The organism is Streptomyces sp. NPDC001781, assembly GCF_053596035.1.
This window is the reverse complement of the sequence record NZ_JBSFFI010000002.1, coordinates 225,846-306,653: the sequence shown is the minus strand read 5'-3', so window position 1 is coordinate 306,653 and position 80,808 is coordinate 225,846. Positions and strand designations below refer to the sequence as shown.

The following is an 80,808-nucleotide window of genomic DNA, read 5'->3' as shown; positions in this document are numbered from 1 at the left end:
ATCAGCGTGATCTTCAGGCCGTACTTCGCCTCCAGCGCGGCCTTGCGGTCGTAGACGGCCTCCTTGCGGTAGCCGACGATGACACCGACCTCGGTCAGGCCGACCTCCGCGAAGTTCCCCAGCGTCAGGTCCAGCACCGTCAGCGACTCCTCGTCACCCTCCGGGCCCACCGGCACCAGTGCCTTGGGCAGGGTGTCGGTGTAGGGGCGCAGACGCCGTCCGGCGCCGGCCGCCAGCACGAGACCTATCATCGCGGGTTCTCCTTAACTTCCCCGGTTCCGGGGCGACTTCCCCGGTTCGCGGGGTGGGGGGCAAAGCCGTGTGGCCCTGTCGCGGACGACAGGACCACACGAGGGGTGTCCGGTTCAGCTCTCGTCGTCGGGCGCGGGGACCGTGGTGGTCTTCTTCGCCGTCGACTTGGCGGCCGTCCCGGCGGTCTTGGCCGCCTTCTTGGCCGTCGTCTTCTTCGCCGTCGTCGTCTTGGCGGCGGTCTTCTTCGCGGCCGTCGTCTTCTTGGCGGCCGTGGTCTTCTTCGCGGCCGTCTTCTTCGCCGGGGCCTTCTTGGCCGCCTTGCGGGCGGTCTTCTTGGCGGGCGCGGCCTCCTCGGACTCCGCCTCTGCGGCGGGCTCCTCGGCGGCGGGCTCGGTCGCGGCCGGCTCCGGCGCGGACGACGGCACGACCAGGACGGCCGTCTCCTCCGACGCGGTCGGCGCGGTGGCCTTGCGCACCGCGCGGCGGCGCGGACGGGCCGGGGCGGCACTCCCCTCGGCCGCCGGAACGGCCTCCGGCTCCGGCAGCTGCTCCGGCTCGGCCACCGGCGCGGGCTCCGCGACGGTCACCACGGCGGCCTCGGCTCCGGCCGGCGAACCGGCGGGCGCGGACACCTTGCGGGTGACCCGGCGACGGGCACGGCCCTTGGGCGCGGCCTCCTCCGCGGCGGGCTCCGGCGCGACCACCGGGTCCTCGGCGGCCATCGGCTCGGCGTGCGCCTCGGCAGCCGGCTCCGGCAGCACGGGGGCGACGGCGGCCTCCTCGGCGGTGACCGACGCGGCGGTCGGTGCCTCCTCGGCGGCACGCTCGAACCGCTCGGCCCGCTCGGCGGAACGGCGGCTGCCCTCCTTCGGCGCACCGGCCGGGGCGGAGGCCCGGCGGCCGGCCTTCCGGCGCGAGCGGCCCCGTCCGGCGGCGGCCTCCGCCTCGGCGACGGAGCTGTAGAGCTCCTCGTCCGCGGTGAAGTCCGGCGCGGGCAGCGCTACCGGCTCGGCGGCCTCGGCGGCCACCTCTGCGGCCGTCTCGGTCTCCACCGGCGCGGCGGTCTCGTGCTCGTGCTCGTGGACCTGGCCGTCGCCGCGGCCGCGCTTCTTGCGCTTGCCGCCACCACCGCCACCGACGGAGGTGGGCTGCTCCATGTGCACGATGACGCCACGGCCGTTGCAGTGGACGCAGTTCTCGGAGAAGGACTCCAGCAGGCCCTGGCCGACCCGCTTGCGGGTCATCTGCACCAGGCCCAGCGACGTCACCTCGGCCACCTGGTGCTTGGTCCGGTCCCGGCCCAGGCACTCCAGCAGACGGCGCAGCACCAGGTCCCGGTTGGACTCCAGCACCATGTCGATGAAGTCGATGACGATGATGCCGCCGAGGTCGCGCAGCCGGAGCTGGCGCACGATCTCCTCGGCCGCCTCCAGGTTGTTCCTGGTGACCGTCTCCTCCAGGTTGCCGCCCTGGCCGGTGAACTTGCCGGTGTTGACGTCGACGACGACCATCGCCTCGGTCCGGTCGATCACCAGTGAACCGCCGCTGGGCAGCCAGACCTTGCGGTCCAGCGCCTTGGCGAGCTGCTCGTCGATCCGGTACGTGGCGAAGACGTCGACCTCGCCGGTCCACTTCTGGAGCCGGTCGGTGAGGTCGGGGGCGACGTGGGAGACGTAGCCGTGGATGGTCGACCACGCCTCGTCACCGCTGACGATGACCTTGGAGAAGTCCTCGTTGAAGATGTCGCGGACGACGCGGACGGTCATGTCCGGCTCGCCGTACAGCAGCGCCGGGGCGTTGCCCGTCTTCGCCTTCTTCTTGATCTCCTCCCACTGCGCCTGGAGCCGCTCGACGTCACGGCGCAGCTCGTCCTCGCTCGCGCCCTCGGCGGCGGTGCGCACGATGACGCCCGCGTCCTCGGGGACGATCTTCTTGAGGATGGTCTTCAGCCGGGCCCGCTCGGTGTCGGGCAGCTTGCGGCTGATGCCGGTCATCGAGCCCTCGGGGACGTACACGAGGTAGCGGCCCGGCAGGGAGACCTGGCTGGTGAGGCGGGCGCCCTTGTGACCGATCGGGTCCTTGGTCACCTGGACCAGGACCGGCTGGCCGGACTTGAGGGCGGACTCGATACGGCGCGGCCCGTTGGCCATGCCGAGCGCCTCGAAGTTGACCTCACCGGCGTACAGGACGGCGTTGCGGCCCTTGCCGATGTCGATGAAGGCGGCCTCCATGGACGGCAGCACGTTCTGGACCTTGCCCAGGTAGACGTTGCCGACGTAGGAGGTGGCCTGCTCCTTGTTGACGTAGTGCTCGACGAGCACGCCGTCCTCCAGGACGCCGATCTGGGTGCGCTCGCCGTGCTGGCGCACGACCATCACGCGCTCGACGGCCTCACGGCGGGCCAGGAACTCGGCCTCGGTGATGATCGGCACGCGGCGGCGGCCCTGCTCACGGCCCTCGCGGCGGCGCTGCTTCTTGGCCTCCAGGCGCGTGGAGCCCTTGATGGACTGGACCTCGTCGGACGGCTCGGCGGCCTTGCGGGGCTCGCGGACCTTGACGACGGTGCGCTCGGGGTCGTCCGCGGACGACGGCTCGGCCTCGCCACCGGAGTCCCCGGCGCGACGGCGACGGCGGCGGCGGCGACGGCTGGAGCTGGAGCCACCGGCCTCCTCGCCGCGTGCCTCCTCGGCGTCCTCGGCGTCCTCTTCCGCCTGCTCGGCGGTGTCCTCGGCGTCCTGCTCCGCCTGCTCGGCGGCGAGCTCGCCGGACTCGGCGTCGTCGGCGCCCTCGCCGTTGTCGTCACCGTCGTAGGCGTCGCCGCGGCGGCGGCGACGGCCACCCCGGCGGCGGCGGCGGCGCGAACCGGAGTCGTCCGAGCCCTCGGCGTCGTCGGAGTCGTCGGCCTCGTCCTCGGCGGGCTCCTCGGCCTGCTCCGGCTTCTCCTCCACCGCGCGCGTCTCCTCGGCGGGAGCGCCACGGCGACGACGGCGGCGGCGGCCGTCGCCGCGCTCGTCGGCGGACGGCTCGGGGGCGGTGGTGGTCTCCTCGAACTCCTCGGCCTCCTCCGCCTTCTCGGGCTCCCGGACGCCGGCGGCCTGGGCCGCCGCCTCGGCGGCGGCGCGCTGCGGGGTCTGGAACCTGGGCTCGGTGAAGACCGGCGCCTGGAAGGTGGCCACGGCGGGCCGGGCGGCACGGCGGGGGGCGTCGCCCTCGGCGGGAGCGGGCGCGGAGAACCCGCCCGCGGCCTGGCGCACGGCGCGGCGACGGCGGCGGCCGCCCTCGGGCTCGACCGGCGCGGACTGCGTCGCCTTGCGGGCGGGGCGCTGCTCGGGCTCGGCGGCCTGGGGCTTCTCCTCGGCCTTCTCCTCGGCCTTCTCCTCGACGGCGGCCGGGGCACCGGCCGGCGCGGAGGCCCGGCGGGTGGCCCGACGGCGGGCACGGCCGGGGGCGGCCTCGGTCTCGGGCGCGGCCTCGGTGACCGGCTCGGCATCCGCGACCGGCTCGGCCGCGACGGCGGGGGCCGCGGCGGCGGGGGCCTCTACGGCCGGGGTCTCGGCGGGCGCGGTGACCCGGCGGGTGGCGCGGCGGCGCGTACGGCCGGCCGGAGCTGCCTCGGGCTCGGGCTCGGCGGCCGGAGCCGGCTCGGGCTCGGCGGCGGGGGTCTCGGTGACGACGGCCTCGGCGGCGGCCTCCGCCGCGGGCGCGGAGGCACGGCGCGTGGCCCTGCGGCGCGGACGCGCGGCGGGAGCCTCGCTCTCCGTGGCCGTCTCCGTCGCGGCGGCCGGGACCTGCTCGGCGGCGGGCTGCTCCGTCTCGGGCGCCTCGGCGGCCTTCGGCGCACCGGCCGGGGCGGAGGCACGCCGGGTGGCGCGGCGGCGCGGACGCGCGGCCGGGGTCTCGGTGGCGGACCCGGCCGGTTCGGCGGCCTTGTTGTCCTCGGTGTCCTGGGCCACGTCGGCCTCCTCGGCCTTGTTGTCCTCGGCGGTGACCTGCGTGGGCGATCCGGCGGGCGCGGAGGCGCGGCGGCGGGTGCGGCGCGGCGCGGGCGCGGCGGTCTCGGCAGTGGCGTCGGCCTGTTCGTCGGCGGACGCGGCCGGTACGGCCGGCTCGGTGACGGTCGCGGCCTCGGCGGCCGTCGGGGTTCCGGCGGGCGCGGAGGCACGGCGGGTGGTGCGGCGACGCGGGCGCGGCGCCGCTTCGGCGGGGGCCTCGGGGGCCTCGGCCTGCGGTGCCGGGGCGGCGGCCTCGGGCTGCGCGCCGGTCTCGGTGCCGGCAGCGGCGGCGGGCGAACCCGCCGGGCGGGACGCGGCACGGCGACGCCTGCGCGGGGGCAGCGTGTCGCTCGGCGTGTTCGGTTCGGAGCCCTCGTTGGGCTCGGTCGGTTCGAGCATGCGGGCATTTCTCCCGTCGGGGCTCCCGGGTCGCCGCGCCTGGTCCGGGGCCGGTCTCGGGAAGAGAACCGGCCACCGCTGACGTCCGCGGCCCGCGCGATGCGCGGTGGCCGCCGTCCGGGGCGCGGGCGCCGCACGGGAGCACTCTGTGTCCTGTCTCGCCGGTTCCGTACGCCTTGTCGGTACGGCCTGGCGAAAGTCTTCTGGTCGGTGCGCTGCCCGACCCAGGTGGCTCCCGGATCAGAGGGCGGCGCTACGGCGTGCGTCCCTACGCGGGACCTTCCGGCGCCGGCACCGTCGCGGCGGCAGCCGGTTCGGCCTTCGGGGCCGTGGCTGCCTCGCGGTCGGGCGCGAGCGGGTCGGTCACCGTGCCGGTCTCTTCATCGAACAGCCCCTGCGCCAGCCTGGTCACCGCTGCGGGGACCGGCGGCGCCAGGTCGGCCACGGCGCGAAGACCGGACAGGACGTCGTCGGGTCGTACGGCAGGCGTCACGTGCCGAACAACCAGGCGCAGTATCGCACAGGGCCGGTCGCTGGGCCTATCAGCCGACTCGTCCCGCGTTTCGAGGGCGACGACGGCGGCGCGGGCGTCGAAGGTACGGACGCCGTTCTTGGCCATCCGCTGCACCTGAACCGTCTCCGCCGCCATGAAGGCGTCGGTGGCGGCCCGGGCCTCCTCGGGACGCACGCCGTCCAGCCGCAGCTCCCACACGGAGGCGGTGAGCCGGTCGGCGAGCCCCGACGTGCGGCCCTCCACGGCGTCGACGATGTCGAGCCCGGCGGGCATCGACTCGTCGAGCAGGGCGCGCAGGGTGCCGGGGTCGCGCGGCGCGGTCAGCGCGATCTCGAGGTACTCCGCCTCACTGCCCGTGCCGGTGGGTGCGGCATTGGCGTACGACACCCTCGGGTGCGGCGTGAACCCCGCCGAGTACGCCATGGGTACCTCGGCGCGGCGCAACGCGCGCTCGAAGGCACGCTGGAAGTCGCGGTGGCTGGTGAACCGGAGGCGGCCGCGCTTGGTGTAACGCAGTCGGATGCGCTGCACCGCGGGTGCGGGCGGCGGGCCTTCGGGCTGTCGCTTGCCCAGTGTCCTAGTCCTTCGTGAGAACGGTCGTACCGCTACCAAGAGTACGTGGCTCGCGCGCCGCGGGTTCCCGCCGGTCCACCGCGGCCTGCTGCCGGGGTTCTCCGAAGAGGGCCCGGCGCAGTTCCCTGCGGGTCTCGCGCAGGGTGTCGCGGGCGGCGGCGAGGGTCAGCCGGGTGGCCCGGCCCACCTCGCGCGCGGCCCGGGCGGCGGGCCGCAGCACCGCGTCCCGTACGACGTGCCCTACCGGGGTGAGGACACTCCGGTACATCCAGCGGGCGGGCTCCACGAAGATCCACCGGAAGAGGGTCCCGAGGGCACGGCCCACCAGACGGGAGAGGTGCCCGGCGATCCGCCAGGCGTGCCCGAGCGCGCCGGCGACCTCCCGCGCGACCACGGCCAGCACCCGGCCCACGGGGACCAGCACCCAGCGCCACAGCGCGAGAGCGGGCCACACCAACAGCACGCGGCCCGTCCAGTACAGGACCGCCCCCGCCCCCGCGACCAGGACCTCGGCCAGCCGCAGCAGCCCCCGCCCCACCGGACTCAGCACCCAGCGCCACAGCGCGAGAGCGGGCCGCACCAACAGCACGCGGCCCGTCCAGTACAGGGCCGCCCCCGCCCCCGCGACCAGGACCTCGGCCAGCCGCAGCAGCCCCCGCCCCACCGGACTCAGCACCTGGACGTGCAGCCACCGGGCGGGGACGACGAGCAGGTACCGGACGAGCCACGCGGCTCCGGTGAACACCCCGAGCCCGACGGCGGCCAGCAGGACGCCGGCACCCCGCGCCAGCCAGGCCATGCCCCGCCCGGCCGGCGCCAGCAGGTAGGTGACCGCACCCCGCCCGGCCCGGCGCAGCGCGTGGCCGAGGGGGGTCAGCACCCGGACGTATGCCCAGGTCAGCGGCGCGGCGACCAGGACGTGCCCGAGCCACCTCAAGGCTGTGCCCAGCGGGATCAGCACCCAGCGCCACAGCGCCACGAAGGGCAGGACGAACAGGGCCCGGCCGGTCCACAGCAGCACGCGGCCGAGGGGCCGCAGCACGGTGGCGTGCAGGAGCCGTCCGGCCGCGGCCAGCGCGTCCCACGCGAGCCGTACCGGCACCACGAGCACCAGCACGACGATCCGGACGGGCAGGCGGAGGGCGACGACGAGGCAGCCCTCCGGGGGCTGCGGCGCGGGCGGCTTGTCGAGGTCCATACCCTCTTGGACGCCGCCGGCCCGGTTTTGGATGCCCCTTCAGTCCGCCGGAAGCACGCGGGCCTTGTACGTCTCCGGGTAGCGCCGGGTGAGCTTCACCGCGACGACCAGCAGGGCGACGGGGACGACCCAGTTCAGCCAGTCGTCCTGGCGGGGGAAGTGGACGGCGAGCCAGGTGGAGGCCGTCATGAGGGCGAAGGTGACGCCCCAGCACGTGGTGAGCACCCGGTTGATGTGCCGGAACACGGGCGAGTCCCAGTACTGGCGCGGGGTCGACTCGCGGGCGTACTGCGCGGTGAAGGGGTCGTACAGCAGCGAGACGAAGGCGATGACGGCGACCAGGCCGCTGGAGATGACCTGGGCGTAGGTCTCCAGCCAGAGCAGGTCCGGGCGGTTCAGGGCGAGCGCCATGACGGAGAGCACGGCGAAGAACACGATGCCGGCCGCGTCGAGGATGCGGACCCTGCCGTGGAGCAGGTCCTGGGCGGACAGCACGAGGGCCGCGATCAGAGCGGCGAGCGCCGCGTACTCCCAGGTGCTGGGGCCGGCCACCACGCCGAAGATGATCCAGGGTGCGAAGGAGAGGAGGGCGCCCGCGGTGCCGAGCGGTTTCCTCCCGTCGGTCGCGGCCTGTTCCGCGATCGCCTGCTCGGCCATGAGGACGTCCTCTCCTGAGGTGAGTCGTCGTGGGATGTCGCGGTCCGCTCCCTTTCCCATCGTCCCGCCGCACTTCCCCGCCCGCACGCCGCCCGCCCGTGGTGCGCGGTGGCGGGCGGGCACCTACCGTGGAAGGGCGGTCCGGACCACCCAGGGGTCCGCTCGGCGTGTCCGGGAGCCGTCATGACTTATCGCTTCAGCGAGAACGACCAGTTCAACTTCGAGATCCTGCTCGCCCTCGGTTCGGTGTGGCGGCACGGAGCCGACGCGGGCGAGGTGCTCACCACCGCCGCCTCGGTGGCGGACGGCGACGGGCAGGCGTGGTTCGACGCCTGGCTGGACCTCGGGCGCCGCGTCCGGGTGGAGGCGGAGGAGTGCGCGGCGGCCGGCCACCCGGTGAGCGCCCGCGAGGGATGGCTGCGCGCGGCCGGCTATCTGGGCACCGCGATGGTCGGTGTGGACGCGGTACCCGACGCGGAGAAGCGGGCGGCGGAGGCGTTCAGCGAGCACCGGGCCTGCCTGGACCGGTTCCTGCTGGCCCTGGACCCGCCCGCCGAGCCGGTGTCGATCCCGTACGAGGACACCACGCTCCCCGGCTATCTGATCGGCCCGCCCGGCACCGACGAGCCGCTTCCGACGCTGATCGCCAACAACGGCAGTGACGGCCCGCTCAGTTCGGCCTGGACGCTGCTCGGTGCCCCGGCCGTGGAGCGGGGATACCGCGTCCTGCTCTTCGACGGCCCCGGGCAGCAGTCGATGCTGTTCGATCGGGGGGTCACTTTCCGGCCGGACTGGGAGAACGTCATCACCCCGGTCGTGGACTTCCTCCTCGCCCGCCCCGACGTGGACCCGCGGCGGATCGCGCTGGCCGGGATCAGCCAGGGCGGGTACTGGGTGCCCCGCGCGCTGGCCTTCGAGCACCGGCTCGCGGCCGCGGTCGCCGATCCGGGGGTGGTGCGGGTCGCGGAGAGCTGGTGGCAGCACCTCGGGCCCGACCTGCGGGCACTGTGGGAGTCCGGGGACCGGGACGCCTTCGACGCGATCATCGAGGAGGCACTGGAGCAGAACTCGGCACTGGCCGCGACGTGGCGCTGGCGGGCCAAGCCGTACGGGGTCGAGACGCCCTACGACCTGCTGTGCGAGGTCTCGCGGTACGACCTGCTGACCGAGGTGTCCCGGCAGGACCTCACCCGCGTCGTGGACCGCGTCACCACCCCGCTGCTGATCACCGACCCGGAGGGCGAGCACTTCTGGCCCGGCGCGTCGGAGCAGTTGTACGACGCGCTGCCCGGCCCCAAGGAGCTGGTGCGCTTCACCGAGGAGGAAGGGGCGCACCTGCACTGCGAGCCGCTGGGGCGGGCGCTGTTCGAGGAGCGGGTCTTCGACTGGCTGGACGCCCGGCTCGCCACCGCCGGCGCGGTGTGAGGAACGGGTTTGATCACCGTACGGCTGCGGCCCTGTAACGCCTTGATCTGACCACGCCAAACCTATGGATTCCGGCCAGGGCTGCTGCTTCCATAAGAGGCCAGTCACGCACTTTCCTGGGGGGAACGACAAATGCACTGGTACGTGGACGTGCTCAAGAAGTACGCGGTGTTCAGCGGTCGCGCGCGGCGGCAGGAATACTGGATGTTCTTCCTGTTCAACCTGGCCATCAGCATCGTGCTGGCGATCGTGGACAACGCCCTGGACACCTCGATCCTCGGGATCGTCTACTTCCTCGCCGTCCTGATCCCGGGCCTCGCCGTCACGGTCCGGCGCCTGCACGACACGAGCCGCTCCGGCTGGTGGATCCTCATCTCCCTGATCCCGCTCGTCGGCGGCATCATCCTCCTCGTCTTCGTCGCCTCCGAGGGCAAGCCGGAGGCCAACGAGTACGGCCCCAACCCGAAGTACGCCCCGGCCGCCTGACGCCGGCCCAGCCACGACGAAGGGCCCACCGGAACACCCGGTGGGCCCTTCGTCGCGTTCACAGCTCCGGCGCGAGCAACGTCAGCCGCAGCAACGCGGCGACAGCGAAGGCCACGGTAACCACGAACCACCACGCCCGCAGCCATCCGGCCTTGACGAGCGCCCACGTCAGCAGCCCGAGCACGGCCGAGACGGCCAAGGGACTTCAGCGCACCGCCACGCACGAGGGGGACGGACCCGAAGGCCCGTCCCCCTGAGGGTGCGCTCGCACTCAGTGGGAGTGGCCGCCCGGCGCCGGACCCGCGTTCTTCACGGCCAGCGGCAGCAGCTTCTTGCCCGTCGGGCCGATCTGGATGTGGGTGTCCATCTGCGGGCAGACGCCGCAGTCGAAGCAGGGGGTCCAGCGGCAGTCCTCGACCTCGGTCTCGTCGAGGGCGTCCTGCCAGTCCTCCCACAGCCAGTCCTTGTCGAGGCCGGAGTCGAGGTGGTCCCACGGGAGGACCTCCTCGTAGGAGCGCTCGCGGGTGGTGTACCAGTCGACGTCGACGCCGAAGTCGGCCAGCGCCTTGTCCGCGCAGCCCATCCAGCGGTCGTAGGAGAAGTGCTCACGCCAGCCGTCGAAGCGGCCGCCGTCCTCGTAGACGGCGCGGATGACCGCGCCGACGCGCCGGTCGCCGCGCGAGAGCAGGCCCTCGACGATGCCGGGCTTGCCGTCGTGGTAGCGGAAGCCGATGGAGCGGCCGTACTTCTTGTCGCCGCGGATCTTGTCGCGCAGCTTCTGCAGGCGCGCGTCGGTCTCCTCGGCGGAGAGCTGGGGCGCCCACTGGAACGGGGTGTGCGGCTTGGGTACGAACCCGCCGATGGAGACCGTGCAGCGGATGTCGCCCGAGCCGGAGACCTCGCGGCCCTTCTGGATCACGTGGGTCGCCATGTCGGCGATCTGGAGGACGTCGTCGTCCGTCTCGGTGGGCAGGCCGCACATGAAGTAGAGCTTCACCTGGCGCCAGCCGTTGCCGTAGGCGGTGGCGACCGTGCGGATCAGGTCCTCCTCCGAGACCATCTTGTTGATGACCTTGCGCATGCGCTCGGAGCCGCCCTCGGGGGCGAAGGTGAGGCCCGAGCGACGGCCGTTGCGGGTCAGCTCGTTGGCCAGGTCGACGTTGAACGCGTCGACACGGGTGGACGGCAGCGACAGGCCGATCTTGTCGTCCGTGTACCGGTCCGCCAGGCCCTTGGCGATCTCGCCGATCTCGGAGTGGTCCGCCGAGGACAGCGACAGCAGGCCGACCTCCTCGAAGCCGGTCGCGTTGAGCCCCTTCTCGACCATGTCACCGATACCGGTGATGGAGCGCTCGCGCACCGGGCGGGTGATCATGCCCGCCTGGCAGAACCGGCAGCCGCGCGTGCAGCCGCGGAAGATCTCCACCGACATCCGCTCGTGCACCGTCTCCGCGAGCGGCACCAGCGGCTGCTTCGGGTAGGGCCACTCGTCCAGGTCCATCACCGTGTGCTTGGAGACCCGCCACGGCACACCGGAGCGGTTGGGGACCACGCGGCCGATGCGGCCGTCGGGCAGGTACTCCACGTCGTAGAACGCCGGGATGTACACCGCGCCGGTCTTCGCCAGCCGGAGCAGGACCTCCTCGCGGCCACCGGGGCGGCCCTCGGCCTTCCAGCGGCGGATGATCTCCGTCATGTCCAGCACGGCCTGCTCGCCGTCACCGATGATCGCCGCGTCGATGAAGTCCGCGATCGGCTCCGGGTTGAACGCCGCGTGGCCGCCGGCCAGCACGATCGGGTCGTCGACGGTACGGTCCCGCGACTCCAGCGGGATGCCCGCCAGCTCCAGCGCCGTGAGCATGTTGGTGTAGCCCAGCTCGGTGGAGAAGCTCAGACCGAACACGTCGAACGCCTTCACCGGGCGGTGGCTGTCGACGGTGAACTGCGGGACGCCGTGCTCCCGCATCAGGGCCTCCAGGTCCGGCCACACGCTGTACGTGCGCTCGGCGAGGACGCCCTGCTGCTCGTTGAGCACCTCGTAGAGGATCATGACGCCCTGGTTGGGCAGACCGACCTCGTAGGCGTCCGGGTACATCAGCGCCCAGCGGACCTCGGCCTCGTCCCAGGGCTTGACCGTGGAGTTCAGTTCTCCGCCGACGTACTGGATCGGCTTCTGCACATGCGGGAGCAAGGCTTCGAGCTGCGGGAAGACCGACTCGACAGACATCGCGGCATTACCTTCGTGAGCTGACTAAAGGGCATCTCCCGGCCGGAGGCTGGAAGGGTGACCATCAAGCCTAACCCGTTCGGACGCGACTTCCGTACGCCGAGCTCAGTGCGGGAACGCCGATCGGGTCTTCGCCCACACCGCGGGCAGCCTCTCCTCGGTGCGCCGGGCCGCCCGCTCCTCCCGCTCGTGCAGCACCCCGTAGGTGAAGGCGCTCTCCCCTGCCGCGTGTGCCACCGCCGCCAGCTCGCGCAGGGTCTGCCGGGCCAGCACGCTGTCCTGGTGCTCGCCGAGCAGGCTGGTCAGTTTCTTCGCCGCGCGGGCCGGGGCGTGCGCGGAGCCTCCGAGCGCGGGGACGGCCGCGTCGGCGGCGTACCGGGCCCGCTTGGCCCGCTTACGGGCCTGGTGCAGGGCGTGGTCGCGCTCCTCGCCGGGCGGCAGCTCCAGCGCCGCACGCACCAGCCGGGCCAGCCCGGCGCCCTCCTTCGCCAGGGCGCGGGTGAGCACCTTGCCGGGTTTCCGCGCCGCCCTCCCCCGCAGCGGCGGGTCCGCGAGCAGGGTGTCGAGGCTGTCCAGCAGGGCGAGGTAGCGGGCGGAGTCCAGCACGCCGAGCACCTGGCCGCGGGTACCGGCGTGCCGCGCGGTCGCCCAGGAGGCGAGGCGCTCGCGGACCGGGCCGGTGACCGCGCCGGGCGGGACGGCGTCCAGGGCGTCCGTCAGCCGTTCCGCCAGCACCTCCTGGTCCCGGTCCACCCCGAGTTCGCGGGCCAGCCACTTCAGCTCGGCGGCGACCGGGGCGGTGGCGTCGGGGTCGAGCACGGAGCCGAAGCACCGGAAGGCGGAGCGGAGCCGGCGGGTGGCGACCCGCATCTGGTGCACGGAGTCCGGCAGGTCGCGTCGGACACCGGGGTCGTGGGCGAGGATCGCCTCGCGCTGCTCGCGGATGTACGCGAGGACGTGGTCCCCTGCCGTGACCGGCTTGGCCGGCCGTTCGGGAGGCCGCTTGCGGGAGCCGCCGGTGCGGCGCAGCGCCTCGGCCACCTTGGAGGACGACTTCGAGGGCCGTATCCCCGCCTCCGCGAGCCGCTCCTCGACGGCGTCCAGCACGGCCGGGTCGGCGCCGTCGGCCAGCTCCACCTCGATCTCGGTCCATTGGGCGGTGCCGCCCGCGCGGTTGAGCCGCTCGGCGGTGACGGTGTCCACGCTCGCCTCGGCCAGCAGGGTGCCGTCCGCGCCGAGCAGGTGCCGTACGTCGCGGGCGGACCGCAGCCGGACCACGGGGATCAGCTCGGCGTTCCGGACGCGCGAGCGGACCAGCGCGGCGATCTCCTTCGGCACGGTGTCCGAGAGGGGGGCGCGGATCTCGTCCCGGACACCGGGAGCGACCGGGAACTTCAGATGCCATCCGGCGTCCGCGCCTCCGGTACGGCGGCGCAGGGTGAGTGCGGCGGCGCCGAGGCGCTCGTCGGCGGTGTCGTAGTAGTGGGCGTCCAGCTCGACCACGCCTTCGTCGACGACGTCCACCACCGCGCCTGCCCCGGCCAGGTCGGGCAGGCCCTCGTCCGTGACGTCGTACTTCCGCTCGATCTCCCGCTTCACGTCCGCCATGAACCGAATCTAGAACGCGCGCGCGATCTCAACCAGCCCCCGCGGGCGGTCGGGGCAGCGGGTCAGGCCCGGCGGACCGCCGTGTCGCGGGGCCGCACGCGCTCCTGGAAACGCCGGCGGGCCCGGTCCGGCCTCCCCGTGAGGGGTGCCGGGCCGGGCCCGCCGGCGGAGCAGGGACCGGAGGGCGCATGATCGCGTCGTCACCCGTGTCCGTCCGCCGAACCGCCGGAGGCTCACGCCGACATGGGTCGCTGCGCTCTGATCGATTGAAGCAGCCCCACCGCGATCCAGACCGCGAACATCGAGGAGCCGCCGTAGGAGACGAAGGGCAGAGGCAGGCCGGTGACCGGCATGATGCCGAGGGTCATGCCGACGTTCTCGAACGCCTGGAAGGCGAACCAGGCGACGATGCCGGCGGCCACGACCGTGCCGTACAGCTCGGTCGAGTCGCGGGCGATGCGGCAGGCGCGCCACAGGATGACGCCGAGGAGGAGGATTATCAGTCCGGCCCCGAGGAAGCCGAGTTCCTCACCCGCGACGGTGAAGACGAAGTCGGTCTGCTGCTCCGGCACGAACTGGCCGGTGGTCTGCGAGCCGTGGAACAGCCCGGAACCGGTCAGGCCGCCGGAGCCGATGGCGATGCGGGCCTGGTTGGTGTTGTAGCCGACGCCCGCAGGGTCCAGCTCCGGGTTGGCGAAGGCCGCGAACCGGTTGATCTGGTAGTCGTCCAGGATGTGGAGCTGCCACACCGCGATGGCGCCGGTGGCTCCGGCCGAGATGAGGCCGAAGACCCAGCGGTTGGAGGCGCCGGAGGCGAGCAGCACGCCCAGGATGATGATCACCATCACCATGACCGAGCCGAGGTCCGGCATGAGGAGCACGATGAGGATCGGCACCGCCGCCAGCCCGAGCGCCTGGAGCACGGTGCGGTGGTCCGGGTACGCCTTGTCGCCCGCGTCGACCCGGGCGGACAGCAGCATCGCCATGCCCAGGATGATCGTGATCTTCACGAACTCCGAGGGCTGGAGCGAGAAGCCGCCGCCGAGCACGATCCAGGAGTGGGCGCCGTTGACCGTGGAGCCCAGCGGGGTGAGCACCGCGAGGATGCCGGCCACCGAGAGGCCGTAGAGGATCGGCACCGCGTTGCGCAGGCCGCGGTGGCCCAGCCACAGGGTGCCGATCATCAGGGCGAGCCCGATGCCGGTGTTCATGAGATGCCGGATCAGGAAGTAGTACGGGTCGCCCTGGTTGATCTCGGTGCGGTTGCGGGTCGCCGAGAACACCAGCATCGAGCCGATCATCGACAGCGCGAGCGCGGCCAGCAGTATCGGCCAGTCGAGCCGGCGGGCCAGGGAGTCGCGGGCGAAGATCCTGCTCCAGCCCGCCCGCTGGGGGCCGTACCCGGAGACGGAGAAGGTGTTGCCGGTCATGTGCGCGTCCTCCGGCTCCCCCTCCGGCGGGGCCGCCTGCGGGTGTTGCTGTTGGTGCTGGGCGAGGGCGAGGTGGCGGCGGGCTGGTCCTCGCCGTTGCTCGTGTTGTTCTTCTGCGCGTTCTCCACGTCCTTGGCCGGGTCGCCGGTGATCTTCGGAGAGGCCACCGTGCCGTCGGGACGGACCTTCGGAAGGGTCTTCTGCGGCTGCGGCAGCATCGCCTTCCTGTTGTCGACGGAGCCGTCGCCCTGGACGCCGTAGAGCGCGCTGTAGATGTTGCGCACGGCCTCACCGGAGGCTCCGGAGCCCGTACCGGCCTGGGCGATCGTCATGATCACCGTGTAGTCCTTGGAGTAGGTCGCCAGCCAGGAGGTGGTCTGCTTGCCGTAGACCTCCGCCGTACCGGTCTTGCCGTGCAGCGGGATCTTGTCCTGCGGCCAGCCGCCGAACTTCCACGCCGCGGTACCGCGGGTGATGACGCCCGCGAAGGCCTCGTCCATGCCCTTGAGGGTGGCCTTGCTGACCGGCAGCCTGCCCGACGGCCTGGGCTTCAGTTCGCGCACCGACTTGCCGTCCGCGCTGATGACCGCCTTGCCGATGCTCGGGTGGTACATGGTGCCGCCGTTGGCGACGGCGCCGTAGATCACCGCCTCCTGGATCGGCGTGACGAGGGTGTCGCCCTGGCCGATGGAGTAGTTGATCGAGTCGCCCTCACGCATCTTGTTGCCCTCGAGGCAGTTCTCGTAGGCGATCTTCTCGACGTACGAGCCGTCCTTCTTGCCGTACTTGCACCAGGCGTCCTTGTTGGCCTTCCAGTAGTCCAGCTTCCACTGGCGGTCCGGGACGCGGCCGGTGACCTCGTTGGGCAGGTCGACGCCGGTCTCCTTGCCGAGGCCGAACTGGTGGGCGGCCTTGTAGAAGAAGTCCTTGGGCTGGCCCTTCTTCGGGTTGATGCCGCCGTCCTTCTTCCACTGCTGGTCGGAGAGGTAGTAGAAGACGGTGTCGCAGGAGACCTCGAGTGCCCGGCCCAGCGGGATCGGGCCGAAGTTCTCCCCCTCGAAGTTCTTGAAGACCTGGCCGCCCACCGAGTAGGAACTCGTGCAGGGGTAGCGGCCGTCGAAGTCGTACCCCGCCTCGACCGCGGCGGCCGTGGAGACCACCTTGAAGGTCGAGCCCGGTGCGGCCTGGCCCTGGATGGCCCGGTTCAGCAGCGGGTAGTCGGAGTTCTTGCCGGTCAGGGTCCGGTAGTCCTTGGCGGAGATGCCGCCGACCCAGACGTTCGGGTCGTAGTCGGGCGCGGAGGCCATGGCGACGATGCGGCCGGTCTTGGCCTCCATCACCACGGCGGCACCGGAGTCAGCCTTGTAGTTGGTGCCGGTGATCTTGTCGAACTGCTGACGGGCGACCTTCATCGCCTTGTCCAGCTCGAACTCGGTGACCCGCTGGATGCGGGAGTCGATGCTGGTGACCAGGTTGGAGCCGGACTCCGCCGGGTCGGCCTGGGCCTTGCCGATGACCCGGCCGAGGTTGTCCACCTCGTACCGCGTGACGCCGGCCTTGCCGCGCAGTTCCTTGTCGTACTGCCGTTCCAGGCCGGAGCGGCCGACCATGTCGGAGCGCAGGTAGGGCGAGTCGGTGTCCTTGGCCTTCTGGATCTCCTCGTCGGTGACCGGGGAGAGGTACCCGAGGACCTGGGAGGTGTTGGCCTTGCCCGGCGCGCCGTACCGGCGGACCGCCTCGGGCTCGGCGGTGATGCCGGGGAAGTCCTCGGCGCGCTCCCGGATCTGGAGGGCCTGCCTGGGCGTGGCCTCGTCGGTGATCGGGATGGGCTGGTACGGGGAGCCGTTCCAGCAGGGCTGGGGGGTCTTGGCGTCGCACAGCCGGACCTTCTGCTGCACCTCCTCCGGCTTCAGGCCGAGGACGGCGGCGAGCTTGGCCAGCACGCCCTTGCCGTCGTCCTTCTGCTTGAGCAGGTCGGTGCGGGAGGCGGAGACGACGAGCCGCGTCTCGTTGTCCGCGAGCGGGACCCCGCGCGCGTCCAGGATGTCACCGCGTACGGCGGGGTCCACGACCTGCTGGACGTGGTTGCCGGACGCCTCCTTCTGGTAGGCGGCGCCCTCGCGGATCTGGAGGTACCACAGCCGGCCGCCGAGGGTGCCGAGCAGGGAGAGCACGAGGATCTGGATGACGACCAGCCGGATCTGGACCCGTGGGGTCCGCCCGGTCTCGGGAATATTGGTCATGGGCGCAGCCCGTTCGTTGGAAGGGCGGTGGCGGGCGACGGGTGGGCGTTCGTCACTGCTGCTGACTCCCCCTCTCGGCGCGGGGACCGGTGTGCGCGTACGGACGACGGGTGGATTCGGGCGCAGTCACAGCCGCTTGACTCCCTTGATCCGGCCGACGCGGGCGGAGCGGGTGCGGGCCCTGGCCTTCAGGGCGCCGAGGCCCCGCTGGGAGCCGATGCGCAGACCGGTGCCGGAGGAGAGCCAGCCCGAGGAGATGTTGCCGGCCTTGGCTGCGGGTCCCGACTCGGCCAGCGGGTCGTTGTCCGCGCGGCGGGCCAGCCACATCACGCCGGGCACCACGAAGGGGGCCAGCAGCAGGTCGTACAGGGCGGCCGAGAACAGCAGGCCGGGCAGGCCGACATGGCGGGCGGCGGTGTCGCCGACCAGGGCGCCGACGCCCGCGTAGAGCAGGGTGGAGCCGATCGCGGCGGCGACCACGACGGCCATGGGGCCAGACGCGGACTTCAGCCGGCCGGTCTCGGGCTTGGCCAGTCCGGCGAAGTAGCCGATGACGCAGAGCACCAGGGCGTAGCGGCCGGCCGCGTGGTCGGCGGGCGGGGCGAGGTCCGCGAGGAGTCCGGCGCCGAAGCCGACCAGGGCGCCGCCGACGTGGCCGTACACCAGGGCGAGGCCGAGGACGGTCAGGAGGAGCAGGTCGGGCACGGCGCCGGGCAGGTGCAGGCGGGCCAGGACACTCACCTGGATCACCAGGGCAACGACCACCAGAACGGTGGAGAGCAGGACGCGGTTGAGGCGCATGGGGTTCAGCTCCTACTGCTGCTGGCCGTCGGTTCCGGCGTCGCCCGGCTGCGAGCCGTCCGCCGAGGGGGTGACCGTGACGGTCACCGTGGGCGTCGGGACCGGCTTGGGCTTGGCCGGGAGTACCTCGTCGCGCGGGTCCTTCTTCGGTCCCGCGACGACCACGCCGACGATGTCGAGCTTGCTGAATCCGACGTAGGGGGTGACGTAGAGGGTGCGGGTCAGGCCGCCGCCGGAGGGGTCGACGCGGGAGACCACGCCGACGGGCACGCCGGGCACGAACGGCTTGTCGGCCTGGGAGCCGAAGGTGACGAGCCGGTCGCCCTTCTTCACCTCCGCCTTGCCGTCGAGGAGCTCGACGCGCAGCGGGCGGTCGCCCTGGCCGGAGGCGAAGCCGAGTTCGTCGTTGCCCTCCATCCGGGTGCCGACGGTGAAGTCGGGGTCGTTGGCGAGCAGCACGGTGGCGGTGTCGGGGCCGACCGTGGTGACCCGGCCGACCAGGCCGTCGCCGTTGAGGACGGTCATGTCCCGCTTGATGCCGTCGTCGGCGCCGGCGTCGATGGTGATGGTCCAGGAGAAGCCCTGGGCCGCTCCTATGGCGATGACCTGGGCGCCCTTGATGCCGTACTGGCCCTGGCCCGCCACCTTGAGCATCCGGTCGAGCTGGTTCAGACGGCTGCGGGTGCGGTCGTCACTGCCCAGCTTGGCCTTGAGCGCCGCGTTCTCCTTCTCCATGACGGCGAGCCGGTCATGGCGGTCTCCGGAGTCCCGTACGGCGGAGACGGCGTTGCCCACCGGGTCCACCGCCGCGGACATTCCGTTCTCGATCGGGCCGAAGGCCGCGGCCGCGGCCTGCCGGGCTCCGTCGACCGGGGAGTTCCGGCCTCCGCGGATGTCCACCGTGATCAGTGCGAACGCGATGGCGATCAGCAGGACCAGGAGCAGCCGGCTCTCTTTCGTGTCCCTCACGTGCGGCGGCCGTGCCCTTCCTCTATTGGAATTCGGGGACCCCCGATAAAGCGCCGTTGCCGATGCGCGAATCGAAGGGGGTCCGTTGGGGGAGCTTATGCCTCTATATCAACGATCCGCCGCACGAGAGCAGAACATCTCGTACGGCGGAATCGAAGTGTCATGTCATCGGCGCGGCTGGGCGTCGAGCACCTGCTGCAGTGCCTCGAACTCCTCGACGCACTTGCCGGAGCCGAGCGCGACGCTGTCGAGCGGGTCCTCGGCGATGTGGATCGGCATGCCGGTCTCCCGGCGCAGCCGCTCGTCGAGGCCGCGCAGCAGGGCGCCGCCGCCGGTCAGCACGATGCCCCGGTCCATGATGTCGCCGGACAGCTCCGGCGGGCACTTGTCCAGGGTCGTCTTGACGGCGTCGACGATCGCGTTGACCGGTTCCTCGATCGCCTTGCGCACCTCCGCCGCGGAGATGACGACGGTCTTGGGCAGCCCGGACACCAGGTCCCGGCCGCGGACTTCGGTGTGCTCGTCGGAGTCGAGGTCGTACGCCGAACCGATCGTGATCTTGATCTGTTCGGCCGTCCGCTCACCCAGCAGAAGGCTGTACTCCTTCTTGATGTACTGGATGATCGCGTTGTCCAGTTCGTCACCCGCGACGCGGATGGACTGGGCGGTGACGATGCCGCCGAGGGAGATGACCGCGACCTCCGTGGTGCCGCCGCCGATGTCCACCACCATGTTGCCCGTGGCCTCGTGGACCGGCAGGCCGGAGCCGATGGCCGCGGCCATGGGCTCCTCGATGATGTGCACCTGGCGGGCGCCCGCCTGGGAGGAGGCTTCGATGACGGCGCGTCGCTCGACGCCGGTGATGCCCGAGGGCACGCAGACCACGACCCGGGGCCGGGCCAGATACCGCCGCTTGTGGATCTTCAGGATGAAGTAGCGGAGCATCCGCTCGGTGATCTCGAAGTCGGCGATCACGCCGTCCTTCAGCGGCCGCACGGCCACGATGTTGCCCGGCGTGCGGCCGATCATCTTCTTCGCTTCGGCGCCGACCGCGAGGATTCCACCGGTGTTGGTGTTGATCGCCACGACGGACGGCTCGTTGAGTACGATCCCGCGACCCCTGACGTACACCAGCGTGTTGGCGGTCCCGAGGTCGACAGCCATGTCACGGCCGATGAACGACATTGAGTTCCCCATCAGGATTCGACGGGCCTTCCCTGGAAGCCTTTGAGGGCTTTTCAGGTCGGCGAGGTGGGTGCGGTGACGTGAAGGCTTCCATCGTAGACGCGCCTGCACGATCACCGCGCGAGGGTCTTCGCCCATTGTCAGCAGATGGTGCGCCGCCTCGCTTGTGGAGACGGTCCATCGGGGGCATGCGTTCCCCCGAACGGCAAGGCATATGCCGAGGGACGGCCGAAATGGTACGGCCGTCCGGCGGCGGGATATCCGGAGGGACTGACGACCCCTCAGAAAAAAATTCCCTGAAACTCCTCACGGCGTGGCCCGGACGGGCCCGCACCGCACCGGTCAGTCACGGCCCGGGAAGAAGATCTTCACCTCGCGCTCGGCGGACTCCTCCGAGTCCGAGGCGTGGATCAGGTTCTCGCGCACGATGACACCGAAGTCGCCCCGGACGGAACCGGGGGCCGCCGCGATCGGGTCCGTCGGGCCGGCGAGCTGCCGCACACCCTCGATGACCCGCTCCCCCTCGACGATCATCGCGACGACGGGGCCGGAGGACATGAACTGCACCAGCGGCTCGTAGAACGGCTTGCCCTCGTGCTCGCCGTAGTGCTGCTCCAGCGTGCCCCGGTCCAGCTCCCGCAGCTCCAGCGCGGCGATCCGCCAGTCGGCCTTGCGCTCGATACGGCCGATGATCTCGCCGATCAGGCCACGCCGGACGGCGTCGGGCTTGAGCAGGACGAGGGTGCGCTGGGTCACGGAAGGCTCCTTACGACTGACGTGCGGTGGCACGAGGCTACAGGTCGCGTCCGCGCCCTCGTCACGCAGCGTCAGCCGTAGGGGAGGAGCCCTCCTCGGCGGCGGCCGCGAAGCGGGCCTTGGCCCGGTCGACCTTGCGGCCGTAGTGGACCGAGGCCCACCACAGGGCCGCGAAGACCGCGCCCATGAAGTACATCATCGGCACGAAGACGCCCGAGGCGATCAGGGCGAGCTGGAGGGCCCAGCCGAGGGCGACGCCGCCCGGCCGGGTCACCATGCCGCAGAGCAGCACGGACAGCACCATGGCCACCCCGCAGACCCACCACACCGTGGACATGGCCAGCGAGGGGTCCTTCATGGCGACCAGACCGGCGAACCCGATGACGAAGAACTCGCCGATCAGCGTCGACGAACAGAGCGTACGCACGAGCGGTTTACCTCAGCCCTTCCGAAGCAGCAGGCGCGCCTCGCCCACCGTGATGACGGAACCGGTGACCAGTACGCCGCCACCGGCGAACTCGCCCTCCTCCTCGGCAAGCGTGATCGCGGCCTCCAGCGCCTCCGGCAGCCGGGGCTCGACCTGGACCCGGTCCTCACCGAACACCTCGACGGCGATACCGGCCAGTTCGTCGGCGTCCATCGCGCGGTGGCTGGAGTTCTGCGTGACGACGACCTCCGCGAAGATCGGCTCGAACGCCTCCAGCACCCCGCGCACGTTCTTGTCCCCGCTCGCGCCGACCACGCCGATCAGCCGGCTGAAGTCGAACGACTCGCGCACCGCCTCGGCGGTCGCCTCGGCGCCGGCCGGATTGTGCGCGGCGTCCAGCACGACGGTCGGGGACCGGCGGACGATCTCCAGCCGGCCCGGCGAGGAGACGGCGGCGAACGCCTTGCGCACGGTGTCGATGTCCAGCGGCTCGGCGCGCTCGGCACCGACACCGAAGAACGCCTCGACGGCGGCGAGGGCGACGGCCGCGTTGTGCGCCTGGTGGGCGCCGTGCAGCGGGAGGTAGACCTCGGGGTACTCGCCGCCCAGTCCGCGCAGGGTGAGCAACTGGCCGCCGACGGCCACCTGGCGGTCCACCACGCCGAACTCCATGCCCTCGCGGGCCACGGTGGCGTTCTCCTCGACGGCCTTCTTCAGCAGTACCTGGGCCGCGTCGACCGGCTGCTGGGCCATGATCACGGTCGAGTCCGGCTTGATGATGCCGGCCTTCTCGGTGGCGATCAGCTCGGGCGTCCCGCCCAGGCGGTCGGTGTGGTCCAGCGAGATCGGCATGACCACGGCCACGTCACCGTCGATCACGTTGGTCGCGTCCCAGCTCCCGCCCATGCCGACCTCGACCACGGCGACGTCCACGGGGGCGTCCGCGAAGGCGGCGTACGCCATGCCGGTGAGCACCTCGAAGAAGGAGAGGCGGTGCTCCTGGGCGGTGTCGACCATCTCGATGTACGGCTTGACGTCGTGGTACGTCTCGATGAACCGCTCGGCGCTGACCGGGGCGCCGTCCAGGCTGATGCGCTCGGTCACCGACTGCACGTGAGGGCTGGTGTAGCGGCCGGTGCGCAGTTCGAAGGCCCCGAGCAGGGCCTCGATCATGCGGGCGGTGGAGGTCTTGCCGTTGGTGCCGGTGATGTGGATGGACGGGTACGAGCGCTGGGGGTCGCCCAGCACGTCCATCAGTGCGGCGATCCGGGTGACGGACGGCTCCAGCTTGGTCTCGCCCCAGCGGGTGGCCAGCTCGGTCTCCACCTCGCGCAGGGCGCGGTCCACCTCGGGGTCCTCGGGCCGGGCCGGTACGTCGGCCTCCGGCGGGCCGCCCTGGGTGCGCAGGGTGCGGCTGCCGGCCTCGATCACGGCGAGGTCGGGGTCGCGGTCTGTCTCCTCGGCGACGATGTCGTCGAAGTCGGCGAGGGGGTCGGGCGTGTCGTTGTTACCGGGCGAGTCACTCACGTCGCCCAGTCTACGGAGGGGGTGGTGTCGCGCGTGTGGTGGTCCGAGTGCGGCGCCGTCGTGGCCGGCCGCGCGGTTCCCCGCGCCCCCGGAGAGCTGCGGCCGAGCCGCGCTGGATCGGCCACCCACCTCGTCGTGCCCACCCCGCCCGCCCGGGGTCTTTCGTTCGGATCAGGCACCGGTCCCCGCGAGCCCGGCATGATCCGGACGAGGGGCCCTGGCTGCGGGCAGTCGTGCCGCTGGGGCGGCACGGGTGGGCGCAGCGGCACCACCGCGGCGCCACGGGCAAGCGAAGGCCCCCCGGCGCCGAGCGGACACCGGGGGGCCTCGTTCACTCACGCCTGCGGGAGGCGGTCCAGCTGGGACTGGAGGCGACGCATGTCTTCCTCGGCCTTGGCCAGGCGGCCGCGGATCTTGTCGACGACCGCGTCCGGGGCCTTGGCGAGGAACGCCTCGTTGCCGAGCTTGGCCGTGGCGGCGGCCTTCTCCTTCTCCGCCGCGGCGAGGTCCTTGGCGAGGCGCTTGCGCTCCGCCGCCACGTCGATCGTGCCGGAGAGGTCGAGCGCCACCTCGGCGCCGGCGACCGGGAGGGTGGCCGTGGCCGTGAAGGCGTCACCCTCGGGCTGGAGCCGCAGGAGCTGGCGGATCGCCGCCTCGTGCGGGGCGAGCGCCGTACCGGTCAGGGTGAGGCGGGCCGGGACGCGCTGACCGGGCTGCAGCCCCTGGTCGGCGCGGAAGCGGCGGACCTCGGTGATGACCGACTGGAGCGACTCGATCTCCCGCTCGGCGGCCGCGTCACGGAACCCGGAGTCCTTCGGCCAGTCGGCGACGACCAGCGACTCCCCGCCCGTCAGCGTCGTCCACAGCGTCTCCGTGACGAACGGGACCACCGGGTGCAGCAGCTTCAGCGTGACGTCGAGGACCTCGCCCAGCACCCGCTTGGAGACCTCGGCCGCCTCGCCGCCCGCCTGGAAGGTCGTCTTGGACAGCTCGACGTACCAGTCGAAGACCTCGTCCCACGCGAAGTGGAACAGCGCGTCCGACAGCTTGGCGAACTGGTAGTCCTCGTAGTGCGCGTCGACCTCGGCCACGACCGAGTTGAGGCGGGACAGGATCCAGCGGTCGGTGGCGGACATCGCGGACGCGTCCGGCAGCGGCCCCTCGACGGTCGCGCCGTTCATCAGCGCGAACCGGGTCGCGTTCCAGATCTTGTTGGCGAAGTTCCGCGAGCCCTGGACCCAGTCCTCGCCGATCGGGACGTCGACACCGGGGTTGGCACCGCGCGCGAGGGTGAAGCGGAGCGCGTCGGAGCCGTACTTGTCCATCCAGTCCAGCGGGTTGACCGCGTTGCCGAAGGACTTCGACATCTTCTTGCCGAACTGGTCGCGGACCATGCCGTGCAGGGCGATGGTGTGGAACGGCGGGGTGCCGTCCATCGCGTAGAGGCCGAACATCATCATCCGGGCGACCCAGAAGAAGAGGATGTCGTAGCCGGTGACCAGGACGGAGTTCGGGTAGAACTTCGCGAGCGACTCGGTCTGCTCGGGCCAGCCCAGGGTGGAGAAGGGCCACAGACCGGAGGAGAACCAGGTGTCGAGGACGTCGGTGTCCTGGTGCCAGCCCTCGCCGGCCGGCGGCTGCTCGTCGGGGCCGACGCAGACGACCTCGCCGTCGGGGCCGTACCAGACGGGGATGCGGTGGCCCCACCAGAGCTGGCGCGAGATGCACCAGTCGTGGAGGTTGTCGACCCAGTCGAAGTACCGCTTCTCCATCTCCTGCGGGTGGATCTTGACCTTGCCGTCGCGGACGGCGTCACCGGCGGCCTTGGCGAGCGGGCCGACCTTGACCCACCACTGCATGGACAACCGCGGCTCGATGGTGGTCTTGCAGCGCGAGCAGTGGCCCACCGAGTGGACGTAGGGCCGCTTCTCGGCGACGATCCGGCCCTCGGCGCGCAGCGCGGCGACGATGGCGGAGCGGGCCTCCAGGCGGTCCAGGCCCTGGAAGGGGCCGGGGGTGGTGATGACCGCGTGCTCGTCCATGACGGTGATGGACGGCAGGTCGTGGCGCTGGCCGATCTCGAAGTCGTTCGGGTCGTGCGCCGGGGTCACCTTGACGGCGCCGGTGCCGAACTCGGGGTCGACGTGCCCGTCGGCGACGACCGGGATGGAACGGTCGGTCAGCGGGAGCCTGATCAGCTTGCCGATGAGGTGCTTGTACCGCTCGTCCTCGGGGTGGACGGCGACGGCGGTGTCACCCAGCATCGTCTCGGCGCGGGTGGTGGCGACGACGATCGTCTCGTCGCCCTCGCCGTACTTCATGGAGACGAGCTCGCCGTCGTCGTCCTGGTACTCGACCTCGATGTCGGAGATCGCGGTGAGGCAGCGCGGGCACCAGTTGATGATGCGCTCGGCGCGGTAGATCAGCTCGTCGTCGTAGAGCCGCTTGAAGATGGTCTGGACGGCCTTGGAGAGGCCCTCGTCCATGGTGAAGCGCTCACGGGACCAGGCGACGCCGTCACCGAGGCGGCGCATCTGGCCGGAGATCTGGCCGCCGGACTCGCCCTTCCACTGCCAGACGCGGTCGACGAACGCCTCGCGGCCCAGGTCGTGGCGGGACTTGCCCTCCTTGCCCAGCTCGCGCTCGACGACGTTCTGGGTGGCGATGCCGGCGTGGTCCATGCCCGGCTGCCACAGGGTCTCGTAGCCCTGCATGCGCTTGCGGCGGGTCAGGGCGTCGATGATGGTGTGCTCGAAGGCGTGGCCCAGGTGGAGGCTGCCGGTGACGTTGGGCGGGGGGATGACGACGGTGAAGGGCGGCTTGTCGCTCTTCTCGTCGGCCTCGAAGTAGCCCCGCTCCACCCAGCGCTCGTACAGCGGCCCCTCTACGTCGGCCGGCGCGTACTGGGTCGGCAGTTCGGTCTCGGGCGCTGATGGCTGCTGCTGAGCGTTCTCGGTCACGGGGGTCAGTTTAGAGGTGCCGCGGGGTGCTCCCGAAACGCGTTTGTTCTGTAACGGTGCGGCCCCCGGTGCCACCTGTTCTCCGCACCTGGGCAAGGATGGCGGCAACACCTGAACATCTGGAGGGGAACCCAGCCATGAGCAGCAACCAGCCGGGCCCGTACGGCGGACAGCCCCCGCAGCCGGGTCCTTACGGTCAGGCTGGTCAGCCCGGCCCCTACGGGCAGCAGCCCCCGGCCCAGCCCGGCCCCTACGGGCAACCGGGACCCTACGGTCAGCCCCCGCAGGCGCCCCAGCCCGGTTACGGCTACCCGCAGTCGCCGCCCCCGCCCGGTCCCCCGGCTCCGCCGCAGGCCCCCTACGGGTACCCGCAGCAGCAGGGCGTGCCCCAGCAGCCGGGCCCCTACGGCCAGCCGCAGCAGAACCCCTACGGACAGCAGCCCCCGCAGGCCCCCTACGGCTCGCAGCCGCCGGTGCAGGGCCGGAACAACTCCAGGCGGAACGGGCTGATCATCGGCGCCGTGGCCGTGGTGGCCGCCGTGGCGGTGGGCGTCTACCTGATGACCAGCGGCAGCGGTGGCGGCGACGTGGCCGACGACGGCCCGCACAAGCTGGTCACACCCTCGACGGTGCTCTCGGAGTACAAGAAGGGCAAGAGCGACAACGGCGCGATGACCAAGGACGACCTGAAGGACGCCGAGAACTGGGGCGTCGAGGACCCGAAGGACGTCAGCGCCGAGTACGCGGCCGGGAACGTGGACAACCCGCTGAGCAAGAAGATCATCGAGTTCGGCGGCGTGTACGGCAGGATCGCGGACCCGGGGAAGACGGTCGACGGGCTGTTCGCCTACATGAAGGACCAGAGCAGCAAGGACGCCGAGCACAAGTACGACCTGATCGGTGAGCCGAAGCGGTACGAGCCGGAGGGGCTCGGGGGCGCGGTCCTCAAGTGCCAGCAGGCCAAGGGCGACACGTCGGGCAGCGGCGAGGGCGTGCCCAAGGAGATGACGTTCTCCTTCTGCGTGTGGGGCGACCACAGCACCGTCGGTTTCGTGATGCCGATGGACATCGCCACCCTGGCGGCCGGCCGCAGCAGCGACCCGGCGCGGGACGCGGAGCTGACCGCCAAGTTCCGCTCGGCGGTGCGCGTCAAGGCGTGACGGGATGCAAGGAGGGCCCCGGCCGGCCGGCCGGGGCCCTCTTTCATGCGCTTCGGGTCACGCGGTCTTCTGCTCGCCCTGGCCGCGCCCGCGGGAGTCCCTCGGGATCAGCGTCGGGTTGACGTTGGAGTGCACGACGTCGGCCGTGATGACCACGCGGGCGACGTCCTTGCGGGACGGCACCTCGTACATCACCGACATCAGCACCTCCTCCATGATGGCGCGCAGGCCGCGTGCGCCGGTCTGGCGGAGGATGGCCTGGTCGGCGATGGCCTCCAGCGCCTCGCGCTCGAAGTCCAGCTCGACACCGTCGAGTTCGAAGAGCCGCTGGTACTGCTTGACCAGGGCGTTGCGCGGCTCGACCAGGATCTTGAGCAGGGCCTCGCGGTCGAGGTTGTGCACCGAGGTGATCACCGGGAGACGGCCGATGAACTCGGGGATCATCCCGAACTTCACCAGGTCCTCCGGCATGATGTCCTCGAAGATGTCCTTGGACGCCAGCTCGCGCTTGGAGCGGATGGTGGCGCCGAAGCCGATGCCCTTCGCGCCCGCCCGCGCCTCGATGATCTTCTCCAGGCCGGCGAAGGCACCGCCCACGATGAACAGCACGTTCGTCGTGTCGATCTGGATGAACTCCTGGTGCGGGTGCTTGCGTCCGCCCTGCGGCGGCACCGAGGCGGTGGTGCCCTCCAGGATCTTCAGCAGCGCCTGCTGGACGCCCTCGCCGCTCACATCGCGGGTGATCGACGGGTTCTCGCTCTTGCGGGCGACCTTGTCGATCTCGTCGATGTAGATGATGCCCGTCTCGGCCTTCTTGACGTCGTAGTCGGCGGCCTGGATGAGCTTGAGCAGGATGTTCTCGACGTCCTCGCCGACATAGCCCGCCTCGGTCAGCGCGGTGGCGTCCGCGATGGCGAACGGGACGTTGAGCATGCGGGCCAGGGTCTGCGCCAGCAGCGTCTTGCCGGAACCGGTGGGGCCGAGCAGGAGGATGTTGGACTTGGCCAACTCGATGGCGTCCTCGCGGCCTTGGCCGCCGCCGTTCTCCCCGGCCTGGACGCGCTTGTAGTGGTTGTACACCGCGACGGAGAGGGCCTTCTTGGCCGCTTCCTGGCCGACCACGTAGCTCTCGAGGAACTCGTAGATCTCACGGGGCTTGGGGAGTTCCTCCCAGCGCACCTCGCTGGTCTCCGCCAGCTCCTCCTCGATGATCTCGTTGCAGAGATCGATGCATTCGTCGCAGATGTACACACCGGGACCTGCGATGAGCTTCTTGACCTGCTTCTGGCTCTTGCCGCAGAACGAGCACTTGAGCAGATCGCCGCCGTCACCGATGCGTGCCACGGTGTGCTTCCCCTTCGCCTGGGAGACGACTGGACACGGAACGGGTCCAACGACTCCTGGTGCTGCCTTATGTCGACGGTACCTTGCCGGGCCCCGTGTTCGGGCCCCCCTTGGCAGGGTTCACTTTGACGTGCACCCTGCCAAGAAGGCCCGGAAGTGCGCAACCGCGGTCAGCGGACCGCTTCGTTGTTCATCTTGCGGGTGGAGATGATCTGGTCGACGAGGCCGTACTCGAGCGCCTCCTCGGCCGTGAGGATCTTGTCGCGCTCGATGTCCTCGCGGATCTTGTCGATCGGCTGGTTCGAGTGCTTGGCGAGCATGTCCTCGAGCTGCTCGCGCATCCGGGTGAACTCCTTGGCGATGATCTCCAGGTCGGAGAGCTGACCGCGCCCGGTCGAGCCCGCCGGCTGGTGGATCAGCACGCGCGAGTTCGGCAGCGCCATGCGCTTGCCGGGGGTGCCGGCGGCGAGCAGGATGGCCGCGGCCGAGGCGGCCTGGCCCATGCACACCGTCTGGATGTCCGGCTTCACGAACTGCATGGTGTCGTAGATGGCCGTGAGGGCCGTCATGTCACCGCCGGGGCTGTTGATGTAGATGGAGATGTCCCGGTCGGGGTCCATCGACTCCAGGCACAGGAGCTGCGCCATGACGTCGTTGGCCGAGGCGTCGTCGATCTGGACGCCCAGGAAGATCACGCGCTCCTCGAAGAGCTTCGCGTACGGGTCGTACTCGCGGACGCCCTGGGAAGTGCGCTCGACGAAGCGCGGGATGATGTAACGGCTGTCGGGGCGGGGGCCCTCGTACATGCCGCTGGCGGCGCCGGGGAAGTTGCTCATGGGGTGTTCACCGTCCTGGTGGCGTGCTGGGAGCTGTCGGTGGCGTGCGTGCGGGGTGACCGGTCAGGCGCCGGTGCCGCCGCCTCCCGGTACACCCGAGGCGTGCGTGATGATCTCGTCGATGAGACCGTACTCCTTGGCCTCCTCGGGGGTGAACCAGCGGTCGCGGTCGCCGTCGCGGATGATCGCCTCCACCGTCTGGCCGGAGTGCTCGGCGGTCAGCTCGGACATGCGCTTCTTCGTGCGCAGCAGGTACTCGGCCTGGATCTTGATGTCCGAGACGGTGCCGCCGAGGCCCGCGGAGCCCTGGTGCATCATGATGTCCGCGTGCGGCAGCGCGAAGCGCTTGCCGGCGGCGCCGCCGGTGAGCAGGAACTGTCCCATCGAGGCGGCCATGCCCATGGCGATGGTGACCACGTCGTTCGGGATGTACTGCATGGTGTCGTAGATCGCCATGCCGGCCGTCACCGAGCCGCCGGGGCTGTTGATGTAGAGGTAGATGTCCTTCTCGGGGTCCGCGGCGAGGAGGAGCAACTGGGCGGTGATCTTGTTGGCGATGTCGTCGTCGACCTGCTGGCCGAGGAAGATGATCCGCTCGCCCAGCAGCCGGTTGTAGACCTGGTCGCCGAGGCCACCACCGATGGAGGGCTCGCCGGCGGCGGTAGGCATCAGATTCGTCACGTATCCACCTGCTCGTCTTACGACGGCGCCGGGCCGTCTCACGTTGTCCTGCGTGGTCCTGCTGGGGCTTCGTGGGGGGTCCGGTGGGCTCCCCTGCCCCTCGTATTCATGGACCCTAACGCTCTGGTCCCCCCGGAGAATCCCGTGGAAGCAGGTGTTCGCCGGGGGCGTAGTGCTGTGTGGTGATGCGACAGGCCCCCGGAAGACTCGCTTCCGGGGGCCTGTCGTCAGGCGGACGTACCGGGGACTCAGCCCTCGGTCTTCTCGTCGGCGGCCTCGGCGGCCTCGGTGACCTCGGTGGTCTCCTCGGTCTCCTCGTCCTCGTCGTCGAGGTCGACGATCTCGCCGTTGGTGTCCTTGACGGTGGCGGCCTCGACGACCACGGCCAGCGCCTTGCCGCGGGCGACCTCACCGACGAGCAGCGGAACCTGGCCGCCCTCGACGACGGCCTGGGCGAACTGGTCGGGGGACATGCCGGAGGAGGCGGCGCGGCGCATGAGGTGCTCGGTGAGCTCCTCCTGGTTGACGCCGAGGTTCTCCTTCTTCACCAGCTCGTCGAGGACGAACTGGGTCTTGATGCCCTTGACCGCGGCCTCACGGGTCTCGGTGTCGAACTCCTCGGCGGTCTTGCCCTGGATCTCCAGGTACTTGTCGAGGGTCAGACCCATCTGGCCGAGCTGGTGGTGCTCCAGGTTGTGCTTGCGGGTGTTGACCTCGTCCTCGAGGAGCTTCTCGGGGACGGGGACCTCGACCAGCTCGAGGAGCTTGTCGAGCACGCGCTCCTGGGCCTGGGTGGCCTGGTCGAACTGCTTCATGTCGGCCAGCCGCTTGGTGCTGTCGGCCTTCAGTTCGTCCAGGGTGTCGAACTCGGACGCGAGCTGCGCGAAGTCGTCGTCCAGCTCGGGCAGTTCGCGGGCGGCGACCTGGGTGACCTTGACGGTGACCTCGGCCTCGCGGCCGGCGGCGGAGCCACCCTTCAGCTCGGAGGTGAAGGTGGCCTCCTCGCCGGCGGACAGGCCCTTGACGGCCTCGTCGATGCCGTCGAGCAGCTCGCCGGAACCGATGGTGTAGGAGACGCCGCTGGCGACGCCGTCCTCCAGCACCTCGCCGTCGACCTTGGCCTCCAGGTCGATCGTCACGACGTCGCCGTCCTCGGCGGCGCGCTCGACCGGGGAGGTCGAGGCGAAGCGCTCACGGAGCTGCTCGACCGACTTCTCGACGTCCTCGTCGCTGACCTCGATGGCGTCGACCTCGACCTCGATGCCGGAGTAGTCCGGGATCTCCAGGGCCGGGCGGATGTCGACCTCGGCGGTGAAGTTCAGCGTCTCGCCGTCCTTCAGCTCGGTGATGTCGACCTCGGGCTGGCCGAGCGGGGTCAGCTCGGCCTCGTTGACCGCCTCGGTGTAGAACTTCGGGAGCGCGTCGTTGACGGCCTCCTCGAGCACCGCACCACGACCGAACCGCTGGTCGATGACGCGGGCCGGGATCTTGCCCTTGCGGAAGCCCTTCACCGTGACCTGCTGGTTGATCTTCTGGTACGCCGCGTCGAGGCTGTCCTTGAGCTCCTCGAAGGGCACCTCGACAGTGAGCCGAACCCGAGTCGGGTTCAGGGTCTCCACGGCGCTCTTCACGGTTCGGTCTCCTTGTGGCTGACTTCTTGGGTTCTGCCGGAGCCAGACAGCCCCGGCGGATAGCCGCCCGGAGGAGTAGCAGGCCATGAGGCCGGACACACGGGCGCGCAACCTGCATAGTAACCGCAGCCGGTCAGGGCCCCAAAAGGCGATCTTCACGACACCGTGAGGCAGTGGTCGGGGTGGCGGGATTTGAACCCACGGCCTTCCGCTCCCAAAGCGGACGCGCTACCAAGCTGCGCCACACCCCGTCTGGTGCGAGTCGTAGGGTACATGCCCCGCAGGGGCACGTCGCGGCGTCGCGCGGGGTACCGGGTGCCGCGCCGGAGACACCTCGGGCGAACCGGCGGGTTCGCCCGCACGCCGGAGGCTCCGCTACGATGCCTCCAGTACCGCGGTCACCGACGCGCGGTGCGCTCTCGCGGGCGTAGCTCAATGGTAGAGCCCTAGTCTTCCAAACTAGCTACGCGGGTTCGATTCCCGTCGCCCGCTCTTCACCACTCAGGGGCCCGCGCCGTCACGGCGGCGCGGGCCCCTGAGTCGTTCACGCGCCCTCAGCCTCAGAAGCTGATGGAGTTGACCATCTCCGCTATCGAGTTGAGGAAGCGGCTGATGGAGGGCGCCATCCCGGTGGAGGCGAGGAAGAAGCCGAAGAGGATCGCCACGATGGCCGGGCCGGCCTTGATGTTCCCCCCTCGCATCAACACCACCAGGATGATCGCCAACAGCAGCACCACGGACAGTGAAATGGCCACAACTGATCACACCCTCGGTCGGTTCGCTCTCCCGGCCTGGAGGCACCGTGCAGCACACCTCCGCCAGAACCATCGTGCCACCAACCAGCCCTCTGTATGCGGCTCGTGACACATCGTCGGGCGGACGCTCCGGTGCGGGGGCCGGCCGAACCGCCGAATCGACGCCTCACCAGGGGCGATGGGGACAGTAATTGCCCAACATCATTTCCCTACCCACACATCACCGCGCGAGCCGTCGGGGCGGGGAATTCGAATTGAGCGGGGACCGGTCGGCAATGACCCAATTCAGAGGGATGAATCGGGACATCGATGGGCAAAGAACCGGCCCCGTATGCCCGCCATCACCTTGTTCTTGGAGGCAGGTTGCACGAATTCCGGGGTATCCGAGGTCGACAAACATGAATGACCTCGAAGGTTTTACGGACTCACACACGCGAGGCTAGGGTGCCTGAGATGTTCGACGCCTCCCCGTCCCCCGGTCAGACCCGCGCGCGCGGGCTCCCGGCTGTCCAGCCGGCGGCGGAGAGATCCTCGAAGCAGCGCGACTCGTTCTTCGACAACGCCAAGTACCTGGCGATCGTGCTGGTGGCGATGGGGCACTCCTGGGAGGCGCTGTACGCGGACAGCCGCGTCCTCCGCTCGCTGTACATCTTCGTGTACACCTTCCACATGCCGGCGTTCGTCATCATCTCCGGCTACTTCTCGCGCGGTTTCGACATGCGCCCGGACCGGCTGAAGCGGCTGGTCACCGGGGTCGCCGTGCCGTACGTCGTCTTCGAGACGGCCTACTCCCTCTTCCGCGACCACTTCGGGCAGGACGGCGAGAGAGGGATCACCCTGCTCGACCCCTACTTCCTGTCCTGGTTCCTGGCGGCACTGTTCGTGTGGCGGCTGACCACCCCGCTGTGGAAGGTCGTGCGCTGGCCGCTGCCGCTGGCCGTCGCGATCGCCATGCTGGCCACCGTCTCGCCCGCGATCAGCAACGACCTGGACTTCCAGCGGCTGTTGCAGTTCCTGCCCTGCTTCGTGCTGGGACTGTGCCTGAGGCCGGAGCACTTCCGGATGGTGCGGACCCGGGCGATGCGCATCGCGTCGGTGCCGGTCGTCGCGGGTGCGCTGGCCGTCGCGTGGCTGATCGTGCCGCACATCGACTTCGGCTGGTTCTACCGCCGGGACGCCGCCCAGGAGATGGGCGCCCCGTGGTGGACCGGTCCGCTGATGACGCTGGCGCTGCTCGCCTGCTCGGTGGTGCTGACGGCCTGCTTCCTGGCCTGGGTGCCGGGACGCCGGACGTGGTTCACCTCGTTGGGCGCGGGCACGATCTGCGGCTATCTGCTGCACGGCTTCGTCCTCAAGTACACCCGCTGGGAGGGCTGGTACGACGCCTCATGGCTGCACAGCCCGCTCGGCGCGATCCTGGTGACGGCCTTCGCGGTCGCCGTCGTCACGCTGCTGTGCACGGCTCCGGTGCGCCGGGTCTTCCGGTGCGTGATGGAGCCGAGGTTGGAGTGGGCGTTCAGGCAGGACGCCGCCCAGCGGGCGAGGGAGCGTGAGCACGGGGCGCGGACGCGGCCCGCACGGGAGAAGGCGGGCGTGTAGCGCCCTTACCCTGCTCCTGTTCCGGCCGGCCGGCCGAGAAGCGCACGCATCCGCGTGTACTTCTCGGCCAGTCGCGTGCGGGTCGGTCCGTCCAGTGCCGCGAGACGGGCCGGGTCGGCGTTGTGCGCGAGGTCGGAGTGTTTGACCAGGGCGGCGCCCGGGGTGGCCAGGATGCGGCGGGCGTACTCCTCGGGCGGCTCGCCGGGGCGTTTGGTGAGGGCGAGCACGATGGCCTTGGTGCGCGGGGTGAGGGCGGCGCCGTCGAGCCACTCCCGGCTGAGCGCGTCGTCCTCGACGGCGTCGTGCAGCCAGGCCGCCGCGATCTGCTCCTCGTCGCCCCCACGTGCCCGCACCCCCTCGGCGACGGCCGCGAGGTGTTCGGCGTACGGGCGGCCCGCCTTGTCGGTCTGGCCGGCGTGGGCACGGCGGGCGAGGTCCTCGACCTGGGCCAGGGTGAGCAAAGTCATCGGTCCAGTCTCCCACCGGGAGTTCAGCGGACGGGGGCGGAGGCCTCGCGGCAGATCAGCAGCAGCGCCCGGTCGTCGTTGACGTCCTTGGCGACGGCCTCGATGAGGTGCCAGGCGGCGCCGTGGAAGCCGCCCGCGACATAACGGTCGGCCTCGCCGGTGAGGCGGTCGATGCCCTCGGCGATGTCCCGGTCGGAGGCTTCCACCAGGCCGTCGGTGAAGAGCATCAGCACGTCCCCGGGCCGCAGGGTGCCCTTCGTGGAGTCGAACTGCCCCCCGTCGTACACCCCGAGCAGCGGGCCCTCGGCGGCCTTCTCCTCCCAGCGGCCGGTGCCCGCGCTGAGCTGGAGCCCCGGCGGGTGGCCCGCGGAGTACAGCTCGTAGTCGCCGGAGTCGAGGTCGAGCACCAGGTGGATGGAGGTGGCGAAGCCCTCCTCCCAGTCCTGGCGGAGCAGGTAGCCGTTGGCGGCGGGCAGGAAGGAGTGCGGGGGCAGCGAGCCCAGCAGGCCGCCGAAGGCGCCCGACAGCAGCAGGGCGCGGGACCCGGCGTCCATGCCCTTGCCGGAGACGTCGGTGAGGACGACCTCCAGGGTGCGGCCGCCGTTGGTGCGGGCTGCGACCACGAAGTCACCGGAGAAGGACTGGCCGCCCGCCGGGCGCAGCGCCATCTCCTGGTGCCAGCCCCGCGGCAGCTTGGGCAACTCGCTCTGGGCGCGGATGCGTTCGCGCAGGTCGAAGAGCATGGTGCCGCCGCGCCGCCAGGGCACGCCGACCCGGCTGCGGAACTGCGCGGTCAGCAGCCCGAAGAACCCGCAGGCGGCGACGACGAGCACGATGCCGGGGGTGACCCTGGAGGGGCCCTCGGTGTACGGGCCGAGCCGCACAGACTCCACGATGAGGGCGGCGGCGGCCGTGGCGTACAGGCCGAGCAGGCTGGCGGGGCGCAGTACCAGGCCGCCCGCGACGATCGGGATGACCAGGGTGGCCGGGGAGCACCAGACGGAGTTGGCCAGCGTGAGGGCCATCAGCGCGGGAATGGTGAGAAGAAGACCGACCAGGGCGATCCAGTCGGGGCCGTCGCCGCGGAAGTAGTCGACCGCGCTTCTGCGCAGCGCGACGCGGACCCGGTGCCACTCCATCTTCCACCGGGCCGTGAAGGTCTCGGCCTTCGCGCGCCGCTCTCGTCCTGCTGCCATCAGTTCGGGACCCTATCCATCCAGCCGGCCGCGTGGCACGGGAGGTCCCACTTGTCCCCCGTGCGAGGTCACTTCGCGTTTCGACCACGCGGTCCGACTACACAGTGAACGGCACGGAAGGCCGTCCGCGCTGCCACCCGGCGGAAATTACCCGGTCCCGGAGGCCGCGGGCTGCGCTTACCGGCAGAACGGAACGGGGCGCACGACCGGTTCACGGATGCGCACGGGGCGCACGGGGTCAGCGGAGCTGGCAGGAGGGGCACCAGAAGAGGTTGCGGGTGGCGAGGCCGGCGGTCCGGATCCCGGTGCCGCAGAGCAGACAGGGCAGGGTGGCCCGCCGGTAGACGTAGACCTCGCCGCCGTGGTCGTCGGCGCGGGGCGGGCGGCCCATCGCCTCGGGGGTGTGCTCGGGACGGACGGTGTCGATGCGGTTGAGGCGCACGCCCTCGCGCATCAGGGCCACCAGGTCGGCCCAGATCTCGTCCCACTCGCCCTCGGTGAGGTCGCGGCCGGCGCGGTAGGGGTCGATGCCGTGCCGGAAGAGGACCTCGGCCCGGTAGACGTTGCCGACGCCCGAAATGACCTTCTGGTCCATGAGCAGGGCGGCGATCGAGGTACGGCTGCGCCGGATCCGCTCCCAGGCCGCGGCCGGGTCGGCGTCGGGGCGCAGCGGGTCGGGGCCGAGGCGGTCGTGCACGGCCCTCTTCTCGGCGTCGGTGATCAGCGCACAGGTGGTCGGCCCGCGCAGGTCGACGTACGCGGTGTCGTTGACGAGGCGGAGCCGGACCGTGTCGGTCGGCGGGGGCGCGGGGGCCGGGCCGAAGGCGACCTTGCCGAAGAGGCCGAGGTGGATGTGGACCCAGTCGCTGTCGCGGAAGCCGAGGAAGAGGTGCTTGCCGTGGGCGTCGGTGGTGGTCAGCCCGGCGCCGGTCAGCAGCTCGGCGGCGTCGGCGAACTTGCCCTGGGGGCTGGTCACCAGCGGGGCGGTGCCGGCGAAGCGCTCGGCGTAGTCGTGCGCCAGCCGGTGGATCGTGTGCCCTTCTGGCACGGCCGGGCGTCCTTCCTGGGTCGTGCGTGGGCCCCCGCCGCTCCCGGGCGGCGGGGGCGGCGCGGGTTACTGCTGGGGGTGGTGCGCCGGGACGGGCGGGAGGTCACCGGTGTTCTCGTACGCCGTCAGCATGTCGATGCGGCGGATGTGGCGCTCCCCGCCGGAGAAGGGGGTGTTCAGGAAGATCTCGACGAACTTGGTCGCCTCGTCCTCGGTGTGCATCCGGGCGCCGACGGCGATCACGTTGGCGTCGTTGTGCTCGCGGCCGAGCGCGGCGGTCTCCTCGCTCCAGGCGAGGGCGGCGCGCACCCCCTTCACCTTGTTGGCCGCGATCTGCTCGCCGTTGCCGGAGCCGCCGATCACGATGCCGAGGGAGCCGGGGTCGGCGACGGTGCGCTCGGCGGCCCGGAGGCAGAAGGGCGGGTAGTCGTCCTGGGCGTCGTAGATGTGCGGCCCGCAGTCGACGGGCTCGTGCCCCGCCGCCTTCAGCCACTCGACGAGGTGGTTCTTGAGTTCGTAGCCCGCATGGTCGGAGCCGAGGTACACGCGCATGCACCGAGTGTGTCACGCCCGATTGCGGGCAGCAGCTCCGGGTTCGGCCGGCGACATGTGAGCCGGACCATAGAACCGCAAGCAAACCTCAAGTAACAATCCGGATTCAGAGGTTCCCGAATTCGTTCCCCTCAGATTCACTGGACCGCCTCGTACACCGCTCGTGCGAGGCCCCGTACGACGTCGTACGGCTGTTTCGCCGTCCGTGCGGGAACCGCTCCACCTGGCGCAAAGGAATTCCCCCCATGTCCCATGGTTCCGGGCTGCAAGCAGGTCTCAAGAACCGCCACCTTTCGATGATCGCCATCGGAGGTGTGATCGGTGCCGGCCTTTTCGTCGGCTCCAGCACCGGTATCGCCACGGCGGGCCCCGGCATCCTGCTGTCCTACGCCCTCGTCGGCACGCTCGTCGTCCTCGTGATGCGGATGCTGGGCGAGATGTCCGCCGCGAACCCGACCTCCGGGTCCTTCTCCGCGCACGCCGACCGGGCGCTCGGCCGCTGGGCCGGGTTCTCCATCGGCTGGCTGTACTGGTTCTTCTGGGTCGTGGTGCTCGCCGTCGAGGCGACGGCCGGCGCGAAGATCCTGGAGGGCTGGATACCGGCCGTGCCGCAGTGGGGCTGGGCGCTGATCGTGATGCTGGTGCTCACGGCCACCAACCTGGTCTCGGTGGGTTCCTACGGTGAGTTCGAGTTCTGGTTCGCCGGTATCAAGGTCGTGGCGATCGGCGCGTTCATCGTGGTCGGCGTGCTGGCGATCTTCGGCGTGCTGCCGGGTGTCCACAGCGACAAGGCGGGCCTGTCCAACCTCACGGCGCACGGCGGCTTCCTGCCGCACGGGCCGGGCGCGATCCTCACCGGTGTGCTGCTGGTCGTCTTCTCCTTCATGGGCAGCGAGATCGCCACGCTGGCGGCCGGCGAGTCGGAGAACCCGCAGCGTGCGGTCACCAAGTCGACCAACAGCATCATCTGGCGCATCGCGGTCTTCTACCTGGGCTCGATCCTCGTCGTGGTCGCGCTGCTGCCGTGGAACGACCCGTCGATCAAGACCGACGGTTCCTACGTCGCCGCACTGAACTCCCTCGGTATCGCGCACGCCGGTCAGATCATGAACTTCATCGTGCTGACCTCGGTGCTGTCCTGCCTGAACTCGGGTCTGTACACCGCGTCCCGGATGGCGTTCTCGCTCGGTGAGCGGGGGGACGCGCCGAAGGCGTTCGCCAGGACCAACTCCCGCGGTGTGCCGATGGCCGCCATCCTGTCCTCGGTGCTGTTCGGCTTCGTCGCGGTGTTCTTCAACTACAAGTTCCCCGACTCGGTCTTCCTCTTCCTGGTCAACTCCAGCGGCGCGGTCGCGCTGTTCGTGTGGCTGGTCATCTGCTTCTCGCAGCTCCGGATGCGGAAGATCATCCAGCGGGAGGCGCCGGAGAAGCTCGTCGTGAAGATGTGGCTGTACCCCTACCTCACCTGGGCCACGGCCGCGTTGATCGTCTTCGTCCTCGGCTACATGCTGACCGACACGGAGCACGACGGCCGCGAGACGGTGCTGCTCTCCCTGATGGTCGCCGTCCTCGTTCTGATCATCGCCTTCGTCAAGCAGGCGGTGACGGCGAACAGGACCCAGCCGGAGGTCCCGGCCACCGAGGACCCGGAGAAGGTCCCGACGGCCTGACCCCGGCACGCCGAAGCCCGGTGCCACCAGGAGTTCCCTGGCGGCACCGGGCTTCGGCGTGTACGGCGCGGACAGCGGATGCCGGCGGCCCCTGCCGGGCCGGTGCGCCGGGCACAGCCGGCGCGCCGGCCCGGAGAACACCGCGAAGGCCCGCCCCCCTCTCTTCGCAGAGGGGGGCGGGCCTTCGCGGTGGAGGGTTCAGCTCTTGCCCGTCAGCTTCCACGCCGTGGGGAGGACGCCCATCGCCAACGCCGCCTTCAGGGCGTCGCCGATGAGGAAGGGGGTGAGGCCCGCCGCGATGGCCGCCGTCGCGGACATGTGGGCGGCGAAGGCCAGGTAGGGAACGCCCACCGCGTAGATGACCGCCTCGCCGAGGAGCATCGCGCCGGCCATGCTGAGGGGGGAGCGGTCCGCGCCCCGGCGGGCGAGGGCGCCGACGGCCGCGGCGGCGAGGAGCATGCCGAGGACGTAGCCGAAGGAGACGGAGACGCCGGAGCCGCCCTGGGCGAACCACGGCACACCGGCGAGGCCCGCGACGGCGTACAGCGCTAGGGCGGCGAAGCCGCGGCGGGCGCCGAGCGTCGTGCCGACCAGCAGCGCGGCGAAGGTCTGCCCCGTCACCGGCACCGGCGAGCCGGGCACCGGCACCGCGATCTGGGCCGCGAGACCGGTGAGCGCCGCGCCGCCGAGCACGAGGGCGGCGTCGCGTACGCGCGAGGAGGGAAGGAGGTCGGCGAGGACGGCGCCGGGCCGAGCGGTGACGCTGGCGGTGCTCATGGGGACTCCGCGGGTCTGTGGGCAGGGGCAGGGGACAACACCGCGACGCTATACCGGCCCGCACGCACCGATCACCGTCTGTGCTCGACAAAGGCGTGAACAGGGGCTTGGTGGGCTTCGCACAAAGGATGCGCCTTACACCGGAGCCGGCGTGACAACGGTCACCGACCCTCCTCCCGCCCGGTAAGCGGACGTAAGCATTCCGTAAATGGACCGTCCGCATACCGGACACCGTCCGTACTCCCCGGCAGGCTTCGCCCAGACTGGGGGAGTTTTTACCCGCCTACCGCACTGGACGAGCCGCGCCGATGCCCAGCACCCCCACGCAAGCGCCCCAGGAGCAGAAGCAGGGCGCCCCGCTCTCCTCCGGCCTCAAACAGCGCCACCTCTCCATGATCGCCCTGGGCGGGGTGATCGGCGCGGGCCTCTTCGTCGGCTCCGGCGCCGGCATCGCCGCGGCGGGGCCGTCCATCGTCGTCGCCTACACCCTCTCCGGCCTCCTGGTCCTGCTGGTGATGCGGATGCTGGGCGAACTGTCGTCCGCGTACCCCTCCTCGGGTTCGTTCTCCGCGCACGCCGAGCGGGCGATCGGCCCGTGGGCGGGGTTCACGGTCGGCTGGTCGTTCTGGGTCATGCAGTGCACGGTGGTCGGCCTGGAGGGCATCGGCGCCGGGAAGATCGTCAGCGGCTGGCTGCCCGGGACCCCGCAGTGGGCCTGGGTCGCGCTGTTCATGCTGGTCTTCTGCGGCGCCAACCTGACCGCGGTGAAGAACTTCGGCGAGTTCGAGTTCTGGTTCGCCGCCCTGAAGGTCGCCGCGATCTGCGCGTTCCTGCTGCTGGGCGTGCTGGCCATCGCGGGCGTGCTGCCCGGCACCCACTCCCCCGGCGCCTCCCACCTCACCGACTTCCTGCCCAACGGCGGTGAGGGCCTGGTCCTCGGCCTGCTCGCGTCGGTGTTCGCGTACGGCGGCCTGGAGACGGTCACCATCGCGGCCGCCGAGTCCGAGGACCCGGTGCGGGGCGTGGCGAGCGCGGTGCGCACCACGATGTGGCGGATCGCGCTGTTCTACATCGGCTCGATGGCCGTCGTGGTCACCCTCGTGCCGTGGGACTCGAAGGAGGTCGTGGAGCGCGGCCCGTACGTCGCCGCCCTGGACACCCTCGGCATCCCCGGCGCCGGCCGGGTGATGGACGTCGTGGTGCTGGCCGCGCTGCTCTCCGCGATGAACGCCAACATCTACGGCTCCTCGCGCATGCTGCACTCCCTGGTGCAGCGGGGTCTGGGTCCCCGGGCGCTGGCGAAGGTGTCCGGCGGGGTGCCCCGGATCGCGGTGCTGGTCTCGTCGGTGTTCGGTTTCGGCTGTGTGCTGCTGAGCCACTGGCGTCCGGACGACGTCTTCATGTGGCTGCTGAACATGATCGGCGCGGTCATCCTGGTGGTCTGGATGTTCGTCGGCGCCTCCCAGCTGCTGCTGCGCCGCCGCGCCGAGCGCGCCGGTGACACGCCGCCCGCCGTACGGATGTGGGCGTTCCCCTGGCTGACCTGGGCCGCACTGCTGGGGATGGTGGTCATCCTGGTCCTGATGGCCCGGCAGCCCGGCACCCGCGTCCAGCTCTGCTCCACCGGCGGCCTGACGCTCGCCCTGGCGGCGGGCGGTTACGTCTGGCAGCGGGCGCGCGCCCGGAGCTGAGCTCCCGCCGGGAAAGGCCCCCACGTGCACGACACGCGGGGGCCTTTCCCGTACCCCCGTGCCCGGGCGGAGCTTCTTGTTGCTAGCGTGCAGCTGCAAGTCAGTTGCAATAAGGCTCGGAGGGGACCCGTCCATGTCCGTCTACACGCTGCCCGAACTGCCCTACGACCACGCCGCGCTCGCGCCCGTCATCAGCCCGGAGATCATCGAGCTGCACCACGGCAAGCACCACGCGGCCTACGTGAAGGGCGCCAACGACACTCTGGAGCAGCTCGCCGAGGCGCGGGACAAGGGCGTCTGGGGCTCGGTGAACGGGCTGGAGAAGAACCTCGCCTTCCACCTCTCCGGGCACATCTTGCACAGCATCTACTGGCAGAACATGACCGGCCCGAAGGACGGTGGCGGCGAGCCGCTGGAGCGGGACGGCGTGGGTGAGCTGGCGGACGCGATCAAGGAGTCATTCGGCTCGTTCGCGGCGTTCAAGGCCCAGCTGACCAAGGCCTCCGCCACCACCCAGGGCTCCGGCTGGGGCGTGCTGGCGTACGAGCCGCTGAGCGGCCGGCTGATCGTGGAGCAGATCTACGACCACCAGGGCAACGTGGGCCAGGGCTCGACCCCGCTGCTCGTCTTCGACGCCTGGGAACACGCCTTCTACCTCCAGTACAAGAACCAGAAGGTCGACTTCATCGAGGCGATGTGGCAGGTCGTGAACTGGCAGGACGTGGCCCGGCGCCACACGGCCGCCAGGTCGCGCGCGGACGTGCTGCTGCTGTCACCCTGAGGAGCCCCCGAAGTTCTCCGAGCGTCCCGCCTCGTGATCGTCTTCTCGAACCTTCACCCGGCGGGCGGATGAAGGAAGCCCCCCGGTGAGGACGTGACTCACCGGGGGGCTTCTTCAGGTACGGCCGGGGTCCTTCGTCCGGATCAGGCCGGACCCCGCGAGGACGGCATGATCCGGACGGGAGGCCCTAGAGGTTGCTGAAGTCCGGGCCGGCCGTGCGGGTGCGCTTCAGCTCGTAGAAGCCCGGCACCGAGGCGACCGCGAGGGTGCCGTCCCACAGGCGGGCCGCCTCCTCGCCCTTCGGGGTGGGGGTGACGACGGGACCGAAGAAGGCGATCTGCTCGCCGTCCGGGCCGGGGACCGCGATGACCGGGGTGCCCACGTCCTGGCCGACCTTCTCGATGCCCTCCTTGTGGGAGGCGCGCAGCTCGGCGTCGAACTCGAAGTCGCTCTGGTCGAAGTAGTCGATCAGGTCGGCCGGCAGACCGACGTCGGCGAGCGCGCCCTCGACGGCCTCGCGGGTCGGGCCCTCGCCCTCGTTGTGGATACGGGTGCCGAGCGCGGTGTACAGCGGGCCGAGCACGTCCGCGCCGTGCTTCTGCCAGGCCGCGGTGACCACCCGGACCGGCTGCCACGCCTTGGTGGCGAGCATCTCCCGGTACTCCTCGGGCAGCTCGTCGATCCGGGGCTCGTTGAGGACGGCGAGGCTCATGATGTGCCAGCGCACCTCGATGTCCCGGACCTTCTCCACCTCCAGCACCCAGCGGGAGGTCATCCAGGCCCAGGGGCAGAGCGGGTCGAACCAGAAGTCCACCGGGGTCTTGCCCGACGTGGTCGCGGTCTCGGACATGTCTCTCCTCGCGAGAAGGTCTTTTCCAGCGGCAACAGCGCCCCCGGCCGCGCAATTCCCCGATGCCCCCGCTCAGGGCCGCATGGCAGGATCGTGTCGTTCAGTGCCCCACATCATGCGACCACAAGGGAGCGCCGCCCGTGCCCGGTGAGAATCTGTCCCGCGACGAGGCCCGTGAGCGGGCCGCCCTGCTGTCCGTCGACGGGTACGACGTGGCGCTGGACCTGCGCTCCGCCGTGGGCGGGTCCGACGGCGAGCCGCGGACCTTCCGCTCGGTGACCACCATCCGCTTCCGCTGCGCCGAGCCGGGAGCGACGAGTTTCGCCGACCTGATCGCGCCGAGCGTGACCGCGGTGTCGCTCAACGGCCGCGACCTCGACCCCGGCGAGGTGTTCGACGGCACCCGGATCGCGCTGGAGGACCTGGCCGCCGACAACGAACTGGTCGTGGACGCCCAGTGCGCCTACTCCCGCACCGGCGAGGGCATGCACCGCTTCGTGGACCCCGAGGACGACGAGGTCTACCTCTACACGCAGTACGAGCCGGCCGACTCGCGGCGGGTGTTCGCGAACTTCGAGCAGCCCGACCTCAAGGCGCCCTTCCGTTTCGAGGTCCGCGCCCCCGAGGGCTGGACGGTGTGGAGCAACGGGGCCGGTGAACTCACCGACGGCGTCTGGCGGTTCGCGGAGACCAAGCCGATCTCCACGTACATCACCTGCGTGGTGGCCGGCCCGTACCACTACGTGACCGACTCCTACGAGCGGGTGCTGGCGGACGGGAGCAGGCTGGAGATCCCGCTCGGCGCGATGTGCCGCAAGGGCCTGGCGCCCTACTTCGACGCCGACGACGTCTTCCTGATCACCAAGCAGGGGCTGGACTTCTTCCACGAGACCTTCGACTACCCGTACCCCTTCGGGAAGTACGACCAGGCCTTCGTGCCCGAGTACAACCTCGGGGCGATGGAGAACCCCGGCCTGGTCACCTTCCGCGAGGAGTACATCTTCCGGGGCAAGGTCACGCAGGCGTCGTACGAGGCGCGGGCCAACGTCATCCTGCACGAGATGGCGCACATGTGGTTCGGCGACCTGGTCACCATGGTCTGGTGGGACGACCTGTGGCTGAAGGAGTCCTTCGCGGACTTCATGGGCACCTTCGGCAGCGTGGGCGCGACCCGCTTCAAGGACGCCTGGACGACGTTCGCCAACCGCCGCAAGGCATGGGCCTACCGCGCGGACCAGCTCCCCTCCACGCACCCGATCACCGCCGACATCCGCGACCTGCAGGACGCCAAGCTCAACTTCGACGGCATCACCTACGCCAAGGGCGCCTCCGTCCTCAAGCAGCTGGTGGCCTATGTCGGCCAGGACGCCTTCCTGGAGGGCGCCCGGCGCTACTTCAAGCGGCACGCCTACGGCAACACCCGTCTGGGAGACCTGCTGTCGGTGCTGGGCGAGACCAGCGACCGGGACATGACAGCCTGGTCGGCGGCCTGGCTGCAGACGGCCGGAGTCAACTCCCTTACCCCGCAGGTGCTGGTGAGTCCCGAGGGCCGGATCGACGAGCTGGCCGTGCTCCAGGAGGCCCCCGAGTCGCATCCCGAACTGCGCCCGCACCGGGTGAGGGTGGGCCTGTACCGGCTGGGCGGGTCGGGCACGCTGGAGCGGTACCGGAGCGTCGAGGTGGACGTCGAGGGTCCGCGCACGGTGCCGGCCGAGCTGGCCGGCGCGGAGGTACCGGACCTGGTGCTGGTCAACGACGACGACCTGACCTACTGCAAGGTCCGCTTCGACGAGACCTCGCTGGCCACCCTCCGCGAGCACCTCGGCGACCTGGCCGACCCCCTCGCCCGCGCCCTGTGCTGGTCGGCCCTGTGGAACCTGACGCGGGACGGCCTGCTGCCCGCGCGGGAGTTCGTCGCGCTGGTGCTGCGGTTCGCGGGCCGGGAGTCCGACATCGGCGTGCTCCAGATGCTGCACGCCTGGGCCGGCACGGCCCTGGAGCGGTACGCGGCTCCGAAGTGGCGGGCCGCGGGCGGCGAGCTGCTGGCGCAGGGCGCGCTGAAGGAGCTGCGCGCGGCCGAGCCGGGCGGGGAGGCGCAGTTGGCCTGGGCGCGCTTCTTCGCCACGGTCGCGACCGGCACGGCCGACCTCGCCCTGCTGAAGGACCTGCTGGACGGCACCGAGACGGTCGAGGGCCTCACCGTGGACCAGGAGCTGCGCTGGGCGTTCCTGGAGCCGCTCGCCGCGCACGGGGTGGCGGACGAGGAGGTGCTCGCGGCCGAACTGACCCGCGACGACACGGCGTCGGGCAAGCGGCACCAGGTGCGCTGTCTGGCCGCGCGGCCCTCGGCGGCGGTCAAGGCGCAGGCGTGGGCGCAGGTCGTGGAGTCGGACGCGCTGTCCAACGCGCTGGTGGAGGCGACCCTTTCGGGCTTCGACCGGCCGGGCCAGCAGGAGCTGACGGCGCCGTACGCGGAGAAGTACTTCGCGGTGCTGGAGCGGGTGTGGCGGGAACGGTCGATCCAGATCGCCATGCACATCGTGAACGGGCTCTTCCCTGCCCACCAGGACCGGCCCGAGACGCTGGCGGCGACGGACGCGTGGCTCGAGGAGCACGCGGACGCGGCCCCGGCGCTGCGCCGGCTGGTGCTGGAGGCGCGGGACGACCTGGCGCGGGCGCTGCGCGCACAGGCGTGCGACGCCGGGGCCTGATCCTTGGCCTGAGCTTTGGCTCCCGGTGACCGTTACGGAATCCGGGCACGGTGACCCGTAACCCCTGGTCCTCCCTCATCGGACCAGGGGTTTCCGGCGCCTCATCGGCATCCGAACACCCGTCCTTCAGTGCCGTGTTGTCCGGTTTCCTCGACGGCCGTGTAACAGCGGTCACGGGTGGGCCGGAAGTAGGGCATTCCAGAGTCATGACGCACGACACCCCGCTCTCCCCCCGCCCCCTCACCGAGGTCCACCGCCGGGTCCTCACCGCCGGCCGGCTGCGCACCCACGGGGTGACGACGGCCGAGCTGAACGAACGGTGCCGGACCGACGGCCCCTGGCGGCTGCTGCTGCCGGGTGTGGTCCTGCTGCACTCGGGGGCGCCCACGGGCGAGGAGCGCCTGCACGGCGCGCTGCTGTACGCCTCCCGCGAGTCCGTACCCGGTGTGCCCGCCCAGCCCGGCGCGGGCGGCCCGCACCGGGGCGTCCACGCCGAGGCGATGATCACCGGCCTGGCCGCCCTCGCCCTGCACGGCCTGCCGTCCGCGCCGCCGCCGCTCTCCCTGGAGCGGATCGACGTCCTGGTCCCGAGGCTGCGCCGGCTGCGCTCGGCCGGCTATGTGCGGGTGGTGCGCACTCCGGACCTTCCGGCGGCGCGGCCCGTCGCGGGCCTGCCGGTGGCCCCGGTGGCACGCGCGCTGGCGGACGCGGTGGCGCACCTGACGGACGCGGACACCGTACGGCGGCTGCTGACCGAGGCGGTGCGCGACGGGCACTGCGATCCGGCCGCGCTGGTGAAGGAGTTGACCGAGGCGAGGCTGATGGGCCGGGCCCACGTGGTGGACGCGGTGGACTCGCTGGTGGCCGAGGGCCGCGCGGTGGCCGAGGACCGGCTGTACCGCATGGTCACCGGGTACGGACTGCCCGACCCGGTGTGGAACGTGGACCTGCGCCTTCCCGGCGGCCCCCGCCTGGGCGGCCTGGACGCCTACTGGCCCGAGCAGGCGGTCGCCGTCGAGCTGGACACCCGGGCCGCCCGCCAGGAGGAGGACGCGACCTGGTCGGAGTACGCCCGCAAGCGGGAGCACCTGGAGCGGCTCGGGATCACGGTCGTGCGCATCACGCCGAAGAAGCTCCGGGAGTCGGCGGAACAGCAGGCAGCGGTGGTCCGCACGGCCCTGATGGCCGCCGGCGACCGCGACCCGGCCGCGTACGTGGTCGTGCTGCCCCGTTAAGGGCTGTCCAGGCGGCCGGTGGGCGGCCGTTCGCGTCGCAGGCGCAGTGCGGTGTCGACCAGGGAGACGCGGGGCAGCCCGGACACCGCGTCCAGGTCGTGCCAGGCGGCGAGGTCGGTGGAACCGCCTGTCTCGTAACGGAGTTCACCGCCGGTGATACGCGCCGCGTACAGCAGCCGGACGCCGTGGTGGTCGACGGCGCGGCCGGGGAAGCGGCCGGGCAGCACCGCCCGGTTGGTGTGCACACCGAGCAGGGCGGTCACCTCCACCCGGTACCCGGTCTCCTCGGTCACCTCGCGGCGCACGGTGTCGTACGGGTCCTCGCCGAACTCGGCGCCGCCGCCCGGCAGCACCCACTCGTGGCCGCCGCCCCGCGCGGGCGAGCGGGCGAGCAGGAGCCGGCAGTCGCGGACACACACGGCGTAGGCCGCCACCCTCAACCTGCGTCTCATGACGGGACGTTAGCGCGACCGATGCGGGAACCGAGTGAATTCGGGCTCATTCGGTCCCCAAACACACACATCGCATCGCGGGTTTTCCCCATACATGGATCTCGATTCGGTCAACGGACCCCAAAATCCGGTCGCTTGGGAAAAGCTGCGCTGGTCCGGCACAGGACTTCGCGGACAACCCTCACCGACTAAGGGATGCGATGACCCACTTCCCCGACCGTGACCCCATACCCGGCCCGAGACGCCTGGCGCGCCTGACGCTGGCCGCCGGCGTGGTCGCCGCCCTCTGTGCGGCCGGCCCCGTGCCCATGGCGCTCGCCGCCGACGCGCCGCCCGCCCAGGCCGCCGACCCCGGCGCCAAGCCCGCGCCCCGCAAGCTCGGCGCCGACGACGCCGACCGGCTCGCGGAGGCCGAGGCGGACGGTGCCAAGAGCGTCACGATGATGATCGCCACCGCGCCGGGCGCCACCGAGCAGGTCGCCTCCCGGCTCGATGCCGCCGGAACCGTGGGCCGCACCTTCGACAAGGTCGGCTACGTCCGCGCCACCGTCCCGACCGCCAAGGCCGCGTCGGTCATCGCCGCCGCTGCCGAGCTGCCCTCGGTGCACGCGATCGACCTGCGCCAGGAGATCCCGCTGGACGACCCGGCGCCGGGTGCGGACTCCGCGAAGGACGCCAGGAACGCGCGCACGGCGGCGGCCTACCCGGCCCCCGGCAGCCAGACCCCGGCGAAGAACCCGTACAACCCGTCCTTCGAGACCGGTGCCGTCGACTTCGTCGAGGACCACCCGAAGGCGGACGGCCGCGGGGTCACCATCGGCATCCTGGACTCGGGGGTGGACCTGGGCCACCCGGCACTGCAGAAGACCACCACCGGTGAGCGCAAGATCGTGGACTGGGTCACCTCCACCGACCCGGTGAGCGACGGCGACGGCACCTGGCGGCGGATGACGGCGGCGGTCTCCGGCCCGTCCTTCTCCGTCGGCTCCGGCGCGAACGCGGAGACCTTCAAGGCCCCGGACGGCCCGTACAAGTTCAACTACCTGTACGAGTCCGCCACCACCGGCGGCGACATGAAGGGCGACCTCAACCGCGACGGTGACACCACCGACGCCTGGGGCGTGCTGTACGACCCGGCCACCGGCACGGTCCGCGTCGACACCGACGACGACCTGGACTTCACGAACAACCCGCCGATGAAGCCGTACAAGGACGGTTACCAGATCGGCTACTTCGGCACCGACGACCCGGAGACGGACGTCGTCGAGCGCATCCCGTTCGTGGTCGAGATCCGCAAGGACGTCGTCTACAACGCCTCGGGCGCCAAGGCCGACTACGTCAACATCGGCGTCATCGAGTCCGAGCACGGCACCCACGTCGCCGGCATCACCGCGGCCAACGGGCTGTTCGGCGGGAAGATGAACGGTGCCGCTCCCGGCGCCAAAATCGTCTCCTCGCGCGCCTGCACCTGGTCGGGCGGCTGCACCAACGTGGCCCTCACCGAGGGCATGATCGACCTGGTGACCAACCGGGGCGTGGACATCGTCAACATGTCCATCGGCGGCCTCCCGGCGCTGAACGACGGCAACAACGCACGCGCCGAGCTGTACACCCGGCTCATCGACACCTACGGCGTCCAGCTCGTCATCTCGGCCGGCAACTCCGGCCCCGGCGCCAACACCATCGGTGACCCGGGCCTCGCCGACAAGGTGATCTCGGTCGGTGCCGCCATCTCCAAGGAGACCTGGGCGTCGAACTACGGCTCCGCCGTCCGGACCGCGTACGCGCTGATGCCGTTCTCCTCGCGCGGCCCGCGTGAGGACGGCGGCTTCACGCCGACCATCACCGCGCCCGGCGCCGCGATCAACACCACCCAGACCTGGCTGCCCGGCTCCCCGGTCGCCGAGGCGGGCTACACCCTGCCCGCCGGTTACTCGATGCTCCAGGGCACCTCGATGGCCTCCCCGCAGGCGGCCGGCGCGAGCGCGCTGCTGATCAGCGCCGCCAAGCAGCGGAACATCGACCTCACCCCGGCCGTGCTGCGCACCGCGCTGACCTCGACCGCGCACCACATCAAGGGCGCGCAGGCGTACGAGGAGGGCTCCGGCCTGATCGACGTCGTGGACGCCTGGACCGCGATCCGGCTCGGCGCCTCGGCGCACGAGTACACCGTCAAGGCCCCGGTCGACACCGCGATCGACTACGCCCTGAAGACCCCCGGCTTCGGCACCGGCCTCTACGACCGCGAGGGCGGCCTGAAGTCCGGCCAGCGCAAGACGTACGACGTCACGGTCACCCGCACCACCGGCGCGGACCGCGCGGTCTGGCACCTGCTGAGCTTCACCAACGACCCGGAGCACACCTACCGCGTCGTCGGCAGCCCGCTGGTGAGGCTGCCGCTGAACCAGCCGGTCACCGTCAAGGTGGAGGCCGCGCCGAGGTCGGCCGGGCTCAAGAGCGCGATCCTGCGCGTCGACGACCCGCTGACCGTGGGCGTGGACAAGCAGATCCTCACCACCGTCGTGGTGGCGAGCCCGGTGGACTACACCCGCTCCTTCTCCTCATCGGTGCAGCGCAACAGCACCCGGTCCTACTTCCTGACCGTGCCCGAGGGCGCCAAGTCGCTGGAGGTGGCCATCGGCGGCCTGACGTCCGGCAGCCAGACCCGGTTCATCGCCATCCACCCCTACGGAACGCCGGTCGACAACACCAGCACCCCGTACTGCTACAACAACTACCTCGACGGCAACGGCTGCAAGCCCGACGTCCGCTCCTACGCCGACCCGCAGGCCGGTGTCTGGGAGGTCGAGGTCGAGGCGCGCCGCACCTCTCCCCTGCTGGACAACCCCTACAAGCTCGACGTCTCCGTGCTCGGCGCGGTCTTCGACCCGGAGACCGTGACCGTGCCCGAGGCCAAGGTGGGCGTCCCGGCCACCGCGTCCTGGAAGGTCACCAACAAGTACGCCGCGCTCGACGGCAAGCTGGTCGGCGGGCCGCTCGGCTCCGCGAAGGCCACCCGCCCGGCGATCAAGGAGGGCGAGACCGCGACCACCACGGTCGACGTCCCGGCCGGCGCCAAGTCGCTGGACGTGGCCATCGGCAAGGTCTCGGACCAGGCCGCCGACCTCGACCTCGCGGTGTACGACGCCGCGGGCAAGCTGGTCGCCCGGTCCGCCGACGGCGACTCCGAGGAGGCCGTCTCCATCGCCTCCCCCGCCGCCGGCACCTACACCGTCCAGGTCGCGGGCTACTCCGTCCCGTCCGGCTCGACCGACTACGACTACCGGGACGTGTTCTTCTCCGACACCCTCGGCGCGGTCACGGTCGACGGCTCGGCCCCGGTGAAGCTCGCCACGGGCGCCTCGGCCACGGTGAGCGGCCAGGTCACGGCCGCCGCCGAGGCCCCGGCGGGCCGCGAGTTCTTCGGCCGCGTCCAGCTCGTCAACGCGCGCGGCACGGTCGCGGGCACCGCGAGTGTGCAGATCGGGAAGGTCACGCCGTGACCGGCTGATCCCCTGACCTCGGGGGCGGGTGTCCTGGTGGGCGCCCGCCCCCTCGGCGTGTGCGGCGTGCGTCACACCCTCGTATGGCGGTGGGCCGGACGGGCAGGGACCGGACAGCACGGCTTGCGGCCGACGGGTCCGGGGGAGGGAACTTCTGCGGCCGCTCCCGGCGCGGGACCGCAGGTCCGCGGGCCGGCCGCGCGGACACGGGTGTCCCGCACATCGGGCACACCCGTACAAAGGATTGGACACGCGGCCCTGTGTGGGCCGCATGATGGAAAAGTGCCGGTCAAGGAAGTGACCCGGTACTGGGACAGACACAGGGAGTCGTCGTGAGGGTCGGAATCGTCGGAGCCACCGGTCAGGTCGGCACGGTCATGCGCAAGATCCTCAAGGAGCGGGACTTCCCGGTCACCGAGCTGCGTCTGTTCGCCTCCGCCCGCTCGGCCGGGACCGTGCTGGACGGTGTGACGGTGGAGGACGCGTCGGCCGCCGACTACTCCGGCCTCGACATCGTGCTCTTCTCGGCAGGCGGCGCCACCTCCAGGGCGCTCGCGGAGAAGGTCGCCGCCCAGGGCCCGGTCGTGATCGACAACTCCTCGGCCTGGCGCCGCGATCCCCAGGTGCCCCTGGTGGTCTCCGAGGTGAATCCGCACGCCGTCGCGGACCGCCCCAAGGGCATCATCGCCAACCCGAACTGCACCACGATGGCCGCCATGCCGGTGCTGCGCCCGCTGCACGAGGAGGCCGGCCTGGAGGCCCTGGTCGTCGCCACCTACCAGGCCGTCTCCGGCTCGGGTCTCGCGGGCGTGGCCGAGCTGCACGGGCAGGCGCAGAAGGTCGTCGCCGACGCCGACAAGCTGACCCACGACGGTGCAGCGGTGGACTTCCCCGCGCCGGGCGTCTACAAGCGCCCGATCGCCTTCAACGTGCTCCCGCTGGCCGGCTCCATCGTGGACGACGGCCTGCACGAGACCGACGAGGAGCAGAAGCTCCGCAACGAGTCCCGCAAGATCCTCGAGATCCCCGAGCTGAAGGTCTCCGGCACCTGTGTGCGCGTCCCGGTCTTCTCCGGGCACTCCCTCCAGGTCAACGCCCGCTTCGCCCGCCCGATCTCCGTCGAGCGCGCGACCGAGCTGCTGGGGCAGGCGCCGGGTGTGGCCCTGTCCGAGATCCCGACCCCGCTCCAGGCGGCCGGCCAGGACCCGTCGTACGTGGGCCGCATCCGCGCCGACGAGACGGTGGAGCACGGCCTCGCCCTGTTCATCTCCAACGACAACCTCCGCAAGGGTGCCGCGCTGAACGCGGTGCAGATCGCCGAGCTGGTGGCGGCGGAGCTGAAGAGCTGAGTCTGCTGAGGGGGTGCGCCGTTCCAGCGGCGCACCCCCTTTTTCACGGCCTGCGCACCTCGTACAGGAAGCAGCCGTACTCCACCGCCCTCACGTGCACCAGTGCCACATCGGGGTCGGTGAACGCCTCGGTCAGGGCGGTCTCGACGTCCTCGGGCGGGGTGACCAGGCGGCCGCCGAGGATGCGGCCGTCGGGCGAGTAGCGGCGCAGGACGCGGTGGGCGCCGGTGAAGGCGAGGTTGTCCTCGGGCGCGGGTCCGCCGCAGGGCTCGGCGTGGATGAACACCGGGCCCTGCTCGTCGTACGCCCCCGGTTCGGCAGCGGTCTCCGCCGCCCAGCGGCGCAGCGGCGCGTACGAGACCAGGGCGATGCGCTCACCGGGTTCGCTGCGGCGCAGGCAGCAGCGCAGCGGGGCGCCACCCTCCGGGTCGGTCACGGCGGTCATCGGGCGGCCGGCGTCGTCCGAGGCGCGTAGTTCCGCGAGGACCGGTTCCGTGATCGGGCGCGCGGTGTGCAGGGTCGTGGCGTGTGTCGTCATGTGTCCCAGGCTGGTCCCGCGACGGCCCGGTGACCGGCGGCATATGGACATCGCGTTCGCTAATCTCCCGTGGAAGGATGGCGCAACCCACACATAACGAGGAGATGACCGCGTGCCTGGCACAAACCTGACTCGGGAAGAGGCGCAGCAGCGAGCCGACCTGCTGAGCGTCGACTCGTACGAGATCGATCTCGACCTCTCCGGCGCGCAGGAGGGCGGCACCTTCCGGTCCGTCACCACGGTGCGCTTCGACGTGGCCGAGTCCGGCGCCGAGTCCTTCATCGACCTGGTGGCACCGGCCGTGCGCGAGGTGACGCTGAACGGGGACGCGCTCGACCCGGCGGAGGTCTTCAAGGAGTCCCGGATCGCGCTGCCCGGTCTGCTGGAGGGACGCAACGTCCTGCGGGTGGTGGCCGACTGCGCCTACACCAACAGCGGTGAGGGTCTGCACCGGTTCGTGGACCCGGTCGACGAGCAGGCTTACCTGTACACGCAGTTCGAGGTGCCGGACGCGCGGCGCGTGTTCGCCAACTTCGAGCAGCCGGACCTCAAGGCGACGTTCCGGTTCACGGTGACGGCGCCCGAGGGCTGGACGGTGATCTCCAACTCCCCCACCCCGGAGCCCAAGGACGACGTCTGGGCGTTCGCGCCGACCCCGCGCATCTCGACGTACATCACCGCGCTGATCGTGGGCCCGTACCACTCGGTGCACAGCGTGTACGAGAAGGACGGGCAGTCCGTGCCGCTCGGCATCTACTGCCGGCCCTCGCTCGCCGAACACCTGGACTCCGAGGCGATCTTCGAGGTCACCCGGCAGGGCTTCGACTGGTTCCAGGAGAAGTTCGACTACGCGTACCCGTTCGAGAAGTACGACCAGCTCTTCGTGCCGGAGTTCAACGCGGGCGCGATGGAGAACGCGGGCGCGGTGACCATCCGCGACCAGTACGTCTTCCGGTCCAAGGTGACCGACGCGGCGTACGAGGTGCGGGCGGAGACGATCCTGCACGAGCTGGCGCACATGTGGTTCGGCGACCTGGTCACCATGGAGTGGTGGAACGACCTGTGGCTGAACGAGTCGTTCGCCACCTTCACCTCCATCGCCTGCCAGGCGTCGGCGCCGGGCTCGCGCTGGCCGCACGCGTGGACGACGTTCGCCAACTCGATGAAGACGTGGGCGTACCGCCAGGACCAGCTCCCCTCCACGCACCCGATCATGGCCGAGATCCGGGACCTCGACGACGTCCTGGTCAACTTCGACGGCATCACGTACGCCAAGGGCGCGTCGGTGCTGAAGCAGCTCGTGGCGTACGTCGGCGAGGACGAGTTCTTCCGGGGCGTGCAGGCGTACTTCAAGCGGCACGCGTTCGGCAACACGCGTCTTTCGGACCTGCTGGGCGCGCTGGAGGAGACCTCCGGGCGTGACCTGAAGACCTGGTCGAGGGCATGGCTGGAGACGGCGGGGATCAACGTCCTGCGTCCCGAGCTGCAGACCGGCGCGGACGGCGCGATCACCTCCTTCGCGGTCCGCCAGGAGGCCCCGGCGCTCCCCGCCGGCGCCAAGGGCGAGCCGACACTGCGTCCGCACCGCATCGCGATCGGCCTGTACGACCTGGACGACGCGGGCAAGCTGGTCCGGGTCAAGCGGGTCGAGCTGGACGTGGACGGCGAGCTGACGGCCGTGCCGGAGCTGACCGGTGTCCGCCGTCCGGCCGTGGTCCTGCTCAACGACGACGACCTGTCGTACGCGAAGGTCCGCCTGGACGAGGAGTCCCTCGCGGTCGTCACCGAGCACCTCGGTGACTTCGCGGAGTCGCTGCCGCGTGCGCTGAGCTGGGCGTCGGCCTGGGACATGACGCGGGACGGCGAGCTGGCCACCCGTGACTACCTCTCGCTGGTGCTGTCCGGCATCGGCAAGGAGTCCGACATCGGTGTCGTGCAGTCCCTGCACCGGCAGGCCAAGCTGGCGATCGACCTGTACGCCGACCCGGCCGCCCGCGAGACCCTGCTGGCCCGCTGGACCGAGGCCACGCTGGCGCACCTGCGTACCGCCGGGCCGGGCAGCGACCACCAGCTCGCCTGGGCGCGCGCCTTCGCGGCGACCGCCCGTACGCCGGAGCAGCTCGACCTGCTGGAGGCGCTGCTGGACGGTTCGAAGACCGTCGACGGCCTCGCCGTCGACACCGAGCTGCGCTGGGCGTTCGTGGAGCGCCTCGCCGCGGTGGGCCGCTTCGACGAGGCGGAGATCGCCGCCGAGTACGAGCGCGACCGCACCGCCGCCGGCGAGCGCCACGCGGCCACCGCCCGCGCGGCCCGCCCCACCGCCGAGGCGAAGGCGGAGGCGTGGGCGTCGGTCGTCGAGTCCGACAAGCTGCCGAACGCCGTGCAGGAAGCGGTGATCATAGGCTTCGTCCAGACCGACCAGCGCGAACTCCTCGCCCCCTACACCGACCGCTACTTCGACTCCGTGAAGACGGCCTGGGACTCCCGCTCCCACGAGATGGCCCAGCAGATCGCGGTCGGCCTGTACCCGTCGGTCCAGGTCACTGAGGAGACTCTCGGCAAGACGGACGCCTGGCTGGCCTCCGTCGACCCCACCCCGGCCCTCCGCCGCCTGGTCTCCGAGTCCCGCGCGGGCGTGGAGCGGGCACTGAAGGCCCAGCGGGCGGACGCGGCTTCGGCGTAGCCGGCCAGCTGTTGAGAGGGGGCGCCCGGCATTGTGCCGGGCGCCCCTTTCGCCGTCAGGTCCGCCGCTCCTCCGCCCCGGCCGGGTGGGCGCCCGGCGGATCGGTCTTGAAGACCGCCCAGACTGATTTACCAGGGTTGTGGGGCGTCACGTCGAAGTCGTCGGCCAGGGCTCGTACGAGAAGGAGTCCCCGGCCGCCGCATTCATCGAGTTCGCCTGCTTTGACCATCGGTACTCCCCCGCCACTGTCACGCACCTCGATGCGGATCGACGCACCGTCGCCAGTGAGTGAGAGCAGGAATTCGCGCCCCGGTGGCACGCCGTGCAGCACTGCGTTCGTGGCCAACTCCGAGACACAGAGCCGGATCAGGGGCGGCACCCCAGCCCTCCTGGCCGAACTTGGTTTCCCGCCGCGCACCAGTGTCGACCGGGTGTCCGCGAGGGTGCCGACGCAGGAGCAGTACCGCGCGCTGAGGCTGCCCAGCGACCTTCCCGTGCTCCGCACGCTACGGGTGGTGTTCAGCGACGAGGAGCGGCCCGTCGAAGCGACCGTCATGGTCAAGGCGGGCCATCTCTACGAGCTTCAGTACGAGTTCTCGGCGGAGTGAGGCGGGCCCGCATGGGCGAGCAGGGCCCGTTCCAGCGCCGCTGGGGACGGGGACTTCGCCGCCCAGGCGATGTAGCCGTCCGGGCGGATCAGGAGGGTTCGGGGGCCGGACCACCGCGAGGTGGTGAGGTGGGGGCGGCCGGGGTCCTCGTGCGGGCCCTGGGTCAGCAGGACGAAGTCGCCCGGGCGCAGGGCCTCGTAGAGGCGGGTGTTGCCCGGCAGGGGGATGTCCGGGGCTCGTCTGCCGGTCAGGGGGCCGGGGCCGTAGGAGTAGCCGAGGCCCGTCACCTGCAGGAGGGCCTTGCGGCGCAGGGCGGGGGCGTGGGTGGCCAGGGTCGTCAGGGCGGACCGCAGGGCTCTCGTCCAGGGGCGGTGGGCCATGGCCAGGCGGATCAGGGCGCCGCTGCTGCGCAGGACCGTGCGGCCCACCGGGTGGCGTTCGGTGTCGTAGGTGTCCAGGAGGGACGGGTCGGCGCGGCCGTTCAGTACCGCGGCCAGTTTCCAGCTCAGGTTCGCCGCGTCCTGGAGGCCCGTGTTCATGCCCTGGCCGCCCGCCGGTGAGTGGACGTGGGCGGCGTCGCCGGCGAGGAGGACGCGCCCGGCGCGGTACGTGGGTGCCTGGCGTTCGTCGCTGTGGAAGCGGGACAGCCAGCGCGGGTCGCGCATGCCGTAGTCGCGGCCGAGGGCGGCGCGGACGATGTCCTGGACCTCGGCGAGGCCGAGCGGGGCGTCGTCGGGGACGTCGTGCGAGCGGTGCCAGCCGACGACCCGGTGGTAGCCGTCGCCGAAGGGGATCAGCAGGGCGAAGGCGTCCCCCGTCGTGCCCGCGGTGAGCAGGTCCGGCGGGTCCTCGAAGAGCCGTACGTCCGCGAGGACCACGGAGCGGATGACCGGCCTTCCGGGGAAGGGAAGGCCCACCGCCTCCCGCACCGCGCTGCGCATCCCGTCCGCCCCGACCACGTACGAGGCCCGCAGCGGCTCCCTGCCCCGGGCGAGGACCGTCACCCCGGACGCGTCCTGGGTCAGCGCGGTCACCTCGGCCTCGTGGACGAACTCGGCGCCCGCTTCCCGCGCCCGCCGCTCCAGCACCCGCTCGACCTCGTACTGCGGGACGACCAGGACGTGCGGGAAGCGGGTGGGGAGGTCGGAGAGGTCGAGGGTGAGACCGTCGAGGAGGCCGAGCCGGGTCATCGGGTGGCCCAGGGACTCGAGTTCGTCGGCGAGGCCCCGCATGTCGAGCTGTTCCAGCGTGCGGGCGTGCAGCGCGAAGGCGCGGGTGAGGTTGCTGATGCCGGGCGGACGCTTCTCCAGCACGGTGACCGGGACACCGGCCTGCGCCAGGTCACCGGCGAGGAGCAGTCCGGTCGGGCCGCAGCCCACTACGACGACGCCGTTGGTGCCTGCCATCCGCGGCTCCTCGGGGGAACGGGGAAACAGATACGCCGGGGGCGCCGTCCGGTCCCGCGCGAGGCGGGAGGACGGCGCCCCCGGCGGTACGGACCCTCGGGGTCCGTCAGCTCCTGGTGGAGGACGAGGCCGACCGCGACTTGTCCAGCACCATCACCAGACCGGCGATGACGACGAACAGGCCCACCGGGATCAGCACGTAGAGGCCGACGGTCTCCCAGGCGGAGAGACCGGGGCCGGGGTCGTCACCGTCGTCGCGGCTGAGCGCGAGCGCGGGGGACGACATGAGCAGCATCATCAGCGTCGTGCCGGCCGCCAGGGCTCCGGCGCGCAGGGCGTTCTTCTTGTCCACGCTCCCCAAGTTAGCGAACCGCCGTACCGGCCGCGCGTCCGGGGTGCCGTACACGCGGCCACGACGGCCCCTCAGGGCCCGCTGTGCCCCAGCCCCGCCCGGACCACGGACAGCAGCGCCCCCAGTCTCGGGGACGCCGTCAGCTCCTCCAGCGGCACCGGCCGCCCCTGGGGGTCGGACACCGGCAGGCGCCAGTTCGGGTACTGGTCCCAGGTCCCGGGCACGTTCTGCGGGCGCCGGTCCCCGATTCCGTCCGGAAGCCAGATGCCGACCAGCCGGGCCGGGGTGCGCAGCAGGAACCGGTGGAAGCCCTGGATCTCGGCCTCCTCGTCGCTGCCGGGCGGCCCGGCGGCCGGGGCGTCCAGCAGCCCGAGACTGCCCAGCAGGGCCAGCCACTCGGCGGTGTCCGCGACCGCGTCCGCCCGCTCGTCGGCGCCGGACTTGACGAGCAGGCCGAGCTTCTCGCGCAGGTCGACGTGCTCGCCGGTGAGGCGGGCCGCCGTGGGCGGCAGGTCGTGGGTGGTCGCGGTGGCCAGGCAGTCCTCGCGCCAGCTCTCCGGGGGCAGCGGGCGGCCGTCGCCGGTCCAGTCCCGCTCGAACCACAGCACGGAGGTGCCCAGCACCCCGCGCCGCTGGAGCGTCTCCCGCACGCCGGGCTCGACCGTGCCCAGGTCCTCCCCGATCACCAGCGCGCCCGCGCGGGACGCCTCCAGCGCGAGCAGGGCGAGCATCGCCTCGGCGTCGTAGCGCACGTAGGTGCCGTCGGTGGGCGGGCTGCCCTCGGGAACCCACCAGAGCCGGAACAGGCCCATCACGTGGTCGATGCGCAGCGCGCCCGCGTACCGGAACAGAGCGCGCAGCAGCAGCCGGTACGGGAGGTGGCCCGACTCCGCGAGCCGGTCGGGGCGCCACGGCGGCAGGCCCCAGTCCTGGCCGCGCGCGTTGAAGGCGTCCGGCGGGGCGCCGACCGACATCCCGGCGGCGAAGTGGTCCTGCTGCGACCAGGCGTCGGCGCCGACCGGGTGCACACCGACCGCGAGGTCGTGCACGATCCCGATCGGCATCCCGGCCTCCTCGGCGGCCCGCTGGGCGGCCCGGAGCTGCCCGTCGGTGAGCCAGGCGAGCCGGGTGTGGAACTCGACCCGGTCGGCCAGGCGGGCGCGGGCGTGCGCGGTCTCCGCCGAGCGGGGGTCGCGCAGCGGCCCGGGCCAGGTCCGCCAGTCCGGGCCGTGCTCCTCGGCGAGGGCGTACCAGGTGGCGTGGTCCTGAAGCGCCTGGCCCTCCTCCGCGCGGAAGGCGTCGTACGCGGCCTGCCGGCCGGGGCCGAGCGGTACCCGTACGACCTGCTCCAGCGCCTGGCGCTTCAGCTCCCACACCGCGTCACGGTCGATGAGGGCGCCCTTGTCGAGCACGTCGGCGCGCAGCCGCTCGGCCCGCTCGCGCAGCCGGGGGTTCAGCTCGGCGTAGGAGTACTCCGGGACGTCCTCGACGCGCAGGTGGACCGGGTCGGGGAAGCGGCGGGAGGAGGGGCGGTACGGAGAGGGGTCGGTGGGGGCGCCGGGTACGGCAGCGTGCAACGGGTTGACCTGCACGAATCCGGCGCCGTGGGTCCGTCCGGCCCAGGCGGCCAGCTCGGCGAGGTCCCCGAGGTCGCCCATGCCCCAGGAGCGGTGGGAGAGCACGGAGTAGAGCTGGGCGAGCAGGCCGTAGGAGCGGCCCGTGGGTGCGGGGAGGCGCTCGGGGGCGACGATGAGGTGGGCGTGGCCGGTGCGTCCGTCGGGGGCGGTGACGGTGACGTGGTGGACGCCCGTGGGGAGGTCGTCGACAGAGGTGTGCCGCTCTCCCTGCTCGGTGTCGATCTCCAGCAGGGAGCCGGGCGGCAGGACGTCGAAGGGGTCCGGGAGGGCGGGGGTGCCGGCGCCCGCGACGGGCTGGCCGGTCCAGCGGACCACGGTGGGCGGCAGCAGCCGCTCCCGCAGCTCGCGCTCCCGCTCCGCGAGCGCGGCACGGACGGCACCCGGGGTGCTCGCGTCGACGTCCAGGGCGGCCAGGGCGGCGGTCACGGCGGGGGCGGGCACCGCGACGATGATCTCCGGGGAGGGGCTGTAGGAGGTGGCTACGCCGTGCAGCTCCGCGAGCGCGCGCAGCTCGTCGTCGTCCAGCGCCGCGGCCATCTACTCGGCCGGGCCGAAGCGGACCGGGACGGGGTCGGCGTCACCGGTGAGCGGGACGACGTCGGCGAGCGGGGGCTCGCTGGTCAGCGGCTCTGCGCCGGGCAGCGGCGGCTCACTGGTGAGCGGCGCCTCCACGCAGGCGCTCTCCGCGCTGAACGCGCGGTCGGCGGTCTCCGCCTCGGGTTTCCACTGGGCGGGCAGGAACAGGTGAACCGCTGCGGCCACGGGAGCCTCCTTGGTCACGGGGGGCGGGTGCGTTTTGCCGGATTACCCAGCCATACCCAGCCAGGCGGATGCCACGCCCACGCGCGGGAGTGATCCACCGCTCGGGGGCGGCGCGATAGAGGGGGTGTGAGACTGTTCCGCCCCATGGGGGGCCACCGGGAGAAGGACGACGGTGCCCTGCTGCGGGCCGTCGCGGCAGGCGACCAGGCGGCGCTCGCCGACCTGTACGACCGGCACGCGGGGTGGCTGCACGCCCGGATCGCCCGGCGCTGTGCAGACCCGGAGATGGTCCGGGAGGTGCTCCAGGACACCTTCGTCACGGTGTGGCGTTCGGCTTCCGGCCACCGGGGCGCGGAGGCGGGCGGCTGGCTGTGGACCATCGCCGCCCGGCGCCTGGTCGACGCCCGCCGCGCCCAGGAGCGCACCGCGCGGATCGCGCCGGAGGCGGAGGCGGCGGCCGTGCCGTCCGCCGAGGACCGGGTGCTGGCCGGGCTGGAGTACGGCGATGTCGGCACCGCCCTGGACCGGATCTCCCCCGAGCTGCGCGAGGTGCTGCGCGCGACGGTGGTCGACGGCCTGACCACCCGCGAGACGGCCCGGCTGCTCGGTATACCCGAGGGCACCGTCAAGTCCCGCGCCCGGCGCGCCCGTACCGAACTGCGGGCCGCGCTGGCCCGGTTGAACCCGTCCCCGCTGGGAGGCCCGGCATGAGCAGGCAGTGGCACACGAGTGAGGCCCAGGCCGCCCGGTACGCCGACGGGTCCTTGCCGGAGGCGGACGCGTGGTCCCTGGAGAAGCACCTGGAGAGCTGTACGAGTTGCGCGTCCCGTGTCTCGGGCGTGGTGCGGGGGACGGCGGCGGGCGCGGTGCTCCTGGACGTACGGACGGCAGTGCTGGCCGCGGCGGGGCGGGAGGTGGCGCCGGTTCCCGCACAGGGGTCGGGAACCGGCGCCTTCGCACGCCGGACCCGTCTCCTGTGGGCCGTTGGGCCCGCCGTACGCGGGGCGTGGCTGGTCGCCCTCCTGGTGGTGGCCGGGGGCGCGATGCTGCTCGGCCTCACCGGAGGGGCGCCGGGGGCGCGGATGCTGCTGCTGGCGATCGCCCCGGTGATGCCCGTGGCCGGGGTCGCGCTGTCCTACGGTCCGCACGCCGACCCGCTGCACGAGGTGGCCGCGTCCACACCGGGCGGCGGATTCCGGCTGGCCCTGACCCGGACGGCGGCCGTGCTCGCGGTGAGCCTGCCGGTGCTGACCCTCGCCGGCGCGCTGCTGCCCGCCTCCGGCGCCCCGGCCGCCGCCGCGTGGCTGCTGCCGGGGCTGGCGCTGACGCTGGCCACCCTGGCGCTGGGCCCGCTCGCCGGATTCCGTACCGCGTCCGCCGTGACGGCGGGCGGCTGGCTGTGCGCGGTGCTCGCGCCGTCGCCACAGGAGATCGGCGCCCGGCTGGCCCGGTGCCTCGACGGCGCCCCGGCCCAGTCGGCGTGGGCGGCGGCGGTCGCCCTGAGCGCCCTTGTGCTGGCGGCCCGCCGCACCGCGTACGACCGCACCTACTGAGTTCCGAGGAGATCCCTTGTCCATCCGCGTCACCGGGCTGCGTGTCCGGCATCGCAGAACCGTCGCCCTCGACTCCCTCGACCTGGAGCTGGGCACCGGCGTCCACGGCCTGCTCGGGCCGAACGGCGCAGGGAAGACCTCGCTGATCCGGGTGCTCGCCACCGTCGCCCGCCCCTCGGCCGGCCGCGTTGAACTGCTCGGCCAGGACAGCGCCGGCCAGCGTGAACGCTCCGAGATACGGCGACGACTCGGCTATCTGCCACAGGAGTTCGGCCATTACCCGGCCTTCACCGTACGGGAGTTCGTGGCCTACGTGGCCTGGCTGAAGGAGGTCCCGGCCGAGCGGGTCCCGGCTGCCGTGGAGCGCGCGGTGCGGCGGGTCGGCCTCGCGGACCGGGCCGACGCGAAGATCCGGACGCTGTCCGGCGGCATGGTCCGCCGGGTCGGCATCGCCCAGGCCGTCGTCAACGATCCGAGCGTGCTGCTGCTGGACGAGCCCACCGCCGGTCTCGACCCCGAGCAGCGGGTGGAGTTCCGCGAACTGCTCCGCGAACTCGGGACCTCCGCCACGGTGGTGGTCTCCACCCACCTGGTGGAGGACGTGGCCACCGCCTGCACGGAGGTCGCCCTGCTGGACGGCGGCCGGATCGCGTACCAGGGCACCCCCGCCTCCCTGACCCGGCTCGGGGAGACCTCGGACGGCCCCGGCGATCATCCGATCGAGCGCGGCTACACGGCAGCACTGCGGGCCCACCGGGCGCGGGGCGCCTCGGACGTGCGGGAGACGGTGCGATGACCACGGTCACCACGCGGGCGGCCTCCGTGCCGAGGGCACTGCCGCCGCACCCCCTGCGCGCCGAGGTGGTCCGGGGCTTTCCTCCGCTCGCCGGGGCCGCTGTGCTGCTGATGCTCGGGGTGCTGCTGACCGCCTCCTCCCGCACTTGGCAGGGCGGCTGGGCGGAGACCGCCGCGCTGACGCACGACGCCCTGCTGATCGCCCTGCCGCTGACCGCCGCGGCCGGCTGCTGGCAGGGCGGCCGCGAACGGCGGCGGCACACGGAGGAGCTGTGGGGCACGGCTGTCCGCGCGCCGCTCCACCGGCTGCTGGCCTCCGCCCTGCCGGTCGCGCTCTGGGTGGCCGTCGGTCACCTGGTCGCCGTCGCCCTGGCCGCGCTCGCCACCTGGCCGTACTCCGTGGGCGATCATCCGCACCTCACCCGGGTACCGGGGGACACCGCCGCACTGATGGCCGCGGCGCTGCTGGGGCATCTGGTCGGCCGGGTCGTGCCCACTCAGCTCGCGGCTCCGGTGCTCGGGGTCGTCGGTTACGCGGGGCTCGGGATGGCGGCGCGCCAGAACGCCCTGGACGCGCTCGACCCCGCCGCCTTCGCCGTGGCCGGCACGCACCCTGTGTGGTGGCAGCCGCTCGCCATGGCCGCGTGGACGCTCGGCCTGGCCCTCGCCCTCACCCTGGCGTACGCGGCCCGGCGGCGGGCGACCGCCCTGCTGCCGCTGGCCGCCGCGCTGACCGCGGGCGCGCTGCTCGTGCAGGGCGGGAGCGGCATGTGGCGGAGCGATCCCCTGGCCGACCGCCAGGTGTGCGACAACTCCACCACGCCGGCGATCTGCGTGAACGCCCGGTACGCGGGTCTCCTCCCCGAGGTCACCAGCGCGCTGTCCCGGGCCACCGGCAGGCTGAGCGGCGTGCGGAACCTCCCGGTGCGCTGGGCGGACCGGCAAGGCACCCCGCGCGCCGGTGAGGTGCAGTTGCCGACACTCGCGCCGTTCGGCTGGTACGTCGTACGGGGGCGGCTGATGCAACCGCAGCAATATGCGTGGGAGGCGGTCGCGGCACTGTCCGGGCACGGCGACTGCGTCGACCGGTCCGAGGGCGCCATGCTCGCGGACGACGCCGTGCAGGCGTACCTGGCGCCCAGCCCGTTCCAGAGCCACTTCGACGCCCGCCAGGCCGAGGGTGACGCACCCACCCGCGCACAGCTGCGGAGGAGCCTCGCGGCGCGGGCGAAGCTGGCCGGGATGGACGAGCAGCGGCGCCGGGCCTGGCTGTCCGCGTACTTCGCGGTCCGCGCCCACTGCGGCACCGAGGGGATGCCGTCCCTGTGAGCGCCCACGGTCTCCTGCTCTACGCCCGCTCCCGCGCCCTCCCCGTGTCCCTGGCGGCCCTCGCCGCGACCACCGGTTTCGCCGTCTGGGCGGCCGGGGCCCTGGACGCCTACCTCGATCCGGACCGCCGGGTGCCGGTCGTCGCCCTGGCGCCCCTGCTGGCCGCCGCCGTGATCGGGGCGAGCCTGCACACGGCCTCGGACGAACTGGACCGCACGGCCGTACGCCCCTGGTGGCGGCGCCGCCTGACGCACGTGGTCGCGCTCACCGCACTCGCCTCGGCCATGCTGTCGCCGGCCGTGGCCGGGCACGCGGACACGTTCGGGCCACCGGCGATGCTCCGCAACACGCTGGGCTGCGTCGGGGTCACGGCCCTCGCCGCCGTCGTCCTCGGGGCCCGGCTGAGCTGGCTGCCCGCCTTCGGGTACGTGTCCGCCGTCTACCTGGCCTCCTCCGGCGCGCACGGACGTGCGGCCACGGTGTGGGCCTGGCCGGTGCAGCCAGGGCCGCAGCCGGGTGCCTGGGCCGCCGCGCTGGCCGCCTTCGCGCTGGGCGCCGTGCTGTACGCCGTCCGGGGGGCGCGTCCGGGCGGCTGACCCCGAGGATGCTCCGGGGGCTCAGGCCGAGATGCCGTCGATCCGGGCGAGCGCCGCCTCCGCGCCGTACGGCTGGAGATAGGGGAGCCAGCGGGGGTCGCGGTGGCCGGTGCCGATGATGCGCCAGGCGAGGCCGCTGGGCGGGGCCGGCTGGTGGCGCAGGCGCCAGCCGAGTTCGACCAGGTGGCGGTCGGCCTTGACGTGGTTGCAGCGGCGGCAGGAGGCCACCACGTTGTCCCAGACGTGCTTGCCCCCGCGTGAGCGCGGGATGACGTGGTCGACGCTGGTCGCGACGCCACCGCAGTACGCGCACCGGCCCCCGTCCCGCGCGAACAGCGCGCGCCGGGTGAGTGGAACGGGCCCCCGGTAGGGGACCCGCACGAAACGCTTGAGCCGGACCACGCTGGGTGCGGGGACTGTGACGGACGCGCTGTGCAGATAGGCGCCGGATTCCTCGAGGGAGACGGCCTTGTTCTCCAGGACGAGGACGAGCGCGCGGCGGAGCGGTACGACGCCGAGGGGCTCGTACGACGCGTTGAGGACCAGGACATGCGGCACAGGGGCCTCCTTGGGCGTCGGCGGCGCGTGGCTCGCGCCGGGACGATCTGGTTCAGTCTCCCCTCATGGCTGCTCCGAGCGCCACCATGTGCCGGTAACGGGCCCGAAGTGTTTTCGACCACATGAGCGGTGTCGTACGGTCCGCACGGCCTGTTCAGGCGCGGGCGGGGCAGGGGGCCTCCGGAGAAGCGGCGGAAGGGCGCGCGATGCCCCGTTAGTGTGGTGGTCCCGTCCGCCCGGTGACCTTCCCGTGACCTTGGCCGCCCCCGCCGGCGCGGACCGCAGCACCATGGAGGTACCGCCGTGTCCCTGCCCGTCGCCCTGCTGGCCGCCGGAGTCTCGCCGTCTCCCTCGCCATCGGGCTCGGACCCGGCCGTGTCCTCGCTCCAGGACGCGCAGGAGAACGCGGCGAACGCGGCGAGCTGGGTCGAGCAGAACTGGTCGACCTGGCTGGCGATGGGGTTGCAGATCCTGCTGATCGTGGTCGTCGCCGTGGCGCTGCGCGCGGTCGTGCGCCGGGCCATCACCAAGCTGATCGAGCGGATGAACCGCACCGTGCAGTCGGTGGACCAGTCCCCGCTGGGCGGGCTGCTGGTCAACAACGAGCGGCGCCGTCAGCGCTCGGCCGCCATCGGCTCCGTACTGCGCTCGGTGGCGTCCTTCACCATCCTCGGCACGGCCGCCCTGATGGTGCTCTCCACCTTCCGGATCGACCTGGCCCCCCTGCTCGCCTCCGCCGGCGTGGCCGGTGTGGCGATCGGTTTCGGTGCCCGGAACCTGGTCACCGACTTCCTGTCCGGAGTCTTCATGATCATCGAGGACCAGTACGGCGTCGGCGACACCATCGACGCCGGGGTGGCGACCGGCGAGGTGGTCGAGGTCGGCCTGCGCGTGACCAAGCTGCGCGGCGACAACGGCGAGATCTGGTACGTCCGCAACGGCGAGGTCAAGCGCATCGGCAACCTCTCCCAGGGCTGGGCCACGGCGGGCGTGGACGTCACCGTGCGCGCCGGCGAGGACCTGGACAAGGTGAAGTCCGTGCTGGACGAGGTCGCCGAGAAGATGGGCAAGGAGGAGCCGTGGAACGAGCTGCTGTGGAGCCCCATCGAGGTGCTGGGCCTGGACAGCGTGCTGATCGACTCCATGGTCATCCGGGTCTCCGCCAAGACCATGCCGGGCAAGTCGGTGGCGGTCGAACGCGAGCTGCGCTGGCGGATCAAGCGGGCCTTCGACGAGGCGAGCATCCCGATCATCGGCGGCGCCACGGCCGTGGTCCCGGAGGGCGAGACCCCGGACCCGTCGGCGAGCGTCGCCGCGCCCTCCGCGTTCAGCAACGCCACCTCCCCGCAGTCGCTGGCGAGCGACCCGCTCACCGCCCCGGTCACCACGCAGAAGCCCCCGGCCAAGTGACGTCGACGGACTCCGCCGCCTGCCCCCAGGGTCCTTCGCTCGGATCAGGCCGGACCCCGCGAGCCCTGCCGGATCCGGACGGGAGGACGTAGGCTCCTGCTGGCCGAGGAGCCTGCTGGAGGCGAGGGAGTCACCCGTGAGACTGACCGTGGTCGGCGGAGGTTCGACCTACACCCCGGAACTCGTCGACGGCTTCGCCCGGCTGCGGGACACACTGCCGGTGACCGAGCTGGTGCTGGTGGACCCGGCGGCGGACCGGCTGGAGCTGGTGGGCGGCCTGGCCCGCCGTATCTTCGCCCGGCAGGGGCATCCCGGGCGGGTGGTCACCACCTCGGACCTGGACGCCGGGGTGGCGGGCGCGGACGCCGTGCTGCTCCAGCTCCGGGTGGGCGGGCAGGCGGCGCGGGAACGGGACGAGACCTGGCCGCTGGAGTGCGGGTGCCTGGGCCAGGAGACGACCGGCGCGGGCGGCCTCGCCAAGGCGCTGCGGACGGTCCCGGTGGTGCTGGACATCGCGGAGCGCATCCGGCGGACCAGCCCCGACGCATGGATCATCGACTTCACCAACCCGGTCGGCATCGTGACCCGCGCCCTGCTCCAGGAGGGGCACCGCGCGGTGGGCCTGTGCAACGTGGCGATCGGCCTCCAGCGGAAGTTCGCCGCGCTGCTCGGCACGGAACCGGGCGGGGTCCACCTCGACCACGTCGGCCTCAACCACCTCACCTGGGAGACCGCCGTGCGTCTCGGCGGACCCGACGGCGAGGACGTCCTCCCCCGCCTGCTCGCCGAGCACGGCGACGCCGTCGCCGCCGACCTGCGGCTGCCGCCCCCCCTGCTGGAGCGGCTGGGCGCGATCCCGTCGTACTACCTGCGGTACTACTACCTGCACGACGAGGTGGTGGGCGAGCAGCGGGTGAAGCCCTCGCGGGCGGCCGAGGTCGCGGCGCTGGAGCGGGAGCTGCTGGCGATGTACGGCGACCCGGCGCTGGACGAGAAGCCCGCGCTGCTGGCCCGGCGCGGCGGCGCCTTCTACTCGGAGGCGGCCGTGGACGTGGCGGCGGCGCTGCTGGGCGGCGGGGGCAGCCCGTACCAGGTGGTGAACACGGTCAACGGGGGCACGCTGCCGTTCCTCCCCGACGACGCGGTGATCGAGGTGCCCGCCGCGGTCGGCCCGGCCGGGGCAAAACCGCTTCCGGTGCCGGGCGTCGACCCGTTGTTCGCGGGGCTGATGGCGAACGTGACGGCGTACGAGGAGCTCGCGCTGGACGCGGCCCTGCGCGGCGGCCGGGACCGGGTCTTCCGGGCGCTGCTCGCCCACCCGCTGGTGGGCCAGTACGCCTATGCCGACCGGCTCACCGATCTCCTGCTCGCGCACAACCGGGAGCACCTGGCGTGGGCCTGACCGGGACCGTCCTCGCCGTCGACGCGGGCAACAGCAAGACCGACGTGGCCGTGCTCGACGCGGCCGGCGCGGTGCTGGCCACGGCACGCGGCGGCGGTTTCCGGCCCCCGGCGGTGGGCGTGGACCGGGCGTTTGAGGCGCTCGCCGAGCCGGTGGAGCGTGCGCTGGCCGAAGCGGGGGTGCCGTACGTCTCGCACGTCTCGGCCTGCCTGGCCAACGCCGATCTCCCGGTGGAGGAGCAGGAGTTGGCCGCGGAGGTCACCGCGCGCGGGTGGGGTGCGTCGGTGGAGGTGCGCAACGACACCTTCGCCGTGCTGCGCGCCGGGGTGGCCGAGCCGCGGGGCGTGGCCGTGGTGTGCGGGGCCGGCATCAACTGCGTCGGCATGCGCCCCGACGGGCGTACGGCACGCTTCCCCGCGCTCGGCCGGCTCTCGGGCGACTGGGGCGGTGGCTGGGGCCTGGCCGAGGAGGCCCTCTGGCACGCGGCCCGCGCCGAGGACGGCCGGGGCGATCCGACCGAGCTGTCCCGCACCCTCCCGGCGCACTTCGGTCTCCCCACGACGGCGGCCCTGATCGAGTCCCTCCACCTGGGGCACCTCGCCGCCGCCCGCCGTCACGAGCTGACGCCGGTCCTCTTCGCCACGGCGGCCGACGGCGACCCCGTGGCCCGCTCGCTGGTCGACCGCCTCGCCGAGGAGGTGACCCTGCTGGCCACGATCGCCCTGACCCGCCTGGACCTCCTCGCCGAGCCCACCCCGGTCCTGCTCGGCGGCGGCGTCCTGGCGGCGGGCCACCCCCGGCTGGACGAGGGCATCCGCACCCGCCTGGCTGCCCGGGCCCCGCTCGCGACGCCCCGGTTGGTCACCGCTCCCCCGGTCCTCGGCGCGGCCCTGCTCGGCCTGGACCACCTGGACGCGACACCCGGGGCCCTCGAGCGCGCCCGTGGGCACTGGGAGGCGTCTACGGGCATGGCGTCCCGCTGACCGACCGCTCCAGCCGGCCGGCGAGGCTGCGCGCGGCCCACGTGCGGCTGTCGGTGTCGTGGTCCCGGACGAAGTCGTCCGGCCGGTCGATGCGGGCGAGAAGGGCGAAGGGGCCACCGTCGCCGGTCCCGCCGAAGAACACCGGCGGACCGGACGGCGCCGCGTGGGAGGCGGGCGGCGCGGTGTCGGGCGGTGCCGTGGTCGGTTCGGGCCACCTGGCGGGGTCATTTCCGCAAGTACCGCCAGGTGTGGAACCGTTGGGGAATGGTACGGCGTGTTCCTGGACGGACGGGGTGGAGCGCCGCTCCGCGCCCCGATCCGATCAAGATGCGGTGAAGGCTGGTGCGAAGGGGAGCGCAGGCGGCGATACTGGCGGCCAACGGATGACCACGGGGGAGGTCAGGTGACACAACCGCCGCGAGGCAGAGCCGCGTTCGCACCGCAGGCCGGCCCGGCCATCCCCGCCCAGCGCGGCCCGTCCGGCCTGCCTCCCGTGCGGCGCACGGCCTTCGTCGAGGGGGCCGAGCGGCTGCGGGACGCCGCGACCACCGAGCCGGGGCGGCTGCGGGTCATCGGGGCCGTACTCGCCCTGCTGGTCGTCGCGTTCGGCGCTGTCACCGCCTGGCAGAGCGGAGAGCGGGCCAGTGCCGCCGACGACGTGCTGACCCGGAGCCAGCCGCTCAGTTCGGGCGCGGCCGCGATCTACCGCTCGCTGGCCGACGCCAACACCGCCGCCTCCACCGGCTTCCTGGCGGGCCCGCGGGAGAGCGCGGCGAACCGGGAGCGGTACGAGGACGACATCCGCACGGCCGCCTCCGGCCTGGTCCGCGCCGCCGCGGAAACCGAGCCCGGCTCCCCCTCCGAGGCCACGGTCCGCAAGCTGAACCGGCTGCTGCCCGAGTACAAGGGGCTGGTCGAGCGGGCCCGCGTCTACAACCGCCAGGGTTATCCGGTCGGCGGGGCCTACCTGCGGTACGCCAACGAGAAGATGCAGGCGGACATGCTCCCGGCCGCGCGGGACCTGTACACCAAGGAGAACCAGCGGCTGGACGCCGACTACGCCGACGCCACCCCCTACCCGTGGGCGGCGCTCGGGCTGGGTCTGCTCGCGCTGGCCGCGCTGGGGCTCGCCCAGTACCGGGACTTCCGCCGCACCAACCGCGTCCTGAACCACGGCCTGGTCGCCGCCTCGGCCGCGACCGTCGTGGTGCTGCTCTGGCTGGTCGTCGGCCACACCGTGGCCCGCTCCGAACTGCTCGGCTCCTACACCGACGGCGTCCGCTCGCTGAACGTCCTGAACAACGCCCGGATCGCCGCCCTGAACGCGCGCGGCAACGAGAACCTGAGCCTGGTTGCGCGCGGAGCGGAGACCGTCGAGGTGAACGGCCGCAAGCAGGACAGGTACTACTCCGCCTTCGACGAGGAGATCGGCACGCTGGACGCCCGGCTCGCCGAGGCCCGGCGAAACGCCGACGACGCCGCGGGCGGCGATCCGGTCGACACGGCCCTCGACGACACGCAGCGCTGGAAGGACCGGCACGACACCGCCCAGCGCGAGGACGAGAAGGGCAACTACGCGCGTGCGCTGGACCTGGTGATCGGCGTCGACGACACCACCGGTGCCGCCTTCGACGGCGTGGACCGGAGCCTGACCCGCGCCCTCGGCCACGAGCAGTCGGAGTTCGACCGGGACGCGGCCGACGGCCGGGACGCCATGACCGGGCTGCCCGTGGGCGCGGCCGTGCTCGGCGTGCTGGGCGCGGCGGGCGCGCTGTACGGAATCGGCCGCAGGCTTTCGGAGTACCGGTGACAGGGGGCCAGGCGATGGAAGCGGCGCGGATGCGCACCCGGCTGCGCGGCTGGGGCGGGGTCGGCGTGATGGCGGTGCTGTGCGCGCTGGCGCTGGCCTTCGTGACGCTGCTGCCCCGTACCCAGGGGCATCGGGCGGCCGGCCCGGAGACGGCGGCCCGGAGCCTGGTCACGGGCAGCCCGGCACGCGCGGACGACTGCACGGAGTCCGAGGCGCAGAACCGCACCCCTCCCCCGTCGGGCGCGGACGGTTCGACCATCGACGCCATCAAGGCCCGCAAGGGCGACGAGCGCAAGCTGATCGTCGGCATCGACCAGAACAGCTACCGCTGGGGCTACCGCAACCCCAACACCGAGGGCGCGGCGCTGGAGGGCTTCGACATCGACCTGGTGCGCCGTATCGCCGAGGACATCCTCGGCAGCCCGGACGACGTGCAGTTCAAGGCGATCCCGACCAGCCAGCGCATCCACGCCGTCCAGGACGGCACCGTCGACATGGTGGTCCGCACGATGACCATCACCTGCGACCGGCTCGGCGAAGTGGCTTTCTCCGCGCCCTACTTCAAGACCGGTCAGCAGCTCCTCGTCCCCGACACCTCCCCCATCAAGGGCTACGACCGGACGCTGGCCGGCAAGAAGGTGTGCACGGCGGCCGGTTCGACCGCCTACGGCAGGCTGAAGGCGGACCGGGAGCGAAAGAAGCTGCCCGCCACCACGGACTTCTCCGCGACCGTGCCCAACCAGCTCGACTGCCTGGTCAGGCTCCAGCTCGGTGAGGCGGACGCGGTGGTCACGGACGGCGCGCTGGCCGCCAGCCAGGCCGCGCAGGACCCCACGGTGAAGGTGCTGGGCAAGCCGTTCACCACGGAGTACTACGGCGTGGCGATGAAGAAGAGCGCCGTCGACCTCGTACGCCGCGTCAACCGCGTGCTGGTGGACTACCGGGCCGACGGCTGGCAGGCGTCGTACGACAAGTGGCTTTCGGCCACACTGGGCGAGGACGCGCGGTCCTCCAGACCGCCCGCCCCGAAGTACCTGCGCGAGAGCTGAAGCAAGCACGCACGGGCCGGATGGACCACACAGCAGCGAGAGGTGATCGATGGGCGTCACGGACCCCGCCGGGCCGGTGATGGACCGGGACGAGGTGGACCGTGCGCTGGCGCGGCTCGGCCAGGAGCACGAGGCCATCGAGACCTCGCTGTTCGCGCTCCAGGACCACGCCGGCCGCCGCCTGCTGGAGGGCGCCGAGCTGACCGGTGTGACCAAGGAGCGTTGGGCCGCCACTGAGGCGTCGATCACCCTGCTGTGGACCTGCTTCGACGCGTACACCGACGCGGTGCGCGAGGCCCGCGAGATCCGCTCCCGGCGCCGCTGGTCCAGCCGGGAGGACCTGGTGGAGCTGACCGGCCTGCTGCGCGGGGAGTCGGTCACCGTGCCCGGCGGCGCCTCGGGGTCCGCCGTGCTCAGCGAAAGCTTCACGCTGGCCGCGCTCGTGGACCGGATGAACGAGCTGTACGCGTCCTCGCTGGACATGGTGGTGGCCGCCGACGCCGTGTGGTCGGCGCTGCCCGCCCGCATCGACCTGCTCGCCGCCGAGCTCCAGCGAACTCGCAGACTGGCCCACTCCGTCGGCGTCCGCCCCGGCGAACACCCCTCCGGGGACGACCTGGAGGGCATCACCCGCACCCTGACCGAGCTGCGCGAGGAGGTCGTCCGCGATCCCCTGGCGCACTGGGTGCCGGCCGAGGGCGGGTCCGCGCCCGGCGGGGGCCGGCCGGACACCACGGTGTACGACCGGGAGGCGCGGGCGCTGGAGGACGTGCGCCGGGAGGTCGAGGCGGTGCTCACCGTCCGGCAGGACGCCGAGGAGCGGCTGATCCGGCTGCGGGACGTGCTGTCCCGCGCCGACCGCACCCTGGCCGAGGCACGCACCGCGCGCGGCGAGGTGCTGGCGAAGATCGCCGCGACCGAGGTGCCGGTGGTGAGCGGGCCGCCGACCGTGCTCCAGGAGCAGTTGGCGACGGCCGCCGAGTACCGCCGCCGGGCCCGCTGGCACCGCCTGTCCCCGCTGCTGGAGTCGCTGGAGCAGCGGGCGGAGGACGAACTGCTGCGCGCCCGCGAGTCGTTGACGGCGGTCACCGCGCCGCTCGCGGTCCGCGCCGAGCTGCGCGGCCGGCTGGACGCCTACCGGGCGAAGGTCACCCGGCACGGCCTGGCCGAGGACCGGCTGCTGATCGAGCGGTACGACGCAGCCCGCCGGATGCTGTGGAGCGCGCCCTGTGATCTGCGGGTGGCCGAGCAGGCGGTGCTGCGCTACCAGCAGGCGGCGGCCGAGCTGCTGGCCCCGCCGAGGGTCCCGGAGCAGCACGCGCCCGAGGACGGCAAGGGGGACCAGGAGTGAGCGAGGAACGGCGCGCCTGCCAGCGCCCCGGCTGCGCGGGTGCCTACGAGGACATGGGCGGCGGCGAACTGTACTGCGACACCTGCGGCCTGGCCCCCGTGGTCGCCCCGGGGGCGAGGCCGGCACCGGAGCCGGTGGGTTCGGTGGGCTCGGCGCCGACCGGGATCAACGGCGGTGGCACGCGCAGTTCCTCGCAGTCCGCCCGGTCCCGGCGCTCGGTGTCGGGGCGGCTCTCCCGGTCGCTGTCGGGGAGGTCCGGCGGCCGCTCGGTGTCGGTGCGCGGCTCGGGCTCGGCCTCCGGGTCCTCGGGGCGCGGCAGGCTGGGTGCCGGGCTGGTCGTGGTGCCGCAGGTGCCGAGGCCCGACCCGCGCGCGATGGTGCTGGACGACCCCCAGGTGCCCGAGCGCAAGCGGTACTGCTCCCGCTCGGACTGCGGGGCGCCGGTGGGGCGGGCGCGCGGGGAACGGCCGGGGCGCACCGAGGGGTTCTGCACCAAGTGCGGTCACCCGTACTCCTTCGTGCCCAAGCTGCGTGCCGGGGACATCGTGCACGGGCAGTACGAGGTGGCGGGGTGCCTCGCGCACGGCGGGCTGGGCTGGATCTACCTCGCGGTGGACCGCGCGGTGTCCGACCGGTGGGTGGTGCTCAAGGGCCTGCTGGACACCGGTGACCAGGACGCGATGGCGGCGGCGATCTCCGAGCGCCGGTTCCTGGCGGAGATCGAGCACGCGGGCATCGTCCGCATCTACAACTTCGTCGAGCACCTGGACCAGCGCACCGGCTCGCTGGACGGCTACATCGTCATGGAGTACGTCGGCGGCAAGTCGCTGAAGGAGATCGCCAACGCCCGCCGCACACCGGACGGCAGGCGGGACCCGCTGCCGGTGGAGCAGGCGTGCGCCTACGGGATCGAGGCGCTGGAGGCGCTCGGCCACCTGCACAGCCGGAACCTGCTGTACTGCGACTTCAAGGTCGACAACGCCATCCAGACCGAGGACGAGCTCAAGCTGATCGACATGGGCGCCGTGCGCCGCATGGACGACGACGAGTCGGCGATCTACGGCACGGTCGGCTACCAGGCCCCCGAGGTCGCCGACGTCGGCCCTTCCGCGGCCAGCGACCTGTACACCGTGGGCCGCACCCTGGCCGTCCTCACCTTCGACTTCCAGGGCTACACCACCGTCTACGCCGACGCGCTGCCCGACCCGGACACCATCGAGGTGTTCCGCCGTTACGAGTCCTTCTACCGCTTCCTGGTCCGTGCCACCGATCCCGACCCGGCCCGCCGGTTCGCCTCCGCGCAGGAGATGGCCGACCAGCTCACCGGCGTGCTGCGCGAGGTCGTCTCGCTGAGCACCGGACAGGCCCGGCCCGCGCTGTCGACCCTGTTCGGGCCCGAAGTGCGGGTCGTGGAGACCGAGTTGTTCCCGGTGCTGGACGGTGAGGTGTCCCGCCTCGGCGCCCGCGCGCTGCCGGGACCGGGCCGCCCGCCCCTGCCGCCGCCCGCGCTGGTCCGACCCGTCGACACCGCGGCCGCCGCGCTCGCGCTGCCCGTGCCGCTGGTCGACCCGAACGACCCGGACGCCGGGTTCCTGGCCGGCCTCGCCGCCTCCGCGCCGGAGGAGCTGCTCGGCGCGCTGGACGCGGCACCCGCTCAGGGCGTGGAGACCCGGCTGCGCAGGGTGCGCGCCCGGCTGGAGCACGGCGACCGGGAGGCCGCGCTGGCGTCGCTCGCCCGGCTGGACGAGGAACGGCCCGACGACTGGCGGGTGGTCTGGTACCGGGGGATGGCGGCGCTGGTCACCGGGGACTTCGAGAACGCCGCCCTCGCCTTCGACGCGATCTACGACGCCTTTCCCGGCGAGGCCGCGCCCAAGCTGGCGCTCGGCCTGTGCGCCGAGGTGCTGGGCCAGTCGGACAACGCCGCCGAGTACTACGGGCTGGTGTGGGCGACGGACCCGAGCTTCGTCAGCGCCGCTTTCGGCCTTGCGCGGGTGCGGCTGGCGAGCGGGGACCGGGCGGGCGCCGTACGGACGCTGGAATCGGTGCCGGCGTCGTCCATCCACTACACGGCGGCGCGGGTCGCGGCGGTGCGGGCACGGCTGCGGCAGCGCACGGCGGCGGCCGGTGACGTACCGTTCCTGGACGACCTGACCGCCGCCGCGGGCCAGGTCGAGGCGCTGGACGCGTACGGGCTGGACCCGGCGCGACGCGAGCGGTTGTCGGCCGAAGTCCTCGGCTGCGCCCTGGACTGGATACTCTCCAGGGGTCAGGACACCGCTCGGCCGGTCGCCGGCGGGCGGTTGCTGCTCGGCAGCGGTCTGGACGAGCGGGGCCTCCGCCTCGGTCTGGAGCGCGCCTACCGCACGCTGGCCCGGCTGGCGCCCGGCGGCGAGGAGAGGATCGAACTGGTGGAACGGGCCAACCGTTACCGCCCCCGGACGTGGGTGTAGTCATGTCACAGATGCCCCAGCAGGCCGCACTGCCCCAGTGCCCGAGCTGCACGGAGCCGCTCGAACCGGGCGACCTCTTCTGCGGCGCGTGCGGATACGACCTGTCCGCCGTGCCCGCGCCGCCCGCGGACCGGCCGACGCTGACCATGACCGGCGCGCCGGACGGCGACGTCGACTGGCCCGAGCCCGAGCCGGCCACCACCGGCAGCACCGAGCCGCGCGCCCACCGGGCGGCCGACGTGCCCGGCACCGACTCCGGCGGCTCCCCGCTGCCCGCGCCCGAACCGGCCGCGCCGGGGGTGCGCTTCGACCGGCCCGCCGGCCCGGCCGAGCCCGAGGAGTACCCGCTGCAGGCCCCCGATCCGCGTGCCGAGGTCCCCGCGCAGGTGTGCGTGGCCTGCCGCGCCGGCCGGGTGGACGGCGACGGCTACTGCGAGAACTGCGGGCACGCCCAGCCCCGCGAACGCGACCACATGGAGCGGGAGTCGGGCCCGGTGGCCGCGATCAGCGACCGGGGCCTGCGCCACCACCGCAACGAGGACGACTTCGCCGTCGCGCACATCGCGCTGCCCGACGGCTCCCCCGCCGCGCTCGCCGTGGTCTGCGACGGCGTCTCCTCCGCGACCCGCCCCGACGAGGCGTCCACCGCCGCCTCGCGGGCGGCCGCCGACGTGCTGCTGGCGGCCCTGCCGCGCGGTACGCACCCGCAGACGGCGATGCACGAGGCGATCGTGGCGGCCGCGAAGGCCGTGGACGCGCTCGCCGGGGAGCCCGACGGTGCCCGCGAACACGCCCCGCACCAGAACGCCCCGGCCTGCACGATCGTGGCCTCGGTGGTCGCCGCAGGCCTGCTGGTGGTGGGCTGGGTCGGCGACAGCCGCGCCTACTGGGTGCCGGACGACCGCTCCGCGCCCCCGGCCCGGCTGACCGAGGACGACTCCTGGGCGGCCCAGATGGTGGCGGCCGGCCTGATGAACGAGGCGGAGGCGTACGCCGACGAGCGGGCCCACGCCATCACCGGCTGGCTCGGCGCCGACGCCTACGAACTGGAGCCGCACACCGCGTCGTTCAAGCCCGACCGGTCCGGCGTGGTGCTGGTCTGCACCGACGGCCTGTGGAACTACGCCGAGGCGCCGGAGGAGATGGCCGACGTGCTGCCCGCCGACGCGGCCGCCCGCCCGCTGCACGCGGCGCGGGTGCTGGTGGGGCACGCGCTGGACGCCGGGGGCCACGACAACGTAACAGTGGCCGTCGTGCCGTTCCCCACGCCGCCGCAGGGGGCAGGATCGGCCTGAGGCCCTCGCCGCGCGGGTGACCGCGCCGTACGGGAGCCTCGGGCACGGGGAAGCACGGACAGCACGGGGAAGGACGGGCGGACACGGAGGGGACCGGTCCGCCCGATCGCACCGCCTCGCGGGGAGCGGGGCGTGTCCGAGGGGGATGTGAACCAGCATGACCGATTTCGCCGAACCGGGTGGACCGCGGTTCTCGGTGGACGTCTACCAGAACGAGTTCCTGCCGGAGGGCGGCCGCGAGGTCAACGCCATCGTGACCGTGACGGCCGAGGGCGGCACCGCGCCCGCCGGTCCGGGGGCGCCGGCCGCCGTGGTGCTGATGGTGGACTGCTCGGGCTCGATGGACTACCCGCCCAGCAAGATGCGCAACGCCCGCGACGCCACCGCCGCCGCCGTCGACACCCTGCGCGACGGGGTGCACTTCGGGATCGTCGACGGTACGCACGTCGCCCGCGAGGTCTATCCGGGCGGCGGACGGCTCGCGGTGGCGGACCCGACCACCCGTGCCCAGGCCAAGCTGGCGCTGCGCAGGCTCGGCGCGGGCGGCGGCACCGCGATCGGCACCTGGCTGCGGCTCGCGGACCGGCTGCTGGCGGGGGCGGACGTGTCGATCCGGCACGGCATCCTGCTGACCGACGGACGCAACGAGCACGAGTCGGCGGCGGAGCTGAAGGACGCTCTCGACGCGTGCGCCGGGCGGTTCACCTGTGACGCGCGGGGCGTGGGCACCGACTGGGAAGTGAAAGAAGTCACAGGCATCGCCTCGGCGTTGCTCGGCACCGCCGACATCGTCGCCGATCCGGCCAGGCTCACCGAGGACTTCACCCGGATCATGGAGTCGACGATGGGCAAGGAGGTCGCCGACGTCGCCCTGCGGGTGTGGACGCCGGTCGGCACCCGCATCAAGTTCGTCAAGCAAGTGGCTCCCGCAGTAGCGGAGTTGACCGATCGGCGCACCGAGGCGGGCCCGCGCGCCGGGGACTACCCCACCGGCTCCTGGGGCGACGAGTCCCGCGACTACCACCTGTGCGTGGAGGTCCCGGCGGCCGGACTGGGGCAGGAGATGCTCGCCGCGCGCGTCTCCCTGGTGGCGGCCCGACCGGACGGATCGGTACGGAATCTCGGCGCCCAGGGGCTCGTCCGGGCCGTGTGGACCGACGACATGGCCGCCTCCACCTCGCTGAACGCCCAAGTCGCCCACTACACCGGCCAGGCCGAACTGGCGCAGGCCATCCGGGAAGGACTGGATCTACGCAAAGCAGGCGATATGGATGGAGCAACGGCCAAACTGGGACGTGCCGTTCAGCTGGCGGGGGTGTCGGGGAACGCGGATACTGCGAAACTGCTTGCGAAGGTGGTGGACGTGGTCGACGCCCCGACCGGTACTGTGCGGTTGAAGGCGAAGGTCACGGAGGCCGACGAGATGACACTCGAGACCCGGTCCACGAAGACTGTTCGCGTCAAGAAGTGACCCTGGCGACAGGGACCCTGTAGACACCGATACCTCAGCAGAAGGGGTACCACCGACATGCCGACCTGCCCGAACGGACACCAGTCGGGTTCCGACGACTGGTGCGAGGTCTGCGGTCACCGCATGGCCGGTGCCGTGCCTCCGCCCCCGCCCCCGTCCGGCGGCGGCTACGGTTTCCCGCCGCCGCGCGCCGAGGGACGTCCCTCGCCCGGCGCGCAGGCCGAGCTGTGCCCGCAGTGCCGTACGCCCCGCGAGGGCGGCGCGCCCTTCTGCGAGGAGTGCCGGTGGAACTTCCTGACCAACACCGCCACCTCGTACACCCCGGCGGCCCCGCCCCGGCCGCAGCAGCCCCGCTACCAGCCGCCGAGCCGGCCCTTCGACGGCGCCGGTGACGGATACGAGTACCAGGGTTCGCGGCCCTCGCAGGTGAATCGGCCCGCCGAGCCGATACCGGCGTTCGACAGCGAGCCCTCGGGGCCGACGCCGTTCGGCAACGAGCGCCGTCCGGCGTCTCCGCCGCCGCCCACGTCGGGCGGTCCGTCTCCCTTCGGCGAGCGCCGCCAGGGGCCTCCGCCGGGATTCGGCGGCGGGCAGGGCCCGGGCGGGCCCGGCCAGCAGGGTCCCGGCCCGCAGGGCCGTCCGGGTCAGCAGGGTCCGGGTGGGCCTGGCGGCCCCGGTGACGGGCCGGGTTACGGCGGACCGGGTGGTCCCGGCCGTCCAGGCGGCCCCGGCACACCGGGTGGTCCGGGTGGTACCGGCGGTCCCGGCGGCCCTTCCGGTCAGGGTGGCCCCTCCGGTCCCCCGCCGTTCGGGCGTGAGCCCTCCGCCTTCGGCGCCGCGCCCTCCCGGCAGGCACCCCCGCCGTCCTCGCCGTCCGGCTTCCCGCAGGAGCCCGGCCGCACCCCGGCGGGCGGCCCGTCCTTCGCCGACGACGACTGGGTGATCCCCCCGCCGCCGTCGAACAACCAGCCCTCCGGCGCCCCCGCCAGCGGGTACGGCTTCCCGCAGCCCGGCACCGGCCAGAACCAGGGCTACCCCCAGGCTCCGCAGGCCCCGCAGGGACCCGCGACCTGGACCGCGACCATCGGCCCGGACCGCGACTACTTCATGGCGATGATGCAGCGCTCCGGTCCCGAGGCCGCGGGGCTCAACCTGCCCGCGTACTCCCCCGAGCAGCAGCGCACGCTCTCCGGCAACCAGGTCACCATCGGCCGCCGCCGGCACTCCACCGGCGACACCCCGGACATCGACCTGTCGGTGCCGCCGGAGGACCCCGGTGTCTCGCACCAGCACGCGGTGCTGGTGCAGCAGCCGGACGGCGGCTGGGCGGTCGTCGACCAGAACTCGACGAACGGCACCACGGTCAACGGCTCCGACGAGCCGATCCAGCCGTTCGTGCCGGTCCCGCTCCAGGACGGCGACCGGGTGCACGTGGGCGCCTGGACGACGATCACCGTCCACCGGGGCTGACCGGCGCTTTCACGGCAGCGGCCAGGCGTGGCGGCCCTCCGGGTCGTCCAGCCAGGCCCAGGCGCGCGGGCCGCTGACCGTGACGCCGTACCGTTCGCGGTCCGGCATGCCCGCGCTCTCCCACAGCGCGTACGCCTGGGCGGGTTCCAGTGAGCCCCCGGCGAGCCCCAGCAGGAAGCGGAACGACTCCTGGTCCCGCCCCCACCCCGGCAGTCCCCGGGTGGACACCGGCTCGGCCGCTGCGCCGCACTCCCCGCGCAGCGGCACGAAGTAGGCGCCGGTGGGCAGGAAGCGGCCCTCGGCGCGGCCGGACTCCGCCACGTCCAGCGCGAGCAGCCCGTTGTTCAGCGGGGCGATGATCCGGGCGCCGGGCGCGCACTGGGCGGTCCAGGGGCGTGGCACGGTGGGCAGCATGCAGGTGGCCATGATCCGGTCGTAGGGGGCGTGCGCGGGTACCCCGTGCGCGCCGTCGCCGGTGACCACCACCGGGTGGTAACCCGCCGCGGCGAGGTGCCGCCGGGCGGGCTCGGTGATCTCCGGTTCCATGTCGACCGTGGTGACCAGGGAGTCGTCGCCGAGGCGGTGGGCGAGCAGGGCCGCGTTGTAGCCGGTGCCGGTGCCGACCTCCAGGACCCGGTCGCCGTCCCGGACGCCCAGCGCGACCAGCATCCGGGCCATCAGCGAGGGCTGGCTGCTGGAGGAGACCAGTTCGCCGCCGTGCAGCCGGGTGGCCAGCGGGGCGTCGGCGTAGGCGCCGCGCGCCCAGCGCTCCCGCCGGGCCGGGTCGGGGTCGTCCGCCGCGTACCGCTCGTACCCGCCGAGGACGCCGACGTAGTAGTACGGCACGAACAGGTGCCGGGGGACCTCGGCGAACGACTCCCGCCAGACGGGGTCCGCCTGCCAGGCGCCGTCGCGGTCGATCTGCCGGACCAGCGCGGCCCGCGCCTCGGCGGCCACCCGGGTCAGCTCGGAGTCATAGGCGCCCATACCTCCACAGTAGGCACGATCGGGGGCGGTGGCGGCGGGCCGCGGCCGGTCCCGGGGCTTGAGTTCCGGGCCCCCCGGTCTGAGACCATGGACGGGTGAACGAGATCCGACGTGGCACGCTTCAGGAGCAGACCTTCTACGAGCAGGTCGGCGGGGAGGAGACCTTCCGCCGGCTGGTGCACCGCTTCTACGAGGGCGTGGCCGAGGACCCGCTGCTGAAGCCCATGTACCCGGAGGAGGACCTGGGGCCGGCCGAGGAGCGGCTCACTCTGTTCCTGATCCAGTACTGGGGCGGACCCACCACGTACAGCCAGGAGCGCGGCCACCCCCGGCTGCGGATGCGGCACGCCCCGTTCGCCGTGGACCGGGCCGCGCACGACGCCTGGCTGAAGC

General features: G+C 72.3%; 66 protein-coding genes, 2 tRNA genes and 1 pseudogene (1 of these 69 cut by a window edge). 30 read left to right on the top strand and 39 right to left on the bottom strand.

Annotation, left to right across the window (positions count from 1 at the left end; genetic code table 11):
- The 5 genes from ACWCV3_RS03135 to ACWCV3_RS03115 form a co-directional block, all read right to left on the bottom strand.
- A partial coding sequence (locus ACWCV3_RS03135) for a sugar phosphate nucleotidyltransferase (protein WP_392219818.1) occupies window positions 1-251 on the bottom strand: 251 nt, incomplete at its 3' end.
- 114 nt (window positions 252-365) lie between these two features.
- Window positions 366-4,643, bottom strand: coding sequence for an Rne/Rng family ribonuclease (locus tag ACWCV3_RS03130; RefSeq protein WP_451217538.1), 4,278 nt, complete (start codon window positions 4,641-4,643; stop codon window positions 366-368).
- 268 nt (window positions 4,644-4,911) lie between these two features.
- On the bottom strand, window positions 4,912-5,688 hold the full coding sequence (locus ACWCV3_RS03125; RefSeq protein ID WP_451217535.1) for a TIGR03936 family radical SAM-associated protein: 777 nt from the start codon (window positions 5,686-5,688) through the stop codon (window positions 4,912-4,914).
- A 46-nt stretch (window positions 5,689-5,734) separates the two neighbouring features.
- Entirely contained in the window at window positions 5,735-6,928 is a 1,194-nt protein-coding gene (locus ACWCV3_RS03120; RefSeq protein WP_451217532.1) for a hypothetical protein, read from the bottom strand.
- Window positions 6,929-6,967: 39 nt separating this feature from the next.
- Window positions 6,968-7,585, bottom strand: coding sequence for a hypothetical protein (locus ACWCV3_RS03115; RefSeq protein WP_451217529.1), 618 nt, complete (start codon window positions 7,583-7,585; stop codon window positions 6,968-6,970).
- A 183-nt stretch (window positions 7,586-7,768) separates the two neighbouring features.
- Between ACWCV3_RS03115 and ACWCV3_RS03110 the strand changes: the two genes are divergently transcribed.
- Both ACWCV3_RS03110 and ACWCV3_RS03105 read left to right on the top strand, forming a co-directional pair.
- Window positions 7,769-9,010, top strand: coding sequence for an alpha/beta hydrolase family protein (locus tag ACWCV3_RS03110; protein ID WP_451217526.1), 1,242 nt, complete (start codon window positions 7,769-7,771; stop codon window positions 9,008-9,010).
- Between the two features lie 132 nt (window positions 9,011-9,142).
- Window positions 9,143-9,496, top strand: coding sequence for a DUF805 domain-containing protein (locus tag ACWCV3_RS03105; protein ID WP_451217523.1), 354 nt, complete (start codon window positions 9,143-9,145; stop codon window positions 9,494-9,496).
- A gap of 58 nt (window positions 9,497-9,554) precedes the next feature.
- On the opposite strand, the gene ACWCV3_RS03100 is transcribed toward ACWCV3_RS03105, so the two are convergent.
- The 12 genes from ACWCV3_RS03100 to ACWCV3_RS03045 all read right to left on the bottom strand — a co-directional run bounded on the left by ACWCV3_RS03100 (window position 9,555) and on the right by ACWCV3_RS03045 (window position 25,629).
- Window positions 9,555-9,695: a hypothetical protein gene (locus ACWCV3_RS03100; RefSeq protein ID WP_451217520.1), complete on the bottom strand. Its 141-nt coding sequence runs from the start codon at window positions 9,693-9,695 to the stop codon at window positions 9,555-9,557.
- Window positions 9,696-9,767: 72 nt separating this feature from the next.
- The gene (locus ACWCV3_RS03095) at window positions 9,768-11,723 is read right to left on the bottom strand and encodes a TIGR03960 family B12-binding radical SAM protein (protein WP_451217518.1); all 1,956 of its coding nucleotides are present in this window, start codon (window positions 11,721-11,723) and stop codon (window positions 9,768-9,770) included.
- A 105-nt stretch (window positions 11,724-11,828) separates the two neighbouring features.
- Window positions 11,829-13,331: a CYTH and CHAD domain-containing protein gene (locus ACWCV3_RS03090; RefSeq protein ID WP_451217515.1), complete on the bottom strand. Its 1,503-nt coding sequence runs from the start codon at window positions 13,329-13,331 to the stop codon at window positions 11,829-11,831.
- A gap of 233 nt (window positions 13,332-13,564) precedes the next feature.
- Window positions 13,565-14,761 (bottom strand): rod shape-determining protein RodA, encoded by a 1,197-nt coding sequence (gene rodA, locus ACWCV3_RS03085; RefSeq protein ID WP_451217512.1) that lies wholly within the window; start codon window positions 14,759-14,761, stop codon window positions 13,565-13,567.
- On the bottom strand, window positions 14,758-17,004 hold the full coding sequence (gene mrdA, locus ACWCV3_RS03080) for a penicillin-binding protein 2 (RefSeq protein WP_451217509.1): 2,247 nt from the start codon (window positions 17,002-17,004) through the stop codon (window positions 14,758-14,760). The genes rodA and mrdA overlap by 4 nt, the downstream gene beginning before the upstream one ends.
- Window positions 17,005-17,130: 126 nt before the next feature.
- Window positions 17,131-17,805 carry a rod shape-determining protein MreD gene (mreD, locus tag ACWCV3_RS03075; protein WP_451217506.1) on the bottom strand — a complete coding sequence of 225 codons (675 nt, stop codon included), beginning with the start codon at window positions 17,803-17,805 and terminating at the stop codon, window positions 17,131-17,133.
- Between the two features lie 12 nt (window positions 17,806-17,817).
- Window positions 17,818-18,774 carry a rod shape-determining protein MreC gene (gene mreC / locus ACWCV3_RS03070; protein WP_451217504.1) on the bottom strand — a complete coding sequence of 319 codons (957 nt, stop codon included), beginning with the start codon at window positions 18,772-18,774 and terminating at the stop codon, window positions 17,818-17,820.
- Window positions 18,775-18,939: 165 nt separating this feature from the next.
- Window positions 18,940-19,959, bottom strand: a complete 1,020-nt coding sequence (locus ACWCV3_RS03065) for a rod shape-determining protein (RefSeq protein WP_020940056.1) — start codon at window positions 19,957-19,959, stop codon at window positions 18,940-18,942.
- Between the two features lie 342 nt (window positions 19,960-20,301).
- Window positions 20,302-20,715 carry a nucleoside-diphosphate kinase gene (ndk, locus tag ACWCV3_RS03060; RefSeq protein WP_451217501.1) on the bottom strand — a complete coding sequence of 138 codons (414 nt, stop codon included), beginning with the start codon at window positions 20,713-20,715 and terminating at the stop codon, window positions 20,302-20,304.
- Window positions 20,716-20,776: 61 nt separating this feature from the next.
- Entirely contained in the window at window positions 20,777-21,142 is a 366-nt protein-coding gene (locus ACWCV3_RS03055; protein WP_451217498.1) for a DUF4233 domain-containing protein, read from the bottom strand.
- A 12-nt stretch (window positions 21,143-21,154) separates the two neighbouring features.
- The gene (gene folC / locus ACWCV3_RS03050; protein ID WP_451217495.1) at window positions 21,155-22,669 is read right to left on the bottom strand and encodes a bifunctional tetrahydrofolate synthase/dihydrofolate synthase; all 1,515 of its coding nucleotides are present in this window, start codon (window positions 22,667-22,669) and stop codon (window positions 21,155-21,157) included.
- A gap of 335 nt (window positions 22,670-23,004) precedes the next feature.
- Window positions 23,005-25,629, bottom strand: coding sequence for a valine--tRNA ligase (locus ACWCV3_RS03045; protein ID WP_451217492.1), 2,625 nt, complete (start codon window positions 25,627-25,629; stop codon window positions 23,005-23,007).
- A gap of 137 nt (window positions 25,630-25,766) precedes the next feature.
- Between ACWCV3_RS03045 and ACWCV3_RS03040 the strand changes: the two genes are divergently transcribed.
- Complete coding sequence (locus ACWCV3_RS03040) at window positions 25,767-26,789, top strand: hypothetical protein (RefSeq protein WP_451217489.1); 1,023 nt, start codon at window positions 25,767-25,769, stop codon at window positions 26,787-26,789.
- 57 nt (window positions 26,790-26,846) lie between these two features.
- On the opposite strand, the gene clpX is transcribed toward ACWCV3_RS03040, so the two are convergent.
- From clpX to ACWCV3_RS03015, 5 genes are all read right to left on the bottom strand, one after another.
- Window positions 26,847-28,133 carry an ATP-dependent Clp protease ATP-binding subunit ClpX gene (clpX, locus tag ACWCV3_RS03035; RefSeq protein ID WP_451217486.1) on the bottom strand — a complete coding sequence of 429 codons (1,287 nt, stop codon included), beginning with the start codon at window positions 28,131-28,133 and terminating at the stop codon, window positions 26,847-26,849.
- 170 nt (window positions 28,134-28,303) lie between these two features.
- Window positions 28,304-28,969 carry an ATP-dependent Clp protease proteolytic subunit gene (locus ACWCV3_RS03030; protein WP_451217483.1) on the bottom strand — a complete coding sequence of 222 codons (666 nt, stop codon included), beginning with the start codon at window positions 28,967-28,969 and terminating at the stop codon, window positions 28,304-28,306.
- A gap of 63 nt (window positions 28,970-29,032) precedes the next feature.
- Entirely contained in the window at window positions 29,033-29,638 is a 606-nt protein-coding gene (locus ACWCV3_RS03025) for an ATP-dependent Clp protease proteolytic subunit (protein WP_030814130.1), read from the bottom strand.
- Between the two features lie 260 nt (window positions 29,639-29,898).
- On the bottom strand, window positions 29,899-31,281 hold the full coding sequence (tig, locus tag ACWCV3_RS03020) for a trigger factor (RefSeq protein ID WP_451217480.1): 1,383 nt from the start codon (window positions 31,279-31,281) through the stop codon (window positions 29,899-29,901).
- 174 nt (window positions 31,282-31,455) lie between these two features.
- Window positions 31,456-31,532 (bottom strand) — tRNA-Pro (locus ACWCV3_RS03015).
- A 170-nt stretch (window positions 31,533-31,702) separates the two neighbouring features.
- Between ACWCV3_RS03015 and ACWCV3_RS03010 the strand changes: the two genes are divergently transcribed.
- Window positions 31,703-31,773: transfer RNA gene (locus tag ACWCV3_RS03010), tRNA-Gly, on the top strand.
- Window positions 31,774-31,841: 68 nt separating this feature from the next.
- Here ACWCV3_RS03010 and ACWCV3_RS03005 read toward each other — a convergent pair.
- Window positions 31,842-32,036: a hypothetical protein gene (locus tag ACWCV3_RS03005; protein WP_030814126.1), complete on the bottom strand. Its 195-nt coding sequence runs from the start codon at window positions 32,034-32,036 to the stop codon at window positions 31,842-31,844.
- A gap of 453 nt (window positions 32,037-32,489) precedes the next feature.
- Here ACWCV3_RS03005 and ACWCV3_RS03000 point away from each other — a divergent pair, with 453 nt between their 5' ends.
- Entirely contained in the window at window positions 32,490-33,635 is a 1,146-nt protein-coding gene (locus ACWCV3_RS03000) for an acyltransferase family protein (protein ID WP_451217477.1), read from the top strand.
- 5 nt (window positions 33,636-33,640) lie between these two features.
- On the opposite strand, the gene ACWCV3_RS02995 is transcribed toward ACWCV3_RS03000, so the two are convergent.
- From ACWCV3_RS02995 to ACWCV3_RS02980, 4 genes are all read right to left on the bottom strand, one after another.
- Entirely contained in the window at window positions 33,641-34,102 is a 462-nt protein-coding gene (locus tag ACWCV3_RS02995; protein ID WP_451217474.1) for an HD domain-containing protein, read from the bottom strand.
- Between the two features lie 23 nt (window positions 34,103-34,125).
- Window positions 34,126-35,298 carry a PP2C family protein-serine/threonine phosphatase gene (locus tag ACWCV3_RS02990; RefSeq protein ID WP_451217471.1) on the bottom strand — a complete coding sequence of 391 codons (1,173 nt, stop codon included), beginning with the start codon at window positions 35,296-35,298 and terminating at the stop codon, window positions 34,126-34,128.
- 238 nt (window positions 35,299-35,536) lie between these two features.
- Window positions 35,537-36,346, bottom strand: coding sequence for an Fpg/Nei family DNA glycosylase (locus ACWCV3_RS02985; RefSeq protein WP_451217468.1), 810 nt, complete (start codon window positions 36,344-36,346; stop codon window positions 35,537-35,539).
- Between the two features lie 66 nt (window positions 36,347-36,412).
- Entirely contained in the window at window positions 36,413-36,898 is a 486-nt protein-coding gene (locus ACWCV3_RS02980) for a ribose-5-phosphate isomerase (RefSeq protein ID WP_451217465.1), read from the bottom strand.
- 245 nt (window positions 36,899-37,143) lie between these two features.
- On the opposite strand from ACWCV3_RS02980, the gene ACWCV3_RS02975 reads away from it, so the two are divergent.
- Window positions 37,144-38,568 carry an amino acid permease gene (locus ACWCV3_RS02975; protein ID WP_451217462.1) on the top strand — a complete coding sequence of 475 codons (1,425 nt, stop codon included), beginning with the start codon at window positions 37,144-37,146 and terminating at the stop codon, window positions 38,566-38,568.
- Window positions 38,569-38,766: 198 nt separating this feature from the next.
- Here the strand turns inward: ACWCV3_RS02975 and ACWCV3_RS02970 are convergent, their stop codons facing one another.
- Window positions 38,767-39,345, bottom strand: a complete 579-nt coding sequence (locus ACWCV3_RS02970) for a biotin transporter BioY (RefSeq protein ID WP_451217460.1) — start codon at window positions 39,343-39,345, stop codon at window positions 38,767-38,769.
- Window positions 39,346-39,653: 308 nt separating this feature from the next.
- Between ACWCV3_RS02970 and ACWCV3_RS02965 the strand changes: the two genes are divergently transcribed.
- Complete coding sequence (locus ACWCV3_RS02965) at window positions 39,654-41,036, top strand: amino acid permease (protein WP_451217457.1); 1,383 nt, start codon at window positions 39,654-39,656, stop codon at window positions 41,034-41,036.
- Between the two features lie 133 nt (window positions 41,037-41,169).
- Window positions 41,170-41,817 (top strand): superoxide dismutase, encoded by a 648-nt coding sequence (locus ACWCV3_RS02960; RefSeq protein WP_451217454.1) that lies wholly within the window; start codon window positions 41,170-41,172, stop codon window positions 41,815-41,817.
- Window positions 41,818-42,004: 187 nt separating this feature from the next.
- Here ACWCV3_RS02960 and ACWCV3_RS02955 read toward each other — a convergent pair whose 3' ends face one another.
- On the bottom strand, window positions 42,005-42,667 hold the full coding sequence (locus ACWCV3_RS02955; RefSeq protein WP_451217451.1) for a mycothiol-dependent nitroreductase Rv2466c family protein: 663 nt from the start codon (window positions 42,665-42,667) through the stop codon (window positions 42,005-42,007).
- 140 nt (window positions 42,668-42,807) lie between these two features.
- Here ACWCV3_RS02955 and pepN (ACWCV3_RS02950) point away from each other — a divergent pair, with 140 nt between their 5' ends.
- Both pepN (ACWCV3_RS02950) and ACWCV3_RS02945 read left to right on the top strand, forming a co-directional pair.
- Window positions 42,808-45,378: an aminopeptidase N gene (pepN, locus tag ACWCV3_RS02950; RefSeq protein ID WP_451217448.1), complete on the top strand. Its 2,571-nt coding sequence runs from the start codon at window positions 42,808-42,810 to the stop codon at window positions 45,376-45,378.
- 206 nt (window positions 45,379-45,584) lie between these two features.
- Entirely contained in the window at window positions 45,585-46,613 is a 1,029-nt protein-coding gene (locus tag ACWCV3_RS02945; RefSeq protein ID WP_451217445.1) for a hypothetical protein, read from the top strand.
- Here ACWCV3_RS02945 and ACWCV3_RS02940 read toward each other — a convergent pair.
- Entirely contained in the window at window positions 46,610-47,065 is a 456-nt protein-coding gene (locus ACWCV3_RS02940) for an NUDIX hydrolase (protein ID WP_451217442.1), read from the bottom strand. The genes ACWCV3_RS02945 and ACWCV3_RS02940 overlap by 4 nt on opposite strands.
- 200 nt (window positions 47,066-47,265) lie before the next feature.
- Between ACWCV3_RS02940 and ACWCV3_RS02935 the strand changes: the two genes are divergently transcribed.
- Both ACWCV3_RS02935 and ACWCV3_RS02930 read left to right on the top strand, forming a co-directional pair.
- Window positions 47,266-50,568, top strand: a complete 3,303-nt coding sequence (locus ACWCV3_RS02935; RefSeq protein ID WP_451217439.1) for a S8 family serine peptidase — start codon at window positions 47,266-47,268, stop codon at window positions 50,566-50,568.
- A 332-nt stretch (window positions 50,569-50,900) separates the two neighbouring features.
- Entirely contained in the window at window positions 50,901-51,917 is a 1,017-nt protein-coding gene (locus ACWCV3_RS02930) for an aspartate-semialdehyde dehydrogenase (protein ID WP_451217436.1), read from the top strand.
- A gap of 43 nt (window positions 51,918-51,960) precedes the next feature.
- Here ACWCV3_RS02930 and ACWCV3_RS02925 read toward each other — a convergent pair whose 3' ends face one another.
- Window positions 51,961-52,455, bottom strand: a complete 495-nt coding sequence (locus tag ACWCV3_RS02925) for a DUF1203 domain-containing protein (protein WP_451217433.1) — start codon at window positions 52,453-52,455, stop codon at window positions 51,961-51,963.
- A 112-nt stretch (window positions 52,456-52,567) separates the two neighbouring features.
- Between ACWCV3_RS02925 and pepN (ACWCV3_RS02920) the strand changes: the two genes are divergently transcribed.
- Window positions 52,568-55,138 carry an aminopeptidase N gene (pepN, locus tag ACWCV3_RS02920; protein ID WP_451217430.1) on the top strand — a complete coding sequence of 857 codons (2,571 nt, stop codon included), beginning with the start codon at window positions 52,568-52,570 and terminating at the stop codon, window positions 55,136-55,138.
- A 55-nt stretch (window positions 55,139-55,193) separates the two neighbouring features.
- Here pepN (ACWCV3_RS02920) and ACWCV3_RS02915 read toward each other — a convergent pair whose 3' ends face one another.
- A complete protein-coding gene (locus tag ACWCV3_RS02915; RefSeq protein ID WP_451217562.1) occupies window positions 55,194-55,457 on the bottom strand; it encodes an ATP-binding protein in 264 nt (87 codons plus the stop codon).
- Between the two features lie 43 nt (window positions 55,458-55,500).
- Here ACWCV3_RS02915 and ACWCV3_RS02910 point away from each other — a divergent pair.
- Window positions 55,501-55,746, top strand: a pseudogene (locus ACWCV3_RS02910) (UTRA domain-containing protein); the annotation flags it as partial.
- Here the strand turns inward: ACWCV3_RS02910 and ACWCV3_RS02905 are convergent.
- From ACWCV3_RS02905 to ACWCV3_RS02890, 4 genes are all read right to left on the bottom strand, one after another.
- Complete coding sequence (locus ACWCV3_RS02905) at window positions 55,722-57,152, bottom strand: FAD-dependent monooxygenase (protein WP_451217427.1); 1,431 nt, start codon at window positions 57,150-57,152, stop codon at window positions 55,722-55,724. The pseudogene ACWCV3_RS02910 and the gene ACWCV3_RS02905 overlap by 25 nt on opposite strands.
- Before the next feature lie 106 nt (window positions 57,153-57,258).
- A complete protein-coding gene (locus ACWCV3_RS02900; protein WP_451217424.1) occupies window positions 57,259-57,504 on the bottom strand; it encodes a hypothetical protein in 246 nt (81 codons plus the stop codon).
- A 71-nt stretch (window positions 57,505-57,575) separates the two neighbouring features.
- Window positions 57,576-59,678: a 4-alpha-glucanotransferase gene (gene malQ, locus ACWCV3_RS02895; protein WP_451217421.1), complete on the bottom strand. Its 2,103-nt coding sequence runs from the start codon at window positions 59,676-59,678 to the stop codon at window positions 57,576-57,578.
- The gene (locus ACWCV3_RS02890; RefSeq protein ID WP_451217418.1) at window positions 59,679-59,903 is read right to left on the bottom strand and encodes a hypothetical protein; all 225 of its coding nucleotides are present in this window, start codon (window positions 59,901-59,903) and stop codon (window positions 59,679-59,681) included.
- A gap of 144 nt (window positions 59,904-60,047) precedes the next feature.
- Here ACWCV3_RS02890 and ACWCV3_RS02885 point away from each other — a divergent pair, with 144 nt between their 5' ends.
- Genes ACWCV3_RS02885 through ACWCV3_RS02865 form a run of 5 tightly spaced genes read left to right on the top strand, consistent with a single transcriptional unit; the run spans window position 60,048 to window position 64,176 of the window.
- Window positions 60,048-60,614: an RNA polymerase sigma factor gene (locus ACWCV3_RS02885; protein ID WP_451217560.1), complete on the top strand. Its 567-nt coding sequence runs from the start codon at window positions 60,048-60,050 to the stop codon at window positions 60,612-60,614.
- Entirely contained in the window at window positions 60,611-61,456 is an 846-nt protein-coding gene (locus ACWCV3_RS02880) for a zf-HC2 domain-containing protein (RefSeq protein WP_451217415.1), read from the top strand. The genes ACWCV3_RS02885 and ACWCV3_RS02880 overlap by 4 nt, the downstream gene beginning before the upstream one ends.
- A gap of 16 nt (window positions 61,457-61,472) precedes the next feature.
- A complete protein-coding gene (locus ACWCV3_RS02875) occupies window positions 61,473-62,252 on the top strand; it encodes an ABC transporter ATP-binding protein (RefSeq protein ID WP_451217412.1) in 780 nt (259 codons plus the stop codon).
- On the top strand, window positions 62,249-63,580 hold the full coding sequence (locus ACWCV3_RS02870) for a hypothetical protein (protein ID WP_451217409.1): 1,332 nt from the start codon (window positions 62,249-62,251) through the stop codon (window positions 63,578-63,580). Before ACWCV3_RS02875 ends, ACWCV3_RS02870 begins: the two co-directional genes overlap by 4 nt.
- Complete coding sequence (locus ACWCV3_RS02865; RefSeq protein ID WP_451217406.1) at window positions 63,577-64,176, top strand: hypothetical protein; 600 nt, start codon at window positions 63,577-63,579, stop codon at window positions 64,174-64,176. The genes ACWCV3_RS02870 and ACWCV3_RS02865 overlap by 4 nt, the downstream gene beginning before the upstream one ends.
- 21 nt (window positions 64,177-64,197) lie before the next feature.
- Here the strand turns inward: ACWCV3_RS02865 and ACWCV3_RS02860 are convergent, their stop codons facing one another.
- Window positions 64,198-64,734, bottom strand: a complete 537-nt coding sequence (locus ACWCV3_RS02860) for an HNH endonuclease (protein ID WP_451217403.1) — start codon at window positions 64,732-64,734, stop codon at window positions 64,198-64,200.
- Window positions 64,735-65,037: 303 nt separating this feature from the next.
- On the opposite strand from ACWCV3_RS02860, the gene ACWCV3_RS02855 reads away from it, so the two are divergent.
- The 3 genes from ACWCV3_RS02855 to ACWCV3_RS02845 all read left to right on the top strand — a co-directional run bounded on the left by ACWCV3_RS02855 (window position 65,038) and on the right by ACWCV3_RS02845 (window position 68,529).
- Window positions 65,038-66,144 carry a mechanosensitive ion channel family protein gene (locus tag ACWCV3_RS02855; protein WP_451217400.1) on the top strand — a complete coding sequence of 369 codons (1,107 nt, stop codon included), beginning with the start codon at window positions 65,038-65,040 and terminating at the stop codon, window positions 66,142-66,144.
- Window positions 66,145-66,280: 136 nt separating this feature from the next.
- Window positions 66,281-67,546 (top strand): 6-phospho-beta-glucosidase, encoded by a 1,266-nt coding sequence (locus ACWCV3_RS02850; RefSeq protein WP_451217397.1) that lies wholly within the window; start codon window positions 66,281-66,283, stop codon window positions 67,544-67,546.
- Window positions 67,537-68,529, top strand: a complete 993-nt coding sequence (locus ACWCV3_RS02845; protein ID WP_451217394.1) for an N-acetylglucosamine kinase — start codon at window positions 67,537-67,539, stop codon at window positions 68,527-68,529. The genes ACWCV3_RS02850 and ACWCV3_RS02845 overlap by 10 nt, the downstream gene beginning before the upstream one ends.
- On the opposite strand, the gene ACWCV3_RS02840 is transcribed toward ACWCV3_RS02845, so the two are convergent.
- Window positions 68,507-68,671 (bottom strand): hypothetical protein, encoded by a 165-nt coding sequence (locus ACWCV3_RS02840; protein ID WP_451217392.1) that lies wholly within the window; start codon window positions 68,669-68,671, stop codon window positions 68,507-68,509. The two genes, ACWCV3_RS02845 and ACWCV3_RS02840, sit on opposite strands and share 23 nt — an antisense overlap.
- A 261-nt stretch (window positions 68,672-68,932) precedes the next feature.
- Between ACWCV3_RS02840 and ACWCV3_RS02835 the strand changes: the two genes are divergently transcribed.
- The 7 genes from ACWCV3_RS02835 to ACWCV3_RS02805 all read left to right on the top strand — a co-directional run bounded on the left by ACWCV3_RS02835 (window position 68,933) and on the right by ACWCV3_RS02805 (window position 79,428).
- Window positions 68,933-70,339, top strand: a complete 1,407-nt coding sequence (locus ACWCV3_RS02835) for a hypothetical protein (RefSeq protein WP_451217389.1) — start codon at window positions 68,933-68,935, stop codon at window positions 70,337-70,339.
- Window positions 70,340-70,353: 14 nt separating this feature from the next.
- Window positions 70,354-71,388: a glutamate ABC transporter substrate-binding protein gene (locus ACWCV3_RS02830; protein ID WP_451217557.1), complete on the top strand. Its 1,035-nt coding sequence runs from the start codon at window positions 70,354-70,356 to the stop codon at window positions 71,386-71,388.
- Window positions 71,389-71,437: 49 nt separating this feature from the next.
- Entirely contained in the window at window positions 71,438-72,739 is a 1,302-nt protein-coding gene (locus ACWCV3_RS02825) for a hypothetical protein (RefSeq protein WP_451217386.1), read from the top strand.
- A gap of 53 nt (window positions 72,740-72,792) precedes the next feature.
- A complete protein-coding gene (locus ACWCV3_RS02820) occupies window positions 72,793-75,192 on the top strand; it encodes a tetratricopeptide repeat protein (RefSeq protein WP_451217554.1) in 2,400 nt (799 codons plus the stop codon).
- Window positions 75,193-75,194: 2 nt separating this feature from the next.
- A complete protein-coding gene (locus tag ACWCV3_RS02815) occupies window positions 75,195-76,487 on the top strand; it encodes a PP2C family serine/threonine-protein phosphatase (protein ID WP_451217383.1) in 1,293 nt (430 codons plus the stop codon).
- A 157-nt stretch (window positions 76,488-76,644) separates the two neighbouring features.
- Window positions 76,645-77,958 carry a VWA domain-containing protein gene (locus ACWCV3_RS02810; RefSeq protein ID WP_451217380.1) on the top strand — a complete coding sequence of 438 codons (1,314 nt, stop codon included), beginning with the start codon at window positions 76,645-76,647 and terminating at the stop codon, window positions 77,956-77,958.
- Between the two features lie 57 nt (window positions 77,959-78,015).
- The gene (locus ACWCV3_RS02805; RefSeq protein WP_451217377.1) at window positions 78,016-79,428 is read left to right on the top strand and encodes an FHA domain-containing protein; all 1,413 of its coding nucleotides are present in this window, start codon (window positions 78,016-78,018) and stop codon (window positions 79,426-79,428) included.
- 9 nt (window positions 79,429-79,437) lie between these two features.
- Here the strand turns inward: ACWCV3_RS02805 and ACWCV3_RS02800 are convergent, their stop codons facing one another.
- Window positions 79,438-80,415, bottom strand: a complete 978-nt coding sequence (locus ACWCV3_RS02800) for a methyltransferase domain-containing protein (protein ID WP_451217374.1) — start codon at window positions 80,413-80,415, stop codon at window positions 79,438-79,440.
- A gap of 95 nt (window positions 80,416-80,510) precedes the next feature.
- Between ACWCV3_RS02800 and ACWCV3_RS02795 the strand changes: the two genes are divergently transcribed.
- Window positions 80,511-80,808: the 5' portion of a globin gene (locus ACWCV3_RS02795; protein WP_451217371.1), read on the top strand. 107 nt of this gene lie beyond the right edge of the window; the window shows 298 of its 405 coding nt (coding positions 1-298); the start codon lies at window positions 80,511-80,513; the stop codon falls past the right edge of the window.

Coding starts and splice junctions, on each gene's coding strand:
- ACWCV3_RS03105 (WP_451217523.1), top strand. CDS start 9,143: ATGCACTGGTACGTGGACGTGCTCAAGAAGTACGCGGTGTTCAGCGGT.
- ACWCV3_RS02935 (WP_451217439.1), top strand. CDS start 47,266: ATGACCCACTTCCCCGACCGTGACCCCATACCCGGCCCGAGACGCCTG.
- ACWCV3_RS03025 (WP_030814130.1), bottom strand. CDS start 29,638: ATGCCTACCGCCGCCGGCGAGCCCTCCATCGGTGGTGGCCTCGGCGAC.
- ACWCV3_RS03115 (WP_451217529.1), bottom strand. CDS start 7,585: ATGGCCGAGCAGGCGATCGCGGAACAGGCCGCGACCGACGGGAGGAAA.
- ACWCV3_RS02990 (WP_451217471.1), bottom strand. CDS start 35,298: ATGGCAGCAGGACGAGAGCGGCGCGCGAAGGCCGAGACCTTCACGGCC.
- ACWCV3_RS03090 (WP_451217515.1), bottom strand. CDS start 13,331: ATGGCGGACGTGAAGCGGGAGATCGAGCGGAAGTACGACGTCACGGAC.
- ACWCV3_RS02800 (WP_451217374.1), bottom strand. CDS start 80,415: ATGGGCGCCTATGACTCCGAGCTGACCCGGGTGGCCGCCGAGGCGCGG.
- ACWCV3_RS02980 (WP_451217465.1), bottom strand. CDS start 36,898: ATGCGCGTGTACCTCGGCTCCGACCATGCGGGCTACGAACTCAAGAAC.
- mrdA (WP_451217509.1), bottom strand. CDS start 17,004: ATGACCAATATTCCCGAGACCGGGCGGACCCCACGGGTCCAGATCCGG.
- ACWCV3_RS02975 (WP_451217462.1), top strand. CDS start 37,144: ATGTCCCATGGTTCCGGGCTGCAAGCAGGTCTCAAGAACCGCCACCTT.
- ACWCV3_RS02955 (WP_451217451.1), bottom strand. CDS start 42,667: ATGTCCGAGACCGCGACCACGTCGGGCAAGACCCCGGTGGACTTCTGG.
- ACWCV3_RS03095 (WP_451217518.1), bottom strand. CDS start 11,723: ATGTCTGTCGAGTCGGTCTTCCCGCAGCTCGAAGCCTTGCTCCCGCAT.
- ACWCV3_RS02830 (WP_451217557.1), top strand. CDS start 70,354: ATGGAAGCGGCGCGGATGCGCACCCGGCTGCGCGGCTGGGGCGGGGTC.
- mreD (WP_451217506.1), bottom strand. CDS start 17,805: ATGCGCCTCAACCGCGTCCTGCTCTCCACCGTTCTGGTGGTCGTTGCC.
- ACWCV3_RS02825 (WP_451217386.1), top strand. CDS start 71,438: ATGGGCGTCACGGACCCCGCCGGGCCGGTGATGGACCGGGACGAGGTG.
- ACWCV3_RS02960 (WP_451217454.1), top strand. CDS start 41,170: ATGTCCGTCTACACGCTGCCCGAACTGCCCTACGACCACGCCGCGCTC.
- ACWCV3_RS03130 (WP_451217538.1), bottom strand. CDS start 4,643: ATGCTCGAACCGACCGAGCCCAACGAGGGCTCCGAACCGAACACGCCG.
- ACWCV3_RS02870 (WP_451217409.1), top strand. CDS start 62,249: ATGACCACGGTCACCACGCGGGCGGCCTCCGTGCCGAGGGCACTGCCG.
- ACWCV3_RS02970 (WP_451217460.1), bottom strand. CDS start 39,345: ATGAGCACCGCCAGCGTCACCGCTCGGCCCGGCGCCGTCCTCGCCGAC.
- malQ (WP_451217421.1), bottom strand. CDS start 59,678: ATGGCCGCGGCGCTGGACGACGACGAGCTGCGCGCGCTCGCGGAGCTG.
- ACWCV3_RS02905 (WP_451217427.1), bottom strand. CDS start 57,152: ATGGCAGGCACCAACGGCGTCGTCGTAGTGGGCTGCGGCCCGACCGGA.
- ACWCV3_RS02885 (WP_451217560.1), top strand. CDS start 60,048: ATGGGGGGCCACCGGGAGAAGGACGACGGTGCCCTGCTGCGGGCCGTC.
- ACWCV3_RS03065 (WP_020940056.1), bottom strand. CDS start 19,959: ATGTCGTTCATCGGCCGTGACATGGCTGTCGACCTCGGGACCGCCAAC.
- rodA (WP_451217512.1), bottom strand. CDS start 14,761: ATGACCGGCAACACCTTCTCCGTCTCCGGGTACGGCCCCCAGCGGGCG.
- ACWCV3_RS02995 (WP_451217474.1), bottom strand. CDS start 34,102: ATGACTTTGCTCACCCTGGCCCAGGTCGAGGACCTCGCCCGCCGTGCC.
- ACWCV3_RS02810 (WP_451217380.1), top strand. CDS start 76,645: ATGACCGATTTCGCCGAACCGGGTGGACCGCGGTTCTCGGTGGACGTC.
- ACWCV3_RS03040 (WP_451217489.1), top strand. CDS start 25,767: ATGAGCAGCAACCAGCCGGGCCCGTACGGCGGACAGCCCCCGCAGCCG.
- ACWCV3_RS02965 (WP_451217457.1), top strand. CDS start 39,654: ATGCCCAGCACCCCCACGCAAGCGCCCCAGGAGCAGAAGCAGGGCGCC.
- ACWCV3_RS02805 (WP_451217377.1), top strand. CDS start 78,016: ATGCCGACCTGCCCGAACGGACACCAGTCGGGTTCCGACGACTGGTGC.
- ACWCV3_RS02940 (WP_451217442.1), bottom strand. CDS start 47,065: ATGAGACGCAGGTTGAGGGTGGCGGCCTACGCCGTGTGTGTCCGCGAC.
- ACWCV3_RS02815 (WP_451217383.1), top strand. CDS start 75,195: ATGTCACAGATGCCCCAGCAGGCCGCACTGCCCCAGTGCCCGAGCTGC.
- ACWCV3_RS03030 (WP_451217483.1), bottom strand. CDS start 28,969: ATGAGCAACTTCCCCGGCGCCGCCAGCGGCATGTACGAGGGCCCCCGC.
- ACWCV3_RS02945 (WP_451217445.1), top strand. CDS start 45,585: ATGACGCACGACACCCCGCTCTCCCCCCGCCCCCTCACCGAGGTCCAC.
- ACWCV3_RS02820 (WP_451217554.1), top strand. CDS start 72,793: ATGGGCGGCGGCGAACTGTACTGCGACACCTGCGGCCTGGCCCCCGTG.
- ACWCV3_RS02880 (WP_451217415.1), top strand. CDS start 60,611: ATGAGCAGGCAGTGGCACACGAGTGAGGCCCAGGCCGCCCGGTACGCC.
- ACWCV3_RS03110 (WP_451217526.1), top strand. CDS start 7,769: ATGACTTATCGCTTCAGCGAGAACGACCAGTTCAACTTCGAGATCCTG.
- ACWCV3_RS03120 (WP_451217532.1), bottom strand. CDS start 6,928: ATGGACCTCGACAAGCCGCCCGCGCCGCAGCCCCCGGAGGGCTGCCTC.
- ACWCV3_RS03000 (WP_451217477.1), top strand. CDS start 32,490: ATGTTCGACGCCTCCCCGTCCCCCGGTCAGACCCGCGCGCGCGGGCTC.
- ACWCV3_RS02925 (WP_451217433.1), bottom strand. CDS start 52,455: ATGACGACACACGCCACGACCCTGCACACCGCGCGCCCGATCACGGAA.